At 67.9% G+C, this 115,343-nt stretch carries 87 protein-coding genes and 1 pseudogene (1 of these 88 only partly in view); 54 read left to right on the top strand and 34 right to left on the bottom strand.

Annotated features, from left to right (window positions below; genetic code table 11):
• The 3 genes from G5C50_RS11585 to G5C50_RS11575 form a co-directional block, all read left to right on the top strand.
• Window positions 1-1,240, top strand: partial view of a sulfatase gene (locus tag G5C50_RS11585; protein WP_165069231.1) — the 3' portion only. 629 nt of this gene lie to the left of the window's left edge; only the last 1,240 of its 1,869 coding nucleotides appear in the window; the start codon falls outside the window, past its left edge; the stop codon is at window positions 1,238-1,240.
• A 539-nt stretch (window positions 1,241-1,779) separates the two neighbouring features.
• Window positions 1,780-2,592 carry a hypothetical protein gene (locus G5C50_RS32265; protein WP_206107656.1) on the top strand — a complete coding sequence of 271 codons (813 nt, stop codon included), beginning with the start codon at window positions 1,780-1,782 and terminating at the stop codon, window positions 2,590-2,592.
• A gap of 324 nt (window positions 2,593-2,916) precedes the next feature.
• Window positions 2,917-3,357, top strand: coding sequence for a hypothetical protein (locus tag G5C50_RS11575; protein WP_165069229.1), 441 nt, complete (start codon window positions 2,917-2,919; stop codon window positions 3,355-3,357).
• 26 nt (window positions 3,358-3,383) lie between these two features.
• Here the strand turns inward: G5C50_RS11575 and G5C50_RS11570 are convergent, their stop codons facing one another.
• Window positions 3,384-4,118 (bottom strand): hypothetical protein, encoded by a 735-nt coding sequence (locus G5C50_RS11570; protein WP_165069227.1) that lies wholly within the window; start codon window positions 4,116-4,118, stop codon window positions 3,384-3,386.
• A gap of 354 nt (window positions 4,119-4,472) precedes the next feature.
• On the opposite strand from G5C50_RS11570, the gene G5C50_RS11565 reads away from it, so the two are divergent.
• From G5C50_RS11565 to G5C50_RS11555, 3 genes are all read left to right on the top strand, one after another.
• A complete protein-coding gene (locus G5C50_RS11565) occupies window positions 4,473-5,519 on the top strand; it encodes an amidohydrolase family protein (RefSeq protein WP_165069224.1) in 1,047 nt (348 codons plus the stop codon).
• A gap of 105 nt (window positions 5,520-5,624) precedes the next feature.
• The gene (locus G5C50_RS11560) at window positions 5,625-6,638 is read left to right on the top strand and encodes a class I SAM-dependent methyltransferase (RefSeq protein WP_165069221.1); all 1,014 of its coding nucleotides are present in this window, start codon (window positions 5,625-5,627) and stop codon (window positions 6,636-6,638) included.
• 17 nt (window positions 6,639-6,655) lie between these two features.
• A complete protein-coding gene (locus G5C50_RS11555; RefSeq protein WP_165069218.1) occupies window positions 6,656-7,504 on the top strand; it encodes an alpha/beta hydrolase in 849 nt (282 codons plus the stop codon).
• A 97-nt stretch (window positions 7,505-7,601) separates the two neighbouring features.
• On the opposite strand, the gene G5C50_RS11550 is transcribed toward G5C50_RS11555, so the two are convergent.
• Genes G5C50_RS11550 through G5C50_RS11540 form a run of 3 tightly spaced genes read right to left on the bottom strand, consistent with a single transcriptional unit; the run spans window position 7,602 to window position 10,292 of the window.
• Entirely contained in the window at window positions 7,602-7,988 is a 387-nt protein-coding gene (locus G5C50_RS11550) for a hypothetical protein (protein WP_165069216.1), read from the bottom strand.
• Between the two features lie 12 nt (window positions 7,989-8,000).
• Window positions 8,001-9,506, bottom strand: a complete 1,506-nt coding sequence (locus G5C50_RS11545) for a hypothetical protein (RefSeq protein WP_206107655.1) — start codon at window positions 9,504-9,506, stop codon at window positions 8,001-8,003.
• 15 nt (window positions 9,507-9,521) lie between these two features.
• Window positions 9,522-10,292 carry an SDR family NAD(P)-dependent oxidoreductase gene (locus G5C50_RS11540; protein ID WP_165069213.1) on the bottom strand — a complete coding sequence of 257 codons (771 nt, stop codon included), beginning with the start codon at window positions 10,290-10,292 and terminating at the stop codon, window positions 9,522-9,524.
• A gap of 272 nt (window positions 10,293-10,564) precedes the next feature.
• Between G5C50_RS11540 and G5C50_RS11535 the strand changes: the two genes are divergently transcribed.
• From G5C50_RS11535 to G5C50_RS11505, 7 genes are all read left to right on the top strand, one after another.
• A complete protein-coding gene (locus tag G5C50_RS11535; RefSeq protein ID WP_165069210.1) occupies window positions 10,565-11,791 on the top strand; it encodes a M4 family metallopeptidase in 1,227 nt (408 codons plus the stop codon).
• A 67-nt stretch (window positions 11,792-11,858) separates the two neighbouring features.
• Entirely contained in the window at window positions 11,859-12,161 is a 303-nt protein-coding gene (locus G5C50_RS11530; protein WP_165069208.1) for a protealysin inhibitor emfourin, read from the top strand.
• 51 nt (window positions 12,162-12,212) lie between these two features.
• The gene (locus G5C50_RS11525) at window positions 12,213-13,400 is read left to right on the top strand and encodes an SGNH/GDSL hydrolase family protein (protein ID WP_165069205.1); all 1,188 of its coding nucleotides are present in this window, start codon (window positions 12,213-12,215) and stop codon (window positions 13,398-13,400) included.
• A 255-nt stretch (window positions 13,401-13,655) separates the two neighbouring features.
• The gene (locus tag G5C50_RS11520; protein WP_165069202.1) at window positions 13,656-14,705 is read left to right on the top strand and encodes a DUF1559 family PulG-like putative transporter; all 1,050 of its coding nucleotides are present in this window, start codon (window positions 13,656-13,658) and stop codon (window positions 14,703-14,705) included.
• 53 nt (window positions 14,706-14,758) lie between these two features.
• Window positions 14,759-14,962: a hypothetical protein gene (locus G5C50_RS11515; protein ID WP_165069200.1), complete on the top strand. Its 204-nt coding sequence runs from the start codon at window positions 14,759-14,761 to the stop codon at window positions 14,960-14,962.
• 791 nt (window positions 14,963-15,753) lie between these two features.
• Entirely contained in the window at window positions 15,754-16,194 is a 441-nt protein-coding gene (locus G5C50_RS11510; protein WP_165069197.1) for a hypothetical protein, read from the top strand.
• A 62-nt stretch (window positions 16,195-16,256) separates the two neighbouring features.
• Window positions 16,257-17,363: a DUF1559 family PulG-like putative transporter gene (locus G5C50_RS11505; protein ID WP_165069195.1), complete on the top strand. Its 1,107-nt coding sequence runs from the start codon at window positions 16,257-16,259 to the stop codon at window positions 17,361-17,363.
• Window positions 17,364-17,496: 133 nt separating this feature from the next.
• Here G5C50_RS11505 and G5C50_RS11500 read toward each other — a convergent pair whose 3' ends face one another.
• Together G5C50_RS11500 and G5C50_RS11495 are read right to left on the bottom strand one after the other, a co-directional pair.
• Window positions 17,497-17,817 carry a hypothetical protein gene (locus G5C50_RS11500; protein ID WP_165069192.1) on the bottom strand — a complete coding sequence of 107 codons (321 nt, stop codon included), beginning with the start codon at window positions 17,815-17,817 and terminating at the stop codon, window positions 17,497-17,499.
• Between the two features lie 219 nt (window positions 17,818-18,036).
• Window positions 18,037-18,816, bottom strand: a complete 780-nt coding sequence (locus G5C50_RS11495; RefSeq protein ID WP_165069189.1) for a hypothetical protein — start codon at window positions 18,814-18,816, stop codon at window positions 18,037-18,039.
• A 160-nt stretch (window positions 18,817-18,976) separates the two neighbouring features.
• On the opposite strand from G5C50_RS11495, the gene G5C50_RS11490 reads away from it, so the two are divergent.
• The 5 genes from G5C50_RS11490 (at window position 18,977) to G5C50_RS11470 (ending at window position 23,260) form a co-directional block, all read left to right on the top strand.
• Window positions 18,977-19,489 carry a cupin domain-containing protein gene (locus G5C50_RS11490; RefSeq protein ID WP_165069187.1) on the top strand — a complete coding sequence of 171 codons (513 nt, stop codon included), beginning with the start codon at window positions 18,977-18,979 and terminating at the stop codon, window positions 19,487-19,489.
• Window positions 19,490-19,571: 82 nt separating this feature from the next.
• Window positions 19,572-20,015, top strand: a complete 444-nt coding sequence (locus G5C50_RS11485) for a low affinity iron permease family protein (protein ID WP_165069184.1) — start codon at window positions 19,572-19,574, stop codon at window positions 20,013-20,015.
• Between the two features lie 127 nt (window positions 20,016-20,142).
• Complete coding sequence (locus tag G5C50_RS11480; protein ID WP_165069181.1) at window positions 20,143-21,822, top strand: TolC family protein; 1,680 nt, start codon at window positions 20,143-20,145, stop codon at window positions 21,820-21,822.
• Between the two features lie 271 nt (window positions 21,823-22,093).
• A complete protein-coding gene (locus tag G5C50_RS11475) occupies window positions 22,094-22,870 on the top strand; it encodes a dienelactone hydrolase family protein (protein WP_165069179.1) in 777 nt (258 codons plus the stop codon).
• 27 nt (window positions 22,871-22,897) lie between these two features.
• On the top strand, window positions 22,898-23,260 hold the full coding sequence (locus tag G5C50_RS11470; RefSeq protein WP_165069176.1) for a DUF1304 domain-containing protein: 363 nt from the start codon (window positions 22,898-22,900) through the stop codon (window positions 23,258-23,260).
• Between the two features lie 40 nt (window positions 23,261-23,300).
• On the opposite strand, the gene G5C50_RS11465 is transcribed toward G5C50_RS11470, so the two are convergent.
• Together G5C50_RS11465 and G5C50_RS11460 are read right to left on the bottom strand one after the other, a co-directional pair.
• Window positions 23,301-24,275 carry an HTTM domain-containing protein gene (locus G5C50_RS11465; RefSeq protein ID WP_165069174.1) on the bottom strand — a complete coding sequence of 325 codons (975 nt, stop codon included), beginning with the start codon at window positions 24,273-24,275 and terminating at the stop codon, window positions 23,301-23,303.
• Window positions 24,272-24,814, bottom strand: coding sequence for a hypothetical protein (locus G5C50_RS11460; RefSeq protein WP_165069171.1), 543 nt, complete (start codon window positions 24,812-24,814; stop codon window positions 24,272-24,274). The genes G5C50_RS11465 and G5C50_RS11460 overlap by 4 nt, the downstream gene beginning before the upstream one ends.
• Window positions 24,815-25,085: 271 nt before the next feature.
• Between G5C50_RS11460 and G5C50_RS32260 the strand changes: the two genes are divergently transcribed.
• Complete coding sequence (locus G5C50_RS32260; RefSeq protein WP_206107654.1) at window positions 25,086-25,640, top strand: hypothetical protein; 555 nt, start codon at window positions 25,086-25,088, stop codon at window positions 25,638-25,640.
• 251 nt (window positions 25,641-25,891) lie between these two features.
• Here the strand turns inward: G5C50_RS32260 and G5C50_RS11450 are convergent, their stop codons facing one another.
• Complete coding sequence (locus tag G5C50_RS11450; RefSeq protein ID WP_165069168.1) at window positions 25,892-26,353, bottom strand: nucleoside deaminase; 462 nt, start codon at window positions 26,351-26,353, stop codon at window positions 25,892-25,894.
• Window positions 26,354-26,610: 257 nt separating this feature from the next.
• Here G5C50_RS11450 and G5C50_RS11445 point away from each other — a divergent pair, with 257 nt between their 5' ends.
• The 7 genes from G5C50_RS11445 (at window position 26,611) to G5C50_RS11415 (ending at window position 36,332) form a co-directional block, all read left to right on the top strand.
• Window positions 26,611-26,796, top strand: coding sequence for a YezD family protein (locus tag G5C50_RS11445; protein WP_165069165.1), 186 nt, complete (start codon window positions 26,611-26,613; stop codon window positions 26,794-26,796).
• Window positions 26,797-26,938: 142 nt separating this feature from the next.
• Complete coding sequence (locus G5C50_RS11440) at window positions 26,939-28,084, top strand: DUF1559 family PulG-like putative transporter (protein ID WP_165069162.1); 1,146 nt, start codon at window positions 26,939-26,941, stop codon at window positions 28,082-28,084.
• 106 nt (window positions 28,085-28,190) lie between these two features.
• On the top strand, window positions 28,191-30,812 hold the full coding sequence (locus G5C50_RS11435; RefSeq protein WP_165069159.1) for a PSD1 and planctomycete cytochrome C domain-containing protein: 2,622 nt from the start codon (window positions 28,191-28,193) through the stop codon (window positions 30,810-30,812).
• Between the two features lie 412 nt (window positions 30,813-31,224).
• Entirely contained in the window at window positions 31,225-32,616 is a 1,392-nt protein-coding gene (locus G5C50_RS11430) for a DUF1501 domain-containing protein (RefSeq protein WP_165069157.1), read from the top strand.
• A 106-nt stretch (window positions 32,617-32,722) separates the two neighbouring features.
• Window positions 32,723-33,244 (top strand): hypothetical protein, encoded by a 522-nt coding sequence (locus tag G5C50_RS11425; RefSeq protein ID WP_165069154.1) that lies wholly within the window; start codon window positions 32,723-32,725, stop codon window positions 33,242-33,244.
• A 189-nt stretch (window positions 33,245-33,433) separates the two neighbouring features.
• Window positions 33,434-35,140, top strand: coding sequence for a hypothetical protein (locus tag G5C50_RS11420; RefSeq protein ID WP_165069151.1), 1,707 nt, complete (start codon window positions 33,434-33,436; stop codon window positions 35,138-35,140).
• 202 nt (window positions 35,141-35,342) lie between these two features.
• A complete protein-coding gene (locus G5C50_RS11415; protein WP_165069149.1) occupies window positions 35,343-36,332 on the top strand; it encodes a zinc-dependent alcohol dehydrogenase family protein in 990 nt (329 codons plus the stop codon).
• A gap of 12 nt (window positions 36,333-36,344) precedes the next feature.
• Here G5C50_RS11415 and G5C50_RS11410 read toward each other — a convergent pair whose 3' ends face one another.
• The 4 genes from G5C50_RS11410 to G5C50_RS11395 form a co-directional block, all read right to left on the bottom strand.
• Window positions 36,345-37,214: a DUF3472 domain-containing protein gene (locus tag G5C50_RS11410; protein ID WP_165069146.1), complete on the bottom strand. Its 870-nt coding sequence runs from the start codon at window positions 37,212-37,214 to the stop codon at window positions 36,345-36,347.
• A 155-nt stretch (window positions 37,215-37,369) separates the two neighbouring features.
• The gene (locus G5C50_RS11405) at window positions 37,370-38,995 is read right to left on the bottom strand and encodes a hypothetical protein (protein ID WP_165069144.1); all 1,626 of its coding nucleotides are present in this window, start codon (window positions 38,993-38,995) and stop codon (window positions 37,370-37,372) included.
• Window positions 38,996-39,183: 188 nt separating this feature from the next.
• Window positions 39,184-39,966, bottom strand: a complete 783-nt coding sequence (locus tag G5C50_RS11400; protein WP_165069141.1) for an Ig domain-containing protein — start codon at window positions 39,964-39,966, stop codon at window positions 39,184-39,186.
• Between the two features lie 30 nt (window positions 39,967-39,996).
• Complete coding sequence (locus tag G5C50_RS11395) at window positions 39,997-41,343, bottom strand: MotA/TolQ/ExbB proton channel family protein (RefSeq protein ID WP_165069139.1); 1,347 nt, start codon at window positions 41,341-41,343, stop codon at window positions 39,997-39,999.
• A gap of 852 nt (window positions 41,344-42,195) precedes the next feature.
• On the opposite strand from G5C50_RS11395, the gene G5C50_RS11390 reads away from it, so the two are divergent.
• Together G5C50_RS11390 and G5C50_RS11385 are read left to right on the top strand one after the other, a co-directional pair.
• Complete coding sequence (locus G5C50_RS11390; RefSeq protein WP_165069136.1) at window positions 42,196-42,390, top strand: hypothetical protein; 195 nt, start codon at window positions 42,196-42,198, stop codon at window positions 42,388-42,390.
• 261 nt (window positions 42,391-42,651) lie between these two features.
• Window positions 42,652-43,749: a DUF1559 domain-containing protein gene (locus G5C50_RS11385; protein ID WP_165069134.1), complete on the top strand. Its 1,098-nt coding sequence runs from the start codon at window positions 42,652-42,654 to the stop codon at window positions 43,747-43,749.
• Between the two features lie 48 nt (window positions 43,750-43,797).
• Here G5C50_RS11385 and G5C50_RS11380 read toward each other — a convergent pair whose 3' ends face one another.
• On the bottom strand, window positions 43,798-44,373 hold the full coding sequence (locus G5C50_RS11380) for a hypothetical protein (RefSeq protein ID WP_165069131.1): 576 nt from the start codon (window positions 44,371-44,373) through the stop codon (window positions 43,798-43,800).
• Window positions 44,374-44,786: 413 nt separating this feature from the next.
• On the opposite strand from G5C50_RS11380, the gene G5C50_RS11375 reads away from it, so the two are divergent.
• The 3 genes from G5C50_RS11375 to G5C50_RS11365 all read left to right on the top strand — a co-directional run bounded on the left by G5C50_RS11375 (window position 44,787) and on the right by G5C50_RS11365 (window position 49,409).
• A complete protein-coding gene (locus G5C50_RS11375; protein ID WP_165069129.1) occupies window positions 44,787-45,053 on the top strand; it encodes a hypothetical protein in 267 nt (88 codons plus the stop codon).
• 147 nt (window positions 45,054-45,200) lie between these two features.
• Window positions 45,201-46,334: a DUF1559 domain-containing protein gene (locus tag G5C50_RS11370; protein ID WP_206107653.1), complete on the top strand. Its 1,134-nt coding sequence runs from the start codon at window positions 45,201-45,203 to the stop codon at window positions 46,332-46,334.
• A 135-nt stretch (window positions 46,335-46,469) separates the two neighbouring features.
• Window positions 46,470-49,409 (top strand): FG-GAP-like repeat-containing protein, encoded by a 2,940-nt coding sequence (locus G5C50_RS11365; protein ID WP_165069124.1) that lies wholly within the window; start codon window positions 46,470-46,472, stop codon window positions 49,407-49,409.
• On the opposite strand, the gene G5C50_RS11360 is transcribed toward G5C50_RS11365, so the two are convergent.
• Window positions 49,310-52,087, bottom strand: coding sequence for a glycosyl hydrolase (locus tag G5C50_RS11360; protein WP_165069121.1), 2,778 nt, complete (start codon window positions 52,085-52,087; stop codon window positions 49,310-49,312). The two genes, G5C50_RS11365 and G5C50_RS11360, sit on opposite strands and share 100 nt — an antisense overlap.
• A gap of 362 nt (window positions 52,088-52,449) precedes the next feature.
• Here G5C50_RS11360 and G5C50_RS11355 point away from each other — a divergent pair, with 362 nt between their 5' ends.
• Entirely contained in the window at window positions 52,450-53,976 is a 1,527-nt protein-coding gene (locus G5C50_RS11355; RefSeq protein ID WP_165069119.1) for an HlyD family secretion protein, read from the top strand.
• Window positions 53,973-55,601 (top strand): MFS transporter, encoded by a 1,629-nt coding sequence (locus tag G5C50_RS11350; RefSeq protein WP_165069117.1) that lies wholly within the window; start codon window positions 53,973-53,975, stop codon window positions 55,599-55,601. Before G5C50_RS11355 ends, G5C50_RS11350 begins: the two co-directional genes overlap by 4 nt.
• A gap of 7 nt (window positions 55,602-55,608) precedes the next feature.
• Here the strand turns inward: G5C50_RS11350 and G5C50_RS11345 are convergent, their stop codons facing one another.
• Together G5C50_RS11345 and G5C50_RS11340 are read right to left on the bottom strand one after the other, a co-directional pair.
• The gene (locus tag G5C50_RS11345) at window positions 55,609-55,839 is read right to left on the bottom strand and encodes an RNA-binding S4 domain-containing protein (RefSeq protein WP_165069114.1); all 231 of its coding nucleotides are present in this window, start codon (window positions 55,837-55,839) and stop codon (window positions 55,609-55,611) included.
• Window positions 55,836-57,023, bottom strand: a complete 1,188-nt coding sequence (locus G5C50_RS11340; RefSeq protein ID WP_165069112.1) for a CvpA family protein — start codon at window positions 57,021-57,023, stop codon at window positions 55,836-55,838. Before G5C50_RS11340 ends, G5C50_RS11345 begins: the two co-directional genes overlap by 4 nt.
• A 1,124-nt stretch (window positions 57,024-58,147) precedes the next feature.
• Here G5C50_RS11340 and G5C50_RS11335 point away from each other — a divergent pair.
• Window positions 58,148-59,944 carry a DUF4041 domain-containing protein gene (locus G5C50_RS11335; RefSeq protein WP_206107652.1) on the top strand — a complete coding sequence of 599 codons (1,797 nt, stop codon included), beginning with the start codon at window positions 58,148-58,150 and terminating at the stop codon, window positions 59,942-59,944.
• Between the two features lie 224 nt (window positions 59,945-60,168).
• On the opposite strand, the gene adhP is transcribed toward G5C50_RS11335, so the two are convergent.
• The 3 genes from adhP to G5C50_RS11320 all read right to left on the bottom strand — a co-directional run bounded on the left by adhP (window position 60,169) and on the right by G5C50_RS11320 (window position 64,938).
• The gene (gene adhP / locus G5C50_RS11330) at window positions 60,169-61,194 is read right to left on the bottom strand and encodes an alcohol dehydrogenase AdhP (RefSeq protein WP_165069110.1); all 1,026 of its coding nucleotides are present in this window, start codon (window positions 61,192-61,194) and stop codon (window positions 60,169-60,171) included.
• Window positions 61,195-61,507: 313 nt separating this feature from the next.
• A complete protein-coding gene (locus G5C50_RS11325) occupies window positions 61,508-64,513 on the bottom strand; it encodes a M56 family metallopeptidase (protein WP_165069107.1) in 3,006 nt (1,001 codons plus the stop codon).
• Window positions 64,510-64,938 (bottom strand): BlaI/MecI/CopY family transcriptional regulator, encoded by a 429-nt coding sequence (locus tag G5C50_RS11320; RefSeq protein ID WP_165069105.1) that lies wholly within the window; start codon window positions 64,936-64,938, stop codon window positions 64,510-64,512. The genes G5C50_RS11325 and G5C50_RS11320 overlap by 4 nt, the downstream gene beginning before the upstream one ends.
• Before the next feature lie 229 nt (window positions 64,939-65,167).
• Here G5C50_RS11320 and G5C50_RS11315 point away from each other — a divergent pair, with 229 nt between their 5' ends.
• The 3 genes from G5C50_RS11315 (at window position 65,168) to G5C50_RS11305 (ending at window position 71,669) form a co-directional block, all read left to right on the top strand.
• Window positions 65,168-65,569 carry a BlaI/MecI/CopY family transcriptional regulator gene (locus tag G5C50_RS11315; protein WP_165069103.1) on the top strand — a complete coding sequence of 134 codons (402 nt, stop codon included), beginning with the start codon at window positions 65,168-65,170 and terminating at the stop codon, window positions 65,567-65,569.
• 31 nt (window positions 65,570-65,600) lie between these two features.
• Entirely contained in the window at window positions 65,601-69,281 is a 3,681-nt protein-coding gene (locus tag G5C50_RS11310) for a carboxypeptidase regulatory-like domain-containing protein (RefSeq protein WP_165069100.1), read from the top strand.
• A gap of 192 nt (window positions 69,282-69,473) precedes the next feature.
• Window positions 69,474-71,669 carry a hypothetical protein gene (locus G5C50_RS11305; RefSeq protein ID WP_165069098.1) on the top strand — a complete coding sequence of 732 codons (2,196 nt, stop codon included), beginning with the start codon at window positions 69,474-69,476 and terminating at the stop codon, window positions 71,667-71,669.
• On the opposite strand, the gene G5C50_RS11300 is transcribed toward G5C50_RS11305, so the two are convergent.
• Window positions 71,611-72,549: a hypothetical protein gene (locus tag G5C50_RS11300; protein ID WP_165069096.1), complete on the bottom strand. Its 939-nt coding sequence runs from the start codon at window positions 72,547-72,549 to the stop codon at window positions 71,611-71,613. The genes G5C50_RS11305 and G5C50_RS11300 overlap by 59 nt on opposite strands.
• Window positions 72,550-72,761: 212 nt before the next feature.
• Entirely contained in the window at window positions 72,762-73,367 is a 606-nt protein-coding gene (locus G5C50_RS11295) for a 3-keto-disaccharide hydrolase (protein WP_165069093.1), read from the bottom strand.
• Window positions 73,368-73,611: 244 nt separating this feature from the next.
• On the opposite strand from G5C50_RS11295, the gene G5C50_RS11290 reads away from it, so the two are divergent.
• Window positions 73,612-74,022, top strand: a complete 411-nt coding sequence (locus G5C50_RS11290; protein WP_165069091.1) for a hypothetical protein — start codon at window positions 73,612-73,614, stop codon at window positions 74,020-74,022.
• Window positions 74,023-74,126: 104 nt separating this feature from the next.
• On the opposite strand, the gene G5C50_RS11285 is transcribed toward G5C50_RS11290, so the two are convergent.
• From G5C50_RS11285 to G5C50_RS11265, 5 genes are all read right to left on the bottom strand, one after another.
• Window positions 74,127-74,378, bottom strand: a complete 252-nt coding sequence (locus G5C50_RS11285) for a hypothetical protein (protein ID WP_165069088.1) — start codon at window positions 74,376-74,378, stop codon at window positions 74,127-74,129.
• A 100-nt stretch (window positions 74,379-74,478) separates the two neighbouring features.
• Window positions 74,479-75,510, bottom strand: coding sequence for a DUF1559 family PulG-like putative transporter (locus G5C50_RS11280; protein ID WP_165069319.1), 1,032 nt, complete (start codon window positions 75,508-75,510; stop codon window positions 74,479-74,481).
• Window positions 75,511-75,601: 91 nt separating this feature from the next.
• A complete protein-coding gene (locus G5C50_RS11275) occupies window positions 75,602-75,802 on the bottom strand; it encodes a hypothetical protein (protein WP_165069085.1) in 201 nt (66 codons plus the stop codon).
• Between the two features lie 296 nt (window positions 75,803-76,098).
• Window positions 76,099-77,481 (bottom strand): DUF1501 domain-containing protein, encoded by a 1,383-nt coding sequence (locus tag G5C50_RS11270; protein WP_165069082.1) that lies wholly within the window; start codon window positions 77,479-77,481, stop codon window positions 76,099-76,101.
• Window positions 77,482-77,568: 87 nt separating this feature from the next.
• Window positions 77,569-78,807, bottom strand: coding sequence for a c-type cytochrome (locus tag G5C50_RS11265; RefSeq protein WP_165069080.1), 1,239 nt, complete (start codon window positions 78,805-78,807; stop codon window positions 77,569-77,571).
• 239 nt (window positions 78,808-79,046) lie between these two features.
• Between G5C50_RS11265 and G5C50_RS11260 the strand changes: the two genes are divergently transcribed.
• On the top strand, window positions 79,047-80,873 hold the full coding sequence (locus G5C50_RS11260; protein WP_165069078.1) for a TolC family protein: 1,827 nt from the start codon (window positions 79,047-79,049) through the stop codon (window positions 80,871-80,873).
• Window positions 80,874-80,880: 7 nt separating this feature from the next.
• Here the strand turns inward: G5C50_RS11260 and G5C50_RS11255 are convergent, their stop codons facing one another.
• From G5C50_RS11255 to G5C50_RS11240, 4 genes are all read right to left on the bottom strand, one after another.
• Window positions 80,881-82,170 carry a hypothetical protein gene (locus G5C50_RS11255; RefSeq protein WP_165069075.1) on the bottom strand — a complete coding sequence of 430 codons (1,290 nt, stop codon included), beginning with the start codon at window positions 82,168-82,170 and terminating at the stop codon, window positions 80,881-80,883.
• A 10-nt stretch (window positions 82,171-82,180) separates the two neighbouring features.
• The gene (locus G5C50_RS11250; protein ID WP_206107651.1) at window positions 82,181-85,138 is read right to left on the bottom strand and encodes a c-type cytochrome domain-containing protein; all 2,958 of its coding nucleotides are present in this window, start codon (window positions 85,136-85,138) and stop codon (window positions 82,181-82,183) included.
• A gap of 74 nt (window positions 85,139-85,212) precedes the next feature.
• Complete coding sequence (locus tag G5C50_RS11245) at window positions 85,213-87,705, bottom strand: DUF1549 domain-containing protein (RefSeq protein ID WP_206107650.1); 2,493 nt, start codon at window positions 87,703-87,705, stop codon at window positions 85,213-85,215.
• A gap of 253 nt (window positions 87,706-87,958) precedes the next feature.
• On the bottom strand, window positions 87,959-89,335 hold the full coding sequence (locus G5C50_RS11240; protein WP_165069067.1) for a DUF1501 domain-containing protein: 1,377 nt from the start codon (window positions 89,333-89,335) through the stop codon (window positions 87,959-87,961).
• A 1,265-nt stretch (window positions 89,336-90,600) separates the two neighbouring features.
• Between G5C50_RS11240 and G5C50_RS11235 the strand changes: the two genes are divergently transcribed.
• The 13 genes from G5C50_RS11235 (at window position 90,601) to G5C50_RS11175 (ending at window position 109,532) form a co-directional block, all read left to right on the top strand.
• Window positions 90,601-91,647 carry a glycosyltransferase family 2 protein gene (locus G5C50_RS11235; RefSeq protein WP_165069064.1) on the top strand — a complete coding sequence of 349 codons (1,047 nt, stop codon included), beginning with the start codon at window positions 90,601-90,603 and terminating at the stop codon, window positions 91,645-91,647.
• Window positions 91,530-92,531: an NAD-dependent epimerase/dehydratase family protein gene (locus G5C50_RS11230; RefSeq protein WP_165069062.1), complete on the top strand. Its 1,002-nt coding sequence runs from the start codon at window positions 91,530-91,532 to the stop codon at window positions 92,529-92,531. The genes G5C50_RS11235 and G5C50_RS11230 overlap by 118 nt, the downstream gene beginning before the upstream one ends.
• Window positions 92,528-93,661: a DegT/DnrJ/EryC1/StrS family aminotransferase gene (locus G5C50_RS11225; protein ID WP_206107649.1), complete on the top strand. Its 1,134-nt coding sequence runs from the start codon at window positions 92,528-92,530 to the stop codon at window positions 93,659-93,661. The genes G5C50_RS11230 and G5C50_RS11225 overlap by 4 nt, the downstream gene beginning before the upstream one ends.
• Complete coding sequence (locus G5C50_RS11220) at window positions 93,648-94,397, top strand: class I SAM-dependent methyltransferase (protein WP_165069059.1); 750 nt, start codon at window positions 93,648-93,650, stop codon at window positions 94,395-94,397. Before G5C50_RS11225 ends, G5C50_RS11220 begins: the two co-directional genes overlap by 14 nt.
• Before the next feature lie 47 nt (window positions 94,398-94,444).
• The gene (locus tag G5C50_RS11215) at window positions 94,445-96,352 is read left to right on the top strand and encodes a hypothetical protein (RefSeq protein ID WP_165069056.1); all 1,908 of its coding nucleotides are present in this window, start codon (window positions 94,445-94,447) and stop codon (window positions 96,350-96,352) included.
• Between the two features lie 41 nt (window positions 96,353-96,393).
• A complete protein-coding gene (locus tag G5C50_RS11210) occupies window positions 96,394-98,667 on the top strand; it encodes a fused MFS/spermidine synthase (protein WP_165069054.1) in 2,274 nt (757 codons plus the stop codon).
• A 219-nt stretch (window positions 98,668-98,886) separates the two neighbouring features.
• Window positions 98,887-99,984 (top strand): glycoside hydrolase family protein, encoded by a 1,098-nt coding sequence (locus G5C50_RS11205; protein ID WP_165069051.1) that lies wholly within the window; start codon window positions 98,887-98,889, stop codon window positions 99,982-99,984.
• 195 nt (window positions 99,985-100,179) lie between these two features.
• A complete protein-coding gene (locus G5C50_RS11200; protein ID WP_165069048.1) occupies window positions 100,180-100,881 on the top strand; it encodes a GntR family transcriptional regulator in 702 nt (233 codons plus the stop codon).
• Between the two features lie 136 nt (window positions 100,882-101,017).
• The gene (locus tag G5C50_RS11195) at window positions 101,018-104,101 is read left to right on the top strand and encodes a DUF2309 domain-containing protein (protein ID WP_165069046.1); all 3,084 of its coding nucleotides are present in this window, start codon (window positions 101,018-101,020) and stop codon (window positions 104,099-104,101) included.
• Window positions 104,098-105,486, top strand: a complete 1,389-nt coding sequence (locus G5C50_RS11190) for a proton-conducting transporter transmembrane domain-containing protein (protein ID WP_165069043.1) — start codon at window positions 104,098-104,100, stop codon at window positions 105,484-105,486. The genes G5C50_RS11195 and G5C50_RS11190 overlap by 4 nt, the downstream gene beginning before the upstream one ends.
• Complete coding sequence (locus G5C50_RS11185; RefSeq protein ID WP_165069040.1) at window positions 105,486-106,967, top strand: proton-conducting transporter transmembrane domain-containing protein; 1,482 nt, start codon at window positions 105,486-105,488, stop codon at window positions 106,965-106,967. Before G5C50_RS11190 ends, G5C50_RS11185 begins: the two co-directional genes overlap by 1 nt.
• 103 nt (window positions 106,968-107,070) lie before the next feature.
• On the top strand, window positions 107,071-107,895 hold the full coding sequence (locus tag G5C50_RS11180) for a methyltransferase domain-containing protein (protein ID WP_165069038.1): 825 nt from the start codon (window positions 107,071-107,073) through the stop codon (window positions 107,893-107,895).
• Window positions 107,868-109,532, top strand: a complete 1,665-nt coding sequence (locus G5C50_RS11175) for an alkaline phosphatase family protein (protein WP_165069035.1) — start codon at window positions 107,868-107,870, stop codon at window positions 109,530-109,532. The genes G5C50_RS11180 and G5C50_RS11175 overlap by 28 nt, the downstream gene beginning before the upstream one ends.
• Before the next feature lie 169 nt (window positions 109,533-109,701).
• Here G5C50_RS11175 and G5C50_RS11170 read toward each other — a convergent pair whose 3' ends face one another.
• From G5C50_RS11170 to G5C50_RS11160, 3 genes are all read right to left on the bottom strand, one after another.
• The gene (locus tag G5C50_RS11170) at window positions 109,702-112,074 is read right to left on the bottom strand and encodes a VIT domain-containing protein (protein ID WP_165069033.1); all 2,373 of its coding nucleotides are present in this window, start codon (window positions 112,072-112,074) and stop codon (window positions 109,702-109,704) included.
• A gap of 502 nt (window positions 112,075-112,576) precedes the next feature.
• Complete coding sequence (locus tag G5C50_RS11165; protein WP_165069030.1) at window positions 112,577-113,116, bottom strand: hypothetical protein; 540 nt, start codon at window positions 113,114-113,116, stop codon at window positions 112,577-112,579.
• Between the two features lie 33 nt (window positions 113,117-113,149).
• Window positions 113,150-113,458 carry a hypothetical protein gene (locus tag G5C50_RS11160; RefSeq protein ID WP_165069027.1) on the bottom strand — a complete coding sequence of 103 codons (309 nt, stop codon included), beginning with the start codon at window positions 113,456-113,458 and terminating at the stop codon, window positions 113,150-113,152.
• Between the two features lie 632 nt (window positions 113,459-114,090).
• Between G5C50_RS11160 and G5C50_RS33205 the strand changes: the two genes are divergently transcribed.
• Window positions 114,091-114,894 carry a C1 family peptidase gene (locus G5C50_RS33205; RefSeq protein WP_165069025.1) on the top strand — a complete coding sequence of 268 codons (804 nt, stop codon included), beginning with the start codon at window positions 114,091-114,093 and terminating at the stop codon, window positions 114,892-114,894.
• 140 nt (window positions 114,895-115,034) lie between these two features.
• Window positions 115,035-115,268: pseudogene (rpmA, locus tag G5C50_RS32600) on the top strand (50S ribosomal protein L27); the annotation flags it as partial.
• Between the last annotated feature and the right edge of the window lie 75 nt (window positions 115,269-115,343).

Here is a 115,343-nt window from a genome sequence, read left to right as displayed (position 1 = left end):
CAACCTCAACCGCCTGGCCGCCCGTGCGGTGAAGTTCGACCAGGCCCGTTCGACGGCCCCCTGGACGCTCCCTTCGCACGCGAGCATGTTTACGGGTCGATGGCCGCATGAGTTGAACGTCGGCGAGCGGAAGCCGCTGGACCGGACCTATCCCACGCTGGCCGAATACCTCGGCGCCCACGGCTACGCCACGTCCGGGTTCATCGCCAACACGTTCTTCTGCAACGCCTGGTTCGGCCTGGGCCGGGGCTTCCAGCACTACGACGACTTCTACGAGGAGCAGACGGCCGTCTCCGTGGAGGAGGCCCTGCGGTGCACCTCGCTGGGCCGGCTGGCGGTCCGGGCGCTGCCGGATTCGTTCGTGGTCGAGCGTCGCCGCAAGGACGCCTCGCGGGTCGATTCCGCGTTCCTGACCTGGCTCGACCGCCGGGGCGAGGACGACCGGCCGTTCTTCGCGTTCCTGAACTTCTTCGACGCCCACGGCCCCTTCTACCCCCCCGCCGACTTTCCCCGCCGCTTCGGCCGTCCTCCCGCGAACCCCGAGGAAGAGGCCGCGATCCGCGAGTGGGACGTCCGCTCCCGCAACAGCCTGACCGACGCCCAGGTCGCCCTGGCGCGGGACGCCTACGACGACTGCCTGGCCTACCTCGACGAGCAGATCGGCCTCCTCTTCGACGAGCTGGACCGCCGCGGCGTGCTGGACGACACCCTGGTGATTCTGACCTCCGACCACGGCGAGGAACTCGGCGAGCATGACCTGGTCGGCCACGGCCGGAGCCTGTACGACCAGGAGACCCGCGTGCCGCTCCTGGTCTTCCTCCCCCATGGCAAACGCGGAGGGGAGACGGTCGGCGAGGCCGTCAGCCTGCGCGACCTGCCGGCGACCGTGCTCGACGTTTTGGGTCTGGACGCCACCGCCTTCCCCGGCGAGTCGATCGCCCGCCGCGGCTCGGCCGACCCCGGTTCGACCCCCGCCCTGATGGAGGTCCGGATCAAGGAGGAGATCTCCAGCAACCCGGCCCGTCCCCCCGCCTGGCGCGGGCCGATGACCGGCGTGGTCGCCGAGGGCTTCTCGTACATCCGCAACGCCGACGGTCGCGAGGAGCTGTACGACGTCCTGGCCGACCCCAAGCAGGCCCGCGACCTCGCCCCCGCCGCCTCCTCCGCCGACGTCCTGGGCCGCCTTCGCACCCGCCTCCAAGACCTGACCGCCGAAGAGGACGACCCCGAAGCCGAGTGACCGCCCCGGCGGGTTCGATTGGGTCCGGTCGTCGCCGGCGGCGACTTGTTGTGTCTGTCGTAAGGCGTGTTGTTATAGTGATTTGGGTTTTTGGCGACCCTTTTGTGATTGGGTTCGCTCGCACACTTTTGAGCGAACGCGGGCGGTGCTTGAAGTCCCCTCTCCCACCGGGAGAGGGTGGCCCGAAGGGCCGGGTGAGGGTCGTCGGAGCGCAGAGGATACATCGGGCCCGATCCGGATCCTAACGGCCTTCCCCCCTCGCGGGGGAAGGTGGCCCGAAGGGCCGGATGAGGGGGGATCGGCTCTGCGTTCAGGTCGGCCGGACGGATGCGTATCCGATGCCGGTCTTCCCCCTCAACAGACCGCCCCTCCGCGACGCTCCATCCGAAACGCCGTCGTGCGCGGTTCTCGGACCGATTCAAAACCGACCGCCGGATTGTCAGAGAGCAGGGTTCTCCATTAAGTAATGTGTCGTCGACCCGGGTGATTCCGACGGGAAATCGCGAGGCTCCATCTCCACCGGAGTTCCACTTACAACGATGAGAACGCCTCTCTGCATCCTGACGACGCTCTTCCTGCTGCCGGCGAGCGCCGATGCCGGCCTCGACTTCCTGCCCGTGGCCTGTGAGGGGACCTATCCGCAGCACCTGCAAGGCGTCTGCACCGACGGCAAGGGGGCGATCTACTGGAGCTTCACGACGAGGCTGGTGAAGACCGACCTCGGCGGCAAGGTGCTCAAGCAGGTGGACGTGGCGACCCATCACGGCGACCTCGATTTCCATGACGGGAAGCTCTTCGTCGCGGTGAACCTCGGCAAGTTCAACGACCCGAAGGGGAACGCGGATTCCTGGGTGTACGTCTACGACGCCGACGACCTCGCCTGCCTGGCGAAGCACAAAACGCCCGAGGCCTTCCACGGCGCGGGGGGGATTGCCTTTCACGAGGGCCGGTTCCTGGTCGTCGGCGGCCTTCCCGACGACGTGAACGAAAATTACGTCTACGAGTACGACGCCGACTTCCACTTCCTGAAGAAGCACGCCCTCGCCGGCGGCCACACCCAACTGGGAATCCAGACCGCCGCCTTCGCCGACGGCTCCTGGTGGTTCGGCTGCTACGGAAAAGCGAAGACCGACGCCGCGCCCGCGAAGCCTCCCATCCTCCTCAAGGCCGACCCTTCGCTGACGAAGGTTGAACGCTTTGAGTTCGACGCCTCATACGGCATCCTGCCGCTCGGCGCCGGCCAGTTCCTCATCGCCCGCGACGGCTCCATCCCGGGGAAGGGCCGAACCGGCAAGCTGACGCCGGCCGTCGCCGATGAACGACGCGGGTTGAGATTTCTGGAGAAGCACTGATCGGAGGGCCGTCGTCATAACGGCCTTCCCCACTCGCGGGGGAAGGTGGCCGCTCAGGAGTTGTCGGTTGCCAGTTGTCAGTGAGGATCTGGCTGAGAACAGAGAACTGGCAACTGAGAACTTCTTGGCGGGCGTCCCCTCATCTGATCGCTGCGCGATCTGTCTTCCTCCGCGAGGGGGGAAGACCGTTTTCGGATATGACTGTTGAGGCCGCTCCCACCCGATCTCGCATCGACGCCGAGCGAGGATCGTGGTACACCGCGACGATTCACGTCGACCGTATTCACGTCCCGTTCCCATCGATCCCATCCGTCGGAGGCGATCATGCGTATCCGGTCCATTATCGGGCTTTCGGCGTCGGCCTGGGCGTTGCTGGCGGGGGTTGGTTGGGCGGGGGAGACGCCGAAGGTGGGCGAGCGCTGTCGGGTCGAGATGAACGCGGTGACGGTCGGCCGGAATGAGACCGTCGCGACTTACGAGGGCGTCGTCACCCGGGTCAGTCCGGGGGGCGTCAGTCTGAAGGTGACGGAATCGAAGCAGACCATCACCCGAAAGACGCCCCTGGCTCGCGCGCCGTTCGTGTCCCGCTTCTTTCGCAACGTCGGCATCGGTCGGCCGGCGCCGGGCGAGGAGAAGGATATCTGGCTGCCGACCGCGTCGATCCACTCGCTGAAGCCCATCGGCAACGGGTCTGCGAATCCGGCGGATGGACCAATCAAGACCCCAGCGTTCGACGAGGGTTTGCGCCGGGTCGGTGGTCGCTGAAGTCGAGGGGCAATCCGTCCTCATCGTCATCGCCTGTGCGGAAGATCCGCGTCGATGCGGTACAAGACCTTGGCTTCGGCGAACGGCTCGAAATCGTAGTGCTGCGGGCGCTCGACGCGCCCAGGCTTCTCGTTGAGCCAGAACGGGCTCGAGGCGACGAACATTCCCAACTCGGCCACGACCCGATCCAGGCGGTCGTAACACGCCTTGGGAGACTCGACGTCCAACTCCGCGCCGCGTCGGGTGAAGAACTCGAAGGTGTGGTCGTTGGAGACCTGCCAACCTTCGACTCGCTTCCTGCGCAGATCTTCTTCCCCCACATCCCCCTGATAGATCGGGTTGTCGTGGAGCCAACTGAATGACTCCATCAGTTCCCCGCGTTCGTAGATTTCGTAGTAACGTGCGGACGCAACGTCCTCACATCCGTAGATGAACGCCTGGGCGTTCAGCCGTCGGCTTAGGCGTTGGGCGATCTCGGAGTCCAGGGCGACGTACCGCCCGTCCTCGATCTGGGTCCACTCGTGCCCTTGGAACTGGTAGGCGAACAGCACGCTTTTGGGTTGGCGGATCTCAACCGGAGGCCCCATGAGCAAATCGGCGACTCGCTTCGGCATCTCTCGATCTTCGAGGAGCGCCTGGACGACCTCGCCGCACGGGGCGCGAACGAGGAGGTTGTTGTAGCTCAGCCCGCCGCAATCCCGCCACTCCGGGTCAATCCCGCGCCAGGTTTCGACCGGTCCTTCGATTCGGTTGTTCATCATGCCGGCGGACTCCGTGCGGCGTTCGGCCTTTGGGTTACAGCGGTTTACTGATGGGCTGCAGGCTGGCTAAGGGCCTGGCGACGGGTGGTCCGGGCGGCCCGCCCGGACGTCCTCGGTCCCAGGCTTGCGACGCCCGGGCGGGCTGCCCGGGCCACCCGCTCACCCGCCGCTCAAGTGCATGCCATAGCAGAGTAAACCGCTGTAGCTGGCGGATACGATACCGAGGTCTTCCGGATCGCAGAACGGCGATGCTCTCCGCGTCTTCGGGAGAGAACGTCCTCGACCCGGCCGCGCTCGACGCTTAGTCTTGGGCTTCCTGACGGTTTGGACGAGGCTCCGAAATCGAGGCGGACCATGCTGACGCGCAGAGACGTGCTCCGACTGGCCCCGGCTCCCTTCTTCCTGCGGTCGGCCTTCGGGGCCCGGATGGAGGGCTTCGAGCGGATCGACTCGCACTTCCACATCCATCGCGACGCCCCGGCGGTGTTCGCCAGCCTCAAGGCGTCGGGGTGGAGCGGCCTCGACCTGGTCGTCTGCCCCGTCGCGGGGGACGAGCCTTTCGACCTGGAATCGAAGCTGGCCTCGACGCTCGCATGCTCCCGGGCGAGCGGCGGCCGGGTGGCCTGGGCTTCGAGCTTCGACGCGCGCGGGTTCGAGCAAGCGGGCTTCGCCGATCGGACGATCGCCCGCCTGCTCAAGACGTTCGACGACGGCGCGATCGGGGTCAAGATCTGGAAGAACATCGGCATGGCGATCCGAGGCAAGTCGGGGGCCTACCTCTTGCCCGACGACCCCAGCCTGACGCCGATCTACGAGGCCATCGAGAAAGCCGGCAAGACGCTGGTCGCCCACCTGGCCGAGCCCGACGGGGCCTGGCTGCCGCTCGACGAGAAGAACCCCGAGTTCCCCTACTACTCGAAGAACCCCCAATGGCACATGCTGGGCAAGGGGACCCCGCCCAAGGAGGCGATCCTCAACGCCCGCGACCGCGTGCTGGCCCGATTCCCGAAGCTCCGGGTCGTCGGCTGCCACCTTGGGAGCGACGAGGACCACCTGGACGCCCTGGCCCGTCGTCTCGACTCGTATCCCAACCTGGCCGTCGACACCGCCGCCCGCACCCGCTACTTCGCCCGCGGCGATCGCGATAAGGCCGTCGCCTTCCTCACGAAGTATCAGGACCGCATCCTCTACGCGACCGACTACGGCCTGCGCGACGCCGACCCGGAAGCCGGCGCGAAGGCCCTATTAGCCCGCCACGATCAGGACGTCGCCTTCTACGCCGGCGACGCCGAGATGACCTACGAAGGCCGGCCGACCAAAGGCCTCGGCCTCCCGGAGGCCGTCCTCCGAAAACTCTTCCGCGAGAACGCCCGCCGCTGGCTGCCGGGGATCGGCGTGTAGCCTGGCATCGCCGGCCGGCCGATCGGGCTGCGGCGTCCCGCCCGCGGCGTATAATCGGTCCCGGCCGTACTCAGGATCTCCAAAGACTCGCGAGCCAAGAACACGATGTCGACCCAAGGTCCCTCTCCGGCTCTGTTCTTCGAGACCATCAGCGCCTACCAGCGTACCGAGGCCCTCCGGGCGGCGGTGGATCTGGACCTCTTCACGCACCTGGGCGCCGGTCCACGGACCGCGGCCGAGCTGGCGGTGGCCTGCGGCGCCTCATCGCGGGGCGTCCGTATTCTGGCGGACTACCTCGTCATCATCGGATTCCTCATCAAGCAGGGCGACGTTTACGAGCTGACCCCGGACTCGAAGGTCTTCCTCGACCGCAAGTCGCCCGCCTACGTGGGGGACGCGACGCGGTTCCTGCTCTTGCCCGACCTGCGGGAGAGCTTCTCCCGGCTCACGGAGGCTGCGAAGAAGGGCGGGACGGCGCTCTCCGGCGAGGGGACCGTCTCCGACGACAACCCGGTCTGGGTGGAGTTCGCCCGGGCGATGGCCCCGCTCATGCGCATGCCCGCCCAGTTGCTCGCGAACCTCGTCGGCAGCGATCCCGACCGACCGCTGCGCGTGCTGGACGTCGCCGCCGGCCACGGGGTCTTCGGCATCACGATCGCCGAGCGCAACCCCCGGGCGCACGTCACGGCCCTGGATTGGCGCAACGTGCTGGCCGTCGCGCAGGAGAACGCCGATCGCGCGGGCGTGGCGGATCGGTACGCCCTGCTGCCGGGGAGCGCCTTCGACGTGGACTGGGGCGGCCCCTACGACGTCGTGCTGCTGACCAACTTCCTGCACCACTTCGACGTCCCGACGTGCGAACGGCTCGCGGTAAAGGCCCACGAGGCGCTCGCACCGGGGGGCCGCGCCCTGACGCTGGACTTCATCCCCGAGCCCGATCGCGTCACGCCCCCGGCGACGGCCGGATTCGCGCTGGTGATGCTGGCGACCACGCCCCGCGGCGACGCCTACACCTTCGCCGAATATCAGGACGTCTTCGCCCGCGCCGGATTCGCACGCAGCGAGTTCCACGCCCTCCCGCCGACGGCGCAACAGGTGGTGGCGTCGTACAAGTCTTGATCCCAAAGGAGCCGACGATGAACAGAACGATCTGCCTGGCCGCGATCGCGATCGCGTGGACTTCGGCGACGAGCGCCCAGACGTCGGGCTCGGCGTCGCCGCCCGAAATCCCCCTCTACGCGGGAACGGCCCCGGGTTCGGAGAAGTGGGACTGGCAGGAGAAGTTGGTCACCCGGCCGAACGGCATGCCGATCGTCTCCGACGTCGTGCGGCCGGTGCTGCTCGCGTATCCGGCCCCGAAGGACAAGGCCGTCGGCACGGCCATGGTCGTCGCGCCGGGGGGCGGGTTCCGGGCCCTGATGATGAGCTATGAGGGCGTGGACGTCGCCAGGAGGCTCAACGCCATGGGCGTGGACGCCTTCGTCCTGAAGTATCGGCTCACCCACGAAGGCTCCAACGCCGCGACCCGAGAAGAGGTCGTCAAGATGGCCGGCGAGGACGGTCGGCAGGCTGTCCGGCTCGTGCGCGCGAAGGCCGGCGAGTACGGCTATCGGCCCGACCGGGTGGGCATGATCGGCTACTCGGCCGGCGGCATGGTCACGTCGGACGCCCTCTTCGGGCCGGCGGAGACCCGGCCGGACTTCGCGGCGCTCATCTACGGGGCCCGCGAGGACAGGAACATCCCCGACCCTCCGCCGCCCCTCTTCCTGGCCGTCGCGGCCGACGACGCCAACTTCGTCGGCAAGAGCGTGGACCTCTTCACCGCCTACCGCCAGGCGAAGGGCTCGGCGGAGCTGCACGTCTTCCAGATGGGGGCGCACGGCTTCGGCAACAAGGGGGGCGGGGCCGACCACTACCTGGACCGCCTCGAGGAGTGGCTGCGGGTCAACAAGCTGCTGGCAAAGGCTCCCGGCGACGCGAAGTAGGCCGCGGTGAGCCGGGCATCGGGCGGCCCGCCGCTCAAACCGCCGTGACGGGACATCGTCCGCTAGATCAGCCCGCCTGAGCCCAGGGCAGAGGGCCTTAAGGCGGGTTGATCTCCTCGATGTCCAATTCACCTTGGTTTTTTTGTGCAGTCATCCTCCTCGCGAGCTCAATGACTGCCTGTCCTCCGAAGACATAAGCTAGGACTATACGTTGGACCGACGTGAACTGGATGAGGCAAATGTAGTTGACGATCAAAAGAAAACAAATGGTTTTGAGGCTTTTGTCTCCATGGAACATGGCTACATAAGTAGAAATAAATATAACTATATCTAATATTATGGATGCAAAGATATACCCTTTTATTCGGTGGCCTGCTGGCAAATACGCTGAATAATGCTTTCTGGCGAACCTCGCGTACCCCGTCACTGACAGGCCGAAGATGACGAACGCCACCACTGCGAGGACCATTTCGAACTTGCTCATGTTCCACATCCCTCATTTCGGTGCGAACCGCAGCGCGTAGAGGTCGGCGTCCTTCAGCACGAAGCGGAGCCGGACGACCCGGCCGGCGAGGGATTGGAGGTCGCCGCCGGCGAAGGTCGCGGGGCGGTCGACGTCGTTGCCGATCAGCTCGCGGCAGTCGGACAGGGCGAAGCCGGGGATCGGGGACCCGTTCTCGTCCTGGATCTCGACCTTCACGCCCCCGGCCGCCGAGGTCGCGAAGTTCAGCAGCAGTTGCGAGCCCTGGAACCGCAGGGGCCTGGTCCGCATCTCGCCGCCGTCGTAGTCGGCGTGGACGGAGGCGAAGCCGTCGAGCCGGAGGCTGTAGCGTCGCAGGTGGGAGGTCGGCTGGCCGTAGTTCTGGTTCACGTAGAGCGACATCTCGTTCGGGCCGGTCTGCACCACGTTCAGCGCGGGGTAGTTCGTCCGCGAGGTCCAGTTCTCCGCGCCGATGCCCGGCGCGACGAACGCTTCCATGAACGTGCGGTCGTACACGCCGCCGCCGCGGCTGGTCATGAGCACGGCGTCGGACGAGTCGTTGAAGTAGTTCGGGTCGACGTGGATCGCGGCGGCCTGCTCGGGCGTGATGGCCCGTCTCCCCAGCATGAACCGCGCGGCCGTCGCGATGTAGATGTGCGGGGCGCGGAAGTAGGGGTGCGTCTGGCTGGTGTAGAGCTGCTCGACGGGCGCCGGGCTGCCGTCTTTGCGGCGGTACTCCATCAGCGTGGGGGACTTCCACGAGGCGTAGTCGTCGCTCTCGGCGCGGGCGATCCGCCGCTTGCCGTCCTTGTAGACGCGGTAGAAGAGGAGGTATTTCCCCTCGGCGGGCGACCAGAAGGAGACGTTCTGGGAGTCGAAGAGGAACCCCTTGCCGGCCCCCTGGGAGCCGGCGTCCGCCCGGGTGAAGACGGGGGCGTCCCGCCATTTCTTCCAATGGACGCCGTCGGCCGAGACGTAGGCGTTCAGGCCCGGCTCGTTGTAGCCGCCGAGCGCCTTGTATCGCTCGGCGGGGTCGACGCCCGGCCTCGAGTCGATCATCGGGGCGAAGTTGTGGGTGTCGGGCGGGACGTCGGCGAGCACGATGTTGGTCGTCGCCCGGCCGTCACGCGGGAAGAGCGGCAGCGCGGGCTTGGTCCAGCGGACGCCGTCGTCGGACTCGGCGTAGCAGACGACCTGATGGTCGCCGGTGTCCTTCTTGCCGCCGCTTATGGAGCCCCGGTAGTACGCCTGGAATTTCGGGCCGGCGTGGAGGATTGTGACGTAGCCGCTGAACGGCCCTTCCCACGGTTCGTCGAATGCGAAGGCCGGCCCCCGGTCCACGGGCCGTTGCAGCCGCAAGGCGACGCCGTCCATCGAATCGATCAGCAGGCCGTCGACGAACGGCTCGCGCCTCGACCCGATCTCGATCGCCTCGCGCCCTCCTGATTCCCCCCGCGACGCGCCGGCGACGCCCAGCAGAACGGTGAGGAACAGCCAGGTCTTCAGGGGATTGCGAATCATCTCAGAATTCTCCATTCATCGGATCGCGCCGCCGTTGACGCGGAGGATCTGGCCGGTGAGGAAGCTCGAAGCGGGGCCGACGAGGAAGGCGGCGGCGTTGGCGACGTCCTCGGGCTCTCCCCAGCGGTGCAGGGGGGTCTCGCGGAGAACTCGGTCCTGCCATTCGGCGGGGGCGGTCTCGCCCCAGGCGGTGCGGATCCAGCCGGGGGCGACCGCGTTGACCCGGACGCTCGGGGCCAGGCTCAACGCCAGGCTGCGGGTGAACGCCATGACGGCCCCCTTGATCGCGCTGAAGAGCTCGCCGGATTCCCCCTCCATGCCGGTCTCGGCCTGATCCCAACCCATCGTGACAATCGACCCGCCCCCCTCCGCGACCATCCGCCGGCCGACGTCGCGGCAGAGGCGGATCGCGGCGACGACGTCGACCTCCCACAGCAGGTCCAGCTTCGCTTCGAACGACAGGCCGGGGCCGTCGCCCGTCAGCACGTCGGCGCCGGCGAAGTGGATCCAGGCGTCCAGGCCGCTCCAGAGCTTCCAGGCGTTGGCGACCAGGCGATCCCCCTGCTCGCGCGAGCGGAGGTCGGCCAGGATCGAAGCCACGCGCACGCCCCGGCCCTCGATCTCCTGCACCACCTTCACGGCCGCGTCCAGCTTGCGGCCGTGGACGATCACGTCGGCCCCCGCGTGGGCCAGCGCCAGGGCCGTCGCGCGGCCGATGCCGGACGTCGCGCCGACGACGGCGCAGCGCAGGCCGCGGAGGCTCGCATCGGCGGGAGGTTCGAGCATCAGGGGGGCTCAGTGCGGGGTCGAATCGTGAGGAAGGAACCAACGCCCCTCCACGTTAGCCCGCGCCCATTCCCCTCGACAAGGCTCGACCCAGGCGAGATCGCCGCTTATCTATGAAGGACGGCGTCAACATGTGCTTGAAATGGCTCGATTATTAATATGGCGAGGTGCTTTGCGTAAACATCATAGATCCCTTCTTCACGAGGCGCGGCTCGTCTTGTCGATGGGCGGCGTCTTGGGCCTCGGGTCGCTCACCCATGAGAGGACTCGTCATGAACTCCGCGAAGCATCGTTGTCTCAACTGCATTATGCCGCCTCACATCCTGGAGAAGCTCCTGGAGAGTAAGGACCCGGCGATTCGCCAGGCTGCGCTGGAGACCATGCTCTCCACGGCCCGGCTCCGCGGCGAACGGTCGTTGGTGGGCGTCATGGGGGTCGTTTCCGCTCTCGGGGCCGGCCGCCGCACGGTCTTCGACTGCCAGAACGGCGTCGTCCTTTCGCGCGCTGTGGTGAGGAGGACGGAGGACGGGCCGGAATCGACCGACGAGTCGGTGAATCGGGCCTTCGACGGCCTGGGCAAGACCCGCGAGTTCTACAAGGACGTGCTCGACCGCGACTCGATCGACGACCGGGGGATGCGGCTCGACGGGTACGTCCATCGGGGGGTGAACTACAACAACGCCTTCTGGGACGGCCGCGAGATGATTTTCGGCGACGGCGACGGCGAGATCTTCACCGACTTCACCGGCTCGCTGGACGTCATCGCCCACGAGCTGACCCATGGCGTCACGGAGAACGCCTCCGGGCTGGAATACCACATTGAGTCCGGCGCGCTGAACGAATCGATTTCGGACGTCTTCGGCTCGCTGGTCAAGCAATGGTCGCTGAACCAGACGGCCGACGAGGCCGACTGGCTGATCGGGGCCGAGATCTTCACCCCCGGGATCGACGCCGACGCCCTGCGCTCGATGAAGGCGCCGGGGACGGCCTACGACAACGCGTTGCTCGGCAAGGACCCCCAGCCCGATCACATCCGGAAGTTCGTCCGGCTCCCCGACACCGAGGCGGGCGACTTCGGCGGCGTGCACATCAACTCCGGGATTCCGAACAAGGCCTTCTTCCTCGCCGCGACCAACATCGGCGGCCGCGCCTGGGAGGCGCCCGGACACATCTGGTACGAGTCGCTCAAGGCGTCGAGCCCGACCACCCAGTTCCAGGACTTCGCCAACACGACCGTCATGCAGGCGCGGAGCCTCTACGGCACGCCGGCCGAGCAGGCGGTGGCCGACGCCTGGAACCAGGTGGGGATCCGCGTGGCCGCCTCGTCGGCCGTCCCGAGCCCGAACGGCCACGTTCGCGCCCGCGCCGTCGCTCCAAGGGACGACGACGCTCTGGCCGCCCTCAAGAAGCAGATCGAAGTGCTGTCGAGCCAGGTGAAGTCGTTGACGAAGGAAGTGGCGGCGACGAAGGCTCGGAAGCCGGCCGCGGCGACACGGTGACATCGCGCCGGGGCTCCGCTATACTCGCAGCGACGAGCAGCCCCGGCCGTTCGAGGATGACGCGACCATGAAGATCATCCTGCAAACCCACGGCGGGCTGGCGGCGGGGATCCGCCGTCCGCCCATCGAAGTCGACTCGGCCGACCTGTCCAAGGCCGACGCCGCCGCCCTGGCCGAGCACGTGGCCGCGGCCTGTCGCGCGGGCCGACCGCCGGGCGAGACGCCGGGGCCTGCCCGCGACGCCATGAGCTACACGCTCCGCGTCGAGGAGCCGGGCGCCGCCGCCAGGGAGCTCACCCAGTCCGATACGTCGATGACCCCGGAATTCGGGACGCTGATCGACTGGCTCCATCGCCGCGCCGGCCGTTGATGGGACGGACCGAACCCGGGGCGAATCCATGACCCTCGCTCCGTCTCCGTCATGACCCGACCGCGATTCCAGACTCTCCGCCGCCTCCTTCGGGCGTTCCGCGACGGCTGGCTGCTGCTGGGGCTCTCGCTGGCCCTGATCGTCGCCCTGGAGCTTGGGCTCCGGGGCGCCTTCGCGCTTAAGGACATGGTCGCCGCGCCGCCGATGGTCGATCCTCGGTTGATCCGCGACGGCTACGGCGGCGAGTCCTGGCCGGTGCAGCATCGCCGCGAGCTGGAGGCGCTCTCCGACCGCTGGGAGCCCTACACGTACTTCCGCCAGCGGCCGTTCCAGGGTTCGACGATCCACATCGACGATCAGGGCCGGCGCGCTGTCTGGAAGCCGCCGGAGGACGGCAAGCCGCGGCTGAAGCTGCTCGTCCTGGGCGGGTCGTCCCTTTGGGGATTCGGCGCCCGCGACGACGAGACGATCCCCTCGCTCCTGGCCCGCTATCTCCACGACCGGGGAGTGGCCGTGGAGGTTCGCAACCTTGCGGAGATCGGCTACGTCAGCACTCAGGAGGTCGTGGCCCTCGCCCGCGAGCTGCAGGCCGGCTACCGGCCCGACGTGGTCCTCTTCTATGACGGCGTCAACGATTCGGCCTCGACGCTGCTGGAAGGGAAGGCCGGGCTGACGACCAACGAGCGCAACCGCGCTCGCGAGTTCAACTTGCTCCAATCGCCGGCCCGCGCGACCGTCGCAGCCCTCGGCAAGCTCGTCGCCGATTCGGCCCTCCGGCGCACGGCCGAGGCCGTCGCCCGTCGCGTCGTCGGCCCCGTTGACCCGACCCCCGCGCTGCCGGCCGTCGTCCCCGACGACCTCGCCCGCGCCGTCGTCGACGCCTATCAGGCCAACATGGAGCTGGTCGACGCCCTCGCCGCCCGCTACGGCTTCCGCACCCTCTTCGCCTGGCAGCCGGCCGTCTTCGACCGGGCGTCGCCGACCCCCTTCGAGCGTGAAGAAGCCGCCAAGTACGCCTGGCTCGCCCCCATCTTCGAGCGAGTCGGCGCCGAGCTGGAAAAGCGTGAGTCCCTCAAGTCCCGATCCGACTTCCTCGACCTCCGCCCCCTCTTCAAAGACTCGCCCGACCTGATCTTCATCGACTACTGCCACACCACCGAACGCGCCAACGCCCAGATCGCCGAGCGACTGACGACGCCGGTGCTCGAACGCCTGTCGGGGCGGGGGAAAACGAAATAATTCGGCTTCCGATTCAACGGGGTCGGCCGAGGGGCGGCCGTTCGTGCGTTTGGGTTGAGTTGGAGCGAAAATGTTGATAATCAAATATCTAAAACATCATAGGTGGGCCCTGGACGCTGGCGATCTCGCTGTGTTCAATGGTGGCGTCGGCGGTCTATGCGAGCGGCCCCGACGACGTATTCGTTCCCTTCTCATCAAGTACGGGTCGTAGATTCCGCCGGGGCCGACTCCCCGGTGGAGTCCGAGGGTGTTCTCATGATACGAACGAACAGACGGTTCACGCATGGCTTCACGCTGATCGAACTGCTGGTGGTGATCGCCATTATCGCGGTCCTGATCGCCTTGCTGCTTCCCGCCGTGCAGGCGGCCCGCGAGGCCGCGCGCCGGGCGCAGTGCACCAACAACCTGAAGCAGTTGGGCCTGGCGGCGGCCAACTACATGGACTCCAACGGCTGCCTTCCCCCGACCGGCACCGATTCGAGCCGCAACCCCAACGACTTCTCGATGAAGATGAAGATGCTTCCCTTCATCGAGCAGCGGGCCCTGTACGACACCTTCAACGTGTCTTACTACTACAACAACGCCGTGAACTGGACGGGCACCTGCACGTCGGTGAATGCATTCCTGTGTCCGTCGGACGCGTACAAGTGCAACCGGGCGATGTCTGCCTCGCCGGGGTCGGCGTACCCCTTCGGCGAGTCCAACTACGCCAACAATCTCGGGACCTGCGCCACGCTCACCGGCGGCAACATGGACGGGCCCGCCTACTCGTTCAGCCCGCAAAACCCCCAGATTTCCGTGCCCGTGACGATCGCTTCGATCACGGACGGCACCTCGAACACGGCGATCTTCAGCGAAATGCTGCGCGGCAACAACTCCGCGTCTCCCGGTCGGAACGCCGTCTATTCCACGTCGATCACCTATTCGTTCCCCTCGTCGCCGGCGCTCTCGGGGGACCTTGTGACCACCGTCATGGCGCTCTCGGCGACCTGCCAGGCCTCGACGACGGTCAACGCCTTCACGACGCGGGGCTACTCGTGGAACTACCACAACTGCGGGGTCGGCGGCGGCTACAGCCACGTCATGACGCCGAACAAGAAGTCGTGCGCGTTCTCGGGCCAGGGGAATCCTCCCAGCATCAAGGAGGCGACACTCTTCGGCGCCACGTCGTTCCACTCCGGCGGGGTCGTCATGTCGCTGCTCGACGGCTCGGTCCGCTTCGTCAAGGACAGCATCTCCCCGGCCACCTGGGTGGCGGTCTCGACCAAGGCCGGCGGCGAAATCATCAGCGCAGACAGCCTCTAAGCCTGGCGCCCCTCTCGGGCCAGGAGAACTGATTCATTGAGGAGGTAGATTCCATGATCGCGAAGCTGCTCCGCGTCGTCCTCATCCCAACCGCCGCGCTCCCCTGCTTCCTGTGCGTCGCTCTTCTGAGCGGCTGCGGCGACGACGGCTCGCCCAAGCCGATGGCGCTCACGGAAGAGAACAAGGCGAACATCGCCGCCGAGCAGGCCGTCGACGAACAGACTCGGGGAACGAAGACGACGAAGGGACAACCCTGATCGTCCAGGTTTCCGAACGCACAAGCGCGGTCGCGCCTCGGCGACGGTTGAGCAATGCAACCGTCGCCGATCACACGGCCGAGCAAGGGCTGATGAGTCGACGACTCCGACGACGTTCCGATCGACCCTTGTGGCAGTTGATCTCTTGGCTCGCACGCGGCCATCAGCGTCGATCCTGGCTACGACGGCGGCCTCTCCCTCTGGAGGCCGCCGTTTCCCACCCCCACCCCACCTCATCTTCTTCAACTCCCGAGAGAACCGCCGTCGACCTCTGACGTCGCAGCTCGGGAACGGGGCTTCCCCGAGGTCCACAGGACGCTGACTTCGCAAGCCGATGGCCGGCGTCCAGGTCCGTCGCAACGGCCCGGCCGAAGTCCCACTCGGCCGAGGGATCGATTCGGGACGGGGCCGACCACGTCGATGCGGCCGTCTCTGGCTCCGCAGCGCCTGGCTCTCTGATCGGCGTCTCCGGCAGAACCTAAAGGACACGATCGACGGCTTCCCCAGGCCGCGTTTCGGCCTGCCGCCTGTGCGGCTCCGGCCGGCGCAATCCCTGCGCAGCGGCAAGGTTCCCGTCGATGGCCCTCTGGTTCTGGTGCAAATCGTTTCGTGAACCCGGACTCATTAACAGACTCAAAACTTAAATATGTTTTGCCAATATCAATCTTTGCTTCTTGTTCACGGGATGTTCACGAGCCGGTCCTAGAATCCTGCACTGTCGAGTGGACGTCTCCCGATTTCGCGGGAGACGTCGGATCGTTTGGTCGTCTGGAGCGAGGGGTTGGGCCGAGATGGATCGTACTCTTGCGCAGCGGTGGCGGGCGTCGGCTGCGGCGATGGTTTTGGCTGCCTTCACGGGCTGTGGAGAGGGGGGCGCTCCGGGAGTGGGCGTTGCGACCTATCCAGCCTCGGGCAAGGTCCTCAAGGGGGATGGCTCGCCCTTGCCGGGGGGTATCGTGACGTTCGTTCCGGGTGATGAGAAGGCCATGAAGGCCTCGGGGCCGATCGCCGCGGACGGCAGCTTCACTCTGAACACGGACGGCATCGCTCCGGGCGCGCCGGCGGGCGAGTACCGGGTCCGCGTCGAGCTGGATCCCGACGGGGCCTCGGCAGGCCCAGGCGCTCGACGAGCCGCCCCGTTCCCTGCCAAATACGTGCGTGAATCCACTTCTCAGTTGACCGCCACGGTCAAGGCGGACGCCCCCAACGAATTCACGTTCACGCTCAAGTGAGACCTTGAAAACATTCCGCGTCGTTCATCGATCCAATCCTCTTCCGAGAGAGAAGCGTTCCCATGAGTCGACCTTTCGCGCCAGCCCGTCGCGCGGGCTTCACCCTGATCGAACTGCTGGTGGTGATTGCGATCATCGCTGTGCTGATCGCTCTCCTGCTGCCCGCCGTGCAGGCGGCTCGCGAAGCCGCCCGCCGAGCGCAGTGCGTCAACAACCTCAAGCAAATCGGGCTGGCCCTTTACAATTACGAGAGCGCCGTCGGCGCGCTGCCGCCGTCGGGGCAGGGGACGAACTTCTCGACCAGCCCGCCGAGCACGATCTTCGACGAGCCGGGCCTCTTCGTCCGTTTGCTGCCGTACCTGGAGGGCTCGACCGTCTCCAACGCGTACAACTTCAGCCTCCCTTACACGCATACCTCGGGATCGAACAAGACGGCGTGCGGCACGTCGATCAACGTGTACCTCTGCCCCTCGTCCGTCCGCGAGCCGGGAGGCGGTCTGGACGCGATCGACCCGGCCGAGGCGTCGCTCACGGGCTCGCTGCGGATGGCCTACGGGGTGCAGGACTACGGCGCTCCCTGTTACACCGACATCAGCGCCAATGGGGCCACGGGCGGTACGGGCTCGACCGCCATCACCCCGTACCGAAACAATCCCGACCGCGCGGACGGCTTGCTGAAGGTCAGCCGGACGCCACTGGCCGAGTGCACCGACGGCCTGAGCAACACCTTGGCCGTCGCCGAGGACGCCGGTCGCGACGCCCGCTACATCGCCAACCTCCAGTTCGCCAACGGCAACAGCTCGTTCACCGTGAAGATCCCGGACCGCGACCTCTACTTTGACGCCGGCCTTCCCCGCAGGTTCTGGCGCTGGGCCGAGGCCGACGGGGCCTTCGGCGTCTCTGGTCAGGTCAACAACAACAAAACCCGGTTGAACCTCGCTCGCTACAACACGTCGTACCCCGCCGTTGGAGCGGACGCCGACGGCATCAACAAGGTCAACAACAACGCCGCCAACAACGACGAGATCTTCAGCTTCCACCCCGGCGGCGCGAACGTCCTCTTCGGCGACGGCAGCGTCCGATTCGTCAAGGAGTCCACCAGCGTCGTCATCCTCCGAAACCTCGTCACCCCCAAGGGGGGCGAGATCGTCTCGGCCGACGCCTACTGATCTAACCTGATCGGCCAGCGAACACCGACCCGGATTCGCGGCGGCGCGAGGAACTTGCGGCCGCCGCGTTTTCATGCGCGGAGCTTCCGTCTCGGACGAACTCCCGGGCCTCTCGGATGCCGACGCATCGAGGCTACCGGGGCGAACTCCAACGATGTCCGCGATGGCGGATGATGATGGATGTGGGGCGATTGGGGTGAGGCCCCAGGATCGAAGCTGCCGGTGGGGAGGTTCGGAATCGGACGGGCGGCGGGTAAACGGTTGGACTCGCCCGACGAGGCTCGGGCTTGTCCGTGTCGAAACACGCTCCGAGAGCGGAGCCCAGCAGCCCGACGATTGTCATCAGGGACATGCCGCTGCACCAGATGTATTCCCCGTTCAGGGCCGCCAGGCCGACCCCAATAGCCGCGAGGATGAGGGCGTGGGCGAGGATGGTGATCCGAGGTGCTTGCATTGAGTTCCTCCTGAAGTCAGGTTTGGAAATTTTAATGAATTCAGGGAGGTGGGGCAAGCCTCTGCGACGAAGCGACGACCGCCGCGCCATCAACTCCGGCCCGATTGCCCTCGCGCCGTCGGCGGTTGAGGCCGACCGCGGAATGAGACGAATCGACGGATTAAATTGCAGGCAGATGATGAAATGAATCGATTGATGGGGGGGGGCTGGGGCGAGCTTTCAGTCGAGCAATTCGACGCGGGCGTGGTAGCCGGCGGGCATGGGGAGGGCGTTCAAAGCGCGACGGGCGCCGAATCGGTACCAGAAGCGCGTGGCCCGGGCGCGGACGACGACGCTGCGGCCGGAGACCTTCACGTCGACGTCCTTGACGCGGTCGCCCAGGGCGTTCTGGACCTGCTTCTCGACGCGTCGCTTCACGGCGGCCTCGGCGGCGGGGTCGTCGTCGGCCTTGTCTTTCGAGGCGTCGTGGTCACGGGCCGGGGCGTCTTCGATCGGCGGTAGGATCCGGCCGTTGCCTGTGGCGGGTCGGCGCGCGGGCGAGGCGGTCGTCGACGGTCGCGCGGTCGTTGGCCAGGGCTCCTGGCGGGGCGGGGTGGTTCGTGCTCGAGGCGCGGGTTCCGCCTCGGGTGCGATCTCTCTCCGCCCGGCGGCCGGTTCGGATGCCAGGGGTTCCAGGCGAAGCGGGATGTCCACCGGCGCGGGCGCCATGGAAGGGCCGGAGAGCGTCGGGGGGCCGGCCGGTTCGGGGAGCGGGTCCACCGCGGGCCGAGGCGCATCCGACTGCGAGGGCCGGGGGGCCGTGACGCCGGGGATGACCAGCAGGGGCGTGTGCGGGGGCTCGGCCGGCTTGGGGCGTGCGACGGTCGGCGGCGTGGGGGGATCGGCGGCGGCTGACGGGGCTTCGAGCGGAGGCTCCAATGCCGGCGGTTGCTGGGCGTCGGCCCGACCCACTGCCAGCATCAGCGCGCTCAGGGCCGCGACGACGATGCTTCGTGCCATGCTTGCTCCGCCTTCGACAAGGATCGGGCCGCCCGGGACGGACTGAAGCTCTTCTTTGCCAATTCATCGGCCGGGAACGAGCGGAACCTGCGTTTTTCTCGGCGGCGAGGGGTTTCGGGTATCCTGGGGCGTGCCTGAACGACCCATCACGGAGAACCCCATGCCCACGGCCCAGCAGATCATCGAAGCCCTCGACCTGAAGCCCCACCCCATCGAAGGAGGCTTCTTCCACGAGACCTACCGCGCCGGGGGGACGGTCCCGGACGCCCATCTGCCGGCCGTCTATCACGGTCGTGGCGAGCGGTCGCTGGGGACGGCCATCTACTATCTGCTGACCGCCCAGACCTTCTCCGAGATGCACCGCGTCCCCACCGAGGAGGTCTTCCACGTCTACCTCGGCGGCCCCGCGCGGATGCTCCAGATCGATCCTGACGGGACCCACCGCGAGATCATCCTGGGCTCGGACGTGCTGGCCGGCCAGGCGCCGCAACTGGTCGTGCCGCCCAACGTCTGGCAGGGAACTCTGCTGGAGCCGGGCGTCGAGTTCATCCTCCTGGGCGCGACGATGGCCCCCGGGTTCGACTACGCCGACTACGAACAGGGCCGCCGCGACGACCTCACCGCCCGCTTCCCCGCCGCCGCCGACATGATCCGCCGATTGACTCGCGTTTGAACCGGCACGCCGATTGCAAATGTTCTTGCGATCCTTTCATCTTTCCTCTCCACGAGGACGACCCGATCGCGAGACGTGAAACATGTCTGAGAACGGAAGGGTTCCGGCGACGCCGGCGGTGCATCCGTGGAGGACGATCGACCGCTTTGAGAGTTTGGCGGAGAGGGCGTCGAAATTCGCCAGCGGTCCGTGGGGCACGCATGTGGGCTTCGCCCTGATCGCGTTCTGGTTGGGTGCGGCGCTGGTGGTCGGCTGGACCGAAGCCTACGGGATCGTCGACGAGTTCGTCACGATGTCGTCGTTCCTGCTGCTGTTCCTGCTCCAGCGAGCGCAGGCGAAGGACGGCCTGGCGATGCAGGTGAAGCTCAACGAGCTGCTCGCCGCCGTGCAGAAGGCCAGCCCGACCCTGATCAATCTGGAGGACCGTCCTGAGGAAGAGGTCCGGGCGATCCACGACCGCTTCCAGGAACTGGAATCGCGGGGGAATCACGCCTCCGAGTCGATCGAGGACGTTCAGCACGCTTGATCCGGCGGTGCGGGTTGCGCTGGATTCGCCGGGGCGGAACGGCCGATATCTGGAGGATGGCGGAAAGGACTCGGCCGGCCGTCGGGGTCGGGGTCGGGCGTCTCCGCGTCCCAGCGGCGAGGGCGGCGTGCGGCGAGCGACTTCCGACCATCGTCCGCCTCGACTGCGGAAGCCGTTGGCGCTGATCGCCTGCGCGGCGTTCGTCGCGGGGGGGACTGCGCGAGGGCAGGGGGGCGGCGGATCCTCGGGGACGGATTCAACGTCGTTCGGCTCAACCCAGGTTACGGGAGGGCCGACTCACGGCCGGCTCTTCGAGGCGCCGAGTTTGGGGCCGATGCCGGGGGCGATGGAACCCGGTTTGCCGACGCCCGGGGCCGTGCAGCCGAACCCGTTCGCGCTGGACCCTGGGATCATCGGCGGCCGGCGACGGGGTCTGGGTCGCGTGGACAGGCCCGGAGCGCGGGGGTTCACGCGGTCGAACGTGTCAGGCCCGGCCTCACTCCCCTCGCCCTTGCCGATGGACCAGAATTTCGAGGAGCCCGGCGAGGGCCCGCCGGCCGGCGACGTGGCCGAGCTGGTCGACGACGAAGGGCCGGCCAACGGCCTGACGCTCGACGCGGCCCTTGAACGCCTGCGGGTCGCCAACCTGGACGTCCTGGCGATCCGCTACGAACTCCCCCAGGCCGAGGCCGACATCCTCACCGCCGGCCTGCGCAACAACCCACTGCTGTACGCCGACGCCCAGTTGGTCCCCTATCAGCCGTACAACGACGCCCGACCCGGCGGGCCCGTGCAATATGATGTGAACATCACCTATCCTCTGGACGTTTCGCACAAGAGGCAGGCGCGGGTGGGGGTCGCCTGCGCGGCGAAGAAGGTGCTGGAGGCCCAATTCCAGGACGTGTCGCGGCGGCAGATCGGCAACCTCTACCATGCGTTCGTCGACCTCCAGTCGGCCCGGATCGGCCTGCTGGCGCTGGAGGCGATGATCCGCAAGCAAGAGGACATTCTGGGGAAGGTCCGCCGCGACGAGGGGCCGACGAAGCCGACTCGCCTGGAGCGCGACCGCCTGGTCCTGGAGTTGGCCAAGAGCCGCGCCGGGCTGGGAGACGCCCGCGACGCCCTGGCCGACGCCCAGGAGTCGCTCGGCCTGCTCCTGGCTCTGCCCGAAGATCGGGTTTCCGGCCTCATGCCTCGGGGCCGCCTTCGAGTGCCGCGGCCGCCGGCTCCGTCGCTGGAGGAACTCCAGGCCGTGGCGAAGCAGGCCCGGCCCGACCTGGCCGCCGCCCGGCTGGGGATCCGCCGCGCCGACGCTGAGATCCGCCTGGCCCAGGCCAACCGGATCGACGACGTCTACCTGTTTTACGATCCGATCACCTACCAGGACATCTCCCCGTTCAGGTCCCTCAGCGCCCGGTCGTGGGGCCTGGGCCTGACGGTCCCCGTGCCGATCTTCAATCGCAACCAGGGGAACATCGCCAAGGCGAAGTCAAACCTGTCGCAGACTCACGCCGAACTTGCCGCGCTGGAGCGTCGGGTCGCGGCCGAGGTCCGCCAGGCCTACCGCGAGTTCGTTGCCTCCGGCCAGTCGCTGGAACTGGTGGAGACCTCCGTGGTCGCCCCCGCCCGCGACGCCAGCGGCCGCGCCATCGCCGGTTTCCTCGCCGGCGAGCTCGAGGTCGGCGACTACCTCGACCAGATGGAAGACGAGGCCGACTCCTCCCGCCTCCACCGCGACGCCGTCCTCCGCTACCGCCGCAGCATGCTCGACCTCGATACGGCCGTCGGCGTGCGCGTGATGCCGTGACGTGTCGGTCGCCGGTGCCCATCCTCCCCCAACAGGGGACGGCCTTCGGAGGTCGTCGCTTCTCGCTGACAGAGGGCCTGCCCGACGTCTCGCTTTACCGGAGGCTCTTATTTAGGTGGATTGTGAGGTGGTTTGAATTTGACGAAGTTCATTGAGACGTGTTAGTAATGCAATGCCGAGATGGTCGGCAAATATCCGAAAGTATCCGATTGTGTTCGATGTTGGAGTGTGTGGTGCATTTCGCGGGCTCGCTCTCGCCTGGGAGTCCTGGATGAACCTCTCACGACGTCGGTCGCCGCTTCTGATTCTTGGGATCTCCGCCGTGGCGGCTCCTGGCTGGCCTCCCGGTGGCCTGAGCCTCAGCTACAGTGTGGGCGGTAAAGCCTACCCAATGTCGCGCTCGGACATTCTGGCGGGCGTGTCGAACCGGCCGATCGTCGTGCTGCTCCACGGCATCGACGGCCTCAGCGAGCTCTCGCGCCCCCAGATCGAGAGTTTCGCCGGGGAGCTGGATGCCCAAGGGTACGCGGTGTTCGTGCCGACCTACTTCGATTCGAACGACGGCACCCTGACCGACCTGTCCCACCTGGATTCGGTGGCGGCGTTGCGGACCGGCCGCGTCGGCGAGTATGGGAAGCGGGTGGCCGCGGCGGTACAGGTCGCCCGCGCGGAGGCGGACGTCGACCCCTTGCGTGTGGCGCTCGTCGGCTTCTCGCTGGGCGGTGGGCTGGCGCTGGAGCGAGCGGAGGCGTCGACCGGCGAGGTCAAGGCGGTCGTCGACTTCTTCGGCTATCTCGGATCTCCGTCTATCGCGGCGAACGCCGCCAATCTGCCTCCCACCCTGGTCTTCCACAACCACGCCGACGAGATCGTCCCCGCATCCAATTCCAAGACCCTCATGGACAGCCTCGACAGGACGAGCGTCCCCCACGACGTCCACTTCCTCCACGACGAGGGAGGGCTGAAGCATCATCCCTTCAAGCCGAAGGGCGAGGCAGATGAGATCTCTCGCCTGCTGACGTTGAGATGGCTCAAGAAGTATCTCTGAAGCGCTGATGCGAGGGGGGAGGCGACGATGCTCACGCTCATCGGGTCGGGGCTTACGGTGCTCTGTCAAAGCCTTATTGCGATCCTCGAGATGTTCTTCTGGATGCATCCCAAGGTTTATCCCCGACTATTTTTCGACGAGGAGACGGCGCGAAAGGTCGCGCCCATTGTGAGGAACGTGGGTCTGTACAATGCGTTCCTCGCCGCGGGTCTGATCTGGGGGCTCCTGTATCGCAACGACCTTCTCATGTTCAGCCTGGCGTGCGTGGCGATCGCGGGGATCTTCGGCGCCGTTACGCTCAAGACGAGGTCGCCGTTTCCGATGACGTTGTTGATCCAGACGCTGCCCGCCGCGATCGGCCTGGCCGGCCTCTGGAAGCTCTTCGGCTAGGCGCGGTCGGCGGGCTTGCGAATGGAGTTTGCGAACGGCCTCAGCGCGTGGCGTTGAACGCCAGTTCAAGCTGACGCCAGCCGGCGGGCTCGGCGGCGGTCTCCGAGGTCTTGCGGGAGAACCATCGAGCGGGGGCGGTGAGGAAGCGGCCCAGGGCGGAAAGCTCGTCGGGGGCCAGGAACAGCAGGTAGAGCGCCGTCATCTGCTCGCCGAACAGCGGGACGTTGACCAGCGGGACGATCCCCGCGTGCAGGGCCACGCCCAGAAGCGCGATCCAACGCCGGCTCGGCCGGAACCAGAGCAGGAAGACCAACGCGAATTCGGTGACGAGCGCGCCGTAGGTCATGAAGTTCACGACCAGCGGCCAGTCCGCCAGCCACTCCATGTTGGCCTGGCCGACCTCGTGGTTGAACAGGACGTAATGCACGGCGGTCCCGCTCGTCCAGCATCGGCCGTTGGTCTTCAGGAAAGCGGTCATGAAGTAGATCAGGCAGAGCTGAAGCTGCATCAGTCGCTGCACCCACGGCACGATCAGGGGCTCGGCGATCGTCCCTCGGCGGCGGGCCTCGCGGCGGGCGTCCAACGAGTAGGCCGCGCCGCAGGGAGCCAACATCAAGTAGAACGAGGTGATCATCAAGACCTGGTCAGGGCCGCAGTTGGTCAGCAGGTTGCGGTTGTAGAAGGTCATCAGCCCCAGGTACTGGAGCACGCCGAAGATCCTGGTCCGCCACCCCAGCGTGAACGCGACGGCGATCGCCGCCACGGTCGCCCAGGCAATGCGGACCGAGGTCGGATCCTGGTAGTACGACAGGATCGTGGGTCGCAGCGGGCCGGCGGCGTAGGCTGGCTCGTCGGCGCGGAGCAGGCCGGCGTCCGAGTACCAGAAATCCAGGTCGGGCAGGATCAGGATCAGGTGGCTCAGCAGGAACAGGCCGAAGAGGATCCGATAGACCCCCAGCGGCCGCGCTGAGATCCCGGCGAACCAGAAGCGATTCCAGGCGGTGATCGGGTTCATCGGCGGTGCACCTCGTCCCACGAGTCGAACTGGAAGGCGGCCATGGTCTCGATCGTCGGCGGAGTCATCCGGTCGACCTGGGACGTGCCGAAGGGGGGCGGCTTGACGACCTGGTAGTACAACTGGACGGTGACCGGGAACGACTTCGGCTCAACCGACAACGACCGGACCGCGTGCCGCGCCGCCACCTCGCGAAGGGGCTTGAATTCGTCGACGGCCAGGTTCGCCGCGAGCTTCGGGTAGCGGAACTTGGGCATCTTCTCCCACCAGGGGAGGTCGGCGACCTTGGGGAACTCGTAGATCCGCGAGATTCCCTTGGCGTCGGAGACCTCGGCCTCCAGCGTGTAGCTCGTCTGGACCGGCTCGGGGGCGAACATCCCCCAGGCTTGCCAGAGGGCCAGCGGGATCATGTAGCTCCGGAACCAGGGGAACATCGTCGCCTTGACGGCCGAGTCGGGGACCACCCAGACCAGCGTCGCCGTCATGTGGAAAAGCACGAAGGCGGAAACCGCCAACTTCCAGGCCGTCCATCGCCTCATCGGGGTCGACTCCTTTCGAGCCCGCAGCTTCGAGGGTTCCATCAAAGGAGAATCGGGGCAGGCGCGGGACTCTAAGCCAAAGCCCGGGGACCGTCAAGGCGAGGCCCTCGGCTCGAATTCGTCGCGACTTCAGGATTTCTCGCGCACGCCTCCGAAGGGCTTCGGACGATCCCTGATGATGAAGGCGTCCCGAAGGGCGCTGATCGCGCGGCAGGGAGGTCGCGAAGCCACGCACGCACGTCGAGCCGCAGGGAACCGGGAGGGCCTCGCCATGACGACGATTTACGTCCTGCTTGCAGCAACCGCCATCGGCCAGGGGATGGGCCCCTGCCCGCCGGGGATGTCCGGCATGAGCGCCTCCAGCATGGGGACGTCCGGCATGACCAGCATGGGGACGTCCGGGATGGGGACGTCCGGCATGGGAACGTCTGGCATGACCGGCATGGGGATGGGCATGAACAGCGGGGGGAGCTGGGGCCAGATCGCCCAGCAGCAACAGCTACAGCAACTTCAGCAGCAGCAACTCATGTTGATGCAGCAGCAGTTGGAACAGCAGCAGAGCCAGGCCGCGGCGTCCGCCGCCGCGACCAGCGGGACGACCGCGACCGTCGCCACCACGACGCGGCCGGCGGAGATCCTCTCAGCGTCCGCCCAGAGCCAACTCAAGCTCTCGGCCAAGCAGCGCCGGCGGCTCGCCGAGATGCAGAAGAAGGTCGACAACCTGCTCGACGAAATGCTGACCATCGACCAGAAGGAGCAGGTGGCGACCATGGCCGCCGGCAAGTCCTCAAGGGCCGCCGCGATCGCCGCGGCCGTGCCGGAGTAAGGGTCTATCCCATACGATGCTCCGCAGCCGTTCCGACGTCTTCCCCCCTGGAGGGGGAAGACAGACCGCGCAGCGGTCAGATGAGGGGGACGACAGGCGTGGGGTTGTTAACGACCCGTCGGATGCGCGTCCGAAGCCGGTCGTCCCCCTCATCCGGCCCTTCGGGCCACCTTCCCCCTCCAGGGGGGAAGGCCGTTGGGGTCCGCGTCCGACCCACGGATAAGACCGTCTCAGAGCGGCGATCGCCGCGTTCAGCCGAAGCGCTCGTTGAACTCCTTCAGGACCACGATGGCCTCGTCGCCTATCAGGTCGGCCGTTGGGAGTCGGCGTTCGGCGCGGGGGGCGGCGAACTCGCGGTAGAGGAAGGCGTCGTCGAATCCGTTGATCGCCGCGGCGTCCGCCGCCGTCGCGGCGAAGACCACCCCGTCCACCCCCGCCCAGTAAGCCGCCGCCAGGCACATTGGGCAGGGCTCGGACGACGAATACAGGATGCACCCCTCCAGCCGGATGGTCCGCCTCGCTGCGCAGGCGGCGCGGATCGCCTGGACCTCGGCGTGCGCGGTCGGATCGAAGTGCGCCATCACATGGTTCGACCCGTCCGCCACGACGCCCCCGTCGCGGTCGACGATCACCGCCCCGAACGGAAAGCCCGTCTGCTCCTCCAGGCCCGCCTTGCGAGCGTTGGCGATGGCCCGCCGCAGGAACTCTTGCATCGCCGCCTCCGGGAACCGCCCCCGGATCTCGGCTGACGTCAACCACGCCCGGCGCTCCACCTCATGCCGCTCATATCCCCGCATCTCGCCACCCCCGGTCTTCGTTCGCCGAATGTTCTCAAGAATTCCTATCGAATAACTCGATATTGCTCTTGTAGGCCGCCGATCGATCTTCCATAATGCGGCGGCGGGGCGGATCCCGCATCCGTCGCGATCGTTCAGCGGGGGATTTTCAGGAGACCCGGGGCGAGGTCACGATGGCGGAACGCACATCAATAAGCCGGAACGGCGGGAAGACGAGCGCGCCGGCCCCGGCGGCCGACGTCGAGCTTGAGCGGATCCGCGAGGCGGTCCGCGGGATTCAGTTCGGCGAGGTCCGAATCGTCATTCAGGACGGCCTGATCGTTCAGGTCGAGCGGCTGGAGAAGCAGCGCTTCCGTTGAGCCGCGTCGAACCCGACACGGGGCCGCGAGCCCTCATCACATTCCGCCGACTCGACCACGAGAGGCGCATCGATTCCCAACCAGGTGAGTCGGGGAGGCCGACCGGGCGACCGGAGACCGACCCCGGAATCCGGAGGATGACATGTCGCTTCTTCGACGCCAGGGCGGGCGCGTTCCGCCCCCGACGACCTACCCCGTGACGCGGGCGTTCACGCTGATCGAGCTGCTGGTGGTGATCGCGATCATCGCCGTCCTGATCGCCCTCTTGCTGCCGGCCGTGCAGGCGGCTCGCGAGGCCGCCCGGCGGATCTCCTGCACGAACAACCTCAAGCAGTTGGGGTTGGCGTTGCACAACTACGAGAGCACGTACAACTCGCTGCCGCCGTCGGGCCTGCCGGTGCGGTCGGGGGTCGCTCCCGCGAACATCCTGACGAACGCGAGCTACAGCGCCCAGGCGCGGCTGCTGCAGTACATCGAGCAGGGCGTGCTCTACAACTCGATGAACTTCAGCTACGGCTGCTTCAACTCGGTGGACAGCTACGGCAACGCGGCGAATTCCACGGTGACGGACACCCGGCTGTCGTTCTTCCTCTGCCCGTCGGACACGCCGCCGTCTTTCAACGTGGTGCGGATCCTGGGGCAGAGCTTCACGGCGCCCGGCGTGAACTACTTCACCTCGACCGGATCCAGCCTGGAGCACGACGGCACCCAGACCGGCAGCCCCCCCAACGGGGTCTTCGGCTACGGGATCGTGGTGGGGCTGAGTGGGATCACCGACGGCACCAGCAACACGATCGCCTTCGGCGAGTGGAAGGTGGGCTCGGGGATTACGTCCAAGCTGTCGATCCCCTCGGACATCATCTGGCTGTCGAAGTACCCCGCCGGCGTGACCCGCGGGACGGCGAGCATGGCGGCGGCCGTCGCCGACGCCAACGGGGCCCTGACCAACTGGCTGAACGAGTGCGCCCAGAACGCCCAGCCTGGAGCTTCGACCCGCAACAACGGCAGCGTTTGCCTGGGCCAGGCGTGGGCGTTCAACCTGCCGGCCTACAGCATGGGCAACACGATCATCCCGCCCAACGGCAAGTATCCCACCTGCATGACGGCCGTGCCCGGCACGCAGAACTCCCCCGGCGCTTACGGCCTGGCGAGCAACCACTCGGGCGGCGCCAACGTCGTCCTGGCCGACGGCTCGGTCCGGTTCCTGAAGGACTCGGTCTCCAAGACGACGCTCTGGTCCCTGGGCTCGCGCGCCGGCGGCGAAATCATCTCCTCCGATTCGTACTGACGCTGCGGCCGATCCTCCGCCTCGAGCGGAATCGCACCTCTCCGTTCCGCGGGGTAGAGACGAAACCGATCCGCCCGCCATCCTTTTCCCAGCAGGATTTCGATTCATGTTCCATCGATCGTCCATTCTCCTGGCCGTCGCGCTCGCCGTACCGGGCGCGGCGGCGGCGCTCGGCGGGGACGCCGAGACGACCCCCGCGCCGGACGCGGCGAAGGTCGAATTCTTCGAGAAGAAGGTTCGCCCGCTGCTGGTCGACAATTGCTACAACTGTCACTCGGCCAACACCAAGGCGGCGAGCGGCCTGCGGGTGGACGATCGCAACGGGCTGATTCAGGGGGGCGACCGGGGCGCGGCCGTCGTTCCCGGCAAGCCGGAGGAGAGCCTGCTGGTCCAGGCCGTCGCCCACGTGGACGACGCGCCGGCGATGCCGCCCAAGAAGAAGCTGTCGGCCGAGCAGCTCGACGACCTTTCGCGGTGGATCGCCGACGGCGCCGCGTGGCCGGCCGAGCAGGCGGCGGCCACCCAGAAGACGGACGACGCCAAGTATGCCCGACTTCGCGCCGAGCACTGGGCCTGGCAGCCGCTCAGGACCGAGCCCGCCCCGGCGGTCCGCGACGCCTCCTGGCCGCGCGGCGACGTCGACCGGTTCCTCCTCGCGAAGCTGGAGCAGGGGGGGCTGGCGCCGGTCGGCGACGCGGATCGGACCAGCTTGATCCGTCGCGCCACGTTCGACCTGACCGGCCTGCCCCCGACGCCCGAGGAGATCGACGCCTTCCTGGCGGACGGCTCGTCCGACGCCTTCGCGAAGGTCGTCGACCGCCTGCTGGCCTCGCCGGCCTTCGGCGAGCGCTGGGGGCGGCACTGGCTGGACGTGGCGCGCTACGGCGAGTCGACCGGATCGTCGCGGAACTTGCCGTATCCCCACGCCTGGCGGTATCGCGACTACGTCGTGGACGCCTTCAACAAGGACAAGCCGTTCGACCAGTTCGTCCGCGAGCAGGTGGCCGGCGACCTGCTGCCCGCCGGGTCGCAGACCGAGAAGGACGAGCACACGGTCGCCACCGGGTTCCTGGCGATCGGCCAGAAGGACGTCAACCAGCGGTTCAAGGTCCGGTTCGTCATGGACAACGTCGACGAGCAGATCGACGCCGCCACCCGCGGGTTCCTGGGCGTCACGGCGAGCTGCGCCCGCTGCCACGACCACAAGTTCGACCCGATCCCCACGAAGGATTACTACGCCCTGGCGGGCATCTTCCGCAGCACCGACCTGTGCGCGGGCGTCCGCAACAAGATGGGGGGCGGCGGGCTCGACTACTACGACAACGCGATGCTCATCCCCCTGGGGGGCGCCCCCGCGCCGAAGGACGACCCCGCCCTGGCCGAGAAGGTCGCCGCCGCGCAGAAGGCCTATGAAGAAGCCCGCGCCGCGTTCCAGAAGATCCGGGGCACGCCCGAGGGCCTGGCCGTCCAGGCCAACGGCCGCCCCTTGCAGTTTCAGTTTCGCATGAAGATGGTCCAGCGCCAGAATGAGTTGTTGGAGCTGACCGACCCGGCCGTGAAGGGGTCCGTGGCGCTCGGCGTCCGCGACGCCAAGGAGATCGCCGATACGGAAGTCCGCATCCGGGGCGAGGCCGAGAAGCTCGGCCCGGTGGTCCCGCGCGGGTTCCTTTCGGCCGTCCCCGTGAAGCACGCGCCGGAGATCCCCTCGCAGGAGAGCGGCCGCAAGGAACTGGCCGAGTGGCTGACCAGCCCGGAGAACCCGCTGACGTCCCGGGTGTTCGTCAACCGGGCGTGGCATCACCTGTTCGGCCGGGGAATCGTCAAGTCGGTCGACAACTTCGGCGTCAATGGCGACGTCCCCTCGCACCCCGAGTTGCTCGACCACCTGGCGGCAGGATTCGTCGCCGACGGCTGGTCGGTGAAGCGGTTGGTGCGGACCCTGGTCCTGTCCCGGGCGTACGGCCTCTCGGCCGAGTCTCGCGACCCGAACACGACGGCCGACCCGTCCAACAGCCTCGTCTGGCGGCACTCGCCGAGGCGGTTGACCGGCGAGGAGATCCGCGACGCGGCGCTGGCCGCCGCGGGGACGCTCGACCGCTCGCGCCCGGAAGCGTCGGCGGCGAAAGCCCTGAAGGTGATCGAGCTGCCCAACAACGGCCCGGTCGCTCGGGGCATCCTCGACCAGGCTCACGGAAGCACTTATCGGAGCGTGTATCTGCCGCTCCTCCGCGGCCTGACGCCGACCTCGCTTGAGGTCTTCGACTTCGCCGAGCAGGGGAACGTCACGGGCGGTCGCGAGACGACAACCGTGGCGACGCAGGCCCTCTACTTCCTCAACGACCCGTTGGTGCGGCGGCAGTCGCTCCGCCTGGCCGAGAAGTTGCTGGGTCGCGACGACCTCGACGACTCCGCCCGCCTGGCGCTGGCGTATCGGTTGGCCCTGGGCCGCGAGCCCTCGGCCGCCGAGGCCGACCGCGGCCGCGCGTTCCTCGCCGAGTACGAGCCGATCGCCGCCGCCGAGCCCGAGCCGAAGGAAGCGGCCGCCCCGGTCGTCGTGGCCGAGGCGCCCAGGCCCGCGGCCGGCCAGGTGATCGACCCCGATCAGGTCATCCCCGTCGACGCGCCGGTCCGCGAAGAAGTCATCCGCGCCGCTTCCCCCCGAGCCGCCGCCTGGGCCGGATTCTGCCAGGCTCTGATCGGGTCCGCGGAGTTCCGCTACGTGCGGTGAGGGAGCTTTCGGTTTCGGGAGCGACCAGCGACTGAAGTTCCCTCTCCCCCCGGGAGAGGGCAGCCGCGCAGCGGCGGGTGAGGGTTGTCGCGCTTCGGTTCAAGCGATGGTGATGAACGGTCTTCCCCCCTTGCGGGGTAAGACAGATCGCGAAGCGATCAGATGAGGGGGACGACCGCCAGCGGACTCGCGTCCGAGTGTTCTCTTTCAACGCGGAGCCGGTCGTCCCCCTCATCCGACCCTGCGGGCCACCTTCCCCCGCGAGGGGGGAAGGCCGTTATGGTCCGGATCGCGACCCGGGATCGTCTCCGAACTCCGACGACCCTCACCCGGCCCTTCGGGCCACCCTCTCCCGGCGGGAGAGGGGACGAACCGTAGATCAATCATAATTTGAATTATTGAGAGAACGATCATGCCAGAGTTCCCAGAACTCCCCATCATTGGCGGGCTTTCGCGGCGGCAGGTGCTCCGCGGGGCAGGCACGGGCTTCGGCATGCTGGCGCTGGCCGGCATGCTGGGCGAGGCTGTGCCGAGGGTGCTCGCAGGCGGGGCCGCCTCGCCGGGGCCGCTGATCCCGAAGGTCCCGCACTTTCCCGCGAAGGCCAAGCGGATCATCTTCCTGTTCATGAACGGGGCGATGTCGCAGATGGACACCTTCGACTACAAGCCCCAGCTCCAGAAGGACGACGGCAAGGTCGGCCCTGGGGGCGGTACGTTGACCGGGTCCAAGTTCAAGTTCGCCCAGCACGGCGAGACCGGCACGTGGGTCTCCGAGCTTTACCCCCACGTCGCGCAGCACGTCGACAAGCTCTGCTTCGTCCGCGGCCTGCACACGGACACCCCCGCGCATCCAGAGGCCGTGATCCAGCTTCACACCGGCGCGCGGCTGGCCTCGCTGACTCGGCCGTCGCTGGGCGCCTGGCTGCTCTACGGGCTGGGGACCGAGAACCAGGACCTCCCCGGCTACGTCACGATCAACCCGCCGCCGAACTTCGGCGGGGCGGTCAATTATGGGACCGCGTTCCTGCCGGCCCAGTTCCAGGGGACGCGCGTCAGCGACCTCGGCCAACTCCCCAACATCAAGGCCCAGGAATCGGCCGGCCTCCAGCGGCGTCGGCTGGATCTGCTCCAGGCGATGAACCGGGACCTCGCCGCGACTCCCGGCGCGCCCGATGAACTCGACGGCGTCATCGCCTCTTACGAGCTGGCGTTCAAGATGCAGGGGAAGGTTCCCGAACTGCTGGACATCTCGCAGGAGCCGCAGGCGGTGCAGGACGCCTACGGTGTGAAGCCCGGCCCGGCGGGGAGCTTCGCTCGCCAGTGCCTCATGGCCCGGCGGCTCAGCGAGGCCGGCGTCCGGTTCGTCGAGGTCGCCCAGCCCGGCTGGGACCACCACACCAACCTCCACAACGGACTCATCAACAACGCCCGGGCCACCGACCAGCCCACCGCCGCCTTGCTCGCCGACCTGCAACAGCGCGGATTGCTGGACGAGACCCTGGTCCTCTTCGGCAGCGAATTCGGCCGCCAGCCGACCAGCCAGGGCGTCGACGGCCGCGACCATAACATCACCGGCTACCCCATGTGGCTCGCCGGCGCAGGGGTCAAGCCGGGGTTCTCCTACGGCGGGACCGACGAGTACGGCCTCAACGCCGTCGAGGGCCGCATGCACATGAACGACCTCCACGCGACGCTGCTGGCTCTGATGGGGCTGGACCACACCAGGCTCACCTACCGCTACGCCGGTCGCGACTTCCGCCTCACCGACGTCGCCGGGGAGGTCGTCTCCGAGATCTTCGCGTGACGCCCAGCTATCGGATTCGTACCTCCGTCGAGCCGCCGTGCTATCATGGTCGCTCGGCGGCGCGGTCCGCCGGATACCGCGACCGGCGGCCGGAGGCATGCGTTCGATGTCCTGGGTCTATCGGCTGTTCATGGCGCTGGCGGCGGTCGGGTTGGCGCTCAGTCTCCTGGTGCATCTCTCGGCGATTCTGGGCGTGCCGCAGCCGCTCGGACCCTCGGCCTGGATGCTTCATCTGGGAGTCTTCGTCGTCTGGATCCCTACGATGGTCGTGGGCTTTCGGTTGATTCGAGAGGTCGGATTCGATCGGAAGGACTACTGGAAGATCGCATTGAGGGGAGCCCCGAGGTGGCTGAGGTGGGCGGCCCACGGGGTGTTCGTCTACACCTTCCTCAACTTCATCTTGTGTATCCCGATGCTGCCGCCGAAGAAGGCGGCGGCGGCGAAGAAACCTCCTGGATTTCAGGACGCTCCTGCCGCCGTCTGGCGCATGTTCTCGGGACACTGGATGGCCTTCTACGCCGTATCCTTCGCCACCCTCTATTCCGCCGCTGTCGTCTCCGCCCAGGAATGTGATGGGCGCAAGCCCCTCAAGAAGCCCGACGACGAAGTCGACGGATGGCTCTCCTGATCCCGCCCGGGGCGGAATCGTTAGGCCGCTCCCCGGCCCATTTCGGCCCATGAAGCGTTTTCTCGGAGATTTGTCCGAGGACATCTGTAACAGGACGGCTCCGAATCTGTTAAAAGATCAGGAGGGGGACGTTCACGTCGCAACATTCGACGTCCCCGCAGTCTTCCTGTCACGTCGAGGGTCCTCGCGATGAATGCTCTCGAAACCCGTCCCGGGGGCGTCACCCCGTCTTCCGACGCCCACCGGAGGTTGTTCCGCTGGGTCTGCACGAGCAACCCGTTCTACATCCTGAGCGCCTGGCTGGTCTGCATGGGCCTGCGAGTCTCGTTCGGGGCCCAGGTCCACGCGGTGCAGACGTGGGCCTTGCTGGGCGGGATGGTCGGTTACACCCTGCTATTGGCGGTCACGGCGTGCCTACTGGTGCGGTACGTGGGCGTCTGGGACGACGTGCGCTCGATCATGCTGCTGGTGGTGCTCATGATCCTGGCGACGTCCGTGATGTTCGACGACGTCTTCACTCGCGACCTGACGCGCGGTTCGGCCTGCTACCTGGTGGGCCTGGTCTTCGCCGTGGCGGTCAGCGAGGGGCTCTTGCGGGGGGCTCGGCTGGCCCTGCCGGCGCTCTTCCGCGGGCCGTATTACCTGGCGCTGGGGCTGTTCTTCGTGTACCCGGTCGTCCTGGCGCCTCTCGTGGACGAACCGGAAGGGGAGGCGTTGGAGTGGGCCCTGTTCGGGTTCACATCGGTGGCGGGGCTGATCGCGCTGACGTTGCTGCCGGCCGTCCGGCGGGGACGAGAATACGTCCGGGGCAACGGCAGCCCCTGGCGATGGGCCTGGTATCCCTGGACCCTCTTCGGGCTGCTGGCCTTCGGGGTGGTGGCGCGCTCGCCGATGCTCTGCTGGTCGATGCACCACGCCGGCAAGGCTTACGGGGCCGAGCCGTTCATCTTCGGCGGTTACTTCCTGGCCCCCTTCCTGCTGGCCGTTGCGGTGGTCCTGCTGGAGATCGGCCTGGTCGAGCGATCCTCGCGCGTGAGGCTCCTGGCGCTGGCGTTGCCGGCGGTCGCGACGGTCCTCGCCGCGGTCGGGCATCGCCAGGAGTTCGCTTATCAGGAGTTCCTCACCCAGCGCTTCGAATGGCGGCTGGGCGCCAGCCCGCTCTACCTGACGCTGATGGCTTCGGCCGTGTTCTACGGCTACGCCGCACTGCGAAGGACGCCGAGGGCCGTCGAGGCTCTTTGCGGCGCGTTGGCGGTCCTGGCGTTCGTCGCGCCGGGGACGCGCGACCTGCGCGGGGTGGTCGCCGTCCGGTCGGAGGCGATCCTTCTGATCGGGCTCGTTCAACTGGCGGTCGGCGTCTGGGCCGGCAGCCCGCGACGTCGGCAGTTCGGCTGGGCCTGTCTGGCGGCCGCCGGCGCGATCGCGCTGTTCCGAGCCGGGGAGGTCTCCCCAGGCTGGCGGGTGCTGATCGTCTACCACATGATCTCGGCGGGCCTGCTGGTCCTTGGAGCGACGGCCGACGATTCTCTCGCTCGGCTGGCCCGTTCGTTGGGGACCTGGATGATGGCGCTGGCCGCCTTTTGCGTGTCGGCTTTGCTCCCCGAAACGGACTTCGGCTGGAGGAGCTGGGCGTATCCGCCGGCCGTCGCCCTGGTGCTGCTGGGATACGGTTGGGTCGTACCGAGCATGGCGGCCGCCATGGCGTCGGGGCTGATCGGCGTCGCCTGGACGTGCGCGGCCGGATCCTGGAGTTATGCGGCGACCCGTCGAATCGTCCCGGGGATCGATTACATCGTGATCGGCCTGGCCCTCTTCGCGCTGGCCGTGGTGGTCAGCGTGGCGAAAGGAGGCCGGCTCCAGGAGCCGGTGGAGAAGGCGTCGGACGCGCTGGTTTAGCGCGAGTATCTGGATCGCTCGCCCTGCTCGTGAAGGTCGGCGGCGACGACACGAGGCGATCGGCCTGGCGGCATCCTGCTCCGGCCGTTCGCTTCGTCGTCGTGGCCGCTTGGCCCTATCTCCCGGCTCTGCAGCACCCGTTCAGGATTCCCGACCCCGCATAGAATGGTCGCGGCTCAACACGACCCATTAGGAGATTCCGATGGCGCGAGTCGTCCGCTTCCATGAGATCGGCGGTCCCGAAGTCCTGAAGATCGAGGAAGCCGAGGTCCCTCCTCCCGGTGCGGGTGAAGTCCAGATCGCCGTCAAGGCGCTGGGACTCAACCGGGCGGAGTCGATGTTCCGCCGGGCCGAGTATCTGGAGACCCCGATACTCCCCGCGCGGAATGGGTATGAAGCTTCGGGCGTCGTCACGGCCGTCGGCCCTGGCGTCGCTGGCTTCAAGCCGGGGGAGGCCGTCAGCACGATCCCGGCCTTCAGCCTCAACCAGTACGGAGTGTACGGCGATCTGGTGAACGCTCCGGTCCACGCGGTCGCTCACCATCCCGAGTCTCTGAGCTGGGAGGAGGCGGCGTCCATCTGGATGCAGTACCTGACGGCCTACGGGGCGCTGATCGACGTCGCGGGCCTGACCAGGGGTGATACGCTGGTCATCCCCGCCGCTTCGAGCAGCGTCGGGATCGCGTCGATCCAGATCGCCAACCGGGTCGGGGCCGTCCCCGTCGCGCTCACTCGCAGCAGTTCCAAACGCCAGGCGCTGCTGGATCTGGGGGCTGCCCACGTGATCGCGACCGAGGAGCAAGACCTGGTCGATGAGATCCTCAAGATCAGCGGCGGCGAGGGGGCCAGGGTCGTCTTCGATCCGGTCGGCGGGCCGACGGTCGAGAAGCTGGCCAAGGCCATGAAGCGGCTGGGAATCCTGTTCCTGTACGGGGCGCTGAGTTCAGAACCGACCACCGTGCCCCTGCTGGAATCGATCGGCAAGTCGCTCACGTTCCGGGGCTACATCCTGACGGAGATCACGGGCGACCCGGCCCGCCTGAAGCAAGGCGTCGAGTTCGTGAACTCGGGCCTGGCCGACGGGACGCTCAAGCCGATCATCGCGAAGACCTTCCCGTTTGAGCAGATCGTCGAGGCGCACCGCTACCTGGAGTCGAACCAGCAGATTGGGAAGGTCGTCGTGACCGTTTGAGGACGGGCGTTCTCACGGCTTCGCCGCGGGGGCCAGCTTCAAAGCCTCGGTTGGGACGGAGGAGGAGGGCGGGGGGGGCAGTTCCAGGTATTCGCGGAGCTTGGTCCCCTCGTTCTTGGTCTCGCCGCCGGTGGCCAGGGTGAATCGGCCGTCCTTGGCGAAGGCGTCGATGTTCAGGACTGGGTTGCGGTCGGCCGTGAACTGGACCTTCGACACGGGGGTGGGCTCGCCGGAGACCGGCGCGACCCAGGCGTCGCCGAACTCGGCGCGGCGGACCTTGGTCGCGGAGACCCGGTCGCGCTTGAAGTCCTCGATGAACGAGTAGTAGCCGCCCAGGTCCTTGCCGCCGGTGATCGTGGAGAAGGTCACCAGGTGCTTCCACGCCTTCTCCTCCGGGACGAAGAACCAGCCGGAGTATTCGGTGCGGTCGCCGTCGGGGCGGGCCGTGACCATCAGCTTGTACGTCTCGCCGACCTTCCAGTCGTAGTCGTAGAAGCTCTGGCCGCCGGAGCCCTCGCCGCCGAACCGCTTGACGCGGAGCTTCTCATCCTGGTGGAGCAGCTTGACGCGAGATTCGGTCTTCTGGGCGTTGGGGTTGTTGCTCTCGGAGTCCCACACGGAGAAGATCAGCAGCTTCTTGCCGTTGGCCAGCTCCTGAAGGCCGTAATACCCCTTGTCCCATCCGCAGACCATGAAGTACGTGCCCGGGGCGGACTCGCGGATCGTGATCTCGTTGTAGAACGCCCGACCCACCGGCGCAGGGTATCGCAGGTGGACCGACCGGCAGGCGATCCCTTCAAGCCGCTCGTCGGCCCTCGCCTGAGAACCCGCCGCCAGGGCGCACAGCATCGTCACGCCCAACAAGAACCGCCGCTTCGTCATCGTCTGCCTCCAGATACGTTGCCAACCGTGGTCCCATCGATCAGAGCGTTTCCGCGATCGTCGCGTCAACGGGAGCGGCCTCAAAACGAGAACCGGCCCGTCGACGCCAGAGCGTGGACGGGCCGGTTCGGATTCATTGCATCAGATTGCAGGCGTCACTGAGGCTTGGTCGTGGAGCCGATGCCGCGACGCGCCCGGAGACTGCTGCTGCCACTGGTCGACGGAGCCGCCGTCGCCGCCTTGGGCGTATCCGCCTTGGCGGTGTCGGCCTTGGCGGTGGTGTCGGCCTTGGGGGTCGCCGCCTTGGCGGTCGCGGCCGTGGTCGTCCCACCGGCATTGCCACCCGGGCCTCCCGGACCGCCAGGACCTCCGGGGCCTCCCGGACCGCCGGGGCCTCCCGGGCCACCAGGTCCGCCGAATCCGCCCCGAAGCATGGCGTTGATGTCCTCGACCTTCGTGCCGAGCAAGGTCTTGTACATGCTGGCCTGACGACGGTCGAGGGCCTTGAAGACCTTGGAGAAGTTCTGATCGCGCTGGGCGCTCTCGGCTTCGCGGATCTTGGTCATCTCGGCCTGGATCTCAGGCTTTTCCATGGCCGCGCGGAACGCTTCGGGGTTGAAGTTGCCGCGATTGCCCCGTCCACCCGGTCCACCACCGTTGCCGCCGCCATTGTTGCCGTTGCCGCCGCCATTGTTATTGTTGGCGTTGGCGTCCTGGGGCATGCTGGCGCGAACTTTTTCCATCAGCGATCGCATCTGGTCGCGGGTGCCGCTCCCCTGCTGGCGGGAGTCCTGTTCGAGCTGCTGGATTTCGGCGTACTGCTCGTCGGTGACGCTGAGCTTCTGGGCCAGGGGCTGGTTGTGGACGATGGCGAAGGGGCCTTCCGCTTGAAGCTCGATCTCCCTCAGCCGCTTCATCTGATCGGGCTTGAGGATCTTGGCGAGCGCCGATTCATCGTCCTTGTTCAGCTTATCCATGGCCTGACGCATCTGGTCGAACCCGCGCTGCTGCTGCATTTGGTTGCGCTGGTTCTGCCGCATCTGTTGCTGCTGCTGCATCATTTGCTGCTGGACGGCCGGGTCGACGCCCTCCTGAGCCCCCGTGTAGGGGTTGCCGCCGAAGCCGCCGGCTCCGCCGCCGAACCCGGCCCCGTAGCCGCCGACGCCGCCGTCCTGGGGCTGGTAAGAAACGCGCTGGATCACGCCGGTCGTCGCGGGGAGGGTCGAGCCCTGGTTGTTGTTCCCGCCACGAGTACGGCCGCCGCCGTTGTTGTTGTTCCCGCCGCGACCGCCGCCGTTGTTCCCACCGCCGTTGTTCCCGCCGCCGGGACCGCCGCCGCCGAAACCGCCGGGACCGCCGCCGTTGCCCATGCGGGCTCGCATGTCCTGCATGGCCTTGTCACGCTTGGCGCGGGATTCCTGGGCGAGCTTCTCGATTTTGGCCTTCTGCTCGTCCGTGACCTGCAGGTCCGTCTGAACGGCGGCGTTGGAGGCGAGGTTCAGAAGCGACGTGCCGCCGAATCCGCCGGGGCCGCCGAATCCGCCTCGGCCGCCGCCGAAACCGCCACCGAATCCGCCGGGTCCACCGCCGCCGCCAGGGCCTCCGCCGCCGGGGCCTCCGCCGCCGGGACCGCCACCGCCGGGACCGCCGCCGAATCCGCCTCGGCCGCCGCCTCTACGGCCGCCTCCTCCACCCCCGTCATCCTGCGCCATGGCGACGGAGGTGACCGCGAACAGGACCGCGATCCCCCCCGCGATCACGCCGAGACGTCGTCGCGTCATGTCGATGCTCCTTCAAGAAATGCAGCAAGCTGAGCCCTGCCGCCGGCGCAGGACGGACGATCGTCGTCCCAAGAGGCCGGGGCCGTTTCCTCATCATAGCGGCTTTCGGCCGCCGGATGGCCTCAGTTATTGCAGGAGCCTTGCGGAATCGTTCTTCATCGTTTGCGTTTCGGCGCAGTCGACGTTCGTCAGGGGCGTGCCGACCAGAGCCAGGCCGCCAGGCCGATCATGGCCGAGAGCGTGCTGAGGCGGACGACCGCACGATACAGGGCGAATCGGCGCGGGGCGAGGTCGGGCGAGGTCTCGCCGGCGGGGATGGTTGCGCCTCCTTCGGTCGCCAGGGTCATGGCGGCGGCCTGGCGCTCGAAGTTCGCCAGGGTGGACATCCCCACCAGATGGATCAGCCAAAGGATCAGGAAGCCGACCCCGTCGTCGAGCCAGGCCCGCCAGGGGACCGGCGGAATCCCCGGCTTCCACCACGAGGGCGTGCTCAGCGGGACGTCGCTCTGGTAGACCGTCAGCCGCAGCGGACCGGCCGCGAACGACTCGCCGTCGCCCACGCGCAGGGCCAGCTCCTTAGGCTGGGGCGTCCCCTTCGTCGGGGTGCCGGAGAGGAGTCCCGAAGCGGCGTCGAAGGTCAGGCCGTCGGGGAGTTCGCCGTCGAGCGACCACCGCAAGGGGCCGCGGCCCCCTTCGGCCGCCAGCGCGACGTGGTAGGGCCGGCCGGCGATGGCCTCGGGAAGCTCCGGCGGCGTGGCGATCTTGAGCGGCCGGGCCTCGGCCTGCTCTCGGGGAGAACCGGGGGCCACGTCCATCGCCTTGGGCAGCAAGGCCATGATGACCATCGTCAACAACAGGATGAAGAGGAGCGCCCCGGTGAGCTTGGTCACGACGACCGCGACGAACGAATCCTCGCCCGAGCCGCCGAACTCCAGGCCGCCACCGCCGCCCCCTCGCCGATTCCGTCGCATGGCTTCTCGAACCTCCTGGAGTCGCCGGGGTCAGGCCGCGCGGGAGTCGCCGCCGCCGGAGCGGCCGCGGTCGTCGAACATCCGCTTGACGATGTTGCGATAGAGCGAGTTGGCCTGCTCGATGCTGACGTTGATCAGGTCGAGCGCGTCCTTGAGGTTGTTCATCGTCTTGGCGAGCTGTTCCTGGGTCGTCCGGCTCGACTTCTCGTAGGCGGAGGCCCAGGCCGCGGCCATCCCCTCGACGGCCGCCGTGTTGCGGTCGAGCGCCCGCTTGATCTCCAGCAACTGCGGGTCGGGCTCTGGAGCCTGGGCCAGCGAGTCCTCGATCCGGGCCAGCGAGGCGGCCGACCGCCGCGAGGATTCGCCGAAGGCTTCCAGCACCTCGAACTCGCCGCCGACGCGGGCGATGGCGTCGGCCCCCTGGCGGAAGGAGGCCAGCGAGGAGGGCAATCCGTCGACGGCCGTCGCCAGCCGGTCGACCGGGGCTTCCAGGCTGCGGCCGATCTTCTCGGCCTCACCCTGCAAGGCGCGAGCGGCGGGCTCCAGCAGGGTCGCCAGCTCGGCGCGGAGGCGTTCGACGTGCGGGGCGATGACATCGGCGATCCGGTCGGCGGCGGCGTCGCGGGCGCCCACGCCGGGGAGCACGTGCTCGACCACCCAGCGATCCACCCGCGCCAGGTGGCGCTCGGCCAGGCGGAAGACGAGGGTCTGCACCAGCATCAGCGCGGCGCTCAGGAAGAGGGCCAGCAACGTGCTGTCGAAGGCGATCTGCAAGGCCGAGGTCACGCCCGTCAGGTTCCCCAGGAAGGCGTCAAGGTCCTTCACCAGCGGCAGCACCTGGCTGATCCTCATGAGGGCCTTGGAGATGCCCTCGACCGTACCGATGAAGCCGATGACCGGCAGGAGGTAAAGGATGTAGCGGGTGAGCGTGAACCGGCCGGCCGTGTGCTCCTGGTCGAGCCCGGAGGCCTCGCGGTTGACCTCCATCAGTTGCTCGGCCGGAGCCGAGCGGGCCTCCCGGGCGAAGCCGGCCAACTGTCGCACCCGCGCCGGGAGCGTCCGACCGTCGGCAGCAATCGCCGTGGCGCGGGCGTCGGCCGGGGCGGCGTTGCTTTGGAGCATCGCACCGAGGTATTTCAGCAACGCTGGGGCTTCCTCGAAGGCCCGTTCGTCGCGCCAGAGTCGGCGCAGTTCAGAGGCCAGGGTCAGCACGGCCCAGAAGTAGATGCCGGTCCCGACGTACTGCTCCCACCCACGCTCGAACATGAGCGTGGGGTCGAAGATCATCAGGCCGATCGGGAACAGGAACGCCAGCCCCAGCATGGCCGACGCGGCGACGTACGCCGCCTTCGGTGAATCGGTCGCGCCCTTCGCCATCCTGGCGTCCCCTTCCGTACTGTGACCGTGATCAGAGGCCGGCTCCGCGCGGGTCGCTGAAGAGCGAAGCGCGGGCCGGTATCCGCGTTCAGTCGGCCGACTCCATCGGCATCCCCCGCGATCCATCGCGATTCCTATCCTTCGCCCTATCGGCGCAACTGGCCCTCCGGCTTCAGTTCATTCCAGGAACCGACGCCGACCAATCACGCCCGAAAGCCCAAAAGGTTAAGACTTGTGGCAGGCTCTCGGAGTCGCGGCGCGAACCGGAGCCGCGGGAGGCGTCGTGAGTTTCGGCCGGTATGGCCCAAGGCATTGCAGTGATGCCGATTGGGGCGATCGAACCTGGTCCGGCAAGAGTCGTCGCTCGGTTGCGAAAGGAGCGGTCGCCCTGAGGCCTCCGATCGACTACGAACTTCGGAGCCAGAGGAAGGAACGATCCCCTTTCCTCGATCGTTTCGACCCGGCTGATTTGCGGCGGTCAGGAAGGCTGCCGAGCACCTGGGTGACGACGCCTCGGTTGCAACCTAAATTCTAACGTAGCAAGCGGTGTGCATCATTGACAGGATGCCCGTCGAATCGTAGGTTTCAAGAGTTCAACTGGATTAGCACGGGTGCCGTCGTCGGTCCCTGGGTCGGGGGCTCGGGTACGATCATTCCTTCCAGAGAGTCTCTCCTCTGTAACCTGGAACTCTGCCCCCAAGGACGAAATGGGGTGGTGGTGCGCGCTGCATTCTCCTTGGTTGCTGCCACGCCCCGGCCTGGCGACCTCGGAGAAATGCTCTCGATGACCACCCTCGTCGGTCCAAGATCCTGGGGACGCCAGGTCGACGGCGAGTCAGGAGTCCAATCCACATGAAGCTTTGCAAGCCGACGTTGATGGTCACGGCCGTTGTGGGGCCGTTGTTTCTTTTGGTAGGCGCATTAGGCTGCGGCGGCCAGCAGGAGATCCCGCTGGCCAAGGTCGAAGGAGCCCTCCCGCAGCCGGCGCAGGATCGATCCAAGCTCAAGACGCCGCCAGGCGTCAGCCCTTCCGTCTTGCCTCAATAATTCCTTGGCTGAAATCCCGACTGACGCTTCGAGGACGACTCGTCGTCACGCCTGGGGCTGATTGTCGTTATCCCGTTGCGCGCGCCCAACTCGGGTTGCGTACGACCTGCAGGTCGTTGCCGGAGGGTCGCCCGGCCAGCACGGGAGAAGAAGGGATCGTCGTTCCAGGACGGCCGTCTGGTGGTTTCCAACGGAAACCATCCGTCGTCCGGGATCGAGAGACCAGGAGCGAGGCTTTATCCAATTCGAGGGAGAAATGTCGTGCGCAGCTCATCAATCTCATACTCTCGTGGATCACGCGGATTCACACTGATCGAGCTTTTGGTGGTGATTGCGATCATCGCCGTCCTGATCGCGCTGCTCCTGCCCGCCGTGCAGGCCGCGCGCGAGGCCGCCCGTCGCGCCCAGTGCGTGAACAATCTGAAGCAGATCGGCCTGGCCATGCACAACTATCATTCGGCCATCGGCAGCTTCCCCATGGGCGGCGGCTCGGTGATCGTCAATGGCAGCGTGCGAACGGGGTGGGGCAACTGGAGCGCCCACTCGATGCTGCTGCCTTACCTGGAGCAGTCGGCGATCTTCGCGGCCATCAATTTCAACCTGCCCAACGCCAGCGAAGACACGACCGGTCAATACCAGAACACCTCGGCCACGACCACGCTGATCAACGCCTTCACCTGCCCGTCGTCGCCCCCCTATCCGGGGAACTGGCTGTCGGGCCGGCCGTCGCCTTACACGAACTACTTCGCCTCGCTCGGCGCGAGCATGAACCAGTTCTACTACAACGGCAACTCTCGCCCCAACGGCGTCTTCGAAGTGGGCGGCACGGCCTACGGCATCCGCGACATCGTCGACGGCTCCGCGAACACTATCGTCTTCTCGGAGTGGCGCTCCGGGGACAACAACAACAACGTGTTCAACAACCCGCAGGACATGGTCGTCTACACCTCGACGCCCCAGAACGTCGCCGACTGGAACCAGCCCGGCTGCAACATGCCTTACGGCGCCGCGGCGTTCGTCCCCTGGCTCCAGGCCTGCGGTGCGTTCGCCCGGACGAACCCGACGGCCCATCGCAGCTTCATCGGCCAGATGTGGTGCCAGGCGCTCCTCGGCCGGACCCTGGGGAACATGCTCGTGGCCCCGAACCCCAACTACCCGAATTGCATCATCGTCAACTGGGGCGGTGACAATGACGGCGCCTGGGGCTCGGTCGGCATGAGCAGCTATCACTCCGGCGGGGCCAACGCCGCCTTCGGCGACGGCTCGGTGCGCTTCCTGAAGTCCTCGGTCGCCCAGAACGTCATTTGGTCTCTCGGCACCCGCAACGGCGGCGAGATCGTCAGCTCCGACGCGTTCTGACCGTCTCGTCTCCCGCAACAGCGAGCCATCGCAGGCCCCGGAGGAGATTCACTCCTCCGGGGCTTTTTCATGGACTTCAACCGTCACGGTTCCGACGCCCTTGAGCCGGAAGGAGACGGTTTCGCCTTCGGTCCCGAAGTAGCCTCCCCAGCCGATGCTCAGGCCGGCCACGCGCGCCGGATTCAGATCGGAGGCACCGGCCTTGGACCAGGGGGCGTGGCGGTTGACCTCCATCAGTTGCTCGGCCGGAGCCGAGCGGGCCTCCCGGGCGAAGCCGGCCAACTGTCGCACCCGCGCCGGGAGCGTCCGACCGTCGGCAGCAATCGCCGTGGCGCGGGCGTCGGCCGGGGCGGCGTTGCTTTGGAGCATCGCACCGAGGTATTTCAGCAACGCTGGGGCTTCCTCGAAGGCCCGTTCGTCGCGCCAGAGTCGGCGCAGTTCAGAGGCCAGGGTCAGCACGGCCCAGAAGTAGATGCCGGTCCCGACGTACTGCTCCCACCCACGCTCGAACATGAGCGTGGGGTCGAAGATCATCAGGCCGATCGGGAACAGGAACGCCAGCCCCAGCATGGCCGACGCGGCGACGTACGCCGCCTTCGGTGAATCGGTCGCGCCCTTCGCCATCCTGGCGTCCCCTTCCGTGCGATTCGGGAGGCCGACCGCCCGTCGGTCGTCGCAAGACGAGGCCGGGCCAGGGGTCGCGTCGAGGTCGGCCGTATCCATGCCTCGTCTGCGCGACCAGCCTGTGGGCTTGAGCTCTTTCGCGAAGCTCGTTTATGTATGGTCGGTGAGCAAAAACTAATCAAATAGGGTTGACAACAAAGTCGAGAAGGCGCCAGTGGTACATTGACAGGTATGAATGTTGAAGGATAATGACGGGCAGCCAAACCCCCTGTGGATACTTGCGGGGGGCCCAATCGCTTTGACGTCCGAATCTCATAGTCGTGCCGACGTTCTGATTGTTTCGCGGTCCCTTCTACCGACCGAAGGCGCGGTGCTGCGCCGTCGGAGCGTCGCTTAACATCGGATTCATTTCGATGCACAATCCGCAAGTCCGCCGTGAGTATCGGGGTCTCCTGGCCGCGTTGCTTGTCGCCGCATCGGCCTTATTCACCGGTTGCAGCGACAACAGCTCGGGGACGGCCCCGGTCGAGTCCGACGCGGAAATCCAGAAACGGCAGGCCGACGAACAGGCGGCTCGTCAGGCCGCGTACGGCAAATCCGGCGTGCCCGTCGGCCGCAATCCCGGCAAGGCCGCCGCCAAGGCGGCGCACACCGGGGGCACCGCCGAGAAGTCCCACTGATCAATCCCACCGACGCCGACCCCGCCGGCCCATCCTTGCAGGGCCTGCGGGGTCGCGCGTTGCGACGTACCGATCGGTTTCGCTCTTTCCTCCCATCCTTTCACAAGGCCCATGGAGTCGTGCCCAATGGACTCGTGTCAAGGTTCCGTGCGTAAGCGCCAGGGGTTCACACTGATTGAACTCCTGGTCGTGATCGCCATCATCGCGGTGTTGATAGCCCTGCTCTTGCCGGCCGTTCAGGCGGCCCGCGAGGCGGCACGTCGTTCCCAGTGCGTGAACAACCTGAAGCAGATCGGGTTGGGCATGCACAACTACCACTCGTCGATCGGGTCGTTCCCGCCGGGGCAGACGGTCTCCGCCCATCTCATCGGCTACTCCGGGGGATATGCCGGCTGGACCGAGTGGAGCGCCCATGCCATGATGCTCCCCTACCTGGAGCAGGGAACGCTCTACAGCGCCATTAATTTCTCCTTCTGCGGCGGCTATGACGCCGGCCAGCAGATCAACAAGACCGGCTGGACGGCGCTCCTTTCGGTCTTCATGTGCCCCTCCGACGGCAACAACGGCAAGGGCACGGTGTCGGCGGGCACCGGCCAGCCCAACACCAACAGCTATCGCGGCAGCATCGGCACCACGTCGTCCCGGTGGGAGCAGTGGCCCGGCTACTCCAGCTGTCGGCCCGACCCGTTCTTCGGCAGCCCTCCCAACTGCAACCCCTACTCCAGCGGCGTCTTCATGTACTACGCCGTCAACGGCATCCGCGACATCACCGACGGCTCCTCCAACACCATCGCCTTCGCCGAGTCGCTCGTCGGCGACCCTGCCGCCGTCTCGGTCGGCCGCCCCAACAACGCGGTCACCGGCGTCACCGGCGCGACCAATCTCATGCAGGACGCCTCGTCGCTGTCCGACCAGTTGATCCAGACCTCGCTCCAGGCCTGCACGACCGCTTATAAGGCCGGCATGACCAACGGCAACACCAACATCAGCAACGCCACCGGCAACCGCTGGGGCTGGGGCGCCATGACGATGACCCTGTTCAACACCATCGTCCCGCCCAACTCCAAGCAGCACGCGTGGAACGCCTGCCGGCCCGACTGCGGCGGCTGCGGCCCGGACGACTCCGCCTACTCCAACGCCCAGAGCTACCACTCCGGCGGCGTGAACGTCCTGTTCTCCGACGGCTCGGTCAAGTTCGTCAAGGACTCGATCAACATGCGGACCTGGATGGCTTTGGGCACCAGGGCCGGCGGCGAAGTCATTAGCTCCGACGCGTACTGAGCCGGCGACCTTCGGATCGGGAACGAATCGACCTGACCCTCCCCTGATCTGATCCGATCGGCTTGTGCAAACCCCGAGACCCGGCCGAGCCCCACGCCCGGCCGGGTCTTCGTTGACCAGACGAACTGGGCCGTCATGAGACGTTGGATCGGGATCCTGGCTGCGGTCGTCGTTCTTGGTGCGTCCGGCTGGTTCGCGCTCAGACTGTTCGACGATGCGAGCGTTGACTCGGCCGTTCTCCAGGCGCGCCAGGATCTGGCGTCCCGTCGGGCGTCCGCGGCTCGCGACCTCCTTGCGCCCATCGCCGCGCGGCGGCCCGACCGCGGCGACGCCGCCTTTTGGCTGGGGACCGCCCAGCACGAGGCCGGCGAGGCCGACGCAGCCGTCTCTTCATTCCGGCGCGTCCCGGTCGACGATCCCCTGGCGCGCGACGCCGCGCTGGCCCTGGGGCGTCTGGAAATCGAAATGGGCCGCCTCCGACCGGCCGAGGACGATCTCGACCGGGCCGCGAAGGGGGGCGGGCCGATCGTTGAGCGCGCTGAGGACGCCCTCGGGACGCTCTACGAACTCTCCGGCCGCGTTCCGGAGCGGCGTCGCTTGCTGCTTCGCTGGGCCGATCGGACCAACAACCCGACCGCTCAGCTGGTTTCGCTCTGGGCGATGGACGGCGTCGCCTTTCCCGTTGACGGCGTCGGCCGGGCGCTGGCCGACCTGGCCGCGAAGGCCCCCGACGACGACCGCCTGGAGTTGGCCCGCGCCAACCTGGCCCTCCGAGCCGGGTCGCTGGACGAGGCCGACCGACGTCTCAAGACCTGCGAGGCCGCCGCGCCGGGCGACCCGCTTGCGGCGCGGTCGCGGTTGCTCTGGGCCCAGGCCGCCGACCGTCCCGACGTCGCCGCGAAGGTCGTCGGGATCGTTCCCGCGGCGATGCTGACGACCTCCGAACGGCTGTCGCTCCGGGCCTGGCTGGCCTCGCGCGGGGGCGACCGCGAGGCCGCCCGCGCCGCGATGGAGGCCTGGTTGGCCCGCGAGCCCGCCGCCCTGTCGGCGCTCGACCGCCTGGCCGGACTGGAGGCCGACGCCGGCCGCCACGACCGCGCCGCCGAGCTGCACCGCCGCAAGGCCGAGGTCGAGGCCGCCCGTGAACGCCGGCGCGAGCTGCTCTCCGCTCCCGACCCGGCCGCCCGCGCCTCCGAGGTCGCCCGCGCCTCCGAGGTCGCCGGCGTACTCGACGAGGCCCGCCTCTGGTGGCGGCTGGCCGCCTTCCGCGCCTCCGACTCGACTGCTCGCGGCGAGGCCGAAGCCCGCGTCCGGGCCCTCGAATCGGAGTCGGCCGAAGAACGTCTCGACCCTTCACTGACCGTCGCCGTCTGGCTCGGCCCCGATCTGGAGCGAATGGCGGCGGGGAGTCCTTCAACGACGGCCGGTGAGGTCCCGAGGTACGTCGACGACGCCGAGACTCGCGGCCTGCGGTTCACCTTCGACAACGGCCGGAGCGCCGCGCGGCAACTTCCCGAGACGATGAGCGGGGGCGTCGGCGTGCTCGATTACGACGGCGACGGCCGGCTGGACGTCTACGCCGTGCAGGGGGGCGCGTTCCCGCCTCCGGCCGCCGCCCCGTTCGGCGACCGACTCTTCCGCAACCGGGGCGGCGGGATGTTTGAGGACGCCACCGAAGCCGCCGGCCTGGCGAAGCTCCCCGGCGGCTACGGCCACGGCGTCGCGGTGGGCGACTACGACGGCGACGGCCGTCCCGACCTCTTCGTCACCCGCTGGAGGCGCTACGCCCTTTACCGCAACCGGGGGGATGGGACGTTCACCGACGCCACCGAAGCCGCCGGCCTGGGGGGCGACCGCGACTGGCCCACCTCGGCCGCTTTTGCCGACCTCGACGACGACGGCGACCTGGACCTCTACGTCTGCCACTACGTTCGCTGGGACGAGGCGAACCCGCCCCCTTGCCCGGACCCGTCCGGCAAGGGTTCCTCGTATTGCGACCCCCGGCTCTCGCCGTCCATCGGCGACCGGCTCTATCGCAACGACAACGGCCGGTTCGTGGACGTGACGGCCGAGGCGGGGATCGTCGACCCCGACGGCCGCGGCCTGGGCGTCGTCGCGACCGACCTCGACGGCGACGGCCGGGTGGACCTCTTCGTCGCCAACGACACGACCTCCAACCTGTTCTTCCGCAACCTGGGCGGGATGAAGTTCTCCGAGGAGGCGACCGCCGCGGGGCTGGCGGCGTCGGCCGGCGGCGGCTTCATGGCCGGCATGGGCGTGGCCTGCGGCGACCTCGACGGCGACGGCCTGGTCGACCTGGCCGTGACCAACTTCTACGGCGAGTCCACCACTCTCTACCACAACCACGGCGGCGGCCTGTTCAGCGATCGCTCGGCGGCCTCCGGACTGGCCGCGGCCACCCGGTACGTCCTGGGCTTCGGGCTGGCGGCGCTCGACGCCGACGGCGACGGCCGGCTCGACCTCGCCCAGGCCAACGGCCACGTCAACGACTACACGCCGGCGAGCGCCTACGCCATGCCCGCTCAGCTCTTCCTGGGCGACGACCGGGGCCGGCTCCGCGACGTCTCCGTCGCCGCCGGGCCCGCCTGGACGACCCCCCGCGTCGGCCGCGGCCTGGCTGTGGGCGACCTCGACGACGACGGCCGTCCCGAGGTCCTGGTCACGGCCGACGGCGCCCCGCTGGCCTGCCTGCACCAGGCGACCTCGCCCGGCCGCTGGATCGCCTTCCAACTCGTCGGGACCCGATCCAACCGCGACGCCGTCGGCGCTCGGGTCGTGGTTGAGGCCGGCGGCCGGCGGCAGTCGGGCTTTCGGTTCGGCGGCGGCAGCTACCAATCGGCCTCATCGCCGCGCGTCCACTTCGGTCTGGGCGCGGCCGCTCGGGTCGACCGCGTGGAGGTCCACTGGCCGTCCGGCCGTCGCGAGACGTTCGCCAATCTCGAAGCCGGCCGGACCTACCGGATCGTGGAGGGCGGCCCCGAGCCCGAGCCGATCGTCACGGATCCCACGCCGTTGAGCCGGAAGGAGACGGTTTCGCCCTCGGTCCCGAAGTAGCCTCCCCAGCCGATGCTCAGGCCGGCCACGCGCGCTGGATTCAGATCGGAGGAGCCGGCCTTGGACCAGGGGGCGTGTTCGAAGCTCGACCAGGGGACGAACGTCCGGTCGGCGCCGGGAGCGGCCAGCGACCGCGAGGTCGAGGCCAGGTACTCGCCGCCGTCGTCGGTCCGGACGATCACCAGCATCCGCGTCGACGTCCGCTGATCGGGCGGGACGGCCGCGTCGACGGCCAGGCCCTCGGTCGCGGAGAGGTCCAGCGGCCCTGGCAAACGGAATGCGGCGAAGAGGTGGACGTCCACGTTCGACCTCGTCACCAGGCCCCGGAAGGTCCACGAGCCGTCGGCCTTTTCAACGGTCTCCCTCACGAACTCGCCGCGGCCGACGGTCGGCTCGGGAAGGCTCAGGGGTGAAACCCGAACCGTCGGCAGTCCCCCCGCGACGAGCGGTCGCCGGGCGCGCGGAGCGACGCTCGCGACGCGGACCAGAACGGCTCCATACGGCTCCAGCGCGACGGGGACGGCGTTCTGGGGGGCGACTGTGATTGATCGGACCTCGCCCGTCGCGGGATCCCACGACTCGACGGCCGCGCCGGGGGGCAGCGGCAGGCTGATGGAGTCGGCGACGGGCCGGTCGGAGTCGTTGGCGATCAGGTAGACGTCATGGGCGTCGATCCGTCGATGGGTCTGCCGCAACGGCGACCTTGGCGCGGCGGCGACGTCGGGGGCGAGCACGGCGTCGATCGCCGCCGGCAGTAAGCCGGCCGATCCGTCGGGGAGGAAGACGCCGCCTCCCCCCGAGGCGTTCGAGGTCGTCCGTGGGCCGCTGTCGGCCGCCGCCTCGGTGCCGAACAGCCGCGCGGCGATCGCGGCCACGACCGCGTCGTCGGGCTGAGCGCTGGAGTCGAACCGGGGGCGATCGCCGATCGTTACGACCACGCCGCCGGCCGCCGCGAAGCGGTCGAGGTTCGCCCAGGCCGCGGCCGGCAGAGCGTCGACGCCCGGCAGAACGACCACCCGCCACCGCAAGCGGCCGTGGACGAGGGAATCGCCCTCGACCTTCGCCTCGGCCAGTGCGCGGGCGTCGACGATGGTCGGGTCGCGGCGAGCCTCGAAGAGCGAGTCGAGCGTGCGGCGGTAGAGGGCCTCGATCCGCTCGGCGGCGGGGGCGTCGTTGGTCGTGTGCCGCGACGGCTCGAACCGGCCCCAGAGCGACTCGATCGGGTACACGACGGCGACGTCGGCGACCTGCGACCCGCCCCGGATCATCATCCCCAACCGGCCGACGTGCGCGTTCAGCCGCCGCAGGGCGTCGTCGTCCAGGCCCTCGAAGCTGTAGTAGCTGGTGATGCAGTTCACGCCGCCGAGCGCCAGGCGGTTGATCGTGCCGCGGATCTCGGCCTCGGTCACGATGCGACGGGGACGCTTGTCCCCCTCGGCCCGGTGGCGCTGGACGAAGTCGGACGTCTCCGACATCACCAACTCGCGCCCCTCCAACTCGGCCGCGCTGGCGGCGAGCCGGGCGACGAACCACGGCGCCTGGCCGGGGAGGCTGGTGAGGCAGTCGATCCCCGGGGCGTCCATCCGGCGCAGGCAGGCGAGCATGTCCCCGTAGTTCGGCACGTGCGAGGCGAGCGGCTCCTCCAGGAGCAGGTGCCCGCCCGAGGGAACGCCCCGGGCGCGTCCCCACGCCTGGAGGCGGCCGAAGTAGTTCTCCGAGACCAGCTCGGCGACCGTCCGCCAGAAGTCGCGGCGACGGCGGGCGCCTTCGGGGCCGGCGTCGAGGACCAGGGCGGGGACGATGGGCGTTGGGTCGTACCCTCGACGCTTCTGGAACTCATCGGCGAACGTCGGCGACCAGGGGAGGACCCGGTACGGCATCGGCTTGAGGAAGTAGCTCATCAGCGACGGCTCATCGGTGAACGTCGCCTGGAAGGTCCTCGGCAGCTCGGGGCCCAGGCGCGCGGCGTAGGCCTGGTGCGTCAACTCGACGAACCGCTCGATGGGCTCGGCCATGAGCAGGTTGGGGTAGGGGATGTGGCTGAAGACGTTGTTGTCGGCGTGGGTCCCCTGGAACAGCCGGCTCCGCGTGACCAGCAAGACCCGCCAGGCTTTCGGACTCGCCGGTGGCGTCCATTTGAGCCGGCCTTCGCGAACGACGTCCGACAGGTCGACCCGACCGGCCAGGTCGATGAGGCCGTCGCGCTCGGGGAAGGCGGCGGCCAGGTAGAGGTCGCCCGGCGGCGAGGCCAGCGCGACGGCCGGACCCTCGCTACGGGCGTCGGCGATCAAGAGGCCGCTCGCTTCCCACTCCGGCCGACCGCGCAGGACGAGGCCGCCGGCGTTCGCCGAGGGGTATCCCTTCTCGTCGTAAAGCCACTGCGTGAAACCGGCCTCGCGGGCTTGCGCGACGCCTCGGCGGAAGGCGGCCCACTTCGGCTCGCTTTCGAGGTAGCCGTCGAACGCCACATTTGAGACGACCCCGCCGAACCCCTGGCCCTTGAGGCGGGCGATCAGGGCGTCCTGATCGGCGTCGCGGTCGGGCCAGTTGTGGATGATCTTGAGGATCCGCGTCGATCGCGGCGGGTCCGCGAAGCGCGCGGGGGTCGGCTCCTCGGCGAGACAGGGAGCGGCGAGAGCGATGAGGACGGCGAGGCACGTTGGGCGGGCCGGTTTCACGGTTCGACTCCTGACGGGGAGGGCCGCGGCGTCGCGGCGGGCGTCGGGGCGAGGCGTGTTGGGGGGCTGCGGAGCGAGGCTGCTCGACCCGCATCCTATCCCCGCGCCCGGTCGTCCGCCAGGGGCGACGGCGTTTGGCGCGGCATTCGCTCTGAGGTGCCTCGAGGCCGATCCACAAGGTCGGCGACTCCCACCTTCAATCCCCTCCGGGCCTGATTCGCCGCCGACGAATGGCGCGAGGCGCCCGTTTCCGAGGCGGACCGCGGGTAAGATGACCCGAGGGGAGAGAAGATTCCCGCCAGGCCGCGGCGATGGCCGCCGCGACTCGCGCCGGGGCGTGGGCGAATCCGGAGTGATGATCGATGAGCATCGAGGACGGGACCGGCGGTGAATCGCCCGAGCCCGCGAAACCCTCCGTCCCGGCGGTCGCCGCCGAGGCTCCCCCGAGGTTGGACGTCGACGACGAGTCCGCCGCCGAGCTTGTGGACATGTGGCCCCGGATGCGGCGGGTCGCCGCCGACCACCGTCGCCTGGCGCGCTGGGGCGTCTGGCTCGTGGGGGCGGTCGGCGTGGCGGTCGGCGCGGTGGTTCTGGGCCAGTTCGCCTACTACCGCTTCACGATGTCGATGACCAACGACGCCTTCTTCGAGTCGCACATCGTCCACCTGGCCTTCCAGGAGGGGGGCGTGGTGACCAAGGTGCTCGTGGAGGAACACGACGAGGTCAAGGCCGGCCAGGTCCTCGCCGAGATCGACCTGGTCCCGCTGACCCGCGAGGTCGACGAGGCCGTCGCCAAGCGCAAGGCGGCCGAGGCCATGCTGGAGTACGAGAAGGCCACGCTCGACCGCCTGGAGCAAGAGCACCCGCGTCGGGTCGCCGTCGCGCAGAAGGAGCTGGCCTCCGCCGATGCGGCCGTCGCCGAGTCCGAAGCCCTCCTCAAGATGACGGCCGTCGACGTGGACAAGGCGGTGAACGAGGCCAAGGCTGACACGGCGGCTCTGCAGGCCGCGCTCGTCAACGCCCAGGAGGAGTACGACCGCCAGTCCCAACTGTTCAAGGCCCAGTCCACCCCCGAACGCACCTTCCAGGTCGCCACCCGCGAGCTGCGCGCCGCCCAGGCGAAGGTCGAGGCCGCGCAGGCGAAGGTCGAGCGCGCCGAGGCCGACCGCGCCCAGGTGGAGATCGCCCGCCGCTCGCTCGACCAGAAGGTCCGCGCTCGTGAGAAGGCCGCCGAATCCCTCCGCCTGGCCGAGCTGGGCGACCTGGAGATCACGGTCCAGAAGCGGCAGGTCGCGCTTCGGGCTGAGGAGGTCGACCAGGCGGCGCGGGTTGAGGCGACGGCCAGGACCAAGCGCCAGAACGGCCGGATCGTCGCCCCGTTCGACGGCGTGGTCGTCCGCCGCTATCGCAACCCGGGCGACCACGCGCCGCTGGGCTCGCCGGTCCTGTCGATGTACGACCCCGAGCTGGTCTACGTCACGGCCTATCTGGAGGAGGACCGCCTGGAGGGCGTTGCGCCCGGCAACGACGTGAGCCTTTGGGTGGACGCCTTCCCGGACGAGCTGAAGGGGAGGGTCGTCTGGATCGGCCAGGCGACGGGCGCCAACTTCTCGCTCCTGCCGCGCGACATCACCGCCGGCGAGTTCACCAAGGTCACCCAGCGCGTGCCGGTGCGGATCGCCGTTGAACGCGGGCCCCGGTGGGGGCAGCTTCGGCCGGGGTTGTCGGTCACGGCGGCCATCTCGCACGTCCCCGGCGACGCCGCCTGGGCGAAGGCCGAGGCCGAGCGCGAACGCGCTCGCGGCGAGATCGGCGTCAGCCCGACGTCGGTCCCCGAGACCTTCGCAGACCCTTCCCCGGCGACCCCCACGGAGGGAGGACGCCCGTGAGCGGCTCGACTCCGATCAAGCCGGCGCGGCCGCCGCAGGGCGTCTCGCACTCGCTCGACCCGATCCTGCCGGACGTCCGATCGTGGCACGGCTTCCAGCGCCGCGACCTGGCTTTCCTGGCGATGATGCCGGCGCTCTTGCTCTGCGGGATGAACTCCACGTTCACCGACCTGGCCCGACCCTTCGCCATGAGCGAGCTGTCCTCGGACCGCTACCGCTACCAGTGGGTGCCCGGCTGCACGCTGCTGGGGTCGGTGATCGGCATGGCCGTGATGCCCTGGTGCCGCAACCACTTCGGCCTGAAGAACACGTTCGTCGCCGGCCTGGTCGTCTTCACGGTCGGCAGCCTGGCCTGCGGCCTGACTCTCAACGTGGAGATGCTGGGGGCGGCGCGGTTCATTCAGAGCGTGGGCAACGGCCTGGTCGTCACGACCGTCCTGGCGATCCTCTGGCGCGAGTTCCCCGACCACCGCGACGGCGCCATCGCGGCCTACGTGCTGGGCCTCTACTTCGGCCGGATCTTCGCGCCGAGCTTCGCCGGCTACCTGATCAACACGATCTCGTGGCGGTCGATCTTCTACTTCAACGGGCCGGTCGCCGGCGTCGCCGCGGTGCTCAACTACCACCTTCTCCAGGACGACGAGCCCCGCGACGAGGCCTTGGAGCCCTTCGACTGGGAGGGCCTGATCCTGCTCGTGGGCTTTGTGATCTGCCTTGAGATGGGGCTCTTCCGGTTCCAGAAGTGGGGCTGGCAGATGTCCAACGAGTTCTGGGCGGTCTCGACGGCGGGGGCCTGGCTGCTGTCGTGGTTCCTCTATCACGAGTGGACGTGTTCTCATCCGTTGCTGGATCTCCGGCTGTTCAAGCTTCCGCGGTTCACCCTGGCGGTGGCGATCAAGGCCATGTGCGACATGACGTTCTTCAGCGTGCTGTCGCTGCTGGTGACGTACATGGCGGTGACCCGCGACTACGAGCGCTGGAACACGGGGCTGACCCTGCTGCCGGGGGTCGTCGCGATGTCCACGGCCCTGGCGCTGACGTCGTGGCTGGGGAGGCGGTCCGACCGCAAGGCCCGGTTGCTCGCGGGCGTCGCGGGGTTGATCCTGGGGACGTGGCTCCTCTCATCGATCGACTTATACACGGATAAGTTCTGGATCGCCTGTTACGTGATGCTCTGGGCGTCGTCGGCCGGGGTGGTGGCGTCGCCCTTGATCTGCATTTCGCAGGAGGAGATGACGCCGCCGCAGATCGCCTCGTCGGCGGGGATCAAGAACATGATGCTGGTGCTGCCGGCGTTCATCGGGGGCAATGTCGTTTCGATCTTCATCGAGCGTCGGAGCGACGCTCACTTCGACTCGATGCGTCAGAGCATGATTCCGAACCGGCCGCCGGTCGACGACGTCCGCCGCGACCTGATCGATTACTTCACGCTCCACGGCCTGGACCCGAGCGAGGCCGCCAGCCAGGCCGCGCGGCTGCTGGGCCGATATACGAAGGATTATGCAACAGTCTATGCTTATCAATCAGTGCTCCAGATGATCGCCCTGGTGATGTTCGGAGCCCTGATCCTCGCTTTCCTGTTGAGGCCGCTTCCGCCCCACGCTTCCGGCCCGAGCCGGGGCTGAGGCGGAGTTACTCCAGGACGATCCGCGGCGCGCCTTCGAGGTCGATCTCGACGACGTCGCCGCGGGCCATCTGCCGGCGCTTGCGGTCCTCGGGCTCGCCGTTGACGCGGACGAGGCCGTCGGCGACGAGGTTCTTGGCCTCGCCGCCGGTGGCCGCCACGTTGGCCAGCTTGAGGACCTGGATCAGGTTGATCGGCCGGTCGCCGACCTCCAGACGGATCTCATAGGCGTCGCTCATTTGGGGGTCGCCGGGGGAGGCGCGTCGGGGAGGCCCAGCTTGTCCAGGCCCTTGTCGATGGCGTCGGAGAGGGACTCCTCCAGCTTCTTGCGGCCCGCGTTCACAGCGCCGTCGGCCCCTTGCTGCAGTTGCTGGCGGGCGCGGTTGATGCCTTGCTGAGCCCGGGCGACCCGCGCCCGATACTCCTCCATCCGCTTCTGGGCGTCGGCCGCCTGGCCTTGCAGGTTCCCGGTGCGGTTCTGGATCTGCTGGCTCAGGTCGCGCTTGGTCTGGTCGACGGCGCCCTGAAGCTGGCCGGCGACGTTCTGCTTGGTCTGGTCGACCGTCCCGAGGACGGCGTCCTTGAGGCGGTTCTTGTCCTTCTCGTACAGTTCGCGGATCGACGCCGCCTTGGCGTTCGGGTCGGAGTCCAGCGATTCCGTCAGGACCTGCTCGGCCTTCTGCCGGCCGCGCTCGACGAACTGGTCCATGACCTCTCGGGCGCTCGGGAGCGGAGCGGCGGCGTCAGCCGGGGCAGGGGTCGTGGCCGAGGCCGCGTCCACCTTGCCGGCCTTGCCGACCTGGCCGTCCACCAGCGCCGCCGCCCGCGAGGCGATCGTCGCATCGGGGGCCGGGGTCGAGGCGGGGGCGTCGGCACCGGCTTCGGCGCTGGTCGCAGCGTCGGCTTCGGCCACGGCCGGGGTCGACGAGCCGCCCCCTTGCCAGTACGGGGCGAGCGCCGTGCGGACCTCGGCCGGCAGGATTGGGCCGACGACGCCGACGACGGCGGTGACGATCTTGCCGCTGGTGCTGGCGAAGATGGGGTCGCGAGTCGTCGGGGCGACGCTGGTCACCAGCATGGTCCCCAGGATGCCCACGGCGATCCCCTCCGCGCCGCCGAGCATCATCCCCAGGTGGCGGTCGTAGGCCTCGAACTTCATCCGGCTGAGGACGTTGCGGACCATCCACGCCGCGGCGAACACCGCGCAAGAGACCACCACATACGCCGCGGCCATCGACATGGCCCGCGCGGCCTCGGGCGTCCCCGGGAGCTTCGGCGCGATCACGGCCGAGATCGGGTATGAGAACAGATACCCCAGCACCAGCGACCCCAGGCTCGCGAGCTGCCAGGTGATCCCCCGCCACGCGCCCCGGATCATCCCGGCGATCAGCACGGCCGCCATGATCCCGTCGTAGATCGTCATGAGTCCGCCTCCATGTCGTGCCCCAACCCCCGCGCCTCGTGCGCGGACCATCCCCAACCGGGGCGCGGCATGGTAGCCCGACTCCCCAATCCCGGGAACCCGGATTTCCTCAAGCCCAACGCCTCCCCAGCCGATAGGCCGTCCCGCCGAAATGGCTTCGTTATCCCCGCCCGACGACCGAAGCCGTCGGACGCAAACTCGTTTCGGACAACAGATTGCCCTGCGAAATCCGCCCTCGGAGTTTGGCTTCGATCGACCATTTTCGAGACGCCTTTCACCCCACGCAGCCGCCCCAAGGGCTCGTTCTGGGTGCCATGGCCACACTGGTGTGGCCATGAACCGGCGACGGACGAAATGGAAACCCTCGCTGATCGCGAAGAGTGGGTCCGATCGGGTTCGCTCGTCGACCGTCGCGGTGCGTTGGTTGGTTCGCAACAGGATATTTGGTAATTGGTTGCGTTGAACTGGTCCGCGTTAAAATCGGCTTCGATCGACCGATTTCGCGTCACTCTTCGCTCGATTTCACCAGCACACGCCGGAAGCCATTTCTGGATCGAGGGTTCAGAACGGGTGCCATGGCCACGCTTGCGTGGCCATGCGATGGCCGCCGGTCGTGCGGTCGCCGACGCCGGTTCATGGCCACGCAAGCATGGCCATGGCACCCAGCCTTGGCTTTCCTCAGTAGTGTTGTGTGAGGGGTGTCGACATGGCGACGTCGTCGACACCCTCGGGTCGGTCGAACGGCCCTCGAGCCATTCCCCGATCATCCAGACGCTCGGCCAGGAGCCGTCTGCAGACGCATCCGGGCGTAATCGAAGAAGCTTCATCACCGCACCACTTCCACCAGGTCCCGCCGACCCTTGCGGCCTCGCCGTCCGCGAGGCTCCTCTCAAGTAGATAGTGTACGACCAGATCCCTATCTTGATCGTGGGGCCTTGCAACCGGTTGATTCGTCGTAAGCCGCAGCTTGGCTGTGGCGTGGAATCCATGCGGCGAAGTTTAGTAGGGGGATACTTTGCACGTTGATGTGTGTGAGGGTGGCGGAATGCGGGAGGGCGTTGATCGGCTTTCGTAGGCCGCTCATAATGTCGGCGGCCTGATCGCTGTCGCTTTGAGAGTGCACCATGTTCAACATCGGCTTGTGCCTTATAACCTTCGCTCTGGCGGGCGTTGCGCTCTTCTACTTCTTCAAGTCGCGGGACTTGGATTCGCGCCTTCGGCGATCCGGAGAGATCTGGGAGGAGAAAGAGGGCGGGTACATCGAGGAACTCGCCAAGCTGGATATGATCCGGCACATTCCGGACATCATCGACCGCGCCAGACGAACCAAGAGCGATGTCGAGGCGAGATTGGCCGACGCCCAGAAACGGGCGGATGAGATCATTCAGCGGGCCGTCGTGGAGGCCCAGGAGCAGGGGCGGAAGTTGCGAGCCGACGGCGAGCGGGAACTGGAAGCCGCCCGCCTCGTCGCGCGCGGGCTGGAGGCCGACGCAGGCATTCTGAAGGCCGACGCCCAGCGAGCGTTGAGGTTGGCCAACGAGCAGGCGAAGCAGTTGCTCGACGAGGCCGAGAAGGAAGCCAGAGAACTGGCGTCCAAGACGCGCAAGGATTCCAAGGAGAAGCGGGAGAAAACGGAGTCGGCTCTGGAACAGGCGACGCGGTATGCGCTCTCCATCCGCCTGAAGGCAGACGAGGAGGCCCGCGCGATTGCGGGGGAAGCGTACGACGCCCGGGGCAAGGTCAAGGACCTTCAAGCTGTGGCCCAGGCCCTGCAGAACAGGATTGAGAAGTACGAGGGCGTTTATCCAGTCCCGGCGGCGCACGTGCTCGACGAACTCGCCGAAGAGTTCGGCTTCAGCAAGGCCGGCGAGAAGCTGAAGCTCGCCCGCGAGCGAACCCGGCTCATGCAGGCGAATGGGACGGCCGCCTCCTGCGGCTACACCGAAGGTTGGAAGAAGGAGCACGCTCTCAAGTTCGTTCTCGGAACATTCAACGGCAAGGTCGACACCATCCTTTCCCGGCTGAAGGCCGGGAACCAGGGGAAGTTGACGCAGGAGATCAAGGACGCCTACGCCCTGGTGAACAAGGACGGCGAGGTCTACAAGAACGCCCGGATTCAGCCTGAGTACCTCGACTCGCGGCTCGAAGAGGTGAAGTGGGGCGCAGCCGTCCAGAAGATCAAGGAGAAGGCCAGAGAAGAGCAGCGGGCGATCCGAGAGCAGATCCGCGAGGAAGAGCGAGCCAAGAAGGAGATCGCCAAGGCCATCAAGCAGGCCGAGCGCGAGGAAGAACTCGTCAACAAGGCGATCGCGAAGGTCAGGAAGCAATTCGAGGAGGCGAGCGGCGCCGAGAAGGCCCGGTTCGAGGCGGAACTCCAGGAACTGGGCGCCAAGCTCACCGAGGCCGAAGAGAAAGGCCGGCGGGCGATCTCAATGGCCCAGCAGACGAAGAAGGGAAACGTCTACATCATCTCGAACATCGGTTCCTTCGGCGAGGGCGTCTACAAGGTTGGGATGACGCGTCGGTTGGACCCCACCGAACGGGTCAGGGAACTGGGCGACGCCAGCGTGCCGTTCCCCTTCGACGTCCACGCCATGATTTCGTCGGAAGACGCCCCGGCGCTCGAAACAGCGCTCCACAGGCGGTTCGTGGAACGGCAGGTTAACAAGATCAACCGACGCAGGGAATTCTTCCGGGCCGGGCTCCAGGAACTCCGGGACGCGGTCGAAGAGATGGGTGCCGAGGCTGTCTGGACGATCGAGGCCGAGGCCGCCCAGTATCGCGAGACGTTGGCTCTCGAACAGGCCATGCAGTCGGACGCGGGCCTCAGGCGCAAGTGGATGGAAGAGCAGGCGACGTTCCGATTCGACGACGAATCGCTTGAGGACGCGGATCAGGAGTTGGAGGAGGTCGAGGCGTAGGCTGAGGACCACGGGGTCGCGAACCGACGATCTTTCCTCCCTCATGAGGGAAGACAGGTCGCGAAGCAATGCGATGAAGGGACGACCGCCGTCGGACCGAGGATGACGTGCCAGACGCGCACCCTATGCCGGTCGCCCCCTCATCCGGCCGCTTCGCGGCCACCTTCCCCCGCGAGGGGGGAAGGCCGTTTGCAGCCTTGCTTGGCGTTCGATGAGACAGCCTCTCACAGAGTCAGAACCACCCGGCCGTCGATTCGGCCTGCCTTGAGGCGGGCGAAGACGTCGTTGACGTCTTCCAGGGGGGCGGTGTGGACGGTGGGTTTGACCTGGCCTGAGGCGGCGATGGCGATGGCTTCGGCGAGGTCCTGGCGGTTGCCGACGACTGAGCCTCGGATGGTGATCCGTTTCAGGACGACGTCGAAGATCGGGGTTGGGAACGAACCGGCGGGGAGTCCGCAGAGGGCCACGGTGCCTCGCGGCCGGGTCATCGCGACGGCCTGGGTGAAGGCGGGGGTGGAGACGGCCGTCACCAGGACGCCGTGCGCGCCGCCGCCCGTCTGCTCGACCACCTTCGCGACGACGTTCTCGGCGGTCGCATTCACCGTGAACTCAGCGCCCAGGGAGCGGGCGAGTTCCAGCTTGTCGTCGGCCACGTCGATCGCGATGACGCGCAGGGCCCTCGCCCGGGCGTACTGGACGGCGACGTGCCCCAAGCCGCCGACGCCGGAGACGACGAGCCACTCGCCGGGCCTGGCCTCGGTCTCCTTGATCCCTTTCAGGGTCGTCACGCCGGCGCAGGTGATCGGCGCCAGGGTGACGAAGTCTGGCTTCGGGGGGAGCAGGCCGACGTACCGGGCGTCGGCCAGCACGTACTCGGCGTAGCCGCCGTCGACGCTGTAGCCGGTGTTCGTCTGGCAAGGGCAGAGCGTCTCCCAGCCGGTGACGCAGTATTCGCAACATCCGCAGGCGCTGTGGAGCCAGGGAACGCAGACGGGATCGCCTTCGTGGACGCGGCCCACGCCGGCGCCGATCTCGGCCACGATCCCCATCCCTTCGTGACCGGGGATGAAGGGGAGTTTCGGTTTCACCGGCCAGTCGCCGTCGGCGGCGTGCACGTCCGAATGACAGACGCCGCACGCCTTCACCTTCACGAGCACCTGACCCGGGCCGGGCGTCGGCACGGGAACGTCCTCGATCGTCAGGGGCGCCCCGAACTCCCTCACGACCGCCGCTTTCATCTTCCACGCCATGGGAGTCGCCCTCCGCATTCGGGATCGGGCGGCGAGCTTCCTGGACGACGCTCGATCGACCTCCATCCTTCCAGGCCGGCCCGATACAAACTCCACAGCATCCCCGGCCGACCGAGGTCGCTCGACGAGCCGGGCTCCACAACGAGAGCGGAAGACCGGCCGTCGGGCGACCGAGCTACTCTTCATTCTACGCAGTTGGATCGACGGTGGTTTCCGTCGATCCGGGAAATTCCGAAATCACGGGGTTCGTGTGTACGGTCGTTTCCTAGCGAGGGGGGAAGTCGGTTGTTGCCGATATCCAGATCCGTGAACCTTACTTCCTCAACTTCTCCTCGCTGGCGACCTCGTAGGCCAGGCGCTGTAGGGCGGACGCCTTGGAGGTCGGGGAGTCCAGGGCCTCGACGGTCCTCAGAGCCTCGTCGAGGCCGCCGCGATGGAAGGCGTCGGCGACGTCCGCGGACCGTTGCATCTGCTGCTGCCAGGGAGGGCCGGCCGGAGGCGGCGTTGGGTCGCCGGCCAGCTTGCGGAGGGCGGCCTGGGGATTGGCGCGTTGCATCGCGAGCCACGACGCCGGAGTCTCCTGGTCGTAGTCGATGAAGCTGATCCGAGATACGGCCCTCTGGTCGTTCGGGACGGGCTTGGGGTCGGACGGCTTCGGTTCGAGGCAGGCGAGGGCTCGGCGGGCGACGCGGCTCGCGGCCTCATCGTCCCCCTGGGTGTGCAGAGTGTGAGCGAGGGAGTTCAGGGCGTACCCCTTCTCCACGCCTGGCTCGTCGCGGATCGCGTCGATGGTCGTCGTCGCGGCATCGACGCCGGCCGTCTTCAACTGCGTCCGGGAGAGCATGCTTAGCATTCGTGAGCGACGGGGTTCGGGCTGTGTCTTCGCCAGGGGGATCGCGTCGGCCAGCACGGCGTTCGCCTGGTCGCGGCGGCCCGTGGCTTCGAGCTTCTCGGCCAGGACGATCCAGGCGATGACGCGTTCCGGGTCGCTGGGCACGGCGCGGGCCAGGTCGCGGGAGCGGGCGAACGCGGCGTCGGCGGCCTTCGGGTCGCCGGCCTTGGCGAGCCGCCAGCCGATCAGGGCGAAGGTCGCCGGCTTGACGCTGTCGTGGAAGCCGTCGACGGGGGCTTCGGGTCGGTGGATGTCGGGGATCGCCTCGGCCGTCGCCATCGCACCCGTCGGGTCGCCTCCCTGGACCTGAAGATGGGCCAGCACCGCGAGCGTCCGGGCTCGCAACGGAGCTTCTTCGATCGTTCTCGCCAGAGCGACGAAGCGTGGCAGGAGAAGACGGGCCTGCTCCGTCGGTGCCAGGTCGGGGTCGCCGATCGTGATCTTGATCCCGGCCGGGTCCTCCCAGGGCGTGGGGGTGATCGTCGATAGAACGCCTCGTTGGAGGACGTCTCTCAGGACGTGGTTGCGCCGGGCCGAGGGGAGCGTCGGCAGCAGGTTCAGGGCGGCGTCGAGGTCGGCCTCGGCAGTCGTTCCGACCATGAGTTGGGCGACTCCTTCCCGGACTGGTCCGGCCGGCATGGCGTCGATCCGCTTCCGAGCGTCCGCAAGATACTCGCGGCCTCGCCGATCCTCGCCCGCCTGGATATAAGCGACGCCGACGTGGCCCTTTATGGTGGCGGCCAGGACGGAGTCGTCCGAGAGTTCGAGCCATCCGTCGATCGACGCGGCGACTGAGTTCATCAAATCGACCTCGCGGAGCTTCGCCAACGCCGAGAGGAAGGCGATGGGCATTTCGAGCCGCCCGAAGAAAACTTCCATATCGCCCTGGGGGACGTCTTCTCCACTCGCGGCGGCCAGACGGACGGCTTCGTCGATGGTCCCGGTCGGACCGTCGGGCGATCCGCTCTTCTTCTCGATGATGATCCGGAAAACCCGCGCCATCTGGTTCAACAACTTCGCGTCGGCCGGGTTGGGACGGGTGACGACCTCGATCAGGCGGCGGAAGTCGCCCCGAGCCTCGGCGACCTCGCCCGCGTTGTAGCGTTCCGTGGCGAGCATCATGAGAAGTTCGCAACCGAACAGCGCCTTGCGATCTCGCCAGAGATCCCGATCGTTGGGCGGATCGATTTTTACATGCTTGAGAGTCTCAAGCGCGCCCGCGCGGTCGCCCTGGGTGTTCTGGCGCTCGGCGATCATCAGCAGGGCCATGGTTCGTGGGTCGGGCTCGCCGTCGGCGTCGACTCCGGGGGTCGGAGGCAAGGCGGCAAGGGACGCGGCGATCCGCTTCAGGTCGGCGGCGGCGTCGGCCTTCAGTTTGGGCGCCTCGGCGCGGGTGGGGATTGCCAGCGCGGCGGCGAGCAGGGTTGCGGCGGCGAGGGCGAGGGTTTCGGGGACGGTCGGCTTCAGGGGCATCGGGCGGTCCTCCTTGAACAGGATGCGACGGATCCTCGTCGCGATCGGGCGTTCGGTCATCGCGGGGCAGGGGGGAGTGGAAGAGCCGGCGCCGGCGAGGGTGGCCAGCAGCTCGGCGTAGGCGCGGGGACGGCCCGTCCGGGCGACGACCCGCTGGTCGCAACAGGTCTCGCGCTCCAGCCGGAGCCAGGCCGAGAGCCACCACGTCGTCGGGTGGAAGAATAAAAGCGCTTCCACAAGTTGCTGGAAAAGGCAGACCAGGTTGTCGCGGCGGCGGAGATGGGCCAGCTCGTGCAGCAGGGCCATCTCCAACTGGTCGGGCGCCCAACCGCTCAGCGCGGCGGCCGGCAGCAGGATCGTCGGCCGGATCACGCCGATCAGCAACGGTCCGGCGATGCGGTCGCATACGGCCAGGCCGACCTCGCGGGCGATCCCCAACGACCGCGCCAACTCGTGACAAAGCTCGGCGACAGGGCCGTCCCGCAGCGGCGTCGACGTGCGCCGAAGCCGTTCCACTCCCGCCAGTCCGATCGTCGTCCGCACGAGGATCATCAGCGTTCCCGCCAGCCAGACGCCTGGTAGAACGTCGATCCACGGTTCGAACCATCGGGATGCGATTGTGGGTTCCGTCGGGAGCGTCGGACGGATCGACGGGCGTTCGTTGACGACGACGGCCCTGGCCTGAGGGCTGGAGTCGGGCTGCGTGATCGTCGCGGTCGGCGGCGAGATCGGCGCGTGCGCCGGCTCGTACACGACGGCGAAGGCGATGAACGGCGAGGCCGCTAAAGACAACAGGGAGACGAGCGCCGCGGCGTGGCGAACCTCGGCCGGGGCCCGGCGGAGCGAGCGTCGGACTAGCGAGGCGGCCAGGCCGACGATCACGCCGATCCAGCCGACGTGCAGGAACGTCCACCCCAGCGCCGTCCAGACCGCCGAAGACGTGTTGATATTCACGATCGGCCTCCTTTCCGCTTTCGCGAGGTGGCTTCGTCGGGCTTCTCGCCGTCGGCCCGGTCGAGCAGGTCGCGGATGGCCTGGCGGTCGCGCTCGTCGAGCTCGCCCTCCTCGATCAGGTGGGCGACCAACCCCCGCGCCGAGCCGTCGAAGACATGCCGGACGACCTTCCCCAGCAGCCCGGAGGCCGTCGCCGATCGCGTCGCGGCGGCCGACCAGACGTAGCCCTTCGGCCCGTCGGCTCGCTTCACCAGGGCCTTGCCCAGCATCACGTTGAGGGTCGTCGCCACGGTCGTCAGCGCGACCGAGCGTGTGGTCTGCAACTCCTCGTGGACCTTCCCCAGCCCCGCCGGTCCGTGCTCCCATAGCACCGTCAGGATCGCCAGTTCCGCGTCGGTCGGCTGGCCGCTCGGCCTCCTCGCCATTCCCGGGCCTCCTCTCTCGGGGTCGTTCCATGATCCGAGGCTCTCCGCCCCGGCGGTGATTCTGTTTCTATAAAAATAGAATCGAGGCGTCAAGCGAGAAGGCCGCCTCCGGCCGAAAGCGCTTCGCCGCGACGACGAATTCAGACTGTTGACAAACGTAATCGATTCGACTACAAGAAAATCATCTCAGGGGTGCACGATCCAGAAGGTCGAATTCGGAGGGCCGGCGATGAGCGAGGAGGAACGGAAGGAGCTGTCGCGGGCGGAGTGGAAGGTGATGAGGATCGTCTGGCGGCTTCGCAAGGCGATGGCCCGCGAGATCTACACGATCGCCGGCGAGGAGCATTCGTGGGCGGCGCCGACGGTGAAGACGCTGCTCAGGAGGCTGGTTGAGAAGGGGTACCTGTCGGCGACTCCCGTGGGCAACGGGTTCGTCTACCGGCCCACGAGCCCCGCGCTGGCGACCTTGCAGTCGGCCGCGGACGCCCTGCTGATGAACGCCGTCGACGAGGCGACCGGGCCGCTGCTGGTCCATATGGTCGAGCAATCTCCGTTGAGCGAGGCCGACCTGGACTCGCTCCAGAAGCTGATCGACGCCAAGAAGCGGTCGTTGAAGAAGCGGGAGCGGTGAGGCCGTTGAACACGTCTACGGAGGATCTGCGATGTTGAATTCGATGACCGTCCTCGTCGATTCCGCGGCGACTCGCTGGGCGTCCTGGATGCTCGCCGCATCACTCGATTCGGCCGTCCTGCTCGCCCTGGTCGGGGCGTCCTGGCTGGCGATCCGCCGTCACGTCTCGCCGCAGGTCGGCTACGGCCTGTTCCTGCTCGTCCCCCTGAAGCTGCTGGTCCCCGTGTTCGTCGAGGCGCCGGCCGGCCTGGCCCGCTGGACTCCCTCAGCGCTCGTCGCATCGCGATTCAACGATGCTCCGGCGACGGTCGCGCCCTCCGATGCTCGGATCACATCGCCGTCGTCCCTGGTCGAGAGGCCTGTCACCCCAGCGAGCGCCGAGGCCCCCGAATTCAGGGAGGTTCCCGCGAAACCTTCCGCCAGGACGGAGGGGGCCGAGCCGGCGATCGACGGGCCCGCGACGGCTCCCAGCCTCGCGATCCCGAGTCCGTCGCTCCCGGTGATCCTCATGGCCGCCTGGCTGATCGGCGTGCTCTTCCTGGCGGTCCGTTTCGCGCGAGAGCAGGCTCGATTCCGGCGTGCCTTCCGAGGCCTGACGCCGCTCGAAGAATCCGGCTTGGGGGTCGATCTGAAAGAGTTGTGCGAACGGGCCGGCGTGCGCGGGGGCGTCCGCCTTCGAGAGGGTGACGGCGTGAAGGCCCCTTCGGTCTGCGGCGTTTTCCGGCCGACGATTCTCCTCCCGCGCGGCTTCGCGGCGTCGTTCTCGGCCCAACAACTCCGCTGGGTTCTGCTCCACGAGCTGGCCCACGTCCGGCGTCGCGACTTGATCGTCGTCGCGTTGCAGCGGGTCGCCGCCATCGTTCATTTCTTCAACCCGACGATCTGGGTCGCCAACCGGATGCTCAACCAGTTGCGCGAGTACCGTTGCGACGACGTCGCGCTGGCGCAGGGCGACGGCTGCCCCGTGGAGTCGGGCGAGGCCTTCGTGCGGATCCTCAGGATCGCCGGACGCTCGCGAGGGGCCCTGGACGGGGGGCTCGGCGTCTTCGGGCTGGACGCGCGAAGCTCCACCCTCCGACGCGCCCGCAGGCTGCTCGACGTCGACCGTCCGCTCCGTGTCCGTTTCGGCCCGCTCCCGATCGCCGCGCTGGTCTTGCTGGCGATCGTCGTCGTGCCCTACCTCCGCGCCTCCGGGGACCCTCGACAGCCCGCGCCGACGACCGAGGACGGCCGATGGCCCGGGGTGATCTGGAGATCCCAGGCGACCACGATGATGGTCGCCTCAGCTCCCCGCTCTCGAACCTCCGATGAGCCTCCACAGGCCGCGCCGGCCAAGGAGAAGTCCGAGGTTGTTGTGATGGCGGTCACAACCTCGCTCAGCACCCCGGCCGGCGATCAGCCTCGACAGACCGCGCCGCCGGCGGACGGCCGTGAGGGTCGGGACTTCGAATTGACCGTCCTGGGGCCGGACGGCAAGCCGATCCCGGAGGCTGAGGTCCAACTGCGGATGAATCCTCGTTCCCCGGCCGATCGCATCCGCCGCGGGACATTCGTCAAGGAACAGCGATACGACCTCTTCGTGAAAGCCGACGCCGAGGGCCGCGTCGCCCTGGAGCTTCCCGCGAAGGTCGAGCGGTTCGACGTCTTCGTGGATATCCCGAACTACGGTCCATTCTGGGCCGGTTGGCGTCGCGCGGAGGCCATTCCGCCTCGGCTGACCGCGTCACTGGATCGGGCCTGGATCGTCGGCGGGGTGATCGTCGACGCCGCGGGAAAACCGATCGAGGGGGCGAGCGTCCGGCCCAGCGTCCAGTACAAGACGAGCCCGGACAATCCCGCGGTCGTCCTCCTCGGCCAGACGGTCACGACCGATGCGACCGGCGCATGGCGGTTCGACAAGGTGCCGGGCGGTCTGAATGAAGTCCACGTGGAGATCAACCACCCGAACTATCGACCGAATCGACCGTCCTTAACCTGGGCTCGCTTCGGGCTGGCGCCAGGGGTGAAGCCGACCGCCGCCATCACGCTCGACGCGGGCTTATCGGTCACGGGCAAGATCACCGACGAGGCCGGCGCTCCGATCGCGGACGCCCTGGTCCGGACGAAGTTCCTCAACGACATCCGCGAGGCCAGGACCGGTGCCGACGGGGCCTACACGTTGCTGGGCTGCGAATTCGGCGCCGCCCGCATCGTGGCGTCCGCGCGGGGCCGAGCGATCGACATGAAAGAAGTGGACATCGCCCCGGGAATGGCGCCCGTCGACTTCGCGATGAAGCCCGGGCGAACCGTACGGATCCGCGTCCTGAACGCCCAGGGCGAGCCGATCCCCCGGACGCGGATCTTCTTTCAGCGCTGGCGGGGGCCGTTCCAGTATTTCGAGTTCGACCACGTTGGACAGCGAGCCGACGAGAACGGCGTGTGGGTCTGGCATGAGGCCCCCGTGGACGAGTTCCAGGCCGACGTCTGCCCTCCCAACGGCGTTCAGATGCTGCTTCAGCCGTTCATCGCCCGCGATGAGGAGTACGTCGTCCGCGCTCCCGCGCCGCTGGCCATCACGGGTCGCGTGACCGACGCGACGACCGGGAAGCCGATCCCGCGGTTCCGCGTGGTCCCCGGAATCCGATCCACGCCGGATCACATGAACTGGGATCGAAACAGCAGCTTCGAGGCGACCGACGGTCGATTCGAGTACCTCCCGGATCGCGGCTACCTCGCGCATCTGCTATTGATCGAGGCCGACGGCTATCAGTTGGCGGTCTCGCGCGAGATCAAGAGCGACGAGGGGAGCGTCGTCGTCGACTTCAAGATGGGACGGGGCACGGACCTCTCCGCGGAGGTCAAAACCGCGAGCGGCGAGCCGGCGGCCGGCGCCCGGATCGCCCTGGGGGTCGCCGGTTCGCAGATCAACATCAAGAACGGCGACGTGGACGACGGCATGACCTACGCCGCGAGGGCCGTGACCGACGCCGCCGGACGTTTTCAGTTCCCTCCTCCGAACGGGGCGTTTCAGCTCGTGATCGCACACCCAGCGGGCTTTGCACACATCACCGCCACGAGCGCCTGGGAGCCGTCGCGGGTCATCAAGCTGGAGCCGTGGTGCCGCGTCGAAGGGACGTTCCAGGTCGGTGGAAAGCCCGTCGAAGGGGCGCCCATCACCATCAACGCCTCCCGTCCGCATTCCTATGGTCCCGAGGTACCCAGCATCTTCACGCACTATGACGCCACCACGGGGCCGGGGGGCCGGTTCGTCTTCGATCGGGTGATCCCCGGCGAAGGCTCGATCGGCCGCCGGATCATGCTCACCGTGAATGAGGGCTCCGTGGAGCCGACGTCGTCGTGCATGGTCCCGATGCGATTCCCGGAGAATGAGACGATCCGCGTCGCCCTGGGAGGGACCGGCCGGGCCGTCGCCGGGCGGCTCGAGCCGCCGGAAGGGCTTGAGAAGGGCGTCCGCTGGAACTTCGCGATCCTCCACGCCTCGCCGAGCCGTCCCGAGAACGCGGCCCGCGGGCCCTTCCTGTCGGCCACCGTGGACGGCGAGGGTCGCTTCCGCATCGACGACGCGCCGCCGGGCGAATACCGGCTGCGCGTCGAGGTCAGCCGGGCGCCGAGGATGCGTCTCCTCGACGTTCCGTTCACCGTGCCGCCGCCGACCGTCGGCGATCCGAAGCAGCCTGTCGACCTGGGTTCGCTTCGCCTGCAGAAGCTCTGATGAGAGCGAGCCACAGCGACAGGACGGCCCGAAAGCCTGCGCCCGGCAACAGAGCCATGATGACGATCGTGCGCGATAGGGATGCGATTCCGCCACCATCTGGATCGACCCAGCGAACGCCCCTTACAATGCGTTGATCCAACCTGGCATGCGTTTGGGCGGCATCGTGGCCGGCCATGGCGGTGGTGGGCGATGCAGTCCTTGACCGATCGGGTGGTGGCGATGTCGAGGTCGTCCGGGATTCGGGTCGCTTGCGGCCGTCGATACAGGCCCGCGTTCGATGGGCTGGAGATTCGCACGCTCCTCTCGTCGCTGGCACTGGCCGGCATGCGGCACGCCGCGGCCGAGGAGGCCCCCGTGCGTCAGACGCGGGCGCACGGCCTGTCCGACTGGTCGGGGACGGTCGTGGAGGCCCGTCGGGCGCCCTTGCCGCTCACCACGCCGAGGCCCGGGGCCATGCTGCGAGCCCGCCATTCCAGGGCCGCGCGGCTTGCCGAGGTGGCGTCCAGCGGCGGGACGTCCGTCGACGTCCACCCGGCCGGCCTGCCGATGGGGGGCCAGTGGGACATCGGGACGCGATGGACGCAGATGGCGGCGTCCCCCGTCCCCTGGACGGCCCTGTCGGTCTCGACGAGCGCCGGCGGGACCGTCTGGCAGACCTTTGGGTTCATCGGGATCAGGTCGTGGCTGACGACTTACAACCCGTCGACGGCGACCTATACGACGGTCTGGACGACGGAGGGGGGGATCACGTCGGTGGCCGCCGTCTCGTCGACGAAGGCCTGGGTGGTCATGTCCACGGGCCAGGCGTTCGCCTTCCAGTACGTGAACGGCAAGGCGAGCACCACCGCCGCGCCGTCGCTTCCGGGCGGCGACAAGTTCGCGCAGATCTCGGCGGGCTCGGACGGGACGACCTGGGCCGTCGGGACGTCGGGGACGCCCTACGTCTTTTCGAGCGGGTCCGGCTCGTGGACGGCCGCGTCGAACGGCGGAGCCAAGCTGACGGCGATCAGCGTCGGCTACGCGGGGAACATCTGGGCCATCGGAACCGTCGGCGGCGGTAACGCGCAGGCCTTCCGCCTCGTGAATGGAGTCTTTCAGGCCGACCCCTATTTCGACTCGATCGGCGCGGTTGCGATGATCAGCGCCACGGCCGACGGCACGGCCTGGGCGGTGGCGAACGGGACGCTATACAGCCGGCCGCAGGGCGTCGGGGCCTGGAGCGAGGTGACGGGCCAGACCCTGCCCGGGACGATCAACGCGATCTCGGGGATTTCCCAGTATCGGCTGAACGCGGTCATCGGCGAGCAGTACCTGGAGCTGCTGACCTACGGCGTGGCCGACCAGCCGGCGACGGGCTTCCCCGCGATGGACGACGGCGAAACCAAGGCTTACCAGGCCATCAGCACGGCGCTGGGGGTCACGGCGCCGGGGGGCATCCGCTCGGTCTACACCGACGCCCTGTATCAGAATTCGATCCCCGACTGGCCGGCGCTGATCGAGGCGATGGACACGCCTCCCGACAAGGTCTCGACGGCCGACTGGAACTCCATGAAGACGCAGCTTTACACGGAGACCACGTACGTCGGCTACGTTTTCGCGTTGTTCGACCAGATCAACGCCCTGACGCAGCAGATCGCGACGGTGGCCTCGAACGAGGTGACGAGCGTCGCGACGCAGGTCCAGCTTTCGACCTCGAACCAATCCGAGGGCGTGCAGTTGTTCCTGGAAGCGATGGCCGAGGCGGAACTCTGGGCGGTGGCGGCGGCGGGCCTCCCCGCGGGGGCGGCGGTCGCCGCGTCGGCGATCGCGTCGGGATTCGGCTCGTGGGTCTCCACGATCTCGGGCGACGCCAACCCCAACGCCACGACCGCGATCGACACGACCGAGGTGAAACTCCTCGATCAGTTGGACACCCTCTACACGACGGCGAACACGAAGAACGGCGAGTACGAGAACGCCATCCTCTCGGACTGGGGCCGGCTCGCCACGATCGGTCTGGGCGTCCACAACGGCAGCCTCTCGTGGGACTACGCCACTGTGTCGAAGATCGCCGCGACGACCGATCAGGCGTTCGACAAGTATTTCTTCCAGACCTTCATGCCGCTGAAATGGGACATCGCGGCCTACAAGGGGAAGGTCCCCTATTACCTCGCGCCGGCCGCTCCCTCGTACGCCTATCTCGTTCTGCAAAACCAGAAGGTGAACAACAACACGAACTATGAATCCGTGGTTGTGATCCACGACAAGAACGGCCTGCCCGATCCCTTCCTCAGCCCCGGCCCGTTCCCCACGCAGTCGCTCCTGAACGCGATCTACGCCACGGGGGTCACGAAATTGCAGTTGCTGTCGGGGTCGAACGGGTGGCTGACCGTGAAGTACTACTGACGCCCCGATCCGCTCGCCCGTTGCCGTTGCCGTTGCCGTTGGACTTGGGTTCGCCTTCGGCGACGGCGTGGGGGAAGGCGCGATCGCCCGAAGCGCCGGTGCGGGCGCCGGGGAACGCGGCGCGGATTTGGGGGCGGTTGTGGTGGAGGCTGCGGCCGTAGAAGCTGTCGAGGACCTGGCCCTCCTCGGGGCGGTGGAAGGCGATCACCTCGATGATCTCCTCCCAGCTCAGGCAGCGGATCTCGACGCGTCGCCAGGTGGGTTCGAACCAGTCGTGGAACCAGGCGTCGCGCTCGCCGGCGTAGTCCTCGACGCGGCGGCGGACCTTCCGCAGGACGGCCTCGGGGGCGGCGTCCCAGGCGAAGACGCCGTCGTCGATGCGGGCCTGGGGGGCGAGGATCACCAGGGCGAGGTCGTCCATCTCCTCGGCAGGCCGCTCGGCGCGGCGGAGGATCTCGGCCATGCAGGCGACGGTTCGCGCAGCCTGATCGAAGTAGGGCGCGTTCTTCACGCCGGTTGAGAGCCGGGCGTAAAGCTTGGCCTCGACGACTACAAGCTGGGATGCGTCGCGCTGGAGGGCCAGGCCCGCCGTGCCCGGATCGCCGACGGTGAAATGGCCGACGACCCCGTCGGCGTGCGACCGGGCCTCGGCCAGCCGGTCGCCTCGATAACGCGGCAGGAACGCGGAGGGGAGCCAGGGCTCGGAGAACCAGCGGGCCTCCGGCTTCGGCGAGAGCGGGTAGCGGTCGCCGCCGTGGCGCGCGAACCAATCGAGAACCAGCCGCAGCAGCCAGCCCTCGTTGAACAGGACCGAAGGCGGGAAGACCGGCCGGCCGGTCTCGCACGCCTCCAGCATCGCCTTGATGCGCTCCGTGATCATCGCGTCGGTCCGTCCCGGTTGCGGCTTTCTCAGTCCGCCTATCCCTGCAGGTCTTATTTTACCGAGACGGCAGGGCCGAGGTCAGCTGCGCTTTTGTCGATCCATGAACCGGCGAGGGACGACAGCACGACGGTCGCTGATCGCATGGCCACGCAAGCGTGGCCATGGCACCCATGTTCAAGCGATCCGACGAGATTGGGTCAAGGGACCGATCACTTGATCTGGATGTGACGATACTCCATCTGGCCGCGGTCGCCTTCCAGACCGATGGGGCCGGTCTCGGGGAGCTTGAATTCGGCTTCGAGGACCTCGCCGTTGCAGGTACAGCGGGCGACGCCGTTTTTGGCGACGACCTCGATCAGGTTCCACTCCTGGGGCTTGTAGCTCTTGAGCTCCTTGTACGGCCCGGCGACGAGGTAGTCGCGGCACTGGAGCTGCGGCTTGCGGATGAAGACGCCGCTGTCCGCGTTGACGCTGGCGCGGAACTCCAGCTTGAGAGTGAAGTCGCCGGGGAACTCCTCCACCGTGTACATCGCGGAGATGAGCCGCTCCTTCCCCTTGGGGAAGTTCACGGTGAGGACGCCGTCGCGGGCCGAGTAGCGGCCGTCGTCGCTGGAGGCGGTCTTGCCGTCGAACTTCTCGGTCACCTCGCCGACCTTCGGCGCCTTGCCGTCGACCTTGGCGCGGAAGCACCAGCCGGTCAGGTCGTGACCGTTGAAGAGGCTGCGGAAACCGGCGTCGGGCCGCCAGTCGTCGTCGCGGACGGGGGCGACGAGTGCAATGGTCAGCAGGGCGGCGAGGGAGAGCTGCGCTTTCATGGACCACTCCTGGGGAGCGGAGGGATTCGGATGTGTCAACCGGACGGCATCGTAACCGGGCGGCGAGGGGGGCTCAAGCGGCCTGATCGGACTTGCGGCAGGCCATCCAGGGGAGGCGAATTCCGTGGACAGCCCCGCCAGACTGGACTCCAATACTCCTGACAGGGGCAGAGCCGCGGACGGCGACCGCCGAACCGCGGCAAGAGGTCGCCGAGGGCGAAGGCTGCAAGGAGTTCGTCGCGACATGCCGATTCGAGCGGTGAACCGATTCACGATCCGCCGGATGCTGATCTTGATCGCCCTGCTGGCCGTCGCGCTGGGGGTCGGTCGGTGGGTTTATTGGCGGTATCTACGCCAGGGAGTCGTACATACGTACTACGTGGGCGACCTGGCGGAGATCCCGCCCGCGGCGACGCGGCCGGGCGTGATCTCGCCCCAGGCCCTGGCGACTCTGAACGGCGAGGCCGACCTGTTGAAGTCCTCGATCACGCCGGACGTCTGGTGGCTGGGGACGCGATCGGTTTCGCCCTTCCCGACTTCAGCGGCCCTCGTCGTCCGCCATACGGAGGCCGGTCACGCCCAGGTGGCCGAATGGCTGAGGCGTCGGCGCGACCTCTTTTACAAGGCGAGGAACTCGTCGTCCGTCGCTCCGTGATCGCGCCGAGGGCCGCGCTCACGGCTCTGGCGCAGCGAAACGGCCGGTCTCCGCAAAGCTGCGCGAGACCGGCCGGTGGTTGAGCGAGGCGCTCGGAGATCGCGTCAGTTTCGACCCGTGCTGACGGCCTCGTCGCCGAGGTTCAGGTTCGGGTTCTGGGGGTAATCCTCCAGGGGGGGCGTCGGCGCGGGGGCGTCCGAAAGTTGGAAGCCCAGCTCCTGAACTGGGACGTCGATCGACCCAGCGCCTCGGACGGTTTCGTCCGGTTCCTCGCAACCGGAGCCGAAGACGAGGCCGACGATGAGGAGGACGAGTGCAGGCCGGCGAAGCGGCGTGGAGAGCATCGAACGGTTCATGGCGTGGCGTCTTGAGATTCCAGGAGGATCGACGTTGGCGTCACGGAACCGGCCGACCCTCGCGCGGAGCGCGGGGCCGGCCGGGTGGAGGCGCCGGAGATCAATACTGGTCTGCGCTGAGGACCTCGCCGCCGTTGCGGGTGGAGAGGGCCTGGTAGATGCCGAAGCCGACGCCGGCGGGCAGGGTCATGCCGTACGGGCTGGCGTTGGTCGCGCCGGGGGGAAGGCCGTTGATCTGCGGCGTGGCGATCGTCCAGGAGCCGATCGAGTCCTTCAAGAAGCGGACCGAGCCGTCGCAGAGGGCCACGTTCACGCCGCCGGGGTGGAAGCTCATGGCGTCGAGGATGGCGAATTTCTGCAGGGCGTTGTTGCCGGGATCGTTGGCGGGGTCAGAGTACTTGCGGCCCCAGTTGGGGGCGAACCGGGTCTCGAGCGCGGTCGAGGTGGGGTCGGAGCCGCTCCAGATGTGGATAAGCGGCTGGGTCGTGGAGCTGAAGACGCCGTGGCCGTTCTCCGAATACATCATCGTGTTGCTGGTGCCGTCGGTGATCGAGGCGATTGAGACCGGGCCGGCGATGATGGCGCCCTTGGCGTACTGGGGGATCGCCGGGTCGAGGACCAGGCCGGTCGCGCCGTAGGTCCCGCCGAAGGCGTTCCAGGGGCCGACGACTCCCGAGTAGTGCGAGTGGGCCTGTTTGAACGTCGGCGGACCGAACTGGATCGCCTCGGTTTTCATCGCGGTGGGGTCACTCGGGCAGTTGAACGTCGAGATGACGATGCCCGGAACCGTCCAGTTAGCTTCACCGAAGAACGCCTGCGAGAAATTCGCCGCATTGAACGGGGCGTTCTGCTCAATGAACGGGCAAATCCGCAGCAGCGACGAAAAGCCGATGAGCGTCGGGTTGGTTCCCTGAGTAAGCACCGACGGCGGGAAGACGCTGTTGGCCGACTCGTAATTGACGGCGCCGAGAGCAATCTGCTTGAGGTTGTTCGTGCACTGGGCGCGGCGGGCGGCTTCGCGGGCGGCCTGCACGGCCGGCAGCAAGAGCGCGATGAGGACGGCGATGATGGCGATCACCACGAGCAGTTCGATCAGGGTGAAAGCCCGTCGCGGAAGGCGGATCGTTTCCATTTCCGGTTCCTGAGTGGGTTGAGAAGACTCGCCGGCGGCGGAACGTCGTCGAGAGACGGCGCGCCGGTCTGGGACGTGGGGTGAAACAAGATCAGGGATGCTGCGCGGCCTTGGATGCCTTCGAGCCCTTGACCGTGGGCTGGAATTTCAACATCTCGACGGGGACGTCGATCGACCCGGCCCCTCGAACGGTGTCGTCCCCCCCGCAGCCGGAGCCGAAGGCGAGACCGACGACGACGAGCGAAACCAGAGGAAGCCGGCGACGCAGCGAGGGGAACGGGAGGCGTTTCATGAGGCTCGTTTCGTTTCCGTGACAGCGCAGGCCGAACGCCGGCCGCGAGCCCCGGTCCCTTGAATGTTGAGATCGATCGGTGATTTGGTGATGAATCGCCGGTCGATGCAGGGGATTGACAAACCTCGTCGCCAGCGGGTGGGTGAGGAAGGAATCCCGGGGCGTCAGGCAGAGCCGGGGGGAGAGTCATCCCAGCGCGGAACACGATCATAGTGGTCCGGAGCGGTCGCGGTCAATCGAGTTTCATTTCGACATTCGCAAACCCGTGAATCATCACCACGTCCGCCGCTTCACGCTCATGCTCCGAAGAGGGGAGCGATGGGACTCCCCTCGCAGAGACGGAGGGGGCGGCCGAGACGGTCGCGGATCTCGGACGAAGGGTCGACGCCCAGGGCGTGGTAGATGGTCGCGGCGAAGTCGCCGGGAGAGTAGGGGGGACTGGCGGGATAGGCGCCGATGCGGTCGGAGGCGCCGATGGTCTGGCCCCCCTGCACGCCGCCGCCGGCGAAGACCGCCGAGAAGACGGCCGACCAGTGGTCGCGGCCGTCCGGCGTGTTGTTGTTGCCGGTGCTGGCGCCGATCCGGGGCGTCCGGCCGAACTCGCCCGCCAGGACGACGAGCGTCTGGTCGAGCAGGCCGCGGGCCTTGAGGTCGTCCAGCAGGGCGGACATCCCCCGGTCGGTCGGAGGCAGGAGGTTGTTCTTGAGGTTTTTGAAATTGGCCGAGTGCGTGTCCCACTGCTGCACCCGGCCGAGGTTCACCTGGACGATCGGCACGCCGGCCTCAACCAACCGGCGAGCCAGCAAGAGCGACTGGCCGAACATGTGGCGGCCGTAGCGGTCGCGGGTGATTGCGTCTTCCTGGTCGAGGTCGAACGCCGCGGAAACCCGTCCGGAGAGGAGCAGCGACATCGCCCGCGCTCGCTGGTCGCTCATGGGATCGCGGCCGACGTCGGTGCGGGCGAGCATCTCAGCATTGACGCGATCCAGCAGGGCCTGCCGACGCTCCAGCCGCTCGACGCTGAAGCCGACGGGGAGCGCCAGGCTCTCGACGCGGAAGCCCGGTTTGTTGGGGTCCTGGCGGATCTGCCAGGGGTCGTGCCGGGGGCCCAGGAATCCCGCGTGCTGGCCCGGCCAGGTGAGGGGGCCTTCCATCAGGAACGTCGGCAGCATGACCCCCGTGGGGACGCCGTCGGTCCGGGGGCGGAGGTAGTCCAGGCCCGAGGAATAGCACGGGTAGTCGTCGCGCGAGGCGATCTTGTCAAAGAAAGCACCCGGCTGCGAGTGCCCGGTGAGGATCTCGTGGGTGGCGTTCAGGTGGTTCGTGTACTTGTGCGAGAGCGATCGCACCACCGCGAGGTCCCCCGCGCGCTGGGCCAGCAGCGGCAGGTGCTCGCAGAACCGAATGCCGGGGACGGAGGTCTCGATCGGCTGGAACTCGCCGCGGATCCCCTCGGGGGCGTCGGGCTTCATGTCGACCGAGTCGATGTGGCTGAGCCCGCCCGACATGAACGCCAGGATCATCGCCTTCGCCCGAGGCGCAGCGGCCTTCGGCGACCGCTCAGACGGTGCCGTCGCGGCCATGACCTGGGGAAGGCTCATCCCCAGGAATCCCGAGAAGCCGACCTGCAGGACCTCGCGGCGGACGAACCCGCGCGCGTGGGCGTGATTCGCGTTCATCGGCACGATCCTCCGTGTCGTGAGCTTACCCGAACCGCCGTGATGCAGGCCAGCGCAATCGGAGGGATCGATGAATGTCAACGCGGGTTATTCGGCGGCCGTCTTCATGAGGTAGGCGACGATGTCGCGGAGCCGGGCCTCGCCCAGCACGGGGACCAGACCGGGGGGCATGAGGGAGGTGGAGGCGGGGCGGAACTCCTCGATCTCGTCGCGGCGGATGATGGTGGGCTTGGCTTCGGCGTCGATGATCCGGATTTCGTCCGGCCCCTGGGCGCGGACGACGCCCGAGGCGACGCGGCCGTCCTTCATCGAAACCGTGTACGAGACGAAGTCGGGTGCGACCGTCTCATTCGGCAGGGCGATGCTGCGGAAGATGTAATCCGCTCCCTTGCGGCCGATCTTCGTGAGGTCGGGACCGACGTTGTTCCCCTTGCCGGCGGCGATGTGGCACTGCGAGCAGAGCGCTTCCTTGCTGAAAAAGGCCGCTTCGCCGCGCGACGGGTCGCCGCCGGCCAGGTTGGGGATCTCCAGGGGCTCAGGGGCGGCGGCGGTCGGAGCGGGGGTGGCCCAGGGGAGCAGGAACTTCGCCGGGGCGGCGGACTCGTTGGGCGTCCACGAGAGCTTGATCGGGCCGGGGGTCGCGTCGGGGCCGGTCCGGATCGTCAGCGAAAGGAAGACCGGCTGCGAGGCGTCGGCGATGGTGAAGGTCATGCGGGACTTCGGCCCTCCCTCGGGCTCGCCGTCGCCGAAGAAGCACTCGACGACCGGCGCGGGGGATTCGATCGTCGCCTCGACCTTGCCGGCGGCGGGGAGCTTCACCATGGCGTCCAGCCGGAGCCTGCCGACCTTGCGGAGGTCGGCGGCCCGTCGCGAGGCGCGGGGGTCGAGTCCCGGCAGCCATCCTTTCCACGAAGGCTCGGGGCCGGGCTCGGCGCCCTCGAACCACGACGCCTCCACGCCGTTGAGGCCGTAGACCGTTTTCGCGGCCAGGCCGTCGAGCGGCAGGACGTAGCGAGCCTGCCGAGGGTGCGGGTCGGTCGCCAGCACCAGCAGCCGGCCTCCGTCCTCGACCTTCACACCGGCGATCTTCAGCGCGCCGAGGGGTTCGGCCGATGGACCCGGCATCCCCTCGCCGTCCTCGTAATACGCGATCGTCCGCCCCGCCAGCGCGGCGGCCGTCGACGCATCGACGGGCTGGGGCAAGGCCACGGCCACTTCCAGCGGGCCAGGCGTCCAGACGGTCGCCTCCGGCGGAGCCGCGGCCGTGGACAGGACGAGAAGGGAGAAGGCAAGCCCGATCGGGGCATGTCGGCGGGGGGTGGTCATGGTGCTGTGGATGCTCGGAGGGTTGACTTCGGAGTGTGGGGACCCCGTCCCGTTCCGGCTTCATCGTAACCGATGGATCAAGCCCCGCGATGGATTGATCGACCTTGACCCCGGCGGCGATTTGACGCAGAACAGGGCGGGCCCACGTCTCCACCTCGGCCCTCGCCGCGCAAGGATGCACGGCTGAAACGATCGCTGGGGCGACTCGTCGCATGCGAATTCATGGACGATTGAAGGTCTTGGGACTTGCCTCCGTCTGCGCCGTGGCAGGCGAACTCGGCTGCGTCCATCAACCCGCCACGTACGAGCGGGCCGACCTGGTTCGCCGGATCAACGGCGAGGGGCTCGAAGCCGCGAAGGGGGCCGCGACGGTCGACGCCGGCGTCGTGAAAACCTCCGGCGCGCAGCAGGAGTCGCGGGCCGAGCCTTCTCGCGAGCCTTTGCCCGACGCGAAGCCGGCCGGCTCCCGGCCCGAGGAGGCCGCCGTCGGCGAGAAGCCCAGGGAAGGCGAGGCGGAAGCCGAAGCCCTGGCCGAGGAGTTGTCGCTGGAGCGAGCCCGCGAACTGGCCATGCGCTACAGCCCCGTGCTGAGGGCCGCCCGGGCGGCCGTCGACGCCTCGATGGGCGATCTGGAAGTCGTCGACGCCGCGTTCAAGCCGGCCTTTCAGGGGAACTACGGCTACCAGGCGTTCTCGTCGGACGTGGGGTTCGTTGGCACGCGCGGCCGATTTCCCGTTCTGCCGGTGCGTGGGTTTGGTCCCGGAGCGCAGGACTTCCACGTCAGCGAAGTCCAGATGAAGTGGACCATCTTCCAGTTCGGCCGGCTCCTCTCCAAGGACCGCCAGGCCCGGTTCAAGACCGAGGTCGCCCGGCTGGAGGCCGACCGCGCCTGCCAGACCGTCGCCTATCAGGTGGCGCGGACGTACTTCCAGGTTCTGGAAGCCGAATCGGCCCGGAAGATCGCCGACCGGGCCGTCGAGCGCGCCGAGGCTTACCGTCGCGAGGCCGGCGACCTCCTGCAGCGAGGCTCCATCACCCGGGAACAGGCCCTGCGCGTGGAGGCCGATCTCGCCAGCGTGCGCCAGGCCCAATCCGACGCCAGGAGCGAGGAAGAGGTGGCGGTCGCCGCGCTGAACCAGACGATGGGGATCAACGTCAACGCCCCCACGAGGGTCGCTGAGCGTCGCGACGCCCCCCGACTCGACCTGGAGTTGAAGGGGGCGCTGGAGATCTCGGTGGCGAACCGGCGGGAAATCCCCGTGGTTTTGCGAGGGATCGCCATTGCGCGGGAAGGGGTCGATTTCGCCCGCGCTGAGTTCCTCCCCAGCGTGTCGGTTCAGGCCGGCTACTCGAACGTCACGGGAACCGGCGTGCAGAATGCGAACGTCGGCGCCGGTGGCATCTTTCTGACGCAGGACCTTTACGCCGGCGGCAAGCGGCGGGGCCAGCTCCGCTCGGCGGAGGCCGGCCTGCGCGGGGCGGAGGCCCAGGCGCAACAGGTCTGCGACCTGATCGCCTTCGAGGTCAACGAGGCGTTCCGATCCTTCGAGGACGCCCGATCGCGGATCGACGCCGCCCGCGCCGTGTACCTCCAGGCGGTGGAGAACCACCGACTGGTCGGCAGCCGTTACCAGGCGGGCGACGCCACGCCGGCCGAGGTCGTCGAGGCGCGGGCGTCGGAGACGAAGTCCGAGCAGACGTTCAACTCGGCCTTCTATCAGTACCAGCGGGCCCTGGCGCGGCTGGAGTACGCCGTGGGCGGGCCGCTGCCAATTTCGGCCGAGCAACTCCCGGCCGCCGCGCCCGTTGAGGCCGGTCCCGACCGCACGCCGGGGCCGCCGTCGGGCGAGTCCCCGTTCCGCGCTCGTCCTGGCGGTTCGTTGCCGAACCTGCCGAACGCGCCGAGCTTCGCCCTGCCGTCGACCGAGCCGGCTCCGTCGATTCCATCGCCGACGATCCCCCCGCGCAGCGGTCAACCGTCGGGCGAACCCGGTCTCTTCGGCCCGCCGTCGTCGCTGTCGCGCCCCCCCTATGAATCCAACTCGCCCTACGGCGCGAAGCCCTGAGGCGGCGTCACTCCGCCTTCAGGACCTCTGTCCGAAGCCAGGCGTCGACGATCCAGAAAAACGTGCAGTAATGAAGCTTTGAGTAGTCGTAGTGCGCGGCGATGCGGGCGATCTCCGTCGCGAGGGACCGCACGAGGTCGGCGTCGGGGGCGAGTGAGACGATCCAGGCCGCGGCGGTGGGTTCGCGGATGAAGGCGTTCTCCAGCCGACGCCGGGGAGAGGCCTTCTCGAACTCGCGGACCTGGGCCTGGGCCAACGCCTGGGCCTCGCGCTCGTCGGCCTGGGGCTTCCACAGGGGCATCATCGACTGTCGCCAGTCGGTGGTGAACGGCGAGCGGTCGGCGGGGTCGAACCTGGCATAGACGGGGAGACCTCCGGCGGCCAGCCGGGCGCTGGCGGCCAGGCCGCGGGCGAAGGCGGCCCTGGCGGCTGGGTCGTCCTCCATCTCCCACAGGCCCCGGAGCGCGGCGACGGAGACGCACGACGTCCAGGCGTGGGTCGGCGCGTAGGTGTAGACCATGCCCCGCTCGCAGACCTCGCGCCGGGTGCGGCCCTCGGGCCCGCGCTCGTCGAGCATCTCCCGGCAGCGACGTTCCCAGGCCGCGTCGCCGGTCATCGCGTGGAGGGCGCGGAGGACGAAGAGCGGGCGGGGGGCGTCGTCGAAGCCGAAGCCGGCGAACGTCCCGCGCGTCGGGTAGGGAGGTTCGGCGGGCATCTTCCAGCCGAGCCGGATGACGGCCTCGGCCGTGGCGAGGAAATGGGAGACGATCCGCCGCCGCTCCTCGTCGGTCGCCGGCCCGTCGCGCCAGTAGCGCCAGAGCCCGTAAAACCACGGCCCCGTCTGGTCGTTCGAGCCCATGGGGAAGTGCGAGCGGCCGTCGGTCGAGACGCCCCGCGCCACGAAGCCGGGGGCTTGGTCGCTGACGCTGTTGAGGAGGAGCAGGCCCTCCATCAGACGCCGGGCCTCGGCGGCGTCGGCCTCGGTCCGCGAGCGTCGCCAGGCGTTGACGGCGGCGTCCATGTACAGGCCGTTGAACATCGAGCCGTTCTCGATCGGCTGGAACCAGCCCAGGGCGTTCGGCTTGCCGGCGCGGCACTCGTCGGGCGTGGGGAGGTCGACGGAGCCGTCCAGGCCCGTGAAGTCGACCATGACGCCGTGGCGGTCGAGGAACCGCCGACGGATCTCCCCACGCGCCTGTTCAACGCCCTCGGCGGCCGATCGCGCCGTCGCAGCGTTCGCGAATCGCGGCGCGATCGCGGCCGAGGCGCTGAGTTGCAGCCAGGTCCGACGGTTCATGCGACGCCTTTCAGCGGGTGGAGGCCGTTCCCGCGACCTGCGGGCTTCCCGGAGCGGGCTTGACCACGCGGAGAAGGACGGGTCGGCTCGACGCACCGCCGCCGGCGGCCGTCGTCAGGTGGAGCGGCCGGACCTGCTCGCCGACAGTCGGGCCGGCGGTGACGAAGAAGGTCCGCTCGTTCTGGCCGGCGACGACAAGCAGGCCGTTGAGCCCCAGGTTGTCGACGAAGGCGCCGTAGGGGAGGTTTCTCCCGGCGCCCTCGGTGCCGAACGGGATCGGGCCGTCGAAGCCGTTGCGCTCGACGACGAGCTTGAGCGTGATCGTCTTGCCGGCCTCGACGACGAATTCGAGCGGGCCGTCGCCCGTCGCCGCGACGGGCTGCGCTCCATCCGTCGCCACGGCGATGGCGACTTTCAGCTTCGACTCCGCATCGATCGAGATCGCCCCCAGGGCGCCGGCCTCGTGGGTCACGGAGCGGCCGTCGATCTGGGCCGTCGCGACGAATTTCCCGAGCTTGGCCTCAGCCTCCTCGGGAGCGGTCGCGCCGGGGTCGGCGAAGATCACGCCCTCGGCATCGACCTGACCGGCCTCGATCACAACGGGGGTGGAGGCGTGGAAGCCTTGCGGCAGGCCCTCCAGGTCGACGCGGATCGGCCCGTCGTAGCCGTCGATCCGACGCGCGGAGACGCGGAACTCGCGGCCGCCTCCCGGGGGGATCTTGGGCGTCTTGCCGACCACGGCGGTCGTCACGGAGAAGTCCGGCCGGCGCGGGCGGGCGATGAGGGTGTAACCGTGGTCGGGCCCCTGGAGGCCGCGGACGTCGCGGACCTTCACCAGGTACTCGCCGTCGGCCGGGGCGGTGAAGGTCAGTTTGGAGTCTTTGCCCAACTCGCGGAGGGAGTCGTCGTCGTTCTCATAGTGGATCGTGAAGACCGGCAGGCGGTTCTGGGCGATCTTCGTCCCCGGCGGATGCGGCTGAACGATGTAACAGGGCTCGTTCAGGGCGTGGGCCAGGGGGGTCGTGTCGAAGTACCCCCACCGGCCCGCACGGCCGGGATAGACGAGGAAGCCGGAATCCGCCCCGCGCGGGGCCAGCCACAGTTTGGCGACCTCGCCGTTCGCGTAAAGATATTCGTCGATCGACATTTCTTCCCAGTTGAAGATCCGGAAATCGTTGAACTGGTTTCCGTCCTTCCCGCGGAAGGTGAAGTACGACTCGCGAACGGCCTGCAGGACGACGCGAGGGATTCGCTCTCCCTTGGCGTTGAGCACCTCGATGAACGAGTCCAGCTTCGAGGCCGGTTCGGCTTCGGCCATGGCCATGGCGTCAGGCTTGGCGGCGGCCTTCGGGGCAGGCTTTGCGACGGCTTTGGTCTCGGCCTTTGCGGCGGCCTTCGCCGCTGGTTTCGCGGCCGGTTTGGGGGGCGGCTTCGGGGCGGACCGGGCGGCGTCGATCTCGAAGATGAACTGCTCTCCGGCCTTCGCCGAGAAGCGGTAGTAGTCGACGTCTCCCCCCGCAGCCGGGCCGTCGGCGATCTTGCCCGTGATACGGGCGGGGATGCGGATCGCCAGCGCCTGCTCGGGCTGGTTGTTGGGCTCGTGTTCCTCGCCCTGCTGGACGGACTCCTCGGACTCTGAAACGGCGAGGACGGCCGGCGCGGGTTGCGCCGGGGCGGCGTCGGCCGTGGCGTTGCGCGGGACCGTGAACGTCGCCAGCGAGCCGTCCATCCGGCCGACGTCGATCCGCGATGCGCTCGCGAAGGCGAGGGCGGAGGGGACGTCGGGCTGGTCGGGCCAGGAGTGGATCTCACTGTAGTCGGAGGCCCGCCAGACCTTGACGGTCCGGTCCTCGGCCGTGGTGACCAGGGTGGCGCCGTCAGGCGAGAAGGTGAGGTGGATGATGGTCCCCTCGTGGGCGAACTTGGCGAAGGTCATCGGGTTGAGGCCGGGCTTCTCGCGCGAGTCGAACCGCCAGACGCGGATGTTGCCGTCGCCGCCGCCGGCGACGATCGAGCGTCCGTCCGGGGTGAAGGTGCAGCAGAATTCGGCCTTCAGGGGTTGAGGAAGCGTGTCCATCCGCGTGCCGTCCTCGACGCGCCAGACCTTGCAGGTGTCGTCGGCGCTGGCCGTGACGAGGAAGCGGCCGTCGGGGCTGAACGCCAGGTCGTAGACGGCCCCGGTGTGGCCCTCCAGCGTGTGGAGCAGGGCGCCGGTCGCGGCGTCGCGGATCTCGATGTTCTTGTCGTAGCTGCAGGTGGCCAGGCGGCGGCCGTCAGGGGAAAGCTCGGCGTCGTAGAGGATGTCGTGGTGGCCCTCGAACGAGCGGACGAGCGAGCCGTCGGCCGTGTTCCAGATCGCCGCGAAGCCCCCCAGCCCGGCCACTCCCGAGGCCGTCACCAGGCGCTGGCCGTCCGCCGTGAAGTGGACCGCGGTGACCTGTCCCGGGTGCTTGCCGATCGTCCGGCCCTTCGATGCGTCGGTCCCCTCGACGAGCGTCACCTCGGCGTCGCGGGCCACGGCGGTCAGGCGGCCGTCGCGCGAGACGTCGAGCGCGGCGACCGGCCGGACCTTCGCGTGCGAGGGGACCTTGGGGACGGCCAATGCCAGACGGGGAGGCTCCTCGCCGACCGGCCCCTGCGCGCCGGCGGCGATCCACGCCTCGATCAGGGTGATCTCATCGGCCGACGGTTTGGGCTCGTTCTTGGGGGGCATGACCGGCTTGCCGCCCCCCGTCATGAGCCGCATCATCAGGCTCTTCTTGGGATCGCCCGCGACGACCGCGGCCCCTCGGCTCCCTCCCTTTCGCAGCGCGGCGTAGGTGGCGACCGAGAAGTCGCCCTCGGGCTCCTCGGCGTCATGGCAGCCGGCGCAGTACTTCTTGAGGACGGGCGCGACCCCGTCCTTGTAGTCGGGCGTCGGGGCGATGGCGATCAGCGTCGCCGCGAGGAGGTGGAGCGGCATGGTCATCGGCCCTTGGTCGACAGGTGGTGTTCCGGGACCATACACCCCCGCGAGGGGGGAAGGCCGTCGTCGTTGATAGATCAGTGATTGAACAAGAACTCCCGGCTGCTCATCAGCCCCCAGGCCAGATCCTCGACCACCTCGACTTCGGTCGGGTCGTTGGGCGGGGGGAGGAGGTCCTGGAGCTTCGTGCGTTCGGCGGCAGTTGGGAAGCGGGCGAGGGACCAGAGGTACAACTCGTCGATCAGCGCCGCGTCCGACATCCCCGTTCGGCGGAGGCGGATCAGGCGATGGATCCGGCCCTCCTTGACGTGGAGCTTCTCGTTGAGGGTCGTGCCGTTGGACAGGTGCAGCACCTGGGCCATCGTCGGCTCGTCGGAGCGTTCGCACTCGCAGACGATCCGCCGCGGGTTGCGGCCGAACGACTGGAGGAACGGGTTCTCCACGGCCGCGTCGTAAAGCTGGATCGCCCGGGTGCCGGGCGGGTAGAAGTCGGTCTTTTCCTTATCGCCGCCGGGGAAGCCGATGAACTCGAACTTCGTCGGCGCGTCGGTCGCCTGGACGATCGCGTCGTGCAGGACCTCGGCCATCATCCGCCGGGGGTAGTAGCGCGAGTAGAATCGATGCTCGGGCTCATTGCCGGCCAGCGGCTTGCTCGATCGCTGGTAGGCGTTCGACCGGAGGATCTCCCTCATCAGCGCCTTGAGGTCGAACTTCTTCTCGACCACGAACGCCGCCGTCGCCGAGAGCAACGCCTCGTTGCTGGCCGGGTTCGTCGCCCTCATGTCGTCGACCTGCTCAACCAGGCCGACGCCGAAGTAGTTCGCCCAGACCCGGTTGGCGATCGACCGGGCGAAGTACGGGTTCTCCGGGGCCGTGAGCCATTTCGCCAGCGCGACGCGGCGGTCGGCCGGATCGTCGAAGGCCAGCGACCCGCCGTCGAGCGGCGTCGGCGGCTGGGGCTTGCCGGTTCGGGGCTGGACGAGTTCACCGGACTCCGCCACGTACAGCGTGCGGAGGCCGTCGCCGTTGCGACCCTCGCCGCCCCAGCCCTTGGCGCGGACCCGGGCGAACAGGCTGGCCATGCCGTAGTACTGGTCGTTGGTCCATTTTTCGAGCGGGTGATTGTGGCACTTGGCGCAGCCGATCGAGAGGCCCAAAAACGCCTGGCTGACGTTCTCGGTCATGTCCTCGGGCGACTGGCTGAGGGCGTAGAAATTGGTCGCCCCGTTCTCCACGCTCTCGCCGGCGGAGGTGACGATCTCGCGGACGAAGCGGTCCCAGGGGACGTTGTCGGCCACCTGCTTGCGGACCCACTGGTAGTACGCCTTGAGCGCCGCGGGGCGGAGCCGCGTGCCGTTGAGGGTCAGGACGTCGCACCACTTGTAGGTCCAGTAGTCGACGAACTCCGGCGAGGCGAGCAGGCGGTCGACGAGGGCGTCGCGGCGATCTTCCGAGGGGTCGGCCAGAAACGCGCGGACCTCGTCGGCGGTCGGCGTCCGGCCGACGGCGTCGATGAACGCGCGGCGAAGGAACTCGGCGTCGGTGCAGGCGGGCGAGGCCGGCAGAGCCAGCCTGGCGAGCTGCTCGTCGATCTTCTCGTCGATGAAGTTCCGGGGCTTGCGATTGTCGACGACCTCGCCGGAAGAGGCGGGCTCCCCCTTGTAGGGGACCGTGACGCGGGCGATCGCCAGCTTGCTGGCGAACCAGGCGACCACGGCGCCCTCGCCGGGGCCGACGACCTGCACCTTCCCCTGGTCGTCGATCCGGCAGACGGACTCGTCGGCCGACGACCATTTGACCCAACGGGTGACGTCCTCGGTGCGACCGTCCGTGTAGACGGCCCGGACGAGAACCTGCTGCGACCGGCCGACATTCTGGATCGACCGCGACGGGGCGACTTCCAGGCGCTCGACGCGCGGGTCGGTCTCGGAGGGGGTCGGCGCGCCGGCGGCGATCCACTCGGAGAGGATGCGGTATTCGAGCGAGTCGGTCGCGAACTTCACTCCTCCCTTGTGGGGGATCGCGCCGGTGGGCTTGGCCAGGAACAGGCTGCGGCCGGGGTCGCTCAACTCGACGCGGCGTCCGCGATCCTGCTTGACGATGTTGAAGAAGTCGGCGTCGGGGTCGTACCCCTGCAGAGAGAGCCGGAAGCCTCCCTTGCCCGCGAGCGCCCCGTGGCAGGCCCCCGAGTTGCACCCCTGTTTCGCCAGCACCGGCTGGACGTGGCCGCGGAAGGACCATTCGAAGGGGCGGGACATTCCGGAGACTGTCACCTTAACGTCGGCCGAACGGTCGCCGACGCGGGCCGTGATCGTCGCGGCTCCGTCCCCGACGGGCTCCACGACGCCGTCCTTGACCTGGGCCACGGCCGGGTCGCTGGACGACCAGGAGACCCCCTCGACGATCTGGCCGCCGGTCTCGCCGCGGGCCGACTCCTGGACGATCAGCCGCTGGCGGCTCGCGGGCGTGCTCAGCGCGACCTCGGCTGGGAGCGCCGCGATCGGCGGCGGAGTCTCGGCCCGCGCGAGGGCGGCGGAAACGAAGGTGAAGGCGGCGATAAGCGACTTCACCGTCAAGGATCTTGAGGGAGCCGCCATAACGGCCTTCCCCCCTGGAGGGGGAAGGTGGCCCGAAGGGCCGGATGAGGGGGACGATCGGCGTTGGACCTGGCACCGGCGAGGATCATCAATCCCACGGCGGTCGTCCCCCTCATCTGACCGCTTCGCGGTCTGTCTTCCCCCTCCAGGGGGGAAGACGGTTTTCGGCAAGGTTCCCCAAAAGGCGTAACGATCAGGCATCATGGTCGGAGCGCCTCGGGTGTTATCAGAACAGTTCGCGGATCTCTCGGCAGCCGAAGTCGACGAGCGGGAAGGGCCGGCCGGCGGGGCCGGGGAGGGTGGCTTCCAGGTCCAGGCCGAGGCAGTGGAAGATGGTCGCCGCCACGTCCCCCGGCGAGGTCGGCCGGTCGGCCGGCACGGCGCCGATCGGGTCGCTGGCGCCGACGACGCGGCCTCCTTGCACGCCGCCGCCGGCGAACCCCACCGTGTAGCAAAGCGGCCAGTGGTCGCGACCCCCCGCCGGGTTGATCCGGGGCGTCCGGCCGAACTCGGCGAGGTTGCAGACGAGCGTCGAATCGAGCATCCCGCGGCGGTCCAGGTCCTCGATCAGGGCGGAGTACGCCTGGTCGTACATCGGGCAGACGATGTCGCGCATCCCCTCGATCGAGGTGAACGGCTTCGAGCCGTGGATGTCCCAGGTGATCTCGTCGAAGACGGTCAGGAATGCGTTGACGGTGACGAACCGGACGCCCGCCTCCACCAGACGGCGGGCCAGCAGGCAGGACTGGCCGAGCCGGGTCATCCCGTAGCGCTCGCGGACCTCGGAGGGCTCACGGCCCAGGTCGAACGCCTCGCGGGCCTCGGGGCTGCTCATCAGGCGGAAGGCGGACTGGAAGTCCTCGCCGAGCAGGGCGGCGTCCTCTGAGGCCTCGAAGGTCGAGACGGCGTCGTCCACCAGCTCGCGGATCTTGCGACGGCGGTCCAGCCGGACGCTCCCCATCTCCGGCGTGGGGAGCAGGTCGGGGGCGCGGAAGCCGGGCTTGGAGGGGTCGGCGTTCAGGACGAACGGGTCGTAGGCCTTCCCCAGGAACCCGCCCGATTGGCCGTTGGGGAGGTTGCCGCCGCCCCGGCCCATCAACTCGGGCAGGACGACGAACGGCGGCAGGTCGGTCTTGCGGCCCTTGAGGCGGCCGACGACCGAGCCGATGTGGGGCGTGTTGACGCCGCCGGAGAAGATCCGGCCCGTCTGCATGACCTGCCAGCCGGCGTCGTGCACCGCCGCGCCGGTGTGATGGCAGGATCGGACCAGCGAAATCTTGTCGGCGATCGCGGCGTGGCGGGGGAGGATCTCAGAGAACTGGATCGCCGGGGCCTTGCTGGCGATCGGCTTGAACGGCCCGCGGATCTCGGCGGGGGCGTCCGGCTTCATGTCCCAGAGGTCCGTGTTGCTGGGGGCTCCCAGGTTGAAGATCATGATGCAGGAGCGGTCCTCGGCCCCGGGCTTGACCGCCCCGGCGGCCTTCGCCGCGAACCATTGTGGCAGGCCGAAACCGATCGCCCCCAGGGCGCCGGCCTGGAGGAAGTCGCGACGGGTCGCGCCGTCGCAGGTCGTGGTGCGGCCTTCGCCGGTGAGCTTGAGCATGCGCAGACCCCTGTTCGGCGGACTCGGCCGCGGCGGACGGTAGGCGTTGACCAACGAATGCACGAGCAAGCAAGCGAGAGGCGGGAATGAATTTCAGATCATTGAGCGTGCTTCGGGTTCAGGATAGCCGGGGCTTCATCCTGATTCCAGGGTTTTAGCGCCTTTGCGCATGAATACGGCCGCGCCTCCTGATTAAACCGGACAAGCGCGGCCGAGACGTTTTTTCGTGCTTCAGGGCTGGGCGGGGGCCCCAGGTTTTCGCCGAGAATGGCCGGTTCGCCAGCTTCGATGCGCGGTTGCATGACTCGCTAGCGTCGCCGTAACTCCGTAGTGCTTAGGATATTAAGATGCGGAAATCTAGTCCGAAAGCCCCTTTTCTTCTTGCTCGGCGCGGCGTGTAAGTCACTAATAGGGGCATGGCGGTTTTCACCTCGGGCTGGTTGTGCTTACACGCCAAGCTTTGAAGGCGTCGGCCTCTCCCTCCGCGGCCAGGGTTTTCGTTTTGATCCGCAATCACAAGCGTAAAGCCTGTTTGGTGGTGTGGCTCGTGATCGCCCAGTCGTTTGTGGCGCACGCGATCGTGCCGGGCTTGATGCTCCGGCCGGTTGCGGCTGGGCCCCAGTCGACGAAGCAGGATCCGGGCGCGTCGGTTCTGCGGCCCGCGGCCTGCGCGTCGCGAGGAGCAGCGGTTTGTCGGATCAAGGCGTCGAAGGCGGGTGAGGCTTCTCACCTGCCGGGGCGTCGCGGTCGCACGGACCGTTGCCGGGCGTTTTTCATCGCCTTCAAGGCCACACCGACGAAGGGACCGCTCGACTGTCTGATGTTCGGCCTCGCCGATTGCGTCCGCCTGCTCGATTCGTCGGCGTCCTCCCCGGACGCTGTGCGAATAGGCTCTCCCGCAGCCCGCCAGCCTGTCATGTTCACTTCGCTCACGATCGAGCTCTGTCGCCCTCGTTGTTGACGGATCTGCAGCGTCTGCTCGCCGACCTCGGCGGGGCCGGAGCGCGATCTCGCGCTTCGAGGCGGTCGTACTCGACCGCTCAGACGCTTCAGGCGGGTCGTGACGACGACCTCGTCGCCGCTTCCCATCCTCTGTCAGCTCCCAACATCAAGAAGCTGCGGCCTGGAGACGGGCCGGCTGTTCAGCGAAGGCGGCGTCACCGCTGCGTCCTCGAAGGTCCGACGGCGGACCGTTGATCGAGGGAGCGCTATCCGGTGGGCAGAATAGCGACGAGCGACGATTTGATGGAAAGGACGTGACGGCAATGTCTTGCAGCATCGTTATCCCAGTTTACAACGGAGCCGAGACGATCGGTCCGCTGGTGACTCGGCTGGTGGAGGTCCTCGACCGCGACGGACTTCAGATCGTGCTGGTCAACGACGGCAGCCCAGACCACAGCGGCGTGGTCTGCCGGACGCTTCAGGAGCGTTATCCGGAGCACGTCGTTTACGTTGAGCTGGCGAAGAACTTCGGCGAGCACAACGCGGTGATGGCGGGTCTTCGGCACACCACGGGATCGCATGTCGTCGTGATGGACGACGACTTCCAGAACCCTCCCGAGGAGGTTCGCCGGCTCGTCGCGCACGCCGCCAGGCACGACTACGACGTGGTCTACACCCGCTACGAACGCAAGCACCACCACTGGTTTCGCAACCTGGGGAGCCGGTTCAACGATCGGGTGGCCACGGTTCTGCTGGACAAGCCGCCAGGGCTTTACCTCTCCAGCTTCAAGTGCATGAACCGGTTCACGGTCAACGAGGTGCTGCGATACACCGGGCCGTATCCGTACATCGACGGCCTGATCCTGCGCTGCACGCGGCGGATCGGCGTCCTCCAGGTGCGGCACGACCCGCGCACGGTGGGGCGATCCAACTATACGCTGCGCAAGCTGTTAGCGCTTTGGCTCAACATGTTCGTCAACTTCTCCGTGCTTCCCTTGCGGGTGAGCACGTTCGCCGGCTTTGTGGCCAGCCTGTTGGGCGTGGCGCTGGGCGTGGCGACGACGATTGAGTGGATTCTGCGGCCCGGAACGCCCGTGGGATGGGCGTCGATCGTGGTCACGCTGCTGACGTTCTCCGGCGTGCAATTGATGATGCTCGGCGTCGTCGGCGAGTACATCGGGCGGCTGTTCCTATCGGGGAACCAGACGCCCCAGTTCGTCGTCCGCGAGGTTCTTCAGGAGGCGGAGCAGCCATGCATCAGGATCAGGGGCTCGATCAATTCCGAGACCGAAGCGTCCTCGTCACGGGAGGACTGGGATTTCTCGGCAGCAACCTCGCGATCCGTCTCGTCGATCTCGGAGCCCGCGTAACGATTCTGGACGCGATGCTCGACGATCACGGCGGCAATCTATTCAACATCCGGGATGTCAAAGATCAGGTCACTGTCAACTTCAGCGACATCCGCGGCGAGTCGAGCCTGAAATTCCTCATCCGAGGACAAGATTTCATTTTTCACCTCGCCGGGCAGAACGACCACGTCCTGAGTCAGACCAATCCGTTCATCGACATCGACATCAACATCAAGGGAACGGCCAACCTGCTGGAGGCCTGCCGCCGCCACAACCCGGGCGTGCGGCTGGTTTACAGCGGGACGCGGGGAGAGTACGGATCGGCCGTGATGCTGCCGGTCAACGAGGAGCAGCCGGTCCGGCCCAAGGGGATCTATGAGCTGTCGAGCCTGACGGCGCAGCAGCTTTTTCAGATCTACCACGACATCCAGGGCGTGCGGTCGGTGACGTTGCGGCTGACGAACATCTACGGCGAGCGGGCGCAGATGCGGCACAACCGGTTCGGGGTGGCCAACTGGTTCGTCCGGCAGGCCCTCGACGGCGAGGTGATCCGGGTTTACGGCGACGGCTCGTACCTCCGCGACTTCGTGTACGTCAGCGACGCCGTGGACGCGATGCTCCGATGCGCCGTGACCGAGGCGGCGTACGGCGAGGTCCTCAACGTGGGGAACAACCGGGCGTACTCGTTCCGCGAGCTGGCCGAGACGATCACGAACGCCGTGCCGGGGAGCAGTTGGGAGTTCGCCCCGTTCTCGCCGGAGCGGGCCGCGCAGGAGCCGGGCGATTTCTGCTCGGACGTCCGGAAGATCCGCCGAATCGTCGGCTGGACGCCTCGGGTCGGGCTGGAGGAGGGGGTCCGGCGCACGGTCGACTTCTACCGCAAGCATCGGGAGCATTACTGGTGAGCTTTGGTCGGGTGGAATTCCTCGACCTCGCGCGGCAGTACCGGGCGGTCCGCGCGGACGTCGACGCCGCCGCGAGCCGGGTGCTGGCGCGGGGATGGTATGTGCTGGGCGAGGAATGCGCCGCGTTCGAGCGCGAGTTCGCGGCCTCCTGCGGAGCGGCGCACGCGGTGGGCGTGAACTCCGGAACCGACGCCCTGACCCTGGCGCTTCGGGCCTGCGGCGTGGAGCCGGGCGACGTGGTGCTCACGGCGGCCTTCACGGCGGCGCCCACGGTCTGCGCGATCGTCGCCGCCGGGGCGGTCCCTCGGCTCGTCGACGTCGATCCGGTCACGCTCTGCCTGGACCCGCAGGCGCTCCGCAGGGAGCTTGAGACGGGCGTCGGCGGCCGGGCGAAGGCCGTCGTGCCGGTGCACCTGTACGGCCATCCCGCGCCAATGGGGCCGATCCTCCGCCTCGCCCGTGAGCACGGGCTGAAGGTCGTCGAGGACGCCGCGCAGGGGCACGGGGCTCTGTACGAGGGGAAGCCCGTGGGGACCCTCGGCGACGCTGGCTGCTTCAGCTTCTACCCGACCAAGAACCTCGGCGCCTGCGGCGACGCCGGCGCGGTCGTGACGGCCGACCCGGAGATCGCCGCGCGGGTCGCCAGCCTGCGGAACTACGGCGAGGAGTCGAAGTATCGCAACCGGATCCGCGGCGTCAACTCGCGGCTGGACGAGATCCAGGCGGCGATCCTCCGGGCCAAGCTGCCGTACCTCGACGGCTGGGTCGCCGCCCGGCGGTCGCTGGCGCGGTTCTACGACGAGGAGCTGGCGGCGGCCGGCCTGACGACGCCGCACGAGGCGGCGAACGCCCGCCACTGCTATCACCTCTACGTGCTCCAGCGTCCTGATCGAGAGCGCTTCCGCGAGCGGCTGCTGGCGCGCGGGGTGGCCACGGCGGTTCACTACCCGCTGCCGATCCACCTGCAGGAGGCCTACCGCGACCTCGGCCGCGAGCCCGGCGGGTTCCCCGTCGCGGAGCGGGCGGCGCGCGAGGTCGTCTCGCTCCCGCTTTACCCGGAGTTGACTGACGCGGAAGCCCGGTTCGTCGCGGCCGCCGTGCGAGAGGAGGCCGGCGATGGAGACCGCTGAGTACGACGTGATGTTCCGCAACGAGGACGCGCACTGGTGGTACTGGGGCCTGCGCGACCTCGTCCTGCCGTTCGTCGCGGCCCGGGCGAAGGAGCAGGGGGGAGCCGTCGCCGTTCTCGACGCCGGCTGCGGCACGGGGAAACACCTGGACGCCCTCCGGAAGATGGGGACGGAGGCCCTGGGCGTGGAGCTGGCGCCGGCGGCCTTCGAGTTCCTCCGCCGCCGAGGGCTCGACGGCGTGGCGCGGGCCTCGATCAGCCGCGTCCCGTTCCCCGACCAGTCCTTCGACGTGGTGCTTTCGACCGACGTCGTTTGCTGCATCGAACCGCCGGGCGACGGCGAGGCCCTCCGCGAGCTGGCGAGGGTGCTCAAGCCCGGGGGCTGGCTGGTTCTCAACCTGCCGGCCTATCCGAAGCTCCGCAGCAGCCACGACGAGGCGGTCCACGTTCGTCGCCGGTTCACCCGAGAGTCGCTCCGGGGGCTGTTGACCGACGCCGGCCTGCGGATCCGGACGCTCACGTACCGGAACACCTTGCTCTTCCCGATCGCCGCGCTGGTGAGGTTGGCCAAGCGGGGCTCGGCCTCGCACGCGAAGCCGGCCTCCGACGTGGCCCCGCTGCCTGGGCCCGTCAACGGGCTCCTGAAGCTGCCGCTTTCCCTGGAGAACCGCTGGATTCGGCGGGGGGGACGGCTGCCGTTCGGACTCTCAGTCTTTTGCATCGCCGTGAAGCCATGAATCAAACGACCTCAACCGAGATGGACGCGCAGGGGAGGGACGACCGCATGGAAACGCCCGCTGCGACGTCCCCCCTTGTCGAAGAACCCAAGGCGGCGAGGACGAGCCTGCTCAAGCTCGTCCTCACCGCGTCGGCCGTGGTGGGGCTCGTCTTCGGGATTTATCTCTGGCAGGACCTGGCCGAACTGGTCCGCGGCTGGCTGATGTTGCTGCTTCCTCCCTGGTTTCGTCTGCCCTTGCAGGCGAGCGCCTGGTTCTTGGTGGTCGTGGCTCTGGCGCCCGTGCTGCGGCGCCGGCCGACGCACGTCGGTCGCTGGACGGTTCCAGCCAAGCTCTGGAACGATCTCGACCGCGCCGCGTCCTGGGCGTTGGGCGGCGGACTGGCCGCCGTTCTGACGGCGACGGCCGTGGTGTTGTTCGCGGGATGGCTGCCGCATTACCTGGTCTGGCCCTGGTGGACCGACACCGGCTATTTCGCCCTCACGGCGCAGGCGTGGGAGGCTGGCATCCTCCCCTATCGCGACCTCTTCGACTTCAACTTCCCAGGCCCGACGTACCTTCACTGGATGCTGGGGAAAGTGTTCGGCTGGGGCCATACGATGCCGTTTCAGGCGTTCGACGCCGCCCTGATCGTGGGGTTGGGGTTCGTCCTGACGGCCTGGAGCCGCAAGCACTTCGGGGGGGCGACGCCCGGCCTGGTCGGGTATCTCGCGGTGCTCGTCTATTACATGTCGCAGAACTACTCGATGGTCGGCCAACGCGACTGGCATGCGCCGCTGTTCGTGGTTTTCGCCCTGCTGATGCTGGAGACCTGGAACGGCCCGCGGGTCTCGATCGGTTCGGGCCTGTTGTTCGCGCTGGCGTTGAGCATCCGGCCCTACCCGGTGGTTCTGGCGCCGGCGCTGCTGGCCGCTCTCGACGAAAACGCGCGGCCGGAAGGCGGGTCGTGGAAGAGTACGGCGCGGGGGGCGGCGTGGTGGTCGGTCGTCGTGGGGGCGGGGTTGATCGCGGCGGTTGCGCCGGTGGTGCTCGCGGGCGTGGCCGACGACTTCATCTACTGGTTCAAGTTCGCCTGGTACGGGAGCGGCTACGATCAGCATGGGACTGGTTTGCGGAATCTGTCCGGCGAGTTTCTCGGCCCGCTGAAGAATTTCGCGGGGTTCGCCGTCTTCGCGGGGCTGCTCGCCATGACTGTGAAAGATCGTCCCCACCGCCGCCTGGCGCTGACCTGGCTGCTGGCCTTCCTCGGCGTGCTGCTCTACAAACCGCTGAGCCCGCAGGCGCACTTCTATCTGGACCACCCGGCGGCGCTCGTCTGGTGCATCGGCCTGGCGACCGTGACCGGCTGGATCTGGACCGCTCCAAGCCTCGTCCCGACGTTTCGGGCGCTGCTGGTCGCGACCATCGTCCTGCACGCACATCCCTGGCATACGGATTATTGGATTCCTCGCGCCAGCGTCGTCGCCCTGAGCGATCTGATCGTGGGTCGCCAGCCGATCCAGAGGCCTCCCGGGTGCATGGGGGCCCTCGACGCGGTGGGCTCGTCCCCCTTCGTCTGGGACGACTACAGTCGCACGCTCGATTACCTTCGCAATCAAACGGGGCCCCAGACGCGGGTCGGCGCGTTCTTCCGCAACAACCCGTTTCCGGCAGTCAACGCGCCGGTCGGCCGGCTGCCGCTGTTTCCCTCGCCTGGAGGGATCCTTTGGCTGCGGTTCGCCGCTCCGGGGCTGGAGGCTCCCTTCGCCGAGGCGTTGGAGAAAGCCGACGACGCCGTGGTGGTCTGGACCCCCGGTGTGAATCCCGAGCCCCGAGTTCGGTTGCCCGGACTGGAAGCGATCGTCCGCAGCCGCTACGAACCTGAGGCCCGATTCGGCAAGATCGAGATCTGGCGGAGGAAGGCGGAGCCCGCCGAGCGATCGGAGCCGATTGCATCGGAGAGCCGGGGCGGGTGAACGCCGCGAGCCCTCGCACTTTCGCCGCCTTCGGAGCCAATATGGACGAGACTCTCAGCCGCCGGCCCAGGGGCCGTCGATCGGCCGCCGCGGTCGGCCTCCTCTTCGGTCTCAGCGGGGCTCCCGCCCTGATCGAGCAGGTCGCCTGGGAACGCATCCTGGCGCTGCACAGCGGCGTGGGGGCGGTGTCGGTCACCCTGATCGTGTGCGCCTTCATGGCCGGCCTGGGGATCGGCGGCCAGATCGGGGGGCGACTGAGCCGCCGCCTCTCGCCCCGGGGGGCGTTGTGGGCCTTCGCGGCCGTCGAACTGGCGCTCGGCGTCTTCTCCTGGTTCAGCGGGCCGTTCTATCATCGGCTCCCAGGGATCGACCCCTCGTGGTTCCGGGGCGAGCCCTGGCGGATGGGCCTCGCGCATCTGGCCGTGCTGCTGCCGCCGACCATTCTGATGGGGACGACCCTGCCGCTGCTGGTGCGTGCCCTGGTCCACGACGCTCCGGAGGCGGCCCGTCGGATCGGCCTGCTGTACGGGCTGAACGTGGTCGGAGCGGCGGTCGGGGCCTTGGCTGCTCCCTGGTGGCTGATTCCCAACCTGGGCCTCGTCGGGGCGCTGAGGTTGGGGGCGGCCTGCCGCGTCCTGGGCGCTCTCGGGGTCGTCGCGATCGGCGGTCCCGCGACGGAGGAAAAGGTCGACGACGAGGCCACGAACCTCCCGCCGGAGACCGCCGCCGAGAGTCGATTCGGCCTCTGGGCGTTCCTCTGCTTTCTGAGCGGGTTCTATGCGATCGCCCTGGAGGTCGTCTGGTTCCGCATCATCGACGTCGGCGTGAAGGGGACGGCGTATACCTTCGGCACCGTGCTGGCGATCTACCTGGCGGGGCTGGCGGCGGGCTCGCTGATCGGCTCGCGGCTGGCGAAGCAATGGCGCGATCCGCTGGGCGTCTTCCTCGCCTGCCAGTGCGGAGTCCTGCTGTACGCCGGCCTGTCGATCGCGACCCTGGTCCGGCTCTCGCCCGACGTTCTGGGCTGGTACTTCCAGTACTGGGGTTCTTACGAGCCGCTCACGCCGCGTTGGGAGGATCTCGAGGCGTCGCTCTCGCTCTACGCCGTCTTCCCGATCCTGCTTTTCGGGCCGCCGACCCTTCTGATGGGGCTGGCGTTCACCGCGCTCCAGCGCGGGGTGCAGGACGAAGCCCAGACGAGCGGGTACAAGGTCGGCGTCTTGCAGTCGGCGAACATCGCCGGGTGCGTGGCGGGGGGGCTCGTCGTCGGGCTCTGGTTGTTCGTCGCCCTGGGGACGGAATCGACCCTCCGACTGATGGTCGCCTCCGGTGCGCTGCCGGCCGCGATCGGGCTGGCCCACGCGGTGACGACCCGGCGCGACGTTCGGCCCGCCGGGGTGCTGCTGGCCGCGCTCCTGGCGGTCGCCGCGGCGATGCCGGGGCGCGAGGCCCTCTGGCTCCGGCTCCACGGCGCGGCTAACGCCCGGACGATGATCGCCGAGGGGCCGGCCGGGGTCGCCGCGCTGGCCCCCGATTCAGAGGACCGCTGGCGGATGTCGGTCAACGGCAAGGGGCAGAGCTTCCTGCCGTTCGGCGGCGTCCACAGCAAGCTGGGGGCGTTGCCGGCGACCCTGCACCCCGCGCCGGAGCGGGTCGCCGTCATCGGCCTGGGCTCTGGCGACACCGCCTGGGCGGCCGGCTGCCGTCGCGAGACCCAGTCGCTGTCGGTGTTCGAGGTGATCGCCGGCGAACGCGTTCTGCTGAAACGACTCGACGAGACCAGCGACCTGCCGCGGCTTTCCGCGTTCCTGAACGATCCGCGCATCGCCGTGATCGAGGCCGACGGCCGGACCGCGCTGGAGGGGGGAGACGTTCGCTACGACCTCATCGAGGCCGACGCCATCCGCCCCAACGGAGCCTACAGCGGCAACCTCTACTCGATTGAGTTCTTCAAGATCTGCCTCAGCAGGTTGGCGCCGGGCGGCCTGATGTGCTCGTGGTCGCCGACCCCTCGGACGCGCGACACCTTCCGCCGGGTCTTCCCCTACGTGCTCGAGGTCGACGGCGTCATCCTCATCGGCAGCGACGCTCCGATCAAGCTCGACCTCGACGACTGGCGACGCCGGCTCGAATCGCCCGAGGTGGCCGCCTACCTCGGCCCTCAGGTGCTCGGCGATTGCCTCCGCACCCTCCCGTCGGCCCATCTGCTGGACCCCGCCGTCGACGACCATTCCGAGGACGTCAACACCGACCTCTTCCCCCGCGACGAGTACGACGCTCCCCGCGCCGCTCCCACGACGTCACCCCGGGGCTAGCCGGCCTCTGTAGCTGCATTCAAGCAGGCGTCCTGAAAAAATCGGCGGAATGTCCGATCCCTCTCGGCTTCTCCGACGCTTTAAGGGATAGGAGCGACCGGACGCGGCGGGGAGACGCCGGTCCTGAGTCGCGTCGCAACGTCGCGGCAGGCCGTCGTGGAGCCTGAGGGTTCGACGACGCGCCGTCTCCTCTTTCGTTACGGGGGGCAAGGTTCTTTCATGAAGCCTCTGCTTGCGCTGTTCGTGGGGGTTTTGCTGATCCTGCCTCCGGTCAGGTGGTATGTGGCATTTGGACGCCCCGAGCGCATCGCAGGGCGGGTTTCGGTGGGGAATCGTCGCATCGTGGTGCGGGAGACGAGGACTCTGGAACTTCCCCCCGTGCCGGGAAGCCCTGTCGGGTTCGACTGCAACAACCCGGTGTACCGCGACGGCGGTCGGGTTTACTGCTTCTCGTCGCATGAGACCCCCTACCGCAGCGTCGGCTCGGATCTGAACCACCTTGAGAACCCTCCTCGGCGGGTCTCGATCGACAACGAGGCGGAATGGAAGCAGGGAGGGCGGTGGATCGAGTCGGTCCACAAGGCTCCGAACGGGAGCCTGTACATGTGGTATCACAACGAGCCCCCCGGCGTGATCCCGAACCGGCCGGGTCGGACGGCCCCGCGCATCGGGCAGATGGTCTCCAACGACGACGGCCTGCACTGGCACGACCAGGGGTTCGTCCTTGAAGCCGACCCCAGCACGTTCTCCACCACCACCGCGAACAACTACTTCGGCGGCGGCGTCGGCGACTTCACGGTCGTTCCCGACCGCGAGGGGGCCTACTTCTACTTCCTCTTCAGCACGTACCCCAGCGAGGTCCGCGAGCAGGGCGTCGCCATCGCCCGCATGGCCGCGTCCGACCTCGACAACCCGGTCGGCAAGGCCTTTAAGTGGTTCGACGGCCGCTGGACTGAACCGGGCCTCGGCGGTCGAGCCACGCCAATCTTCAGCGTCGAGGCCGACTGGCACAGCCCCGAAGCTCGCGCCCTCTGGGGGCCCTCGGTCCACTGGAACGAGCACCTGAAGGAGTACGTGGTGCTCATGAACCGCGCGGCCGGCAACGGCTGGGATCAGACGGGCGTGTACATCGCCTTCAACGGCCGGCTGGACGACCCCCAGGCCTGGACCAAACCCACCAAGCTCATGGACGCCACCGAATGGTATCCCCAGGTCGTCGGCTATGACGCCCAGGGGCGCGAATCCGACCGCGTCGCCGGCCGGGTCGCCCGCCTCTTCCTGAAGGGCAAGTCGAACTGGACTCTCGAGTTCGAATGAGCCTCCCTTCGCCCGAGGCGTGATCACCCGTCGGTCGCTTCCCTGACTTAAGAGCCATCAGAGGGTTCTGAGATTCGGGCTCGAAATCTCAGAACCTTTTGTTGCGATCCTACTGAGGTCTCAGTAACATCTCAATAGGCCTTGGGTTGGACTTCATTCATGTCGGAGGCTGGCGGTCCTGGGAGGAGTCGAACGATGTCGAGTCTTCGATCCACAGCCGACGTCGACGCGAACGGCGCCGCCGGCGTGAGGAACGCCCGAGGGCTTTTCAAGAGCCGGGCCTACGACGAGATTCGCCGGATGATCCTCAGCAGCGAGCTGGCTCCTGGGGAGTTCATCGCCGAGCGGCCGCTGGCCGCGAAGCTGGGGATGAGCACGACTCCGGTCCGCTCCGCGCTGCAGCGTCTGGAGGTCGAGGGGCTGTTGAGCATCTCGCCGCAGCAGGGGGCCGTCGTCCGCGATTTCTCGTTCCACGAGATCGCCGAGTTGTACGAGATCCGGATGGCTCTGGAGCCGTTCGTCGCCCGTCGGATCGCCGGCCGACTGAATTCGTCTCAGGTCGAGCGGGTGCGGGCGAACCTGGAAGCCCAGCGCGAGAACTTCGTCCGCCGCGACATCGGCGACTGCGTCCGGCTCGACGAGGACTTCCATACGCTCTTTTCCGAATTTCTGGACAACCGCGAGATCTGTCGCGTGATGGCCAAGCTTCGGGACCGGACGCACCGGATCTTCCATCGGGTTTTCTCCCTGAACCCGGGACGGATCGAGGGGAGCTTCCAGGAGCACCTGGCCATCGCCGAGACGATCATCCAGGGCCCCGCCGAACTCGCCGCCCAACGGGTCGAAGCGCATCTGGACTTCGGCCGGCGGGCCCTGGTCGACCCCCTCTTCATGTGACCCTGGCGCGAACGCCGCCGGGCTTTTGCCGCAGGGCCTCCTGTTGACAGGCCTCTCATGCGGCCTAAGATAAGCCGAGGTCGACGTCGACCTCCCTGACAACGTAATCGCCGTCTCTTTCTGGGAGCGGCTCCAAGTGCATGACGCCCTGGCTCCAGGCGTCGGGCGGTCGAATCAGCCCGACGATCATGGATCTTCCGCGGGGCTCGAGCATTGCATCGAGCACGCCGCGCATCTGCTGCCGTCGCAGGGGCCGATCACGGTCTTCGTCCATCACAACACCCTGCACGCCTTTGAAGATCTGCCGTTCGACGCGGCCGTCAAAAAGGGCGCGGAGATCTACGGGCGCCATCCCTATCTGCCCGAGGACTTCTACCGAGCGGAGTTCGCCCGGGGCCGGATTCGGGGGGACGATCTCGCCGCGGCGTTGCTCGACGATCTGGGGGACGAGGCCGATCGGCTGATCGGCTTCATGGGCACGCGCTACCATCTGCGGCTGGCCATGCTGGATCGTCCCTTGCGGATCGGTTCGGACGCGGAGCTGCGGTGGCTGGTCGCCGAGACCGACGCCCTGCGCCGATTCCGCGACGAGGCCCCTCCCGACGTGCGTCGGCGGCTGATCGAGGGGGCTCGCCAGTGGGCCGGCCGCCTGAAGTCCGGCGTCGCGGTCGACGTTGATCCGACTCATCGCGAGCGCGACGGGTTGGCCTCGCTCTTGTCCCGCTTCAATGCGGCTTCCATGGAGAGCTGGACTCCGGAGACCTGGGAGTCCTTCACGCTCCACGCCCTCTGGCGGATCTGCCGCGGCGGCGTTCACGGGCTCGCGCGATCGGTCCAGCATCCCTCGCAATCCGCCCGCCATCGCGACCTGCTGCTGGCGGCGACCGGTCGCGACGCCGACCTCCCCGTCCACGAGGTCCTCATTCGCTTTTGCGCCGCGTTTCTCGACCAGGGGTTCGCCGGATGGACGTTGCCGAATCGAGACCTCGGCTTCTTCCGGGCCTTCGCGGATCTCTTTCGCGATGCGAAGCCCGTCAAACCCTGGCTGCACGAGCTGCCGGCCGAGATCCAGAGGATCGAGCAGGCGGGGCTCACGCCCATCGAGTCGATCGACGAGTCGCTTCACCTGATGGGCGTCGCCGAGGCCGAGCGGGAAGAGTTCGTAACGCAGACGCTGTTGGCCTTGCGCGGATGGGCGGGAATGCTCCGGCAAATGGAGACGAACGCGGAATGGACGGCCCACCCCGCGCCGGCGGGAACCCTCATCGAATACCTCGCCGTTCGTCTGATTCTCGAACGCCTGGCCCTGGGCTGTTTGACGCGGGAGACGCCCTACGAGAACGAAGTTTTGGGCGACCTGCGGGCGGCCCTTCGCCGTCGCATGCCTCATCCTCCGCGGGTGAGCGTCGATCAGCGGGCGTACCTCGTGTTCCAACTCGCCCAGCTCCGCGGCTGGGGACCGGCCGACCTGCACCGGATGTCGAAGGCCGACTGGGCTCGGCTCGTGGAGGAGATCGAGTCCTTCGGCAGCGTCGAGCGGAGGCGGATCTACCATCTCGCCTATGAGCGAGCCTACCGCGACCAGACGCTCGACGCGTTGGCCGCCCATCCTCCTGCCGGGGAAGCCGCCCGAAGCGTGTTTCAGGCCGTGTGCTGCCTCGACGAGCGCGAGGAGTCGTTCCGCAGGCACCTGGAGGAGGTGGAGCCGGCCTGTGAGACCTTCGGCGTCGCCGGCTTCTTCGGCGTGGCGATGTATTACCGAGGCGTCGCCGAGGCTCAGTACCGCCCGCTCTGTCCGATCAACATCAAGCCGAACCATTACGTCCAGGAGGAGCCGCTTCGGTCGCTCGAAGAGGCCGGCCGCCTCCAGGCTGAGGCCCGACGCGGTTTGGGCCGGATCGTCCGTCGGCTGCACGTTGGGACGCGAAGTTTCATCGGCGGCGCCCTGACCGGCATGGTGGGCTCGGTCGCCTCGCTCCCGCTGCTGCTTCGAGTCCTTCTGCCTCGCCAGGCCGCGATGGTCCGCCGGCTGCTCGACCAGGTCGTGACGCCCCCATTGACGCGGCTTCGGCTGGACCGGACAGCTTCGGAGCCCGGGCCCGACGACGACAGCCTCGGCTATTCCCGGGCCGAGATGGCGGGCGTCGTGGGGGGGACGCTGCGGGCCATCGGCCTGACCGAGGGCTTCGCTCCGTTGATCGTCGTTGTGGGGCACGGTTCGTCGAGTCTGAACAATCCCCAGAAGGCGGCCTACGACTGCGGCGCCTGCGGTGGGGCCAACGGCGGCCCGAACGCCCGCGCCTTCGCTCGGATGGCCAACGACCCTCGGGTCCGACGGCTCCTGGAGGAAAGCGGCCTGACCATCCCTGAAGGCGTCCATTTCGTCGGCGCTCGCCACAACACCTGCACTGACGGCATGACGTACTTCGACCTCGACGATCTGCCTCCTTCCCATCGCTCGGCCTTCAAGCAGGCTCGCGAGGCTCTGGACGAGGCGCGGCGGCGGAACGCCCACGAGCGATGCCGCCGGTTCGAGTCGGCCCCCCTCGACCTGACTCCCGCGGAGGCCCTGCGTCACGTCGAGGTCCGCGCCGAGGATCTATCCCAGACTCGTCCGGAATGCGGCCACGCCACCAACGCCGTCTGCATCGTCGGCCGACGGTCGCGGACTCGCGGCCTCTTCCTCGACCGGCGGTCGTTCCTCACCTCGTACGACCCGACGCGCGACGACGAGACGGGCGCGACTCTGGGCGGGCTGCTGCGGGCGGTCGTGCCGGTCTGCGCCGGCATCAACCTTGAGTATTTCTTCTCCTACGTGGACCCGACGGGCTACGGCTGCGGGACGAAGCTCCCGCACAACATCACCTCGCTGCTGGGGGTCATGGACGGCGCGGCCAGCGACCTCCGCCCGGGACTCCCCTGGCAGATGGTGGAGATCCACGAGGCTATGCGCATCCTGTTCGTCGTCGAGACCACTCCGGAGATCCTCATGGAGGTCATGAACCGAGAGGAGGCGTTAGGCCGTCTGGCGCGCAACTCCTGGGTGCAGTTGGCCACGCTCGACCCCTCGTCCTCGCGGATCCACGTCTATCAGGACGGCCGTTTCCAGCTTTACGAGCCGAAGACCGGCGACCTACCGGTCGTCCCTTCGTCCCTGGACTGGTATCAGGGCCGGCGCAACCATCTCGGGTTCGCGACGATCGCCGGAGGCCCGCGATGACGGTGGAAGCGTTGTTCGTCGCCCTCGGAGTCTGCGTCGTCGCCGCGCCCGCGATCCTGCTGCTGGCCATCGGCGGCGCCTTCCTGGCGTCCCGCCCTCTGAGCGAGAACGCGATGGCGCGCTGGACGGCCTCGTGCGTCGCCTGCTCGCTGCTGGCGTCCGTCGCGATCCTTACGCTGATGCTGGGGACGGGCTCGCGTTACGTGCCGGTCGAGCTCGGCGACTGGGCGAGGATCCCCGAGGAGCACTTTCATTTTCACCTGAAGTTCGTGTTCGATCGATTGTCCGTGCCGTTCTTGATTCTCACGCTCATCCTCTGCGGGACCACGAGCGCCTTCGCCCATCGATATCTGCATCGCGACCCCGGGTATGGGCGGTTCTTCCTGGCCTTCGCCGTCTTTCTGTTCGGCATGGTGGTCGCCACGCTCGCCGGCGCGATTGAGACCCTGTTCCTCGGCTGGGAGCTTGTCGGTCTCTCCTCGGCCTTGCTGGTCGCCTTCTTCCACGAGCGGACGTCGCCGGTGCTGAACGGCCAGAGGATCTGGTCGATCTACCGGATCTCAGACGCGGCCTTTCTGCTGGCGGCCGTCGTCATTCACCACGCCACCGGGACAGGTGACTTCACCGGCATGATGGGGACCGGACCGTGGCCGGAGGGGAGAGCGGCCGTGACCTCCGGACAGGCGCTGGGGGCGGGGCTCCTGCTGCTGGTCGCGGCCGCCGGGAAATCGGGCCTGATCCCGTTCTACGGCTGGCTTCCCCGAGCGATGGAGGGGCCGACTCCCTCGAGCGCCGTGTTCTACGGGGCGCTCTCGGTCCACCTGGGGACGTATCTCCTGCTGCGAGTCAGTCCGATCCTGGAGCTTTCTCCCGTGCTGGGGATCGCGACGGTCGCTCTTGGCCTGGCGACGGCGGCCTTCGCGTCGATCACCGGGCGGGTGCAGGCGGACGTGAAGGGGGCGTTGGCGTTCGCCTCGCTGACGCAGGTCGGGATCATCACGGCTGAGATCGGCCTGGGACTGCGGTACATTCCGCTGATCCACATCATCGGCCATGCATGTCTGCGAACGCTGCAACTGCTCCGGGCGCCGTCGCTGCTTTACGACTACCACGCGCTGGAGGACGCCATCGGCGGCCCTCTCGACGACGCCGACGATGCGCCGGGCCGGTGGCTGACGGAGCGTCGTCGTCGGAACCTCTACAGACTGGGATTCCATCGCGGGGAGTTGGACGACGCGCTCGATCGGTTCGTGGTGGCACCCTTCGTCTGGATCTTTCAGAGGTTCGACCGGTTGGAGCGGCGCTGGACGGACTGGCTGGCCGGGGCCGCGTCGCGCGAGTCGGATCGGCGAGCGGCGTCCGCCCCGATCGGCGAGGAGGCGTGATGGCGGAGTTTCGATTCCCCTGGTTGTCGCTCAGCGTCCTGATCTGCATCGTCGGAGCGGTCTGGGACGCGCTGGCGCGGACGCCGGACGTCGCCAGGCGCCGAAGCCTTGGGGCCTCAGGCCTGGCGTTGGGCTGCACTCTCGCGGCCTGGCTCGATTTCGTCCTGCTGGGAGCCGTGGAAGCCCACGATCCCTGGAGCCTGACAGCCGGCCTCCTCGGCTCGCCGCTGCTGGCTCTCGACCCCCTCAGCGCGCCCAAGCTGCCGCTGGTGGCCCTGGTCTACTTCCTGACCAACCTGGCGACGCTGCGCGCGAAGGCCCGCGAGTTCTCGTTCGCCCGATCGTTGGCTGCCGAGGCGATCCTGCTCGCCACGTTCGCCTGCAAGACGCCCTGGGCGGTGGCGGCGTTGCTAGCGATCGGGACGATCCCGCCGTTCCTGGAATTGAGCAAGGCGGGCAAGCCGAAGCGAGTCTACGTCGTCCACGCGGGGCTGTTCGTCGGACTCCTCGCCCTGGGCGCGGCCCTGCTTGAAACGGCCGGCGATGCGAGCAATCCACCGGTTGCGGCGATCATGGCTCTGGCTCTTGCGATGCTCGTGCGGAGCGGCGTCGCGCCGTTCCATTGCTGGATGACGGATCTGTTCGAGCACGCCACCTTCGGGACCGCCCTGCTGTTCGTCGCACCGATGCCGGGGGTCTACGGTGCGATGCGGCTCGTGCTGCCGTTCGCACCGTCGTGGATTCTCCAGGCCGTTTCGATGGCCTCGCTGGCGACGGCGGTCTACACCGCCGGCATGGCGTTGGTGCAGCGCGAGGCCCGTCGGTTCTTCTGCTACCTGTTCCTGAGTCACGCGTCGCTCGTCCTCGTCGGCCTGGAGACGGCCTCGCCGATCGGGGTCGCGGGCGCGCTTTGCCTTTGGCTGTCGGCGGCCCTCTCGTTGACGGGGTTCGGGCTGACGATGCGTTGCGTCGAGTCGCGGATGGGGCGGGTGTCGCTCTCGGATTTCAGTGGGCTCTATCGACACGTCCCGATGCTCGCCGCTCTGTTTCTCATCACCGGCCTGGCGAGCGTCGGCTTCCCGGGGACGGTCGGGTTCATCGGGCTTGAGATGCTCGTCGACGGCGCCGTGCAGTCGTCCCCGGTCGTCGGGGCCATTGTCGTGATCGTCGCCGCGCTCAACGGTCTGGCGGTGATCCACGCCTACTTCCGCATCTTCACGGGGAGGCCGCACGCATCGTCGATCGAGCTGCACATCCGCCCCGCGGAACGCGCATCGGTGCTTGTGCTGACCGCGCTGATCCTCGGCGGCGGCCTGTACCCGCAGCCTGGCGTCGAGAGTCGCTATCACGCGGCGGTCGCGCTTTCCCGTTCCCGCCGTTCGCACGCCCGGTCGCCCGTCGATCCGGCTCACGGAGCCGCCGCCGGATCTCGTTTGCCATCCGGCCGAGTTGCGATTGACCTAATTCGGGCGAGGTCCTAAGATCCTCCCGGATTTCGGGGGAAGGTTCCGTCCCGATCGACGACCGACCGACGCCCGCGCCTCCCCGGTCCGCGCACACAAGGCTCATGGAGGAGCAACAACGATGCGAGACCACAACAAGGCGTTCTGCCGCCTTGTGGCCGAGACCTTCGACTGCCCGGCCCCGGTCGTGGAGTTCGGGTCGTATCAGGTCGAGGGCCAGGAGGGTTATGCCAACCTCCGAGGCATGTTCGCGGGCAAGGCGTTCATCGGCTGCGACATGCGGGCCGGCCTGGGCGTCGACCGAATCGAGGACGTCTCGAACATCAGCATGGCCGACGAGTCCGCCGGCGCTGTGCTCTGCATCGAGACCTTCGAACACGTCTTCGAGGTCCGCCGGGCGTTCGACGAGGTCTACCGGATCCTCAAGCCGGGCGGCGTCTTCGTCATCACCACGCCGCTGAACTTCCGGATCCACGCCTACCCCGACGACTACTGGCGGCTGACCCCCAGTTGCCTCAAGCGGATGATGCGGCCGTATGACGCCCGCGTCGTCGGCTCGCAGGGGATCCGCGCGTTCCCGCACTCGGTCATGGCGATGGGCATCAAGGCCCCCGCGCCGGCCGACTTCCACGAGCGGGCCCGCGCGTTGGTCGCCGGCTACAAGCAGGCCCTGGCCGAGTTCGAGGCCGCCGAGCCGCTCCGCGCCAAGATCCGCCGGAAGCTGGGGATGCTCTACCGCTCCAAGGGCGAGCGTCAGCTCCTGTCCGGCTACTACCACACCGAGTTCAGCGCCGAGACCGGGGCCGAAGCGGCGACCGCCGCGGCCGCGACCGCGAACGGCCGCGAGATCCGAGTCGACCCCGCGGTCGACGGCTCCCCCATCCCCCCCATGATCCACGACGCGAAGGGCCAAGGCGCATGGCGACGCACCTCGATCGTGTACTGATCCTCGGCCTCGACGGCGCGACCTGGAACGTCCTGGACCCGATGCGGGCCCGGGGCCACGCTCCCAACCTCGACGCCCTCCTGAAGTCGGCCGCCCACGGCACGCTGACCTCGGTCGAGCCCCCGGTGACGACGGCCGCGTGGACCTCGTTCTCCACCGGCTGCACCCCCGCGCGGCACGGCGTCTTCGACCACCGCTACTACGACGCCGCCGCCGACCGGATGAAGGTCAACCACTCGGGCCGCGTCCGCGTCCCCAACCTCTGGCAGACGCTCACCCAGGCCGGCCGACGCGCCGCCTGCCTGAACGTCCCGGGCCTGTTCCCGCCGCCGAAGATCGACGGCGTGGTCGTCTCCGGCATGGACGCGCCCCACCTCGACGCGGCCCTGCAGGGCTCGCCCGAGTTCGCCGCTCGTCTCAAGATGGAAGTCCCCGACTACACGCTCCGCTACTTCTGGAAGCGGGCTCCGCAGACGCTCGAAGAGCTTCGGCTCAACGCCGGCTACACGGCCGACAGCTTCCTCGGCCGCGCCAAGGGCGGCCTGCTGGCCGACAAGGTCTACCCCGACTGGTCGGCCCTGATGGTCCAGTTCCAGAACCTCGACCCGTTTCAGCACCGCGCCTGGCGATACCTGAACGTGGATGAGACGGGCGTGGACGACCCCGAGTGGAACGCCGCCGCCGCCGAGGTGATCCGCGGTCTCGACCGCGCGATCGGCATGCTCTGCGACCTGGCCGACTCCCGCGGGGCGGCCGTGATGGTCGTCAGCGACCACGGCTTCGGCCCCTGCGAGGGCCGGATCGACGTCAACCGGATCCTGCTCGACGCCGGAGTCGCCCAGGGGGCGGGCTTCGGCAGCAAGCTGGTCCGTCGCGGTCGGCAGGCCGTCGACCACCTGCGCGTCTGGCGGGCCAAGCGCAACGACCCTGGGGCGCGGTCGGCCTCGTTCGAGCAGTCCGTCGCTGGCTCGTTCCCCTTCGACTGGTCCCGGACGCTGGCCTTTGCGCCGCACCAGGACACGGCGGCGATGGTTTACGTGAACTCGCCCGCGCGTCGCGGCGGCGTCCGCCACGCGGCCCCGCTGTACACTCCCCGCGAGATCGAGGAAGCCCGCAACGCCGCCGCCGAGGCGCTGGCGGAAGCCCGCCACCCCGAGACCGGACGCAAGCTCTTCCCCAGGATCATCGCCACGGCCGAGGCCTTCGGCATCGACCCGGCGCGCGAGGGCTACCCGGACCTGATCGCCCTGCCGGACGCCCCCTACTGGGTCCGCACCAAGCTGGCCGCCGACGCCCGCCCCGGCGACTGGGTCCACGCCGATCCCAACCTGACCGGCACCCACCGCCCCGAGGGCGTTGTGGCCATCGCCGGCGCGGGGCTGCCGATCGGCCGGAACCTGAACGCCCGCCTGATCGACGCGGCCCCGACCGTCCTGAACCTCCTCGGCCTGCCGATCCCCGCCCACATGGAGGGATCCCCCATCGGCGTCGGCAGCCAACGGCCCCAGCCCGTCGAGCGCCTCGACGAGCCCTGCCGCCAACCCGTCCCCGGCCCCCACCAGCCGGCCTTCGAGTACACCGACGAGGAGCAGGCGATCCTCGAACGCCGCCTGGCCGACCTGGGGTACATGGAGTGACATAAGGACGCGTTCACTCGAATCGAGGTCCCCTCTCGGGCCTGAGCAAGCCTCCCTTCTCCCCCGGTGGGAGAAGGTGGCCGAAGGCCGGATGAGGGGGACTATAGCGTCACAGGATGCTGGGCTCGCTCCTCTCATTCAGGAGCCTTGTCCCGTCGACACGACCGCGTCACCGCGTCTCCTCCGCCGGGTCGATGCGATACACGGCGTCGGCCAGCTTGACGACGACGGGGTCGGTGAAGGTCAGGTACTGGTTCCAGTCGGCGGACTGGGCGCGGGCGAGGTTGAAGTAGTCGTCGGAGAACTGGCGGACGACCTTCGCCCCGGCCTCCTCGCCCGGCTTCACGGCCGAGTCGACCCACCGGCCTTCCTTGAAGTAGAACGTCTTGGCGCCCACCTGGCGGACGGTCTCGGCGCGAGCCTGGGCCTGGCCCTGCTGCTGGCCGGCCTGCCGACCCATCTGGGCCTGCTGACCCGCCTGCGCGCCGGCGGCCTGCCTCCTCGCCGCCAGCCTCGCATCGGCCGGGTCCGAGGGCCCCATCATCCCGCCCATCATGGCCCCCATGCCGCCCATGCCTCCCGAGCGTCCTCCCATCATTCCCGGCAAACCCCCGGACGTCTGCGGCGCGGCGGCGTCGAAGCCGAAGCGGCTGGCGGATTCGGCGAGGTGGAGCGAGTCAACCTTCTCGGCGTCGCGGTAGGCGTTTTTCAGGCCGCGTTGATTGACGCCCGACGCGCCGCTGAGCTCGCGGAGCTGCACCAACCGCTCGCCGGCGACGGCGTTGTTGGCGGTGATGTGCAGCGGGGTGCGCTCGTCGGCGAGGAACGAGGTGTAGGGGGTCATCACGCCGTACTGGGTGCTCAGGCGGACGAGCTCGTCGACCAGCTCCTTGTTCTGGCCGTTGAGGTCGATCTGGTCGATGAGATCGCCGATGCGCCGGACGACCCAGATGCGTTCGACGAAGCGGTAAGTGGTCCCCCGGTCGGACTCGGCCAGCTCGACGGGGAACTCGTGCGAGCGGGATTCGGAACCGACCCGGCCCGAGACCTTCAGCTTCGTGGGGCCGGAGCGGCGGTAGCGGCCGGCCCAGACGATCTGGCCGCCGTCGAAGAGGTCGGGAAGCTCGCGCGGGTAGGCGCGGTTGACGTCGGAATCGGCGAAGGCGATCTGAACGCCGGTGAGCACGGGGCTGGTCATCTTGGAGACGAACCGGCCGACGTGGGCCTCGATGCTCTCGTCGGGCTTCACGTACTCGCTGGCCCCGCTGTTGCCGCCGCTGAGGCGGTCCAGCAGCCGGGCGTTGACGTCGTAGCCGACGCCGAAACTGAAGACCCGCGAGTGCTTCAGGTTGGCCTTCTTGCACGAGTCGGCGATCTGGAATTCGTTCGTCTGGCTCACGGTCGGCAGGCCGTCGGTCAGGAACAGGATGTAGCTGGGCCGCGAGTCGTCCTTGATGAGCCCGAGCGCCGTACGCAGGGCCTCGTCGATGTTCGTGCTGCCGCCTTCGCGGATGTTGTCGACGTACCGCTGGGCCTCGGCGCGGGCGTCGGGGCCGAAGCGTTGCAGCTCGGGCTTGTAGGTCTCGGCCCAGTCGTCATAGACGACGATGTTGAACAGGTCGTCGTCGCGGAGGCCGTTGAGCACGTCGCGCAGGGCGTTGCGGGCCTGCTCGATCTTCTTGCCGGCCATCGAGCCCGAGCGGTCGAGCACGAAGACGACCGTCTTCGGCAGCGGCTTCGAGTCGGACGCCTTGACCTCGGGGCTGGCGAGGACGAGGTAGTATCCGTCCTCCCCGGCGCTCGGGCGATAGCTGAGGACCGAGGCCCCCAGGCGGCCCTCGGCCAGCGTGTAGACGACGCGGAAGTCGTTCATCGCCGAGACGTCCCGGCGCTCCAGGCTGACGCGGACGTCGTGGTCGCCCGAGCGGTCGATCCGGGCGTCGTCGCTGGGGCAGAAGACCGATTTGATCGAGTCCCGGCTGGCGATCGCGACCTTCACGTCGACCTTGCCGACCGGCTTGCCGGCGAACTTCTGGGTCGACAGGGGATACGAGAACTCCACCACGTCGCGGTCCCTGCGGCAGAGCTGGGTGTACCGCATGAGCACCTTGCGCTCGGCGCCGGCGGGGATCGGGAAGACGCTGGTGCGATAGAGGCCGCGACCCATGTATTCCAGCAGAGCGGGGTCGCGCTTGCCGCGGACGATCTCCTCGTAGATGCGGCGGGCCTCGTCCTTGTTCATCAGGCGGCCGGGAAGCTCCTTGCCGTCGACCATCAGGACGAGGTTCTCGACGACCGCGTCCTCGGGGATCGGGAACAGGTACTCGGCCTCAAGCTCGGTGGAGCCGGGGTTGTAGAAGGTCTGGGCGACCTGCACCTCCGCCGCCTGGTCGCGGATCCGGGCGTCGACGGCCAGCTCGCGGACCTCGAAGGCGTTGCGGATCGGGATCCTCGGCCGGCGGTCGATGATCCACCCCTGGGCCCTCGCCTCCGCCCCCAGCGTCATCAGCAGAATGACCGCGATATTCCACCTGGCTGACATGGCCGTCTCCCCGGGCCGACGCCCGTTCCACTCCCAACGGTTTGAGGGATTCCCTGGCCCTCTCCCCGTTAGACGCACGAGCCGCCGATTTCTGAGGACCCTTCCTCGATTTCTCGATCAAGGCGGGTTCGATTTGGCTTCGATCTCTCAAGTCGTGCATCGAAGCCGTTGGTCGTAAGTCGATAGATAAAGAGTGTTTGCCGCCCGTTTTCTGCTCCGGAGAATTGGGTTCGGTCGACCATTTTTCGATCTCGCCGCGCGCCCGTTCTCATCCGCCGAGGAACGCCGACGCCCAGCGCTCCTCTATCGATATCATGGTCCCCGATCGCCAATTCCGATCGAGAAAATCGAGACCAAAACGGCCTTCCCCCCTCGCGGGGGAAGGTGGACGCGAAGCGGCCGGATGAGGGGGGACCGGCGCGGCGTTCAGGGGAGATCCGCCGGGTACGCGGCGAGGCTGATCCATCGCTCACCTGAACTCATTCGGAGAGGGGACGGCGGATCAGCCGATCGGCGCTTGAACCGATTTGTAGTAGCCGATGATCTCCGCGAGATCTCCCCCCGCCGAGCCGGAGAACGAGCGCTCACCCGGTTTCGACAAGTCGGAGAGCAATTCGTAGAACGGGTGGCAGGTGACGCCCTCGGCGGCAAACGCCTCCAGTTCATCGGTATAGCGGACGGCCCCATGAATGAGATGAAAGGACCACGCGACGCCAGGCCAAAGTTCGGTCCGCAGCCGAACCTTGGCAGGTGAGCGGAACTTGGCGTCGATCCATGTGCGGGCGCAGGCCCTGATCTGCTCAGAGTCGCGCTTGCGTACGTAGCTGCTTTTTCCGCCGGGACTACCGGCCGGCTCGCGTGCGATGTAGCCGATGGGCCGGAAGCTCACCGTCACCTCGACGTGCCAGCCGATCACGCCCTCAGCCTGCGGACGCACCGCGAGCAAGTCCATCTCACCAAGACCCTGCTTGACGCCGCGAATGGTGAAGTAGCCGTTTCGGTTGAGCCATTCTTCGACGAGGCTTTCGGCGAGCAGGGCCACGTCGCTCTCCCTCCATATTTTCGATGTGAAAGCTCAGACGTCGGACTCATTGGGCAGCCGCATGAGGCCTCGCAACTCGCCCAGAGCGTCGCGGACATGGGCCATCTCGTGCATCGCCTCGCCAAAGGAATCCCATCCACTGAGCCGCGTCAATTCCTTGAGGGCGGCCGACACGGCGATTTCGGCGTCGTTCATCGCCTCCCCGGCTCGCCCTCGCCACCAGTCGGCGAACTGACCGGCGACCCAGGACGCCGGTGAAACTCCCTCCGGGAGGCTGCCGCTCGACGAAAGAGCTTGCTCGATCCAGTTGGCGAGAATGGTCTCGATCTCGTCCGTGGACATTGTTCGATGCCGTCTGACGAAGCTATTGAGATAGTCCGGTAGTCTGGCGTGCGGTCAGGAGTCCTGGCTCGAATTCATCGTCGGGGCCGATGGCGAGGGCCAAACATTCCCGCCGTAGCCAGGATAGCCGCCGACGAGCAGCGAGTTGCAGCGCCAGCCGGCCTCGTGGCCCGCTGCCCGGCCGTCGTACTCATGCCACTCGACGATATCGGGAAGTCGAATCGTCGCGAGCCAGCACACAGGCGAGGTAGACGCTCTTTGCGGAGCCATTTCCCCACCAGTCGCCGGTTGCCGCGACCTTGACGCCCGCCGCCCGAGCCGAGGCTTCGAGATCCTGGAGATGTTCGCAGATGATGAGTTGGAACACAAACTTATACGAGGATCGGGCCGTTAGGCTGGGTCGAGACCCAGCCCGAGAAGGTCAAGCCTCATGAAAGGTGGGGCTCGACCCAACTTGTCGAACCTTGCGATTGTAGTGATCTGCCCCAGAAATGCCCTGTTACTTGGCAGTGCTCCGGCACATCGAGGCATGGCAGACTCTTGACGCCTCCGATGCTTCGTTGTAAAGTCTCTGCTTTGTTCATTAAACGCGTGTCGAAACGGTGTTCTCAGAGACTATTGGAGCAGTAACGATGCCGGTGGATTGGCCCGCCAAAAACCAAGGCAGACGTCCAACTTGCGTGGCTTTCGCACTTGCAGCATGTCACGAATTCGCATTGTGTCCTGACAATCCCGAACCGAGAGATCCTGATTTAGAGTCCGAACAATTTCTGTGGTGGGCTACGAAGGTTGTCGACGGCAGGAGCCACTGCTCGGGAGCTAGGCTGAGCGATGCAGTCGAAGCTCTAAGGAAGTATGGGTTCTGTTTTCATTGGGAGTGGCCATACCAGTTTGAAGCGGGTCCTGGCGAAGACGACTGCACGCATGAGATCTTCCCTTTGCGCCCTAATGGGCTGGTGGACGCCGCCGCGCAGAGACGGAGATTCGCGAATGCTATCTATGTCTCCAATCCCAAGGTCGACAGTGTCATTGAAGCTATACACAAATATGGTGCGGTTGCGGTGAGCCTTCCAGTGTTCGTGAACAAGGCTAGTGGAAAAACTGGATGGACGAATCCTATTGCCAAAGAAAAAGGTCGTGTGATGGAACCTCCAAGCAATTCACAGCCCACCTCTGTAGGGCACGCTGTCACGTTGGTTGGTTACAGCAAGGATCCCAAGGCCCCAGGAAAAGGTTGGTTCGTCCTTAGAAATTCCTGGGGCAATAAGTTCGGTCGCAATTCATACGTTCGTGGGATACGACTTCCGGTTGGATATGGGACCATCTCAGCGGACTATGTGTCTAAATATACACGATGCATGGCTTATGTGGTACGTGCGGAATCGTCCGATCCAACGCCGATTGAGCCACGATCCCAAACGATCGTGGAGGCTTGAATCTGGAGGGGGCAAGGAGCGAGAGATTGGTGGGGTTGGTGGGATTGTGCGGGGTGTAGCGGCGGGCCTCTAGACTTACTCTCATGGAATCTCGTTGACATGTGGCGAAAGGCCGCCCATGTTAATCTGGGGGGATTGGGATGGCGCACAAGAAGGGGCAAGGATCGAGTAGGAACGGACGTGATTCTAATCCACAAATGCTTGGCATCAAGCTGTTCGGTGGGCAAGTCGCTAAGGCGGGCAGTATAATTTGCCGACAACGTGGGACGAAATGGTTGGCGGGAAAGAATGTTTACTACGGCCGGGATTGGACAATCCATTCGAAAATCCGAGGAAAAGTTTACTTTGACCTTCGAGGACGCCGAATCAATGTGAAAGCTCAAGAGGTTCCAGACCTCGGAGACGGCGTGGCGATTGCTGATCCGGCACATGCACGGCAACGGGGAAAA

The sequence above is a fragment of the Paludisphaera rhizosphaerae genome, assembly GCF_011065895.1.
Classification (GTDB): domain Bacteria; phylum Planctomycetota; class Planctomycetia; order Isosphaerales; family Isosphaeraceae; genus Paludisphaera; species Paludisphaera rhizosphaerae.
Note: the sequence above shows the minus strand (reverse complement) of the source record. Positions and strands in the feature narration are given on the sequence as shown.

Excerpts from the sequence above, each read along its gene's own strand:
- G5C50_RS11355 (WP_165069119.1), top strand. The coding sequence starts at position 52,450 with ATGAGCATCGAGGACGGGACCGGCGGTGAATCGCCCGAGCCCGCGAAA.
- G5C50_RS33205 (WP_165069025.1), top strand. The coding sequence starts at position 114,091 with ATGCCGGTGGATTGGCCCGCCAAAAACCAAGGCAGACGTCCAACTTGC.
- G5C50_RS11575 (WP_165069229.1), top strand. The coding sequence starts at position 2,917 with ATGCGTATCCGGTCCATTATCGGGCTTTCGGCGTCGGCCTGGGCGTTG.
- G5C50_RS11255 (WP_165069075.1), bottom strand. The coding sequence starts at position 82,170 with ATGAACCGTCGGACCTGGCTGCAACTCAGCGCCTCGGCCGCGATCGCG.
- adhP (WP_165069110.1), bottom strand. The coding sequence starts at position 61,194 with ATGGCGTGGAAGATGAAAGCGGCGGTCGTGAGGGAGTTCGGGGCGCCC.
- G5C50_RS11565 (WP_165069224.1), top strand. The coding sequence starts at position 4,473 with ATGCTGACGCGCAGAGACGTGCTCCGACTGGCCCCGGCTCCCTTCTTC.
- G5C50_RS11320 (WP_165069105.1), bottom strand. The coding sequence starts at position 64,938 with ATGGCGAGGAGGCCGAGCGGCCAGCCGACCGACGCGGAACTGGCGATC.
- G5C50_RS11160 (WP_165069027.1), bottom strand. The coding sequence starts at position 113,458 with ATGTCCACGGACGAGATCGAGACCATTCTCGCCAACTGGATCGAGCAA.
- G5C50_RS11235 (WP_165069064.1), top strand. The coding sequence starts at position 90,601 with ATGTCTTGCAGCATCGTTATCCCAGTTTACAACGGAGCCGAGACGATC.
- G5C50_RS11550 (WP_165069216.1), bottom strand. The coding sequence starts at position 7,988 with ATGAGCAAGTTCGAAATGGTCCTCGCAGTGGTGGCGTTCGTCATCTTC.
- G5C50_RS11405 (WP_165069144.1), bottom strand. The coding sequence starts at position 38,995 with ATGACGCGACGACGTCTCGGCGTGATCGCGGGGGGGATCGCGGTCCTG.
- G5C50_RS11410 (WP_165069146.1), bottom strand. The coding sequence starts at position 37,214 with ATGACGAAGCGGCGGTTCTTGTTGGGCGTGACGATGCTGTGCGCCCTG.
- G5C50_RS11485 (WP_165069184.1), top strand. The coding sequence starts at position 19,572 with ATGTCTGAGAACGGAAGGGTTCCGGCGACGCCGGCGGTGCATCCGTGG.
- G5C50_RS11460 (WP_165069171.1), bottom strand. The coding sequence starts at position 24,814 with ATGAGGCGATGGACGGCCTGGAAGTTGGCGGTTTCCGCCTTCGTGCTT.
- G5C50_RS11525 (WP_165069205.1), top strand. The coding sequence starts at position 12,213 with ATGACCCGACCGCGATTCCAGACTCTCCGCCGCCTCCTTCGGGCGTTC.
- G5C50_RS11215 (WP_165069056.1), top strand. The coding sequence starts at position 94,445 with ATGGAAACGCCCGCTGCGACGTCCCCCCTTGTCGAAGAACCCAAGGCG.
- G5C50_RS11570 (WP_165069227.1), bottom strand. The coding sequence starts at position 4,118 with ATGATGAACAACCGAATCGAAGGACCGGTCGAAACCTGGCGCGGGATT.
- G5C50_RS11520 (WP_165069202.1), top strand. The coding sequence starts at position 13,656 with ATGATACGAACGAACAGACGGTTCACGCATGGCTTCACGCTGATCGAA.
- G5C50_RS11425 (WP_165069154.1), top strand. The coding sequence starts at position 32,723 with ATGTCCTGGGTCTATCGGCTGTTCATGGCGCTGGCGGCGGTCGGGTTG.
- G5C50_RS11560 (WP_165069221.1), top strand. The coding sequence starts at position 5,625 with ATGTCGACCCAAGGTCCCTCTCCGGCTCTGTTCTTCGAGACCATCAGC.
- G5C50_RS11495 (WP_165069189.1), bottom strand. The coding sequence starts at position 18,816 with ATGGCACGAAGCATCGTCGTCGCGGCCCTGAGCGCGCTGATGCTGGCA.
- G5C50_RS11395 (WP_165069139.1), bottom strand. The coding sequence starts at position 41,343 with ATGGCGAAGGGCGCGACCGATTCACCGAAGGCGGCGTACGTCGCCGCG.
- G5C50_RS11375 (WP_165069129.1), top strand. The coding sequence starts at position 44,787 with ATGCACAATCCGCAAGTCCGCCGTGAGTATCGGGGTCTCCTGGCCGCG.
- G5C50_RS11545 (WP_206107655.1), bottom strand. The coding sequence starts at position 9,506 with ATGATTCGCAATCCCCTGAAGACCTGGCTGTTCCTCACCGTTCTGCTG.
- G5C50_RS11470 (WP_165069176.1), top strand. The coding sequence starts at position 22,898 with ATGCTCACGCTCATCGGGTCGGGGCTTACGGTGCTCTGTCAAAGCCTT.
- G5C50_RS11230 (WP_165069062.1), top strand. The coding sequence starts at position 91,530 with ATGCATCAGGATCAGGGGCTCGATCAATTCCGAGACCGAAGCGTCCTC.
- G5C50_RS11435 (WP_165069159.1), top strand. The coding sequence starts at position 28,191 with ATGTTCCATCGATCGTCCATTCTCCTGGCCGTCGCGCTCGCCGTACCG.
- G5C50_RS11175 (WP_165069035.1), top strand. The coding sequence starts at position 107,868 with ATGGCGACGCACCTCGATCGTGTACTGATCCTCGGCCTCGACGGCGCG.
- G5C50_RS11220 (WP_165069059.1), top strand. The coding sequence starts at position 93,648 with ATGGAGACCGCTGAGTACGACGTGATGTTCCGCAACGAGGACGCGCAC.
- G5C50_RS11300 (WP_165069096.1), bottom strand. The coding sequence starts at position 72,549 with ATGATCACGGAGCGCATCAAGGCGATGCTGGAGGCGTGCGAGACCGGC.
- G5C50_RS11170 (WP_165069033.1), bottom strand. The coding sequence starts at position 112,074 with ATGTCAGCCAGGTGGAATATCGCGGTCATTCTGCTGATGACGCTGGGG.
- G5C50_RS11290 (WP_165069091.1), top strand. The coding sequence starts at position 73,612 with ATGCCGATTCGAGCGGTGAACCGATTCACGATCCGCCGGATGCTGATC.
- G5C50_RS11210 (WP_165069054.1), top strand. The coding sequence starts at position 96,394 with ATGGACGAGACTCTCAGCCGCCGGCCCAGGGGCCGTCGATCGGCCGCC.
- G5C50_RS11430 (WP_165069157.1), top strand. The coding sequence starts at position 31,225 with ATGCCAGAGTTCCCAGAACTCCCCATCATTGGCGGGCTTTCGCGGCGG.
- G5C50_RS11555 (WP_165069218.1), top strand. The coding sequence starts at position 6,656 with ATGAACAGAACGATCTGCCTGGCCGCGATCGCGATCGCGTGGACTTCG.
- G5C50_RS11415 (WP_165069149.1), top strand. The coding sequence starts at position 35,343 with ATGGCGCGAGTCGTCCGCTTCCATGAGATCGGCGGTCCCGAAGTCCTG.
- G5C50_RS11315 (WP_165069103.1), top strand. The coding sequence starts at position 65,168 with ATGAGCGAGGAGGAACGGAAGGAGCTGTCGCGGGCGGAGTGGAAGGTG.
- G5C50_RS11540 (WP_165069213.1), bottom strand. The coding sequence starts at position 10,292 with ATGCTCGAACCTCCCGCCGATGCGAGCCTCCGCGGCCTGCGCTGCGCC.
- G5C50_RS11285 (WP_165069088.1), bottom strand. The coding sequence starts at position 74,378 with ATGAACCGTTCGATGCTCTCCACGCCGCTTCGCCGGCCTGCACTCGTC.
- G5C50_RS11205 (WP_165069051.1), top strand. The coding sequence starts at position 98,887 with ATGAAGCCTCTGCTTGCGCTGTTCGTGGGGGTTTTGCTGATCCTGCCT.
- G5C50_RS11380 (WP_165069131.1), bottom strand. The coding sequence starts at position 44,373 with ATGGCGAAGGGCGCGACCGATTCACCGAAGGCGGCGTACGTCGCCGCG.
- G5C50_RS11270 (WP_165069082.1), bottom strand. The coding sequence starts at position 77,481 with ATGAACGCGAATCACGCCCACGCGCGCGGGTTCGTCCGCCGCGAGGTC.
- G5C50_RS11295 (WP_165069093.1), bottom strand. The coding sequence starts at position 73,367 with ATGAAAGCGCAGCTCTCCCTCGCCGCCCTGCTGACCATTGCACTCGTC.
- G5C50_RS11420 (WP_165069151.1), top strand. The coding sequence starts at position 33,434 with ATGAATGCTCTCGAAACCCGTCCCGGGGGCGTCACCCCGTCTTCCGAC.
- G5C50_RS11535 (WP_165069210.1), top strand. The coding sequence starts at position 10,565 with ATGAACTCCGCGAAGCATCGTTGTCTCAACTGCATTATGCCGCCTCAC.
- G5C50_RS11500 (WP_165069192.1), bottom strand. The coding sequence starts at position 17,817 with ATGCAAGCACCTCGGATCACCATCCTCGCCCACGCCCTCATCCTCGCG.
- G5C50_RS11510 (WP_165069197.1), top strand. The coding sequence starts at position 15,754 with ATGGATCGTACTCTTGCGCAGCGGTGGCGGGCGTCGGCTGCGGCGATG.
- G5C50_RS11345 (WP_165069114.1), bottom strand. The coding sequence starts at position 55,839 with ATGAGCGACGCCTATGAGATCCGTCTGGAGGTCGGCGACCGGCCGATC.
- G5C50_RS11190 (WP_165069043.1), top strand. The coding sequence starts at position 104,098 with ATGACGGTGGAAGCGTTGTTCGTCGCCCTCGGAGTCTGCGTCGTCGCC.
- G5C50_RS11365 (WP_165069124.1), top strand. The coding sequence starts at position 46,470 with ATGAGACGTTGGATCGGGATCCTGGCTGCGGTCGTCGTTCTTGGTGCG.
- G5C50_RS11445 (WP_165069165.1), top strand. The coding sequence starts at position 26,611 with ATGGCGGAACGCACATCAATAAGCCGGAACGGCGGGAAGACGAGCGCG.
- G5C50_RS11305 (WP_165069098.1), top strand. The coding sequence starts at position 69,474 with ATGCAGTCCTTGACCGATCGGGTGGTGGCGATGTCGAGGTCGTCCGGG.
- G5C50_RS11200 (WP_165069048.1), top strand. The coding sequence starts at position 100,180 with ATGTCGAGTCTTCGATCCACAGCCGACGTCGACGCGAACGGCGCCGCC.
- G5C50_RS11400 (WP_165069141.1), bottom strand. The coding sequence starts at position 39,966 with ATGCGACGGAATCGGCGAGGGGGCGGCGGTGGCGGCCTGGAGTTCGGC.
- G5C50_RS11465 (WP_165069174.1), bottom strand. The coding sequence starts at position 24,275 with ATGAACCCGATCACCGCCTGGAATCGCTTCTGGTTCGCCGGGATCTCA.
- G5C50_RS32260 (WP_206107654.1), top strand. The coding sequence starts at position 25,086 with ATGACGACGATTTACGTCCTGCTTGCAGCAACCGCCATCGGCCAGGGG.
- G5C50_RS11240 (WP_165069067.1), bottom strand. The coding sequence starts at position 89,335 with ATGCTCAAGCTCACCGGCGAAGGCCGCACCACGACCTGCGACGGCGCG.
- G5C50_RS11265 (WP_165069080.1), bottom strand. The coding sequence starts at position 78,807 with ATGACCACCCCCCGCCGACATGCCCCGATCGGGCTTGCCTTCTCCCTT.
- G5C50_RS11275 (WP_165069085.1), bottom strand. The coding sequence starts at position 75,802 with ATGAAACGCCTCCCGTTCCCCTCGCTGCGTCGCCGGCTTCCTCTGGTT.
- G5C50_RS11490 (WP_165069187.1), top strand. The coding sequence starts at position 18,977 with ATGCCCACGGCCCAGCAGATCATCGAAGCCCTCGACCTGAAGCCCCAC.
- G5C50_RS11280 (WP_165069319.1), bottom strand. The coding sequence starts at position 75,510 with ATGGAAACGATCCGCCTTCCGCGACGGGCTTTCACCCTGATCGAACTG.
- G5C50_RS11450 (WP_165069168.1), bottom strand. The coding sequence starts at position 26,353 with ATGCAAGAGTTCCTGCGGCGGGCCATCGCCAACGCTCGCAAGGCGGGC.
- G5C50_RS11250 (WP_206107651.1), bottom strand. The coding sequence starts at position 85,138 with ATGACCATGCCGCTCCACCTCCTCGCGGCGACGCTGATCGCCATCGCC.
- G5C50_RS11515 (WP_165069200.1), top strand. The coding sequence starts at position 14,759 with ATGATCGCGAAGCTGCTCCGCGTCGTCCTCATCCCAACCGCCGCGCTC.
- G5C50_RS11440 (WP_165069162.1), top strand. The coding sequence starts at position 26,939 with ATGTCGCTTCTTCGACGCCAGGGCGGGCGCGTTCCGCCCCCGACGACC.
- G5C50_RS32265 (WP_206107656.1), top strand. The coding sequence starts at position 1,780 with ATGAGAACGCCTCTCTGCATCCTGACGACGCTCTTCCTGCTGCCGGCG.
- G5C50_RS11390 (WP_165069136.1), top strand. The coding sequence starts at position 42,196 with ATGAAGCTTTGCAAGCCGACGTTGATGGTCACGGCCGTTGTGGGGCCG.
- G5C50_RS11505 (WP_165069195.1), top strand. The coding sequence starts at position 16,257 with ATGAGTCGACCTTTCGCGCCAGCCCGTCGCGCGGGCTTCACCCTGATC.
- G5C50_RS11475 (WP_165069179.1), top strand. The coding sequence starts at position 22,094 with ATGAACCTCTCACGACGTCGGTCGCCGCTTCTGATTCTTGGGATCTCC.
- G5C50_RS11530 (WP_165069208.1), top strand. The coding sequence starts at position 11,859 with ATGAAGATCATCCTGCAAACCCACGGCGGGCTGGCGGCGGGGATCCGC.
- G5C50_RS11185 (WP_165069040.1), top strand. The coding sequence starts at position 105,486 with ATGGCGGAGTTTCGATTCCCCTGGTTGTCGCTCAGCGTCCTGATCTGC.
- G5C50_RS11340 (WP_165069112.1), bottom strand. The coding sequence starts at position 57,023 with ATGACGATCTACGACGGGATCATGGCGGCCGTGCTGATCGCCGGGATG.
- G5C50_RS11180 (WP_165069038.1), top strand. The coding sequence starts at position 107,071 with ATGCGAGACCACAACAAGGCGTTCTGCCGCCTTGTGGCCGAGACCTTC.
- G5C50_RS11335 (WP_206107652.1), top strand. The coding sequence starts at position 58,148 with ATGTTCAACATCGGCTTGTGCCTTATAACCTTCGCTCTGGCGGGCGTT.
- G5C50_RS11310 (WP_165069100.1), top strand. The coding sequence starts at position 65,601 with ATGTTGAATTCGATGACCGTCCTCGTCGATTCCGCGGCGACTCGCTGG.